Source organism: Lacibacterium aquatile, from assembly GCF_042683105.1.
In the GTDB taxonomy this organism is placed as follows: Bacteria; Pseudomonadota; Alphaproteobacteria; order Elsterales; family Elsteraceae; genus Lacibacterium; species Lacibacterium aquatile.
Genome location: NZ_JBHUIP010000003.1, coordinates 371,000 through 480,570 on the forward strand (window position 1 = coordinate 371,000; position 109,571 = coordinate 480,570).

A 109,571-nucleotide genomic window follows, 5' to 3' on the forward strand; every position below is an offset into this window, starting at 1 on the left:
AGGCCGATGTCGTGCTGGCTGTCGGCACGCGTCTGCAGGATTTCACCACGGCCTCTCGCACCCTGTTCGCCAATCCGGCGGCCAAGCTCATCCAGCTGAATATCACCCAGTTCGACGCTGCCAAGCATGCGGCGATGCCGCTGCTGGGCGATGCCGACCGCACGTTGGCCGAGCTTGACGCCGCGCTTGGCTCCTGGAAGGCGCCTGCTGACTGGAGCGATAAAGCCAAGTCTCTTGCCAAGGAATGGCGCGGCGCGGTGGAGCGGGCGCAGGCGCCTTCGAATGCCGAACGTCCGACCGATGCAGCCGTGATTGGCGCCGTCTGGCGTGCGGCCAAGCCGACCGATACCGTGGTCTGCGCGGCCGGTGGTCTGCCAGGCGAACTGCACAAGCTGTGGCGCTCGCGCGATGCCAAAAGCTACCATCTGGAATATGGCTATTCCTGCATGGGGTACGAGATCGCGGGCGGCTTGGGCGTGAAGCTGGCTCAGCCGGATCGTGATGTCTTCGTCATGGTCGGCGACGGCAGCTATCTCATGATGAATTCCGAGATCGCGACCTCGATCCTGCTGGGTCAGAAGCTGATCATTACCGTGCTGGATAATCGCGGCTATGGCTGCATCAACCGGCTTCAGAATGCGACCGGCGGTGCCTCCTTCAACAATCTGATCGACACCATCAATAACGGTGAGGTGCATCAGGTCGATTTCGCAGGCCATGCCAAGTCGCTCGGCGCCCATGCCGAGATGGTCGACGGTATCTCCGGCCTCGAAGAGGCTTTGCAGCGCGCCCGCGCCCAGGATCGTACCTCCGTCGTCGTCATCAAGACCGATGCGGTTGCGACGACGCAAGAGGGCGGTGCCTGGTGGGATGTCGCCGTTCCCGAAGTTTCGACCCGCGCCGAAGTGCGTGCCGCCCACGCGCGGTATGTCGGTGCCCTTAACAATCAGCGCCTTGCGTGAGGATAAAATGGCTATTCGTCTCGGAACCAACCCGATTGCCTGGTCGAATGACGACCTTCTGGAACTTGGCGGCGAAACCCCGCTGGAGACCTGCCTGACCGAAGCACGCCAGGCAGGCTTCACCGGTATCGAGCTTGGCAACAAGTTCCCGCGTCAGGCCGACAAGCTGCGCCCGATCCTGGACGCCCATGACCTCAAGCTGATTTCCGGCTGGTATTCCTCCCGCCTGCTCGAACGTTCCGTGAAGGACGAGATCGAAGCCATGCAGCCGCATCTGCAGCTGCTCAAAGCCATGGGCTCGACCGTCATGGTCTATGCCGAAGTGACTGGCTGCGTGCATGGCGAACAGGGCACGCCCTTTGCCAATCGCCCGACGATCAGCGAAGCCCAGTGGCCGGAATTCCTGAAGCGTATTTCGGAAGTCGCAGATTATCTCGCCGACCAGGGCGTGGTGATGGGCTACCATCATCACATGGGGACGGTGATCGAGACCGAAGCCGAGATCGACCGGATGATGGATGGTGTGGGCAAGAATTTCGGCCTGCTGCTCGACACCGGCCATCTGACGTTTGCCGGTGCCGATCCCGTTGTCGTCGCCAAGCGCTATGCCGGCCGCATCACCCATGTCCATACCAAGGACGTCCGCCGTCCGTTGATGGAAAAGGCGATCGCCGAGAAGTGGAGCTTCCTCAATGCCGTCATCGCGGGCGTCTATACCGTGCCGGGCGATGGCTGCGTCGATTTCGTCTCCGTCTTGAAGGAAGTCAAGAAAGGCGGCTATGACAATGGATGGTTCGTTGTCGAAGCCGAACAGGACCCGGCCAAGGCCCATCCGCTGACCTATGCGAAACTGGGCCATGCGAACCTTGCAAAATATGCCAGCGAAGCTGGCTTCACAGTGGCCTGAACGGGAGAGACGTTAGATGCAGACCCTTTACAGCCTGATCGGCGGCAAGAGCGTTTCCGATAGCGGCCAGCGTCGCGGCAAGATCTTCAATCCGGCAACCGGCGCCCAGGTGCGCGAAGTTGCCTTGGCTTCGAAGTCCGAAGCGCTTGATGCCGTGGCAGCTGCCGCTGCCGCCCTGCCGGCCTGGGCTTCGACCCCGCCGATGCGCCGCATGCGCATCATGAATGACGCGCTGTCGCTGCTGAACAAGGCCCGCCCTGAACTGGCCAAGATGATCTCCGAGGAGCACGGCAAGGTGCTCTCGGACGCCGATGGCGAAGTGCAGCGCGGCCTGGAAGTCGTCGAATTCTGCCTGGGCATTCCGCATCTGCTGAAGGGCGAGTTTTCGGAAAACGTCGGCACCAGCATCGACGTCTTCTCGATCCGTCAGCCGGTCGGCGTCTGCGTCGGCATCACCCCGTTCAACTTCCCGGTCATGGTGCCGCTCTGGATGTTCCCGGTGGCGATTGCCTGCGGCAATACCTTCGTGCTGAAGCCGTCGGAAAAAGATAGTGGCTCGACCCAGCGCCTCGTCGAAATCTTCCATGAGGCAGGGCTGCCCGCCGGCGTGCTGAACCTCGTCCAGGGTGACCGCGAAGCCGTCGAAACCCTGATCACGGCACCGGAAGTGGGCGCGGTTAGCTTCGTCGGCTCGACCCCCATCGCCAAGTCGATCTATACGACGGCGGCAGCCCACGGCAAGCGTTGCCAGGCCCTGGGCGGTGCGAAGAACCATATGCTGATCATGCCCGATGCCGATCTTGACGCTGCTGTCGACGCCCTGATGGGCGCCGGTTATGGCTCGGCTGGCGAGCGCTGCATGGCAATCTCGGTCGCTGTGGCCGTCGGCGATGTCGGCGACAAGCTCGTTGAAAAGCTGGCTCCGCGCGTCCGTGCTTTGAAGGTTGGTCCGGGCAATGATCCGCAGGCCGAAATGGGCCCGCTGGTCACCCGCGAACATGCTGACAAGGTCTCCTCCTACGTCGATCAGGGCGTCAAAGAAGGCGCCGAACTCGTCGTCGATGGCCGTGGCCTGAAGCTCCAGGGTTATGAGGGCGGCTACTTCATGGGCGGCACCCTGTTCGACAAGGTGAAGCCGGACATGACGATCTATAAGGAAGAGATTTTCGGCCCGGTGCTCTCGGTCGTGCGCGCCAAGGATTTTGGCGAGGGGCTCAACCTCGTCAATTCCCACCAGTTCGGCAATGGCACCGCGATCTTCACCCAGGATGGCCGCGTTGCGCGCTCTTTCCTGAATGCCTGCAACATCGGCATGGTCGGCGTGAATGTGCCGATTCCGGTGCCGGTTGCCTATCACACCTTTGGCGGCTGGAAGCAGTCGGCCTTCGGTGACAACGGCATGCATGGTCCGCAGGGCATTAATTTCTACACCAAGCTCAAGACCGTGACCGCGCGCTGGGCAGGCAATGCCGTTGGTGCCGAATTCACCATGCCGGTCTTGCGGTAACAAGCATACGTCATCCCAGGGCTTGACCCTGGGATCTTTGTCCGACTGGAGGGAGATGCCCGGATCAAGTCCGGGCATGACGATAAAAGATAGAATTGGAAGGACGCCCCTATGTCGAAGCTCCTGCTCCGCAATCACGAACCTGACGCCTCGGGTCTGGTGCATGACGTCACGCCGGAAAGCGCCGGGTGGAAGCATGTCGGCTTCAAGCTTTATCAGCTGAAACCGGGCCAGACGGTGACTGGCGGCGACAAGGACCGCGAGGTCTGCCTCGTCCTGGTTGCCGGTAAGGCAAGCGTGACGGCGGGTAATCAGCGGTTCGAGTCCATCGGCGATCGCATGTCGCCGTTCGAGGATAAGAAGCCTTATTCCGTCTATGCCCCCCAGGGCGTTGATTGGAGTGTGACGGCGGAGACCGATCTGGAATTGGCGGTCTGTTCGGCGCCCGGTGCCAATGGCGGCCTGCCGGTGAAGCTGATCGGGCCGGACGATGTGGCATCCTCCGTGCGCGGCTCCAGCACCAATACCCGCTATATCAACGACATCCTGCCCGACAGCAAACCCGCCGATGGCTTGTTGGTGGTCGAAGTCAAAACCCCCGCCGGGAATTGGTCATCCTATCCGCCGCACAAACACGACATCGATAATATCGATGGCGGGGAGTCGCTGCTGGAGGAGACTTATTACCATCGTATGAACCCGCCCCAGGGCTTTGCGTTCCAGCGTGTCTATACCGATGACCGCTCAATCGATGAAGCGATGGCGGTGGAGAATGGCGATCTGGTGATGGTGCCCCAGGGCTATCACCCGGTTGGCGCTGCCCATGGTTACGATCTCTATTATCTCAACGTCATGGCGGGCCCAACCCGCATCTGGCGCTTCAATACGGCGGTCGAACACCGCTGGCTGCTAAATCCGGCTCCGGCGCAATAGCTAAAGTAAAAGCCGAGGTGGCGACACCTCGGCTTTTTTGTTGTCGCTTCAGACGACCTTTTTGAGTTCGCCCAGGAAGCGTTTCATTTCGGCATCGAAGAAGCGCGATTGTTCGCCGAGCTTGCCTGCCGATTGCAGCACCTGACTGGCGGCGGTGCCAGTTTCCGTGGCGCCATGGCTGACCTGCTGCAGGCGGCGGGAAACGTCGGAGGTGCCGGTGGCAGCCTCATCGACATTGCGGGCGATGTCGCTGGTGGCCGCGCTCTGCTGATCGACGGCGCTGGAGATCGCGACATTCGAATTGCGGACCTGGCCGATCACGTCGGAAATCTCGGTGATCGCCTCGACCGCATTGTCGGTCGCGCTCTGGATCGCCTGGACCTGGGCGCTGATATCCTCGGTCGCCTTCGCAGTCTGGCTGGCGAGGTTCTTCACTTCGTTCGCGACGACCGCGAAACCCTTACCGGCTTCACCGGCGCGGGCGGCCTCGATGGTCGCATTCAGTGCCAGCAGATTGGTCTGGGCGGCGATGTCATTGATGAGTTTGACGACCTCGCCGATCCGCTCGGCAGCTTCGGCTAGGTTCTGCACATCCATAGTGGTGGCGTTGGCCTTGCCGACCGCCTGCTCGGAAATCGAGGTCGAATGAGCGATCTGCTGGGAGATCTGGCCAATGGCGGCCACCAGTTGCTCGGCAGCCGAAGCCACCATCTGCACATTCTCGGATGCACGTTCGGAGGCTTCGGCCACATGGCGGGCCTGCTCGCCGGTGCCCGAAGCAGTGCCACTCATCTGGCTGGCGGCGGCATTGAGCTGTTCGGCTGCGGTGGAGATGTCGTGGGCAACACCGGCCGCGGCGCTTTCGAAGCGGTCGGTGACCGCGCGGAAGCCTGCGACCTTGTCGGCCATGGCGGTGGTCGCGCCATTGATCGCCTTGCCGCCGGTCAGGAAGGCACCGACAAGACCGCGCTCGATCACGCGGCGATGATAAACCTGCCGAGACACCGCCTGCAGCGAAGCGCTGGCTTCACGCACAAAAGCGTCGGTGCGATCGGCAAAACGGTTGATGGCGGTGAAAAGGCTACCGAGCGTGCAAAGCGGACCGACATGTAGATACCGGGCTTCCATGTCGCCCTTCGCCAAACGCTGCAAGACACCGATCGCCTGATCGATCCGGGCGCCCAGACGCACAGTCGCAAGGCAGGACGCCAGGGCGAAACCAACCGTCACCAGGGCGACTACCAGGGCCGAAACGGGTTCAACCAAGGTCAGTGCCGCCGTCAGGACTGCACCGACCAGGGTGATAACGACCGTAAGCCTAAGGGTTTGTAGAGAAGATAAAGCTCTCATAATCGCTCGCTTTTTGACGGACGGTATCGTTGAGGACGGCCATGGAATGCTGGATCGACGCCGGGCCGCCGCCATGGCTCTGTTCGATCTGATAAAGCTGATCGTAGAGTGGCTTAATGAGGCCCGAGATTACCTCGGGTTTGGGCACCCGGCGGTTCGAGTGATAGCCCGTGACGGCGCCCTTGGCGTCGAATGTCGGGGTGACATGAGCTAGCACCCAATAATGGTCGCCCGTAGTTGCCCGATTCAAGACATAGGCGAAAATCTCACGCCCGTCCTTAATGGTCTCCCATAGCAGGCGAAAGACACATTTGGGCATATGCGGATGGCGGATCAGGCTGTGCGGCTGACCCAGCGCCTGTTCCTCGGTCAGGGCCGAAATGGACAGGAAAACATCGTTCGCATAGGTGATGCGGCCGCCAAGATCGGTCTTGGTGACGATGATATCGTCGGGGGCGAAGGTTCGTTCCTTCCCGGTTAGGGACAGGGAAGGTGCCTGGGGCTTTGAAGTCGCGGTCATATCTCGTCGCTCGTGGCTGTCACGAGTTATTTATAAAAGAAATTATTCAGCTTTGTCCTGTCAATAAGACAGAGGTGCGACGATAAGGAAGAAATCCGATATTAAGCGTCAATCGATTTGAACGGGCGAAATGGTTTTGGAATTTTTAATCCGATGATTATATTTTGATATCGTTTTGTATTTTAAAAGATGTGAACGCTATCTTTTCGAAGTGGGATGGAAAATTGAGTTAATGTTCGGTTTATACTAAAGATATGTCGCCTTGCGCCTTAAGTTACGAAGTGTCAGTTTTTTGTCGGGGCAGGAAAAATGCCGCCCCGACATTCTCTCTTCTCTAGGCCCGAGCCGTCGGCGCCGTGTAATCGTCAAGTCCGTCCAACGGAAAATTGACCGTCTGGCCAGTTTCGGCGGATCGGTAAAGCGCCATCAGCATCTGCACGACCGCCAGCCCGTCGTGGAAATTCTCGGACGGCATTTTGCCAGTGCGGAAGCTTTCGACCATATGGCGGTTTTCGGCGGTATAGCCATAGATGCCGGCTTCATCGTCCAGCACCGGCATCAGGCCTTGTTCGGCATTCTGCTTCTCGACCAGATCCTCGCCCTCGCCGCCGGTAACGGCGCGTGACAGGAAAACCTTCAGACCGGCATTGAGCGAGCTGAACTCCATCGAATATTCCGGGCCCAGCATCTCGATATTGATGCGCAGGCCGGCGCCGACATAGGCCCAGGAGGTGGTGGCCTCGATCATCACCTCGTTGCCATCGGGATCTTCGAGCGTCAGCAGGCCGCGGGCGAAATCTTCGACCGGACGGCGGGAGAAATCGACCTCCGGCCCCATGCGCTTCTTGAGGTCGGCCACATATTGGGGGCGCTTCCATTTCAAGGTGGCAATGGTGGCCGAGGCGGATTTCAGCTTGAGGGCACCGCGATCCTCGCCGGGTTTGGAGAGGATGAAGCGGGCGACTTCGACGCTGTGGCACATCATGTCGGAGAGCACGCCGCCGCCCTGGCGCTCGCCCATCCAGAACCAAGGCTCATGCGGGCCGGAATGTTCCTCGGCCGCGCGGGCGAGGTAGGGGCGGCCGGTGGAGGGGACCGCACGGCGCCAGATGATCTCCTTGCCGCGGGCGACGGCGTTGGAGAAAACCTGATTTTCCAGATAGCCGTGCAGCAGCTTCGCATCCTCGACCAGACGGACCATCTCCTTGGCTTCGGCAATGGTGCGGGCCAGAGGCTTTTCGCAGGCGACGCCTTTGAGCTTGGTCTTGCCCGAGGTCACCAGGGCATGGATCTCGCGCATGATCGTCAGCCGGGTGTCGTTGGGCGACAGGATCCAGACGGCATCGATGGTGCCGGAGGTCAGCATGGCTTCCAGGCTGTCAAAGGCCTTAGCCGGGCCAAGACCCAGTTCGTTGGCATAGGCGGCGCAGCTTTCCCGTTTGTCGGCACTGCGGCTGTAGATGCCTGCGACCTCGACATTGCGGACGCCAACCATGGAGGTCAGGTGAAAGCGCGCGATGAAACCGCTGCCGACAAGACCGATGCGAAGAGTCTGGCTCATTTGGTTCCTCGTTTGGCGGTGGAGCCGCGCTCGATCAGCGGCGCGGGCAGAATGGTGGGAGCTGTGGGGGTGCCCTTGCCCTCGATCCGGTCGATGATCAGCCGCATGGCGGCATCGCCCAACTCGGGCCGGGGCTGGCGAATGGTGGTCAGGGCGGGATCGAACAGGGCGGCGAGCGCGATATCGTCGAACCCGACCAGCGAGACGTCGCGCGGTACATCCAGCCCCAGGCGTTGGGCAGCCCGCAGGGCGCCGACCGCGCTTTCATCGTTGGCGGCAAAGACGGCGGTGGGACGGTCGGGCAGGGCCATGAGCTGGCGCATCGCCGCCTCGCCCCCAGGGATGGTGAATTCCCCCGGCACCAGCAGGTCGTCCGTCAGCGGCAGGCCGGCTTCGTCCATCGCCCGGCGCCAGCCCGCCAGACGGTCACGGCTGATGACACGATGCTGCGGGCCGGAGATATGGGCGATACGGCGATGACCCAGGTCGACCAGATGGCGGGTCGCGCGGGCGGCCGCTTCTTCATTGTCGATGGCGACCAGAGGCAGAGTGGCGCCAGCGATCCGTTCCGCCATCAGTACCACGGGTGGCAGGCGTTTCGGATCGGTCCCTTCAGGCAACTGGCCGGTAAACAGCACGACCCCATCGGCGCGTTTGGCCCGCACCAGATCCCAATAACCCTGCTCGCGTTCGTTCGAATGACCGGTATTTCCTAGCAGGACTGTGTAGCCCCGCTGCTGGGCTGCCTCCTCCATCGCGTGGAAGATCTCGGGGTAGAAGGGGTTCGCGATATCCTCGACCAGCACCAGGATCGATTTGGTGCGCTGCTGGCGCAGGTTCCGGGCCAGCAGGTTCGGGGTGTAGTTAATCTCGGCGGCGGCCTTCAGGACCGCCTCGCGCGTGTCGGCGCTGACCAGGGCGGGTTCGGCGATGGCGCGGCTGACGGTGGCGGTGGAAACGCCCGCCAGCTTGGCGACATCGCGAATGGTGGCGCTGCGGGTCACGAGCGCAACGCCTTCTGGCGACCATAGAGGGTCAGGAGGCCCAGCAGGGTCAGGCCGAAGATGACCTGACGGCCATGGGGCGGAATGGCGAGGGTGGTCAGCAGGCTTTGCAGCAGAACCAGCAGCAGCGCGCCGACCATGGTTCCGGCATAACCGCCGATACCGCCTGCCAGCGCCGTCCCGCCGATGACAACGGCAATGACGGTCGGCAGGACATAGGAGGTGCCGATGCCGACAAAGACCGTGCCGGTATAGCCGAGGACCAGGACGCCTGCGAGCCCGGCGAAGAAACCGCTCAAGCCATAGAGCAGGGTGCGGATCAGGGCGACGCGGATGCCCACATGGCGGGCCACATTCTCATTGGCACCAACGGCAAAGAGGCGCAGGCCGAAGCTGGTGCGGTTCAGGACCAGAGCCAGGGCGATACCAAGCGCGGCCCAGATCCACAGGATGCCCGGCAGGCCGAACAGCAGGGGCTGGCTGACGGTTTCCTGGAGCAGCGGTGCCGCCCGGCCGGAAGGAACGCCACGCGTCAGCACGGTCAGCAGACCGGTGACGACGCCGGTGGTGCCCAGGGTCATCACCAGGGGCGGAATGCGCAGCAGGGTGATGCCGATGCCATTGCCGATGCCGATCAGGAAGGTCGCCCCGCAGGTGACCAGCAGCGCATAGGGGATCGAGCCGTTCTGGCCGTCCATGGCATTGCCCGCGACGAAGGCACCCAGCGAAATCAGGCTGCCGACCGACAGGTCGATGCCTTCGCGCCCGCCCAGAATGACCAGGGTCTGCCCGGCTGCCGCGACCCCTAGGATGGCAGCGATGGTCAGTTGCCCGACGATCTGACGCGGGGCGGCGAAGCCCGGCGAGACCAGTTCACCCGCGATCAGAATGCCGATACAGGCAAGCAGACCCAGGACCCAGGGCTGTTTCAGCTTCGCGATCATCGGGCGGCTCCTTCCCGGGCGCGGGCGGCGATGACACCGCCCGCCAGGGCCAGCAGGACGGCGGCTCCCTGGACGAGGCCCTGCATCTCGAACGGCAGTTTGGCGAAGAAGATCACGTTGTTGATCATGCCGAGGATCATCGCACCCAGGATCGAGCCGATAAAACCGCCACTCCCCCCGGCGAGCGCGGTCCCGCCCAGCACGACGGCGGAGATGGCGGCCAAAGTCATGGAAGCCCCCATCAGCGGATCGCCGCTGGAGGTTTCTCCGACGAGGCAAAGGGCGGCGGCAGAGGAGAAGAGACCGGAGAGCACATAAGCCGACAGGCGCATGCGGGCGACCGGCACCTGGCTCTGATAGGCGCCGATGCGATTGCCGCCGGTTGCCAGCAACGCGCGTTGGAAGCGGGTGCGGGCGATCAGCGCCGCAATCACGATGGCGATGATCAGCAGCCAGACGACGACACGCACGCCAAAGAGGTCACCGCCGTAGGTGTCCCAATAAAGCTCCGGCACCGGCAGGCCAGCTTCGGGTAGAACCCAGATGGCGAGGCCGCCGAAGATGACGCCGGTCGCGAAGCTGGCGACGATGGGTTGCAGGCGGCCATAGGCGACGGCGAGGCCGTTTATAACGCCGCAGACAAGTCCGGTCGCAAGGCCAGCGCCAAGACCGGCCATCACGGCGACACCGTTGCCGCCCAGACTGTCGATCACCTGGACACAGACGACGTTGGAGAGGGCGACGATCAATCCGGCGGACAGGTCGATATCGCCGCCCAGCACGACATAGGTCTGGCCGATGGCCACCAGGATCAGCGGCAGGAAGGTCGCGATATTGGATTGCAGCACGTTCCCCGTAACGAAGCTCGGCTGCAGAATGATATTGAGGATGCAGAGCAGCGCCAGAAAGGCGGCGGTCAGTCCCCAGGCAGGGAGGCGGGCCATCATGCGGCTTCTCCCGAGGTAAAGGCGGCGGCGGTTAGATGGCCACGATCCAGGCGTGATCCCGACAGATCGCCGACGACCCGGCCACCATTGAAGACCAGGATCCGGTCGGCGACCGACAGCAATTCGTCGTCTTCGGAGGAATAGAGCAGCACGGCCACATCCTGGTTGCGGCAAAGATCGCGGATCAGATCATAGAAATCGCGCTTGGCGCCCAGATCGATACCCTTGGTGGGGTCGTCGAGCAGCAGCAGGCGGGGCTTTGCGGCGAGCCAGCGGCCGATGGCGACTTTTTGCTGATTGCCGCCGGACAGGCTCGATACCGGAGCGTCGAAACCGCCATAGCGCAGTTTAAGCTGCTCGGTGACGGGCAGGAAACGCGATTTCAGGGCGCTGGGATTATGGCTCCAGGGCTTTTCACGGCCCAGCAAACCCAGGGCGAAATTCTCCAGGATCGAGCGCACCCCCAGCACACCCACCCGGCCACGGTCGCCGGAAACATAGGCAAGACCGGCGGCAATAGCTTCGGCGGGGCTCGATACTTTCAGATCCTCGCCAGACAGGGTGACCTGCCCCTGTCGGGGGAGGAGGCCGAAAAGGCCGCGCAGCAGATCCGACTGGCCCTGCCCATGCAGTCCGCCAAGTCCGATGATCTGACCGGCTGGGATCTCCACCGATACATCGCGGGTGCGCCCGGTGCTGACGCCCTTCAAGGCAAGTCGGGTGGGGCCGCTGGCTTCGATAGGCGCATGATGGACCGCACTCATGGTGATGCCGGTCATGTCGGTCACGATCTTTTCGACCGTCACATCCTTGATCTGATGGGTGGCGATGGTCTTGCCGTCGCGCATGATGGTGACGCGGTCGCCCAGCGCCATGATCTCGTCCATGCGGTGGGAGATGAAGATGATGCCGCGACCTTCCGCCTTCATCCGGCGGACGAGATCAAAGAAGACGGCGACCTGCGCGCGATCCAGCGCCGAGGTGGGTTCGTCGAAAATCACAATGCCGGGGTCGGCGGCCTGAACTTTCAGGATCTCGACGATCTGGCGCTGGTCGGCGGAAAGATGTCCGACGGGCCGGTCGAGATCGAAGCCTTTGCCGGCAACGGGCAGGAAGGGAGCGGCCAGATCGGCGGCACGCGCGGCGAGGGCCTTTTTATCGACAAGGCCGAACTTCGTGCGCGGCTCGCGCCCCAGCAGAATATTGTCGGCGACCGACAGGGTCGGGATCAGGCTCAGTTCCTGGTAGAAGACGCCGACGCCAGCCTCGGATGCCTGCCGGGGATCGGTGAAGCGGCGCTCCTGATCATTGATCTTCAGCGTGCCTTCATCGCCGCTGACCACGCCCGCGATGATCTTGCAGAGCGTACTCTTGCCGCAGCCATTGGCACCGATCAGCACATGGACTTCGCCGTTTTCCAGCGTGAAGTCCGCCGTTTCGATAGCCGTGATGGCGCCATAGCGTTTCGCAAGGCTGCGCGCTTTCAGAAGCATCAGATTGTCTCGTCAATGGTGGGAGATGGGTGCCAAAAACGTCCTTGGGACGTATCTTGGCACCCTCTCGACCTTATTTGAAGAAGCGAGCGGCTTCTTCGCGGGTGACCGTAGCGGTCACCGAGTAGTAGGCGGGCTTGCCCTTAGTCTGTTCGGCAGCCTGCTTCACGTTCGATGCGTCGATGAAGGGGATCGGGATATAGATGGCATTGCCATAGACGCCGCCGAAGATCCCGTCCTTGAACTGCTTACCCTGCAGCTTGTGGACCGCGACGTTGAGGGCCGAAGCCATAACACCCGGCGGGTTCACCGAAGCGCCCGACTTGTAGTTCTTCTCGACCCACTGACCCAGGAAGTCGGCGCGGATTTCACCGGTTGCGGTGATGTCGGCGCGGTTGGCTTCATTGATCGAGCGCCAGGCACCGGCAGCCATGCCGTCCTGCACCATCACGCCGTTGATCTGCGGATAGGTTGCCAGCAGGGTCTTCATGGTCTGCTGACCCTTGGCCTGATCCCAATCGGCGTTGGTTTCGTTCAGAATCTTGATATCCGGATATTTCTTGAAGACTTCCTGATAGCCTTCGATGCGGCGCAGGTTGGCCGGATGACCAGCAAAACCATTGATAGCAACGACATTGCCCTTGCCGTTCAGCGACTTTGCCAGCCATTCGGCGGCCTGGGCCGACCAGGCCTTCTGGTCGATACCGACATAGATCGCGTCCTTGGAGGACACTTCGGCGTCGGTCGAGATGACCAGGATGTTCTTGGCTGCAGCTTGACGGAAGACCGGGTCGAAGGCAGTCGGGCTGTTCGGGTTGATGATGATCGCATCGACGCCCTGATTAACGAAGTTGCGCACCTGGGCGATCTGGCCCTGCACGTCGACGTCCGAGGACTGCACGATAGTTTCGATCGTGACGCCTTCGCCGGCCCATGCCTTGGCAGCGGCGACGGCTTCGTCGATCATCTGGGTGCGCCATTCGGAGCCGACCCAGCCATTGGAAAGACCAATGGTGAATTTCTTGCCCTGCGCCTGCGCGCCGCCTGCAACTGCCAGCGCCATCAAGGACGCAGCACCAACCAGAAGTGACCGTCTCAGCATGGGTTTCCTCCTCCAGGGGAATTAAGCGCAGCGCCGTTCAGTCGGCGTCTAGCTGAGATAGATGTAAACGGTTACATGGCGGTCGACAAGGGCGGAAAACCGACTTTTCCACCCATCATATTGCTGCAATTGCGTTGTTAGCGTTATCAATTCCCTGGTTCCGTCTGTTGCGGTGCAGTGAAGTCATCTGAAATTTTCTTGGAATCCCGACGGAGGGTCCGCCAGACGGAAATTTCGCGCGGCTGGGCCAGCAATTCGGGCAGGGCCGCATGATAGGCTTTGCGGTAGGGGCGGTGGATTTCGACCGCCAGCACGGCGTCATGGTCGGCCCAGCTTTCCAGCAGAAGCAGTCGGTCGGGATTGTCGGGCGATTCGCTCACATGGGCGTCCAGGAAGTCCGTTTCATGGCGCATGGCATCCAGAACAGGATGCAGAAGCGATAGAAACAGGGGCTTGGCGCCGGGATTCAGCGTGAATGTGATGAGGTAAGTGACTGCCATCGAAGCCTCCATTCTTGGAACCTGGCTTCTTTCTGACAGCGGGACGGAGGTCCGTCGATTACGCGGCGGGTAATGCTTCTGCTTAGCGGGCAGCCCAGGCTGCGTTCGTTACCTGATCGAGCAGGGCTGCTACGGTGCCATCCGCCTGCATCGCGCGCGCTGCCTCCAGCACCGCCAAGGTTGCTGGGGCGTTGCGGTTCTCCTCGGCCACGGCCAGCCGGAACGGCATGCTGCCGAGGACCAATCGGTCACCCAATTTATCGGTCAATTGCGCTTCCCGCGCCTGGCCTACCAGAGTCACCTGACTGCCAACCAGAGCGTCCAGCCTGCCGCTGGCCAGCATCCGCAACCCCAACACGCTGTCGGAGACATCGACCCGCGGTAGCCGAGGGTCGGCGAGCATCGGCGAACCATAGTTGGTTCCAAGCAGCATCCCTACCCCTTGGGGGAGGGTGTAAAGATCGTCGAAGCGGCGGATCTGTTGACCCTGTCGCCGCCCGATTGCGAGCAGCGGTACGCTTAAGAGTTCGCCCAGGATGGCGACGCCCGGCTCTGACGGGCGGGATAGCAGCGTGAAATAGGCTTGCCCGCGTCGAAGCCGGTCACCAAGGCGGGGGATGGGAACCGTTTCGTGCTGAAGCATTACGCCAGATCGCTCAGCCAGGGTGGCAATCAGCATGGGCATCAGGCATGGGGCGCCGGTCGTCTGTTTTTCGCAGGACCAGCCGTATTGATCGTAAATATCGAAAATAAGCGGTTGTGCCGCTCCGGCAGTGCCGGTCAGTCCCAGAATTAGGCCGATAGCTCCCCAAAAGCGCATTTTTCCCTCCCTCCAGATCATGAGGTGAATCGCGCCTTAATTATGGGTTTAAGGATACGGCAGATTGCCAAAAAACCGAAATGAAAAGCGAGTTTAATGGTGTTGAGTGTAAATATTCAGGAATGGATTTTTGTTTTATTATTTAAGTATAAAAAGTGGTTTAAATTCCGTAATCACCAATATCATTTATTAAAATTTGAAGATTCGCTTTCGTTGTTTTGTGTGAATTTGGTTGTTTCCCCGAGATTATATTAATTATCCTGGCATGGTTATCGTCAGGGACGGCGCGCGCCGGGAGATTGGTCCCGAAATCGCGTAAATAGGACAATGCACTGAGGGTGAATCTTCAGTTGTATCGTCGGGCGCTGTCACAATCTTGTGACGGGGGCGTTGCTGCCGTAGCAGTTATAAGTAAAGGATGGGTAGTTGCTCTTTTAGCGATGAGGGGGGACAGAAATGGGCGCACGGCAGTCTATTGACCAACCAACTCTCGACGAAATGCTTGCGGATCCGATTGTCGGTCAGGTGATGGCCAGCGACCGGGTGACCGAGGCAGAGCTTCGCAGCTTGCTGCGCCGGGTCGCCGTGCATAGATGGGCTGCCTCTAGACCATCAACGGATCTGCCCGCCGTCGCTTAAAGACGAACGAGCTTGAGCCAAAGGAAAAGCGGTAGCCGCTGCCAGCGAGCCATGTCCGGCGGTAAATTTGGAGCGATTGCTGGTCTGGGTTCGCGCAGCCCGGTGATAGCAAGCCCCGCCTGTGTGAAGGCTTCAGCATAGGCTTCGAGCGGCTGCGACCAGCCGGCGAAATCCATGGTGAGCCCATTGCGTGTTTCCGAGCCTTCGAACCGCTCGCGCCCGAAGTAGCTTCCCTCGACCACGAAGGGAGCATCCACGTCTTTGCCAGCAAAGCGCCCGCGATCCACAAAGGGATGAACCAGGGAGACGATAGCGTGACCGCGTGGTTTGAGAACACGCGCAATTTCCCGCACGGTTCCGGGGACATCCTCCACATCCATCAGCATATTGTAGGCCACGACGAGATCAAACTGATTGTCCGTAACCGGCAGATCGGCAGCATCAGCCAGCAAATAGTTCTTCGCAGACAGGGCCTGCTGAGCTGCTTCCAGCATCGTCGGTACGATATCGCTGGCGGTGACGCGCCAGCCGAGATCTGTTAACTCCCGAGAGATTCGGCCTTCGCCACAGCCAAGGTCCAAGGCATCTCCGCTGCCTGACCCGACAAAGCGTCGAAATCATCGCGATAGGCCCAGAAAGCGTCATGGCCGGGTTTGCGTGCCCACGGCGTCCATTGCTCGGCGACGCGGCTCCAGTGCTGACGATCTGGCTTCTGTTCCATCCCGACTGCCTAGCAAGATCAAGCGGGTGGCTTCAAGTCCCCGAGGATGGTCGGGATCAATTCCGATACCGTGGGGTGAATCGGCACCGCCCATTGCAGGGTGGGGTATGGCGTACCCGCATGCATCGCGCCGATGATGCCGTGGATGGCCTCATCCCCTTCAATGCCGAGGAAGGCGGCGCCCAGGAGCTGTTGGGTTTCCGCATCGGCGACGATCTTGATGAACCCCTTGGTTTCGCCCCGTTCGATGGCGCGGCCGACCCGGCTCATGGGACGTTTGGAGACCAGAACCGGACGCCCGGAGGCAATGGCCTCGCGTTCGCTCAAACCGACGCGTCCCAGGGGAGGGTCGATATAGAGGGCATAGGCCGGGATACGCTGACTGACTTTTCGGTCGTCTCCGTCCAGCAGATTGGCGGCCACAATCTCGAAATCATTATAGGCGGTATGGGTGAAGGCGCCGCGCCCATTGCAGTCGCCCAGGGCATAGACGCCTGGAACAGTGGTCTCCAGGCGATCATCGACGGTGATATAGCCGCGGGCATCGGTCGCAATACCAGCGGCCTCCAATCCCAGATCGTCGGTATTGGGCCTGCGCCCGACGGCCAACAGCAGGTGGGAGCCGGTAATCCTACCCTGCGCCGTTGTGACCGCGACCCCGCTGTCGGCCTTGGCGAAACTCAAATCACCGGCGGTCGTCAGCACCGTGATGCCTTCGGCTTGCAGGATGTCGGAAATGGCGTCGGAGATATCCTCATCCTCACGCCCGACGAGACGGGGGCCGCGTTCGATCACCGTCACCTCGGCCCCGAAACGCCGATACATCTGGGCAAACTCCAGGCCGATATAGCTGCCGCCGATGATCACCAGATGGGACGGAAGTTCGTCGAGTTGGAGGATGGTCGAGGATGTGAGATAGGGGATCTCAGACAGGCCCGGCATATCGGGGATGGACGTGCGGCCGCCGACATTGATGAAGATGTGATCGGCTTCCAGCTTTTCCCCATTTACCAGCAGGCTATGGGCTGAGGTGAAGCGCGCGTGGCCTTCGATCAGGCGCAACCCCTCCATCCCACCGAGCCAGCCTGCGACATTGCCGCGCGCGGTCTGGATTATCTGATCGGCACGGGCTTTGACAGTCGGCATGTCGATGCTGATCGGGCCGGGCAAGGTGACGCCATAGGCGCCGCCGGTGCGGGCCACATGGGCGGCCCGGGCGCTGGCGACCAGGGCCTTGGTCGGCATGCAGCCGACATTGACGCAGGTGCCGCCGAGAAATTTCCGTTCGATCAGCGCAACCTTCCGTCCGGCAGCGGTCAGCCGCCCGGCAAGCGACGGACCGGCTTGGCCGCCGCCGATGATGATGGCGTCGAAGCGGCTCATCGCACGGCCAGGATCAAAAGCAGAGCGCCGCCGACGGCGATCAGATCCTCGGTGAGGGCGGCGGGAAGATCGCGCCCGAAGGCGGCGGCCAATTTCGCCCGCCCGGCAGCGCCTGCAAATGTTCCGATCGCAGCGCCGAGCACGCCAGCCATGATCCCGAAGACCAGGGGTAGGCCGCCGCCGGTAGCAAAAGCAGCGCCCGCCAGACCCCCCAGCACGATCCGGGTGCCGAACTGCACCGGCACTTTGCGGCTGGGGGTCGATGGCAACTGATCGCCAATCAATTCCAGCACGGCAAGGCCGGTGAATATATAAGGCGTCCATTTATAACCGAGGAAAGCGAGCCAACTGCCGCTCAAGTCGAGCCAACCGAGCGCTGCAGCCCAACTGACGGCGGCGGGGGCGGTAAAGGCGCGCAAACCGGCGATGACCCCGATAAGCAGCGCAGACGCGAGCGGGATGAACATTCTTCAAAGCCTCGAGCGGTGGAGTTCCTGGAGTGGTGAGATGACTCTATCGGAGGCGGCGTGGGATTTCTTGAAGGATACGCCCCTCTCGTCACGCTTCAGGCTAGGCGGTTCGCCTAGGCCAATGACTAGCCGTCAAGCCGAATAGATCGAATCCGACCCTGGCGGCATGATGTCCTTGCGAACATGATCCTCCCAAACTCGAGGCCCGCTTCTGGCGGGCCTTTTTTCATGCGGACGGATACCAACCTGATTGCCCGTGCCAGCTGCGGCAAAAGCGCCGAAGCCGGAAAAGAAGCGCCTTTCCAAAGGCAAAGGCGACTAAGATGATGGCCCTTCGATTCGTCGAGGGGCTGTTGCTTTCACGTGGTCCAAAAACTTATCTTTGCGTCGATGGGAACCTTGGGCTTTGTCTTGAGTATATCTCTACGACGGGCTGCATCGCCCCTTTGGGGAGGTGCGGCACATCTGCAACAGAGTGGGGAAACTGGCGCGTATGACGGGTTTGAACGGGGTAAACACCGATTCACGCCTTGCCGTTGCCTCATTTGAACGAGTAGATAAGCCACGGATTAGCTTCTCACACGATCACTTCGAAGGCGCCCTGACGGTGCCGTATGAAGAAAGAAGGGGGAATCAAGAATGAAGACTACAAAGCTGCTCGGGGCCCTTGCCGGTCTCGCTCTTCTTTCGGGTTGTGGTGCGCTGGATGTTCAGGAACTGCGCGGCACGACCGCACCGGCTGCCGGCACGCCCTTCACGAAGGCGCTGAGCCAGGAATATCGTTCGGTCACGCTTTTCGAAGCTGACAAGATGAATGACTGGATCGACGCTTACACGTTTGCGGCCAAGGGCCTTGCTGCTGCTCGCGGCGAGAACGTCCTGCCGGAAACCACGGACCGCTGGAACCTTCCGGCTGCCAAGAAGACTGAGCTGGACGGCGCCCGCGCTGACCTGCTGAAGGCTCTTGATGGTTCGAGCCGCACCTCGAAGCCCGCTGTCGCCGCTAAGGCGCAGGTGGCGTTCGACTGCTGGGTCGAGCAGGAAGAGGAAGGCTGGCAGCTGAACGACATCGCTGCTTGTAAGGGTATCTTCAAGAACGCGATGGCCGAACTGACCGGTCCGGTTGCTCAGCCGGGTCCGGCGCCGGTGACTGCACCGATCGCCGCCAAGAACTACATCATCTACTTCGCCTGGGACAGCGCCCGTATGGACGCCGCCGGCATGCGCGTTGTTGATGAAGCGGCTGCTGAAGCCAAGACCACCGGCACCTCGCGCCTGACCATCGTCGGCCATGCCGACCGTTCGGGTACTCCGGAATACAATACCCGCCTGTCGCTCCGCCGCGCTGACGCTGTCCGCGCTGCTCTGGCAGCCAAGGGTATCGCTTCCGAGCGTCTGTCGGTCACCGCACTTGGTGAAACCGAACCGGCAGTCCCGACCGCCGACGGTGTCCGCGAAGCGCGTAACCGCCGTGTCGAACTGACGATCCGCTAATCCCGGGTCAGATCGACTAAGCCTTGAACCGGCGTCTTCCGAAAGGAAGGCGCCGGTTTCATTTTGGGGGAGCCAGCTAGCGAGAGCCAGCTAGCGAGAGATCGTCCGTCGCGCCGCGATCTTCGGAGCAATCAGACGATAGGCGCCGAAGCCACCCGCCAGGATCAGCAGGCTTAAGACCAGGCTGCCTTCGTTGAAGACCGCATAGGCCAGTCCGCAGAGGACGATGGCACAGATCAGCAGAGGCGCCGACAGGCTGCGCCAGGACCAGGCGAAGGCAAGGCAGACAAGACTGTTGCCGATCAGCCACCAGCGCGACGCGCCTCCGATGGAAAAATCGAGCGGCCAGGGGAAATAGATCAGCGCATAGCCCCGCATGACTGACAAAGCGTCCGCGCCCATATGCAGGGCAAAGCCCGCTGCAAGGCCCGCAATGGCATCGCCGCGCCAGGTCCCACGGGAGGCTGGGGTCAGCAGCAGTGCCGGGATCAGGGCCGAATGGGTCAGGATCGAGCGGTGATTGAGGATCGAGCGCAGGGACTGGTCGACATCGGGCAGATATAGCCCCAGCGCCAGGGCGGGTAGGAAAGCGAAGATGCGGATCATTGAGCCTGGGTCACGAGAGGGATAAGGTGCGCCTATGTATAGCGCGACCACTGAACACATCACCGTTACCGTGCAGCCGATCTATTTGGCAGAGCAATCTTCGCCGGACGAGGGCCGTTACGTCTGGGCCTATCACGTGCGCATCCATAACGAAGGGACGCAGACGGTCCAGTTGCGCTCGCGCTATTGGCAGATCACGGACGCTTTGGGGCGCGTGCAGGAAGTGCGCGGGCCGGGTGTTGTCGGCGAACAGCCGGTGCTGAAGCCCGGCGAGGAATTCGAATATACCTCCGGCACGCCGCTGCCGACGCCGAGCGGCATCATGGTCGGCAGCTATACGATGGAACGGATAAACGGTACGGAAGCCGAGGCGTTCGAGATCGCGATCCCGGCCTTTTCCCTCGATAGCCCCCACGGCGCGGTGCGTCTCAATTAAAAGACGGGCAACGTGCCTTAACTGAGGCCAAGGGCAGGACAAAGCTTGACAGTGAGCTCTCGCGGGCCAATTGAAAGAGGACCAGCGCGGTCCGATAAGCGAGATCGCCGTTAACGACACCCGTGTGAAACGGGCTGTCATTGCCAGGATGTCGCCAAGTGAGCAACCCAACCGCCAAGCCTACCCGCGCCGAAGCCGAAGCTGCGGTGCGCACCCTTCTGCAATGGGCGGGCGATGACCCCTCGCGCGAAGGGTTGCAGGATACCCCCTCGCGCGTCGTGCGCGCTTACGAGGAATGGTTCGGCGGCTACGACACCGACCCCTATGAAATGCTGAGCCGAACCTTCGAGGAAACCGAAGGCTACGACGAGATTGTGTTGCTGCGTGATATTCAGTTCGAAAGCTATTGCGAGCACCATGTGGCGCCGATCATCGGCCGCGCCCATGTCGCCTATCTGCCACGTAACCGCGTCGTCGGTATTTCCAAGCTGGCGCGCGTGGTCGAAGCTTATGCCAAACGGCTGCAGATCCAGGAAAAAATGACCGCGCAGATCGCCAATGTCATTCAGGAAGTCCTTAATCCGCGCGGCGTCGCGGTCATCATCGATGCCCAGCACCAGTGCATGACGACGCGCGGCATTCATAAGTCTGGCGTTGGCATGGTGACCTCGCGCATGCTGGGGTCGTTCCGCGACGACGCGAATACGCGCCGCGAACTTCTGGCGCTGATCGGCAATCCCTCCTCCTGATCGGTGGTCCTGGCTTCCAAGCGGGGAGGGCGAGGTTTTACCGGTGGCTGAAACTTACTCTTCCCGCGCCCTGATCGACCGTCTGATCGGTTTTCCGACCGTTTCGGCGGATAGCAACCTCGATCTCATCGATTTTGCCCGCACCTATCTGGAAAGCTGGGGCGCAGAGATCCGGCTGACCCGGGATGCGAGTGGCAAGAAAGCCAATCTGTTCGCGACCCTGCCGGGGCATGCCAGCGGCATGAACGGCGGGCTCGTGCTCTCCGGCCATACCGACGTGGTGCCGGTGGTTGGGCAGGCCTGGACCAGCGATCCCTTCAAGGTGACCGAAAAGAACGGTCGTCTCTATGGGCGCGGCGCCTGTGACATGAAGAGTTTCTGCGCCATCGCCCTCGCCATGGTGCCGGAAATCATCGCCCAGAAGCTGCCCTATCCGGTGCATCTGGCTTTTTCCTATGACGAGGAAGTCGGCTGCCTGGGCGCCGCCGACATGATCGCCGATATCGTGAAGGTCGGGATCAAGCCGCGGTTTGCGGTCATTGGCGAGCCGACCTTGATGCAGGTCGTGAACGCCCATAAGGGCTGCGCCTGCTATCAGACCCATGTGCGCGGCGTGCCGGTGCATTCTTCCCAGCCCCATCGCGGGGCCTCGGCCATCTTCACCGCCGCCCGTATCGTCGGCGCGATCGAGGAAGAAGCCAAGCGGGCCAAGGAACGGGCGCGGGAGGGCTATGACTTCGATCCGCCCTATACCACGATCAACTGCAATATGATCGAGGGCGGCACCGCCTTTAACATCATCCCCCAGGACGCCGTCCTGTCGTGGGAATTCCGTCTCGCGCCCTGGGACGATGCCTCCAGCATCACCGGGCCGATCCAGCGCTATATCGAAACCGAGGCGATGCCGCGTCTGCGCGCCGAACATCCCGACGCCGATATCTGGACCGAAGCCATCTGCGCCATCCCGCCGCTGCGCCCCGATGCTGCCTCGACCCTGGAGCCGCTGGCCCTGGCGGTCTCGGGCAACAACCGCGCCCTCCAGGTTGCCTATGGCGCCGAAGCGGGTCTGTTCCAGCAGGCCGGGATCGATTCGATCATCTGCGGTCCTGGCTCCATCGATCAGGCCCATCAGGCCGATGAATGGATCGATATCGATCAGATCGGCCAATGCGAGGTTTTCCTGCGCAATCTGACCGCTCGCCTTGCTGCGTGAAGACGACAAGCCCTGGCAGCCCCTGATACCGGCGGAAGTGGATGCGCTCTTCGCGGGCGCCTCCTTCCCCTGGTGGCTGGCGGGTGGTTACGCCATCGAGCGGGCGGTGGGCCGGGCTTTCCGGGCGCATGAGGATATCGACGTCATGGTCCTGCACCGGGATCATGCGGCGTTGCGCCTGATGCTCGCCGATTGGGACTGCTGGATGGCCGATCCGCCCGGTACCTTGCGCCCCTGGGCCGTGGGCGAGGCGGTGCCGCCCGATGTCCATGACGTCTGGTGCCGCCGCACGCCGAGCGATCCCTGGGCCTTGCAGGTGATGTTCGACGGCGCCGAGGGCGATACGCTGGTGACGCGGCGCGATCCGAGAGTACGGCTGCCTCTGTCAGCTCTGGGTAGCGACCATTGCCTACCGCCCGAGGTGCAGCTTTTCTACAAGGCAAAGGGAGTGCGGGAGAAGGATCAGGCTGATTTCGAGGCGGCGTTGCCGGTGCTCGGCGAGGAGCAGCGGAAATGGCTGAGCGAGGTTATCATTACTGCCCATGGCGACGGGCATGTGTGGCTTGGTGCTCTAAATCGCCGTCATCCCGGACTTGATCCGGGATCTCGTGTAGGCGGACCGCGTCGAAAGGATGGACGGAGGTTTGCCACACAAGATCCCGGATCAGGTCCGGGATGACGAGAGTCTTTTGAGCCGCTCTAGAGGAGCCTTCGTGTCAAGTTTGGGGCCACAGCCTCATTTGAAGGGGGCTAAACTCCTAAGCGTGCCCGACTTCAGCCGACAGCATGCCGACGTCGATGCCGAGTTTGGCGATGGCGCGGTGCCATTTTGTGTCCATATCGGCGTCGAACAGCAGCGTGTCGTCGCTCTCGACCGATAGCCAGGCGTTCTGCTGGATCTCGTCATCCAGCTGCCCTGGCGCCCATCCGGCATAGCCGAGGGCCAGCAGGCAGTTCTTCGGCCCCTTGCCTTCGGCGACCGCGCGCAGGATATCGACGGTCGAGGTGAGGGCGATCTCTTCGGACACCAGGAGCGAGCTTTCCTCGGTGCGGTCGGTGGAATGCAGCACGAAGCCCCGGCGCGGCTCGACCGGGCCGCCGTAGTTCACCCGGCGGTCGTCGATCTTGACGGCGGTCGGGATCTCCAGCTGCGTCAATAATTCGCCGTAGGTCATCTTTCCGGCGTATTGATTGACGATCAACCCCATCGCACCTTCGTCGGTATGCGCGCAGATATAGACGAGGGACCGGGCAAAGGGCTTTGCCGACATGCGGGGCATGGCGATCAGAAACTGGCCGGTGAGATAGGGGCTGGTGGAGGTCTTCATTCCGCGCTAAGTCGCCTTTATCTAAGGGCTGGTGAGTTCATAGTGGAAGATGGGGATGGGCGTGGCAATCGTGAAGCGGCTTCGGGCAATACTTGTGACGTTTATGTCGCTGGTCACGCTTCCGGTTTTTGCAGCCTCCTCCCCCTGGGTCGGTGACAATAATGCCGCTGTCCGGCTGATTTCCGCCGTCGATGCGGTGGGGAGCGCCGGGCGTATCGACCTGGGGCTCGAATTCCGCTTCGCCCCCGGTTGGCACGGCTATTGGCGCTCGCCGGGTGAAGCCGGATTGCCGCCGACCGCCGATTGGAGTGCCTCGCGCAATCTCACGTCGGCCTTTCTGGCCTTTCCGGCGCCCGAGCGGGCAAGTCTCTTAGGCATCGAAACCTTTGCCTACAGCAAAGCGGTTGTCATGCCGGTAACGGCAACGCTGGAGACGCCCGGCGTGGCAGTCGAGGCGGTGGTGACCGTCGATTACCTCGCCTGCGCTGAAATCTGTGTGCCTTATCAGGCGGAATTGCGGCTTGCTCTTTCCGATGGGGTGGTGGGGCCGTCGAAAGAAGCGGCTCGTCTGGGGGAATTCACCCGCTTGGTGCCGGGGCCGCTGGAGGCCTATGGCCTGGGGTTGCAGTCGGTTGTCGTCGGTCGCGATGGTGGGGTCGACAAGCTTGAAGTGCGGATCGCAGGGGGGCGTCTATCGAACCCGGATCTGATCCTGGAAGCACCCAGCAACATTGGCGGCACGGTGCCGGTGATGCGGCGCGATGGTGAGGACACCGTGCTGACTTTGGCACTCAAAGGTGGGACGGCGGCCGATCTTGTGGGCAAGCCCATCACTCTGACGCTAATCGATGGCGAGACGCTTGCCGAGATCAGCGCCCTGCCGGTGGAAGGGCCAGTCGGCAGTCCGCCCGATTGGACGGGCCTGATCGCGATAGCGCTGCTGGGCGGGCTGATCCTCAATCTGATGCCCTGCGTGCTGCCGGTGCTGTCCCTGAAACTGCTGTCGGTGGTCGGCGCGGCATCCGAGGGCGCGGGGGCAGTCCGGCGCGGGTTCCTCGCCACATCGGCGGGCATCTTGGTGAGTTTTCTGGCGCTGGCGGGGGCCGTCATCGGCCTTAAAGCGGCGGGCTTGAGCGTCGGATGGGGCATCCAGTTCCAGCAGCCGGTTTTCCTGGCCGGAATGGCGGCGCTGGTGACCCTGTTCACGGCATCCCTGTTCGGCTGGGTCGAGATCCTGCTGCCCGCCCGCCTTGCCGGGCTTGGCGGCGCGCGGGCGAAGAACCCGCTGCTGGACCAGTTCCTGACCGGCGTGGTAGCGACGCTGCTCGCAACACCCTGCAGTGCGCCTTTCGTCGGTACCGCTGTCGGCTTTGCGATGGCGGGCAGTTCGGGCGAGACCTTGACGATCTTTACCGCGCTGGCGGTCGGTTTCGCCGCGCCCTATCTGCTGGTGGCGGCTGTTCCGGCCTTGGCTCGACTGATGCCACGTCCTGGCCGTTGGATGCTGACCTTGCGTGTGATCCTCGGGTTTGGGTTGCTGGGCACGGCGGTGTGGCTGGTGAGCGTGCTGTTCGCGACGGCAGGCGGCCCGGCGGCTTTGGCCGTGGCCGGTGCGCTGGTCGTGGCCGGATTTGCCCTGAAGTTCCGCCTTCATCTGGCGGCGGTGCTGGCTTTGGTCTTTGCCTTCTTAGGGCCGCTGGCTCTGCCCCCGGTTGCGGTGACCACCCGCCCTGATGCCCTCTGGCAGCCCTGGAGTGCGGCTGCAGTGGCGCCGCTGGTCGCCGAGGGCCGCGTGGTGCTGGTCGATGTCACCGCCGACTGGTGCCTGACCTGCAAGGTCAATAAGGCGGCGGTGCTGGACCGCGGCGCGGTTGCCGCCAAGCTGGCGAGCGGCGAGATCCTGGGCCTCAAGGCTGACTGGACCCGACCCGATCCGGCCATCTCGGCCTTCCTGGCCCAGCACGGGCGTTATGGTATTCCCTTCAATATCGTCTATGGCCCTGGGGCACCAGGCGGTATCACGCTGCCGGAGCTGCTGACCGAGGGGGCGGTCATCGATGCCCTTTCGCGCGCAGCGGCACCTCGCTAAAGTCACGCCACCTAAACTCGGGAGAATCGAAAAATGACCATCGCTAAGGGCGACAAGATCCCCGCAGGCAAACTGCGCACCCTCACCGCTGACGGCCCCAAGGACATCACGACCGATGAGATTTTCGCGGGCAAGACCGTGGTTCTGTTCGGCCTGCCGGGCGCTTTCACGCCGACCTGCTCCGCCAAGCATCTGCCGGGCTTCATCGAGAAATTCGACGCGTTGAAGGCCAAGGGCGTCGATACCATCGCTTGTGTTTCAGTCAATGATGCCTTTGTCATGGGCGCTTGGGGTAAGTCGCAGGACGCTGGGGACAAGGTTCTGATGCTGGCGGACGGCAATGCAGACTTCGCCAAGTCCCTTGGACTCGATGCCGATTTCTCGGCCTATGGCATGGGAACCCGTTCCAAGCGCTTCTCGCTGGTCGCCAAGGATGGCGTCGTGACGGAAGTGAATGTGGAAGCCCAGGGCGCCTTTGAAGTTTCCACGGCAGACCACGTGCTGGGGCAGCTTTAAGCCTTTCTTGCGACAAGGGGGCCCAAAAGCCCCCTTGTAATACGAAAAATCCGAACGGATATAAGGGCTTGCCCCTTGACTGTGGGCTCACTCATCGTCACGCTCTAGGCCAGTTGGAGCGTATGCTCTGGGGCCGGGGAGGCAATCTGTGACCAAGTCCGAATTGATCATGCGTCTGGCATCGATGAATCCGCACCTGTACCAACGGGACGTGGAGCGCATCGTGTCGACGATTTTCGACGAGATTGCCGGTGCTCTGTCGCGCGGTGACCGTGTCGAGCTGCGCGGTTTTGGTGCTTTTTCGGTCAAGCGCCGGGAATCGCGTGTCGGGCGTAACCCGCGCACCGGTGCAGCCGTCTCGGTCGATGAAAAGGCCGTGCCTTTCTTCAAGACAGGTAAGCAGTTGCGCGACCGGCTCAACGGCGGCGTCGATACCGGCGACGACGATTAAGCGGCCGCCATGCGCCGCCTTTCGCTTCTCATCACCCTGCCGCTGACCCTGGTCTGCATTATCTTTGCAGTGGCCAACCGTCAGCCTGTGACCATCGACCTTTGGCCCTTTGCGCTGGCAGTGGAGACTCCCGCTTTTGTATTGGTGCTGGGGACGCTGTTCCTGGGGTTGCTGTGCGGTGCCGGACTTAGCTGGATCCCGCTGTTGAACTGGCGCACCCGTGCCAAAGCGCGCGAAAAGAAGATTTCCAAGCTGGAGCAGGAGCTGGCGGTCGCCAAGCCCACCGTTCCAGCGACCAAGCCCTAAAGGCGTTCTTCCATGAAGATGATTGACGCGGCCACCCTGCGCCGCCAGTTGACCTATCCGGCTCTTATTGATGCGCTCGATGCAGCCTTCTGTGCCGATGTGACGGTGCCGGTACGCCATCATCATACCGTCCCGGTGCCGGGCGGGTCTGATGCGACGCTGCTGCTGATGCCCGCCTGGACCAGCGGGCGCCATATCGGCGTGAAGATGGTCAATGTCTTCCCCGATAATGGCGCACGCTCGCTGCCGTCGGTCATGGGGGTCTACCTGCTGTTCTCCGGGGAAACCGGGGCGCCGCTCGCGCTGATGGATGGGCCGATGCTGACCGTTCGGCGTACGGCTGCCGCTTCAGCCCTGGCCTCGCGGTATCTTTCGCGCCCCGATGCCGCCACGCTGGCGATGGTGGGGACGGGCGCGCTGGCGCCGCATCTGATCGAAGCCCATGCCGCCGTGCGCCCTTTGAAAAAGATCATTCTGGTCGGTCGCAGTGAAGATAAAGCCTGCGCCCTGCGCGACAGTCTGCCCAAGATGCCGGGCGTCTCGTTTGAGGTGACGACGGATGGCGAAGCGGCAGTTGCGGCGGCGGATATCGTCAGCTGCGCCACGCTGTCGCGCGATCCGGTGGTGAAGGGCGATTGGCTGAAGCCGGGCGCGCATCTGGATCTTGTGGGCGGCTTTACCCCGGAGATGCGCGAGACGGATGATGCCGCGATCCGGCGGGCGTCGGTCTTCTGCGACACGCGGGCTGGCGCGACCAAGGAGGCAGGCGATCTGGTGCAGCCGCTGGCAAGCGGCGTGCTGACACAGGAGGCGATCCGGGGCGATCTGTTCGATCTGGCACGCAAGAAGGTCGGCGGGCGTCGGTCGGCGGACGAGATTACGCTGTTCAAATCGGTCGGCACGGCGCTGGAAGATCTGGCTGCGGCCGAACTGGCGGTCCAGGTGAGCCGATGAGCAAACCCAAGGTCATCGTTATCGGGGCAGGCATCATGGGCCTCGCGACCGCTTGGCAGCTTGCCAAGAAGGGCGCGAATGTCACGGTGCTCGAGCAGAGCGCTGTTCCCAATCCCGTTGGCTCTTCGGTCGATGATCACCGGCTGATCCGTTACCCCTATGGCGATAAGCCCGGCTTTGTCGCCATGGTCCGGCAGGCTTTTGGCGCCTGGGACGAGATGTGGGCGGACCTGGGCGAGCGACACTACCACGAGAGCGGCACCTTGGTTTTTGGCGGCCCGAATACGCCGCGTGCCAAGGTACAGGCCGATGTGCTGGCGACCCAGGGCATCGATGTCGAATGGTTGTCGCCCGCGCAGTTGGTTCGGGACTATCCGCTGCTGATGCTGGATGATCTCGACGGCGGGTTCCGGTTGCCGACCGGCGGTACCCTGCGTTGTGGACGCATCGTGGCGGCTCTGTATCGTCACCTGACTTTCCAGGGCATGGATATCCGCCCATTTACCCAGGTGAAGGATGTCGATCCGGTAACGGCGAGCGTGACGCTGGCCGATGGCAGCAAGCTCACGGCCGATAAGATCGTCATTGCCGCCGGGGCCTGGTTGACCAAGCTGCTGCCGGATATGGCCAGCCGGGTGACGCCATCGCGCCAGATCGTGATTTATGTGCGCCCGCCTGCCGGAACGGCCGATGCCTGGCGCAAGATGCCCTGCCTGCTGGATATCGATGGCGGCAACAACGGCTTCTATCTGGTGCCGCCCACGCCGGGGACGGGCCTGAAGATCGGTGATCATATCTTCTCGCGCCAGGGTGACCCCAGCGCGGAGCGAATTGTGGCTAAGGCCGAAGCCCAGGCGATCCTGGATAAATGCGCCGGGCGTTTCCGCAATCACGGCGATTATCGGATCATCGAAGGCAAGGCTTGCTTCTATACGGTGGAGCCTGACGAGAAGCTGCTGATCGAGGCGCGGGACAAGGCGCTGATCCTGTCGCCTTGCTCCGGCCACGGCTTCAAGTTCGGCTCGATCGTCGGTACGCGCGCTGCCGATGTGGTGATGGGCGCAGCGGATGCAGAGCAGGTACGCCGTTGGGCGACCGGCGAAGCCCCCTGACAGCCGTGTTACGATCTGCTATAGCAGCGGCATGATCCGAACCCCGCACCTCTATTGCGCCCTCGACACTGTCGATCTGGCGCAGGCGACCGACTGGGCTAAGAGCCTTGCCGGGACCATCGACGGCGTAAAGCTGGGCCTGGAATTCTTCTGTGCCCACGGCCCCGCCGGGGTGAAGGCGATCCAGGCTTTTGGCCTGCCGATCTTCCTGGACCTGAAGCTGCACGATATCCCGAACACGGTGGCGGGTGCCCTGCGGGCCGTGGCGCCGCTGGGCGCGCGGGTCATCACGATCCAGGCCTCGGGTGGCGAAGCCATGATGCGGGCTGCCGCCGATGCGATCCAGATCGGCGCCCAGTCTGCCGGTGTGGCTCCCGCCTCCATCGTCGGCGTTACGGTCCTGACCTCTCTTGGTGATGAGGATCTTGTCGCGACCGGACAGCAGGGACCGGCGGCTGCCCAGGTGCAGCGTCTGGCCCAACTGGCGATGGCCTCCAGCCTCGATGGCATCGTCTGTTCTCCCCATGAAGCTGCCGCGATGCGGGCGCTGCTTGGGGAGCGTGCGCTCTTGATTACGCCGGGCATCCGCCCCAGCTTTGCGTCGGCAGGCGATCAAAAGCGCATCATGACTCCCGCCCAGGCCGTCGCGGCCGGGGCCGATATTCTGGTGATCGGACGGCCGATCACTGAAGCTTCCGATCCGCAGGCAGCGGCGGCGGCTTGCCGGGCAGAAATGCTCGGTGCCGCTCGAGCCGCCTGATTCTGACCGTTACAGTAGTTAAGGTGCCGTTGCGATGAACTGGCTCACCAATTTCGTTCGCCCGAAGATCCGTGCCTGGGTTGGCCAGCCTGCCGAAGTGCCGGATAACCTGTGGGTCAAATGCCCCTCCTGCCAGTCGATGATCTTCCATCGCGAGCTGGAAGCCAATCTGCAGGTCTGCACCCACTGCAATTTCCATATGAAGTTCGATGCCCAGAAGCGCCTCGACCTGCTGCTGGACAACGGCTGGGCCCTGGTCGATATGCCCAAGCCTATCGTGGATCCGCTGAAGTTCCGCGATATGAAGCGCTATTCGGATCGCCTTAAGGAAGCCCAGACCAAGACAGGCGAACAGGACGTGCTGAAGGTCGGCAGCGGCACGATCAGCGGCATTCCGGCCGTGGTCGCCGTTTTCAACTTCTCCTTCATGGGCGGATCCATGGGAACGGCCGTGGGCGATGGCCTGCTGGCTGCTGCCCGTGAAGCGGTCAAGAACGAAGCCGCTTTCATCGTCATTCCGGCTTCAGGCGGCGCGCGCATGCAGGAGGGTATCCTGTCCCTGATGCAGATGCCGCGCACGACCATTGCCGTCGATATGGTGAAGGAAGCGGGCCTGCCGTACATCGTGCTGCTCACCGACCCGACCTCCGGCGGTGTCACGGCCAGCTTTGCCATGCTGGGCGATATTCATATTGCCGAACCCGGTGCCCTCATCGCTTTCGCTGGTGCCCGCGTGGTGGAGAACACGATCCGCGAGAAGTTGCCCGAAGGTTTCCAGCGCGCAGAGTTCCTGCTGCAGCACGGCATCCTCGATCTCGTAGTCCCGCGTGCCGAACTGAAGGCCGCGTTGAGCAAGATGTTGCGGGTCCTGATGCGCGGCAAGCCGTCGCCGTCGCTTGAAGCACCGCGCGGCGCGGCAGCCGAGTAGCCAGCCCCATGGCGCTGACAGCGGCAGAACGCTGCGCCGAACTGCTGGAGCGCATGAAGGCGCTCCATCCGCGGGTGATCGACCTGTCGCTGGACCGCATGTATCGCGTGCTGGCGGCGCTCGATAACCCGCAGAAGCGCCTGCCGCCGGTCGTCCATGTCGCCGGGACCAATGGCAAGGGCAGCTTTGTCGCCTATACCCGCGCGATTTTCGAGGCGGCGGGTTACAAGGTTCATGCCTACACCTCGCCCCATCTGGTGCGCTTCAACGAGCGTATCGTGCTGGGCGGCAAGACCATTTCCGACGATGCACTGGCCGATGCGCTGGAGCGGGTGGAGCTGGCGAATGGGGCGGAGCCGATCACCTTCTTTGAAGTGACGACGGCGGCCGCTTTCCTAGCCTTCTCGCAATATCCAGCCGATGTCCTGCTGCTCGAAGTCGGGCTCGGTGGGCGGTTGGATGCGACCAACGTCATTGATGCCCCGCTCATGACGGCGATCACCTCGGTTTCCCTCGATCATCAGCATTATCTGGGCGATGTGCTGGCGGCGATTGCGGGCGAAAAGGCGGGTATCCTGAAGCAGGGCGTGCCGTCCGTCGTCGGTCGCCAGGAATCCGAAGCCCAGTCGGTGATCGATCTTAAGGCGGCGTCTGTCGGGTCGGAACTTGCGACTCTCGGGCGCCAATGGTCTGTCAGCCCCTGTACCGAGGGACTGAAGTACCAGGACGAAAACGGCTGTCTGCTGCTGCCTGTCCCGGCTTTGCCTGGGCCTTACCAGTACGATAATGCCGGGATGGCGGTGGCGGCGGCCCTGCGCCTGCGTAAGAAGTTCCAGCGCCTGTCGGCCCTGTCGATTGCCGAAGGGATGAAGTCCGCTCGTTGGCCCGCTCGCATGCAGCGCCTCAAAAGCGGACCTCTGGTCTCCCTGCTACCCGCCTCGGCCGAACTATGGCTGGACGGTGCGCATAACGCGGGTGCGGGCGAGGCCTTGGCGCCGATGCTGGCGGAGTGGGCGGGGAAAAAGCCGCTGCATGTGGTGCTGGGCATGATCGACAGCAAGGATCCGGCAGGCTTCCTGCGCCCCATCGCGCCCTATATCAGCGAGCTGCGGACAATCGATGTGCCCGGCGAACATGCGGCGATCCCGGCAGAGAAACTGGCGGAGATTGCCCGCGATCTCGATATCAAGAAGACCGCCCGCTCAGGCTCGGTCGCTGAGGCGCTGCGCGAGTTGGCCGATCGGGCCGATGGCAGCCGCATCCTGATCTGCGGTTCGCTGTACCTGGCAGGCCACGTCCTCGCCGAATGTCATCTCTCCACCTGCGATGACGACCCCGTCGAATAACGCTCGCCCGGGGGCACGACCTACGTCGTTGTCTAGAATGCTCGGATCCTCACGTACAGGAAGTACGCTCCGGTCCTGCGCTTCTTGACGCCTAGTATCTCATGCCCCCGGCCTTCGCTTTTAAAGCAGGACACAAAAGAGGTCGTCATCCCGTGGCCCGACCACGGGATCTCCTCCGGGTGCCTATCCAGCGCGGCCTCCCAGTAAGCGGGTCACGGGGCGGCGCGCCCCGTGCCTTTAAGCCTTACGCGTAGACCTTGCCGAAGCGGTTTTCGAGGAAGTCGGCGAGGCTGACGTCTTCCTGGCGCACGAAGCCCGATTGCGGCAGCTTACCCTGGTATTTCAGGTCGATCATGGCGGCGGCGGCGCCAGCGGTGGTGATCTCGATTCCGCTGAAGGCATGACCATCGAGCTCTGCCCCATGGATCGCGCGGGCAAAGCTGATCTGGTTCAAGCGGCCGTCCTGCATGCCGGTGGCGGTCACGAAGACGATGATGACGTCCTGGCGGGTTTCCGGGATCGCGCCTTCCAGAATTTCTTTGAGCAGCGGGCGGCGCGACTTCAGGTGCAGATCCTCGAGGATCAGGCGCATAGCCTCGCAATGGCCCGGATAACGGATGGTCTTGTAGGTCAGGGTCTCGACCTTGCCGTCATAGGTCTCGCATAGGCTGCCGACACCGCCCGAGGTGGTGAAGGCTTCATATTCGACGCCATTGATCGCGAAGCGCTCCTCGCCTTCCATGGGCGGCACCAGGACGCGGCGACCATCGTGAATGACCTCGCAGGGGTTGAGGTATTCATTGATCAGGCCGTCTGTGCTCCAGGTCAGGTTATAGCCCAGGCGATTGGCCGGGAAGCGGGGCAGGGCGCCGACGCGCAGGCGCAGTTCGCGCAGGGTTTCGAACTGCTTGGCAAGATCGTTGGCGACAATGGAGATGAAGCCCGGGGCAAGACCGCACTGCGGCACAAAGGCCGACTTGGCACCCTTGGCGAACTTGCGGACCTGGTTCGTGACCTCGACATCCTCGGTCACGTCGAAATAATCGACGCCGCAGGCGGCCGCCGCTTCGGCGATGAAGACATTGACGGCATAGGGACCGGCGCCGACGACGGCGTGTTTGCCTGCCATCGCGGCTTTCAGCGCGTTCATGTCGGTGCTGTCGATGCCCAGGGTCTGGGCACCCTTGGTGGTGCATTTAGCCAGTGTGGCGGGATCGCGATCGCCCAGCGTCACCTGATACTCGCCGGTCCCCTGCAGCAGGGCGGTCATCGAGCGACCGATACGACCGGCACCCAGGATCAGAACGTGACGCATGTGAAAGTCTCCCAAGAGATTGAATTATCGTTATTTCCAGACTGCACTGGACAAGTGTCGGCAAGCGACCCATCGATTCGTCTGTTTAAGTGCCTATTGCCAACGTTTCATCGGTATGGCAGACGTTTCGCCTATGGCTGAACTCGACGCGATAGACCGCACGCTGCTCTCGTTGCTGCAAGCGAACGCCCGCACCCCGACGGCGGTGCTGGCGCGCAAGGTGGATCTGTCGCGTTCGGCAACTCAGGAACGACTGGCCCGACTAGAGCGCCTGGGCGTCATCGCCGGCTATACGGTGCGGTTCGCCACTACGCCGGAAGACGGGTTCCGCGCCCATGTCTTCATCAGCCTGGATGCCCGCCATGCCCCGCAGCTTCAGCAGGCCATGCGGGTGCGTCCGGAAGTAAAGCGCTGCCACACCGTCAGCGGGGAATTCGACGTGGCGATCCTGGTTGAAACTGAAGGACCCAAGGCATTGGATCGCCTGCTCGACGATATCGGCCGTTTGCCGGGGGTGCGCCGCACTCAGTCGGCCGTTGTGCTTGATGTCAAATTTGAGCGCGGCTGACTTTCAGAATTTTCATTCTAATTTTCGATTATGGGAACTAAACTGATCAATCGCGCATTTTTACGCGATTGGTGAGGAGGTTCCATGAGCGCTTGGCAGATTCTGCTGCATCTGATCGGCAATGTCGTGTTGCTGCTCTGGGGGCTCTATATGGTCAAAAGCGGCGTGATCCGGGCTTTTGGCGCCGATCTGCGCCGGTTCCTGGGCATGGGAATGCGCAACCGTTGGACGGCGCTGTTGAGCGGTGCGGCGGTGACGACGATGCTGCAAAGCTCGACCGCGACCGGCTTGATGGCAGCCAGTTTCGCGGCCAGCGGCACCATCGCTCTCATGCCCGCCCTGGCCCTGATGCTGGGCGCCAATATCGGCACCACGGTGATCGTGCAACTGGTGCATTTCGACATCTCGCTGCTGGCGCCTGTCTTCCTGCTGGCGGGTTACATGGCCTTTCGCCAGGGCGGAAAGACGCGCACCCATGATCTCGGCCGGGTCGGTATCGGCCTGGGCCTGATGTTGCTGGCGCTTTATCTGCTGCTCGAAACTCTGAAGCCCGTGGAAAGCGCGCCGGTGTTGCGCCATCTGCTGGGCGCCCTGGCCGCCGATCCCTTCATGGGCATGGCGCTAGCGGCGGTCTTTACCTGGGCGGCCCATTCCAGCGTCGCCGTGGTACTGCTGATCTCCTCGCTTGCAGGCGCCGGGGTGGTGGAGCCCCAGGCAGCCCTGGCGATGGTGGCGGGCGCGAATCTGGGTAGCGCCGTCAATCCGATCATTGAAGGCCCGCGCGACAGTGCCGTGGCACGCCGCCTGCCGATGGGTAACCTGATCAACCGTCTGGTCGGCTGCGTGCTGGTACTGGCTTTCCTGCCGAGCCTGACCGACCTGATGCTGCGTCTGGGCGGTCCGGTCACTCTGGCTGCGAACTTCCATGTCGCCTTCAACCTGGCGCTGGCGGCTCTCTTCATCCTGCCGCTTGCGCCTTTTGCCAAGGCGCTGGAGCGCTACATGCCCGAGCGCGGGACGGGGGAAGAAGATCTCGCCGCCCCAAAATACCTCGACCCCGCCGCCCTCGATATGCCGGAATTGGCCGTCGCGAATGCGGGGCGCGAGGTCATGCGCATGTCCGATACGCTCCAGGAGATGATGGTCGGCGCCATGGAGGCAGTGCGCACGGACGACCGCAAGCGGGTGGCCCTGGTACGCAAGCTCGACGACCGTTTGGATCAGCAGCAGGAAGCGATCAAGCGCTATCTTGCCCAGCTGCGCCCCGACGACCTCGACGAGGCGACCAATAAGCGCGTTTCCGAAGTGCTGGCCATGTCGATGAATATCGAGCATGCGGGCGATATCCTCGACCATAGCCTGCTGGAACTGGTGGCGAAGAAGATCAAGCGGCACCTGTCATTTTCGGCCGAGGGGCGCGAGGAGATCCTGGGGCTGATGGCACGGCTGGTGGATAACGGCAGGCTCGCGACCTCGGTCTTCCTGTCGGGCGACAAGACAGCGGCGCGCCAGTTGATCGGCGAGAAGGAAACCGTGCGGCGCCTGGAAACCAAGGCGACGGAGGCCCATTTCGACCGTCTGCGCGCGGGTCGCAAGGAGACGCTGGAGACAAGCGCCCTGCATCTCGACTTCCTGCGCGATCTGCGCCGCATCAATGCCCATCTGACCGCCGGGGCGGGGGCTATTCTGGAAGAAGCTGGGGAACTGCGCGCTTCCCGGCTACGGTCAAAGCCCAAGCCCGAAACAGCGATGGCCGAGAAACATTCATGATCAAGATCAAACGCATCGATCCCAACGCCGAAGCCGAAGCGGGCACGCCCAAGGGCATTCTGTCCGGAAATCCCGTGACCGCGACGGCGAACCAATATACCGGCGGGGACGAGCGTTTCTTCTGCGGCGTCTGGACCTCGACGCCGGGCTGCTGGAAGATCTCCTATACCGAGGAGGAATTCTGCGTGTTGCTCTCGGGCCGCGCGCGTCTGACCGATGCCGACGGGACGGTGACGGAGTTCGGGCCGGGTGACGCCTTCGTCATCCCCTCCGGCTTCGAGGGCCAGTGGGAAACACTGGAGCCGCTGAAGAAGCTCTACGCGATCCTGGAGCGGTAAAGACTCTCAAACAAAACTGTCATCCCGGACTTTGATCCGGGATCTTGTGTAGACGGACCGCGTCGAAAAAACAGGTCAGAGTTCGGCCACGCCAGATCCCGGATCAAAGTCCGGGATGACGAGGTTATTTTTCCTCTTCGCGTGGGGCACGTACTGATTCGAGGAATCGCTCTTCGCTGGCCCCAAAACTCTTAAAATTCAACCGTGCCTGAGTTAGGGAGAGGTCACTATTGGGGCCGCCTCTAATTAGGTCGGCGTCGTGATCGTCCTGCCCGTCATCTTCCCAAAAAGCAAACACCGCAAAGTTCGAAAATGCCTCGCTGTTCCAGAGTACGGTATTGGCAGCAAGGACAGCGGTGCATATAGCCTTCAAAAGACGGCTGAGAGTTATTTCGGAAAAAGAATCTGCCCATTACTCCACCACATCGATCCTGCCGCGCGCCTCGCTGGCGGCGGTGGGGAGGGCGGCGTAGTCGGCGGACTGCATTTCCATCAGGCGGCTGGCGGTGCGCTGGAACTCGAAAGCGCCGGTGCCCTTGGGATAAAGTTGATCTGGCATGGCGGCTGCGGCCATGATCAGCTTGGTCTTCGCCTCATAGAGCGAATCGATCAGCGTGATAAAGCGGCGCGCCTCGTTATGATTATCCGCCGACAGCTCCGGTACATGGTCGATGAGGAGCGTGTGATAGCGGCGGGCGAGCGCGAGATAGTCCGAGGCCCCCAGCGGCTTGGCGCAGAGGTCGGGGAACTCGAACCAGGCGACGCCCTTGGCGGCCTTGGCGACCTGGATCATACGACCATAGACTTCGACTGCGTCCGGCGCGCCCTCGGCATCGTCCGTCAGGTCGGCGAAGGCGGCATGCAGATGGGCAGTCGCCTCTTCTCCGAGCGGCGCATAGAAAACCGGCTGTCCGGCGCGGCGCAGGCGGCGATAATCCTTCGGCCCGTCGAGCGTCAGCACCTCCATGCGCGATTCCATGATCGCGATGAACGGCTCGAACCGATCGCGCTGCAACCCGTCCTTATAGAGGTCCTTTGGTGCGAAGTTCGAGGTCGCGACGATCACCACGCCCTTGTCGAACAGAGCCTGGAACAGACGGCCCAGGATCATGGCATCGACGATATTATTGACGACGAACTCGTCGAAACACAAAAGCCAGGAGGCTTCCGCGACTTCGGCGGCGACTGTCGCCAGCAGATCGTCGTCATGGCCCTTCTTGGAGCGCAGGGCGTGCAGCCGGTCGTGGATCTCGGCCATGAAGGCGTGAAAATGCACACGGCGGCGCTGCTTGACAGGGGCGGCGGCAAAGAAGAGGTCCATGCACATGGATTTGCCGCGCCCGACCGAGCCATGGATATAGAGGCCGCGCGGGGCAGGCCTGCGGGCCTTCTCGCGCTTCAGCCAGCCCATCCAGCGCGGGGCCTCGGTGCCGAGCGGCTGATAGCCGGACAGTTCTGAACACAGCTTCTCCAGCCGCGCCATGATGTCGAGCTGGAGCGGGTCCTCCTGGATCTCGCCCGCCTTTACGCCTGCCTTGTAGCGGGCAAGCGGTCCTGCGGCGGTGATGCTGTCGTTGGGCTCGAAATCTTCGGTGCTGCTCATGACTGATAGCTTTACCGAAAGAAGAAAGCCCCCGGCAAGGCCGAGGGCTTCATTCCACCTATGACGCGTTAAGTGGCCTCAAGTAGGGCAAAGCCCGGTAGGCCAACGCAACTACCGCCGCGCCACCATCATCTTCTTGATCTCGGCAATCGCCTTGGCGGGGTTCAGACCCTTTGGGCAGGTGCGCGAGCAGTTCATGATGGTGTGGCAGCGATAGAGACGGAACGGATCCTCGAGGTTATCGAGGCGTTCGCCCTGCATCTCGTCGCGGCTGTCGGCCAGCCAGCGGTAGGCCTGGAGCAGGATCGCCGGACCGAGGTAACGGTCGCCGTTCCACCAGTAGCTGGGGCAGGAGGTCGAGCAGCAGAAGCACAGGATGCATTCCCACAGACCGTCGAGCTTGGCGCGTTCTTCGACCGACTGGGTGCGTTCCTTGTCGGGCGGCGCCACGGTTTCGGACTGCAGCCATGGCTTGATCGAGGTGTATTGGGCATAGGGGACCGAGAGGTCCGGCACCAGATCCTTGATCACCGGCATGTGCGGCAACGGGTAGATCTTGACGTCGCCCTTCACCTCATCGATCGGCTTCAGGCACGCAAGCGTGTTGGCGCCGTCGATGTTCATCGCGCACGAGCCGCAGATGCCTTCACGGCAGGAGCGGCGGAAGGTGACGGTGGTATCGACCTCGTTCTTGATCTTGATCAGGGCGTCCAGGACCATCGGGCCGCAGGCGTCGAGATCGATCTCATAGGTGTCGAGGCTCGGGTTTTCGCCCGATTCCGGGTTCCAGCGATAGATCTTGAAAGCTTTGACGTTCTTGGCACCGGCGGGCGCCTTGAAAGTCTGGCCTTCCTTGACCTTGGAATTGGCGGGCAGCGAGAAAGTAGCCATCTGATATATCCCTTCCGCCTAATAGACGCGCGCTTTGGGCGGGAACACTTCGATCTCGTCCGTCATGGTGAAATAGTGCACCGGACGATAATCGAGGGTCACCTTGCCGGTCGCGGCGTCATGCCAGGCGACGGTGTGCTTCATCCAGCTTTCGTCGTCGCGGTTCGGGAAGTCGTCGTGCGCATGGGCGCCACGGCTCTCCGGACGGGCTTCGCCGGAAACCAGCGTGACCTGGGCCTGACCCATGAGGTTGTCGAGTTCCAGCGCTTCGATCAGATCGCTGTTCCAGATCAGCGAGCGGTCGGCGATGGTGATGTCCGAGAGGGTCTTGGCGATCTCGTTGATCTTCTCGACGCCTTCCTTCAGCAGCGCCGAATTGCGGAACACGGCGGCGTGCTTCTGCATGGTGCGCTGCATCTGGTCGCGGACTTCAGCAACCTTGGTCTTGCCGTTGGCATTGCGGATGCGGTCCAGGCGCGCCAGGGCCTCTTCACCGGCATTAGCGGGCAGGGGCTTGTGGGTTGCGCCCGGCTTCACCACTTCGGCGGCGCGATGGGCAGCCGCACGGCCGAACACCACGAGATCGAGCAGCGAGTTGGTGCCGAGGCGGTTGGCGCCATGGACCGACACGCAAGCCGCTTCGCCGATCGCCATCAGGCCCGGAACCGTCTGATCCGGGTTTTCCTTGGTCGGACGGATCACTTCGGCGTGATAGTTGGTCGGGATGCCGCCCATGTTGTAATGCACGGTCGGCAGAACCGGGATCGGCTCCTTGGTCACATCGACACCCGCGAAGATCTTCGCGGTTTCCGAGATACCCGGCAGACGTTCATGCAGGGTCTCGGCGGGCAGATGCTCCAGATGCAGCATGATGTGGTCGGCATTGGGGCCGACACCGCGACCCTCATTGATTTCGACCGTCATGGCACGGGAGACGACGTCGCGCGACGCCAGATCCTTGGCCGAGGGAGCATAACGCTCCATGAAGCGCTCGCCCTTGGAGTTAGTGAGATACCCACCTTCGCCGCGGGCGCCTTCGGTGATCAGGCAGCCCGAACCGAAGATGCCGGTCGGATGGAACTGCACGAATTCCATGTCCTGGAGCGGCAGACCGGCGCGCAGCGCCATGGCATTGCCGTCGCCAGTGCAGGTATGGGCCGAGGTGCAGGACAGGTAGGCGCGACCGTAACCGCCGGTTGCCAGCACCACCATATGGGCGCGGAAACGGTGGATGGTGCCATCTTCCATACACAGAGCCATCACGCCCCGGCAGGCGCCGTCTTCGTCCATGATCAGGTCGAGGGCGAAATATTCGACGTAGAATTCAGCCTTATGCTTCAGGCACTGCTGATACAGCGTGTGCAGCATGGCATGGCCGGTACGGTCGGCAGCGGCGCAGGCGCGCTTGGCCATCGCTTCGCCGTAGCGCTGCGTGTGGCCGCCGAAGGGGCGCTGATAGATGCGGCCGTCTTCGGTGCGCGAGAAGGGCATGCCGTAATGTTCCAGCTCGTAGATCGCGGGAACGGCGTTGCGCACCATATATTCGATGGCGTCCTGGTCGCCAAGCCAGTCCGACCCCTTGACGGTGTCGTACATATGGTAGCGCCAGTTGTCGTCGCCCATGTTGGCGAGCGAGGCAGAGATACCGCCCTGGGCTGCCACGGTGTGCGAGCGGGTCGGGAAGACCTTGGTGACGCAGGCGGTCTTGAGACCGGCTGCCGTCATGCCCAGCGTCGCGCGCAGACCCGCGCCGCCGGCACCCACGACGACGACGTCGTAGGTATGGTCGATGATCTTATATTCGGTGGCCATGATGTCCGGGCCCCTCCTTAACGCAGCATCAGCTTGAGGACCGAGACGACCCCGATCCCGCCCAGCAGCAGGGCGGCGCCCTTCACTGCCAGCAGGCAGGCGATCTTGGCGCCCTCGTTATGGACGTAATCCTCCAGCACCACCTGGATCCCCAGCTGCGCGTGGTGGAAGACCGCCACGATCAGCAGGATCAACAGAAGGCCGCTGACCGGATGGCCCATCCAGGAGACGACAGCCTCGTAAGGTGCGCCCACCAGACCGATCACGCTGATAACGAACCACAGGAGCAGCGGAACGAGTGCAACCGCGGTTACGCGTTGCATCCACCAATGCTCGACCCCTTCCTTTGCCGAACCCAGGCCGCGAACGCGGCCCAGCATCGTGCGCATTCCTTGCGTCTTCATCGGCTTACCTCAACGTGATGCCGGCGACCCACGCCAGCACGGTCAGGACGGTGGCGACACCCAGAACCACCCGGCCCGACAGATAGGCCTGGGGAATGGCGAAGCCGCGACCGCTGTCCCAGATCAGATGCCGGATGCCGTTTGCCAGGTGATAGAACAGGGCAAAGCTCCAGCCGAATAGGGCCAGCAGGCCGATCCACGATCCGATGATCGCAGACGCGGTGGCGAAAGCAGCAGGACCGCTGGCAGCAGCTACGATCCAATAAGTGAGAAGCAGAGTTCCGACAGCCAGCGCGCATCCGGTGACGCGGTGGAAAATCGACATCGCCATAAGCAGATGCCAACGGTAAATCTGCAGGTGCGGAGACAGGGGACGGTTACGGGCGTCCATTTTTTGGCGGTCCTTTCCGAGCCTGGAATCTTTTTAAGAAGACAGGGCTTAGGAGGGATTTATCCCCCTAAAGCGCCCAAGTCAACGAATCGGCCTAGAATGTGGCAATACGCACAGGGCATGGCTCGGATTGCGACAGTTATCGCAATTGCGATTTATACTCAATTGCTCTTTTTAAAGATGAAAAGATTCAGGTGAAACGTTTTCTCAATCAGAATTATTTGTAAAATTTTATGTTTCGGCGTCAACCGCATAGGGCTATGCATTTTCTGTAGAACTTAACAATGTAATTTTGATGATTTGGCGATTCGGACAGTAGATGAGCGTCTGCTATGCGAATCGTGATTGCAGGTTTAGTATTTTGTTTACACTGATACCTCACATTCCGGCTCAAGTTTCAATTATGCCTGAACTGGGGGTTCTTTAGAGATGAAGACGCTTACGATTCGCGCCAAACTGGTCGGCGCCATTGCAATGCTGGTGGCCTGTGCAGCCTTGGTTGCGGTCGTCGGTGCTTGGCAGATGTTTGCCGTGCGCGCTTCGCTTGAGGACATCGCCCAGTCCCGCATGCCGCGGGCCATTATCATCCAGCAGCTCAATACCCTGACGTCAGACTATCGCGTCGCCGAAGCGACTCACATTCAGGCGACGACGACGGCTGCCGAGCGCGCTGCCGAAGCCCGCATCGAAGCGGTGACCAAGGAGCTGGCTGATAAGTCCAAAGAATACGACAGTTACCCGCAGACCGAAGCCGCCCAGAAGCGGATGGTCGAAATCCGAGCGATGTGGGCGAAGTATATCGAAGGTCACAACCGGGTGATGGCCTATTCCGAACAGCGCGAGACAGAGGCTGCTCTGGCGTTGTTCAACGGCCAAAATGCGCGCGCCTTCAATGAAGTCTCTGAAGCTCTGGATGGATTGGGCGCCGCCATCGTGAAGGTCGCTGAAGAAGCGGCGACCGATGCCGGTCAGCAGGCGACCGTGGGTCTGATGGTATCGGCGGGATTGGCGGCGGGCGCTGGTGTGATCGCTGTCTTCGTTATTCTCTTCGTCCTGCGGGGCGTTACCCGCCCGTTGTCGCTGATCACCGATGCGATGCAGGGGCTGTCGCGCCGCGACTATGACACCAAGATCGTCGGGACCGAGCGCAAGGATGAAGTGGGTCAGATGGCCCAAGCCCTGGACATCTTCCGCTCCGGCCTGATCGAAGCCGAGCGTCTGGCACTGGCCCAGAAGGCCGAACAGGAACAGAAGGCCGCCCGTCAGCAGCGTATCGAAGCCTATATCGCGACCTTCGACCAGACGACAAATCAGGCTCTGGGGACCCTGTCGTCGGCGGCGACCGAGTTGCAGGCGACAGCCCAACTCATGACTGAAACGGCGAGCGCGACCAACAATCAGGCGGCAACGGTTGCTGCTGCGTCCGAACAAATGACGGCCAACGTGCAGACCGTAGCCGCCGCTTCGGAGGAACTGGCAAGCTCGATCGGTGAAATCGGTCGTCAGGTTCTCGAATCTGCCGAGATCGCAAGCCGCGCCGGTAGCGATGCCCAGGAAACTGTGGGTCAGGTCCGCAAGCTCAACGACTCCGCCCAGCGGATCGGCGATGTGGTGAAGATGATCAGCGATGTGGCGGCCCAAACGAACCTCCTGGCGCTGAATGCCACCATCGAGGCCGCGCGCGCCGGTGAAGCGGGCAAAGGCTTTGCCGTGGTTGCTGCGGAGGTGAAGAACCTCGCTCAGCAGACCGCTAAAGCCACCGAGGAAATCTCGGCCCAGGTGGCCGCTGTGCAGGGTGAAACGGCGGGTGTCGTCGTCGCCATCGAAGGCATCGGCCGTACCATTCAGCGCATGAACGAGATTGCCTCGACCGTTGCTTCGGCTGTGGAAGAGCAGGGCGCTGCGACCCAGGAAATCACCCGCAATGTCCAGCAGGCCGCGACCGGTACCCAGCAGGTTTCGGAGAATATCGTCGATGTGACGCGCGGGGCTGGCCAGACGGGCTCGGCCGCCACTCAGGTGCTGGGCGCTGCCGACGAGTTGGCCCAGCAAGGCGAACGTCTGAAGCAGGATGTCGAAACCTTCCTGCATAATATCCGCGTGGCCTGATACGGCTCCGTTGAAAGAGGAAGCGGGGACCATTTGGTCCCCACTTTTCTATTCGCTACGGGCCAGAATGTCGCTGCGGCGCTCTTCATATTCAGTCTGGGTGATGAGTCCCTGTTCGTAGGCGCGGCGCAGGTCGATCAGGGATTGACCCGTAGTGGTGCCGCGGACGGCAGTGGTGGTTTCCGCATCGCCGCCACAGGCAGCCAGCGGAATGCCCATGAGCAGAGTCAAAGCAAGTGTCGCGTGAGATAGGCGCATGGCGTTTCTCCCTCGGTTCTCAAGTGGGTTAACGGCAGAAGGCCTTAACGACCTGTCCATTATCACTCAGAACCAGGGTCAATCGTTCCGGGACGACCTCAAAATTCACAGGCTGCCGCCAATGAAGAACGCGCACCATCATCAGTTTCATCTCGCCGACCTTCTTGAAGGCGGCTTCGCGCGGCAGGCCGACCAGTGTCTGCATCGTCTTGTCACGGCAGGCTTGGAACTGATGGGCAAAGGGACGCATGCTCGATCCGACCTTTGTGGGCGGTGGATGTTGCACATTGGGGTCCAGCCACTGGGCTTTCGGCGCAGGCTTGGCAGGTGCGGCCTTGCGTGGCGGCGGCTTAGGCGCATCCTGGGCGGACAGGTCCTGAATGGGAGCCGTCAGCAGGATCGCCAGGGCAAGGAAACGCAGATGCATGAGCCCGAGCCTACCAGTTATCGACCGTTTGGCCTATCGCAATGCTGTATGAGGCTTGCCTCCAGCTTAAAGCCGGTTAATCTTAAACGGAACGTCACGCTCTTGACTGATGCCTTCTGTGCTTTTGTTTTCTTTTTTCTTGTTCGGACCTCAATGACCGTACCCGCACTACCGCGCGTGAGCGACGGTTCGACACTATTCCCATCATGACGGAAACCAAGGGAAGCTTCCTGGTTCTGTTGGAAGCGCTGGGGCGCGGCGAGGGGCTGAACGATCTGCTGCAGATGGTTGCGCGGACGATTGAGGCAGAACTTGCCAACGCGCGCGTCAGTGTCCTGTTGCTCGATTCTGCAGGTAAAAGCCTACGTCTCGCCGCGGCCCCCTCTCTGCCTGCCGAACTGATCGAAGCGTCGGACGGCATCATGGTGCATACGGGCGAGGGCGCCATGGGGGCGGTCGATATCGCCCGCGACCCATCCTGGGCTCGATTTCGGGAGCGTGCCCGGCATCATGGCATTAAGGCTTGCTGGTCCGAGGCGATCACCTTGCCGGGCGGTGCCATTGCCGGCACTTTGGCTGCCTATGTGGGCGAAGCGCGGGGGCCGGTTCCGGCCGAATGGGCGCGGCTGAAAGAAGGCGCGCAGATCGTTGCGCTGGCTCTGCAGCGGGACAGTGCCGAACGTCAGCAGCGGGCGGCTGAGCGGCGTTTCCGCGATTTTACGAGCGCTGCGGGCGATTGGCTGTGGGAAGCCGATGCCGAGGGGCGCCTGACTTATATCTCGCAGCGTTTCACCGATGTGACTGGTATTCCGCTGGAGCGGGTGATCCGGCGGACGGTTTTCGAGCCTGAACTGATCCGCCCCGACGCGCATTATACCGAGATCCTGCGCCGTCTGCGTCTGCGTCTGCCCTTCCGCAATATGATGCTCGAGATGCGGCGTCCGGACGGCGGCGCGACCTTTGCCTCCATTTCCGGTGTTCCGGTCTATGAGGATGATGGTGGCTTTGCCGGATATCGCGGCACCGGGTCGGATCTGACGGCCCGGATCGAAGCGGAAAACCGCGCCAATATCGCTAATTCCGTGCTGCGGATGGCGATGGAAGTGGTGCCCGACGGCTTCCTGCTGCTGGACGAAAACGAATGCCTTGTGCTGGCTAACCGGACCGCGCTGGAGATGTATCCGTCCACTCGGCGCCTGATGGTGCCCGGTGCGCGCCTGGAAGACATGACAACGGCGGCGGTGACGAGCGGCGATGTCGCCGTCGATGGGGTCGATGATAAAGACCAGGTCATCCAGATCATTCTGCAGCGTATCCGCGCTGGCACAGGTGATCCGCGATATCTGAAGGTTGCCGGCGGGCGCTGGGTGCGTGCCAGCGAACATCGCATCAAGGGCGGCGGTCGCGTCCTGATCCGCACGGACATAACCGCCTTGCTGCTGCATGAAGAAGAATTGCGCCGCGCCCGCGACCGGGCCGAGGATGCCAATCGCGCCAAATCGATTTTCCTGGCGAATATCAGCCACGAACTGCGCACGCCGCTCAATGCTATCAACGGGTTCTCGGAAATCATCTCCGAAAAGCTTTTTGGCGAAAACGTAGATGCGCTGGAGCGTTATGCGGATTACGCCCGCGACATCAATCTGTCGGGGCAGCATCTGTTGGCGCTGATCAACGATCTGCTGGATCTCACCAAGATCGAAGCGGGCGAAGTACGGCTGCAGGAAGAGGTCATCGACCTCGAACGGTTGCTCTCGACCTGCACCAAGCTCGTGCGCGAACAGGCCGATAAAGCTGGCGTGACCCTACTGGCCGAATGTCTGGCCGAAGGGGTGGCGTTGCGCGCCGATACCCGGATGATCCGGCAGATCCTGCTGAACCTTGTCACCAACGCCATCAAGTTCAGCGGGGCCGGCAAAAAAGTCGCCTTGAGCTTCACGCGGGGCAAGGATGGCGGCATGGTGCTGATCGTCAAGGATGAAGGCATCGGCATGAATCCAGCCGATATTCCGACGGTGATGCTGCCGTTCGGGAAGCTTGATAATCCTATGCAGGCCAATCACAACGGCGTCGGTCTGGGGCTTCCGTTGGTCAAATCGCTGGCGGAACTGCACGGTGCGCGACTGGAGTTGATCTCTGCCGAAGGGGAAGGAACGACGGCAACGGTCTATTTTCCGACCCATCGATGTGTGGCTGTCCGCGAGTAAGCCCCCAGCTCTTGCGTCTTTATCGTGTTCAAAGCCTTGGCAGGGCGGATTCTCGCGGCTAGGATGCCGCGCTTAAAAAAAATGCCTGTTCGGGAGAGTTTCATTCATGACCAATCTTGCGCCGCTGATGGCTGGCAAGCGCGGCCTCATTATGGGTGTCGCCAACGATAAGTCGATCGCCTGGGGTATTGCCCAGGCCGTGGCCGCCCAAGGTGCAGAATTGGCCTTCACCTATCAGGGTGAAGCCCTGGAAAAGCGCGTCCGTCCGCTGGCAAGTTCGCTCGGTACCCCCGAGGATCTGGTACTGCCCTGCGATGTGACCGATATGGATTCGGTTGATGCCGTCTTCGCCACGCTGGAAAAGAAGTGGGGCAAGCTCGACTTCCTGCTGCACGCCATCGGCTTCTCGGACAAGAACGAGCTGAAGGGCAAGTATGTCGACACCAGCCGCGACAACTTCCTGCGCACCATGGATATCTCCTGCTATTCCTTCACGGCCGTCGCTAAGCGCGCTTCGACGCTGATGACCGACGGCGGTAGCCTCGTGACCATGACCTATTACGGCGCCGAACGTGTGATGCCGCATTATAATGTCATGGGTGTTGCAAAGGCCGCCCTGGAAGCATCGGTGCGATATCTGGCAGCTGATCTGGGCGCGCAGAACATCCGCGTCAATGCGATCTCGGCCGGCCCCATCAAGACCCTGGCCGCCAGCGGTATTGGCGACTTCCGCTATATCCTGAAGTGGAACCAGTATAATTCGCCTCTGCGTCGGAATACGACGCTGGAAGATTGCGGCGGTGCTGGTCTCTATCTGCTGTCCAACCTCTCGTCCGGCGTCACCGGCGAAACCCACCATGTGGACAGCGGCTATCACGTCGTCGGCATGAAGGCCGTGGACGCGCCCGACATCTCCGTCGCCAAAGACGACTAGCGGTCTTGCTGCCTATCGGCCTTTGGCCTACTTGAGGCTTTTGCTCTAAGGATCACTCCCATGGCCGGGAATAGTTTTGGAAGCGTCTTCCGCTTCACCACCTGGGGCGAAAGCCACGGGCCGGCCTTGGGGGTCGTCGTCGATGGGGTGCCGCCGCGCTTGGCCATGAGCGAGGAGTGGATCCAACCCTTCCTCGACAAGCGCAAGCCCGGCCAGTCGCGCTATACGACCCAGCGGCAGGAAGCCGATCAGGTGAAGATCCTCTCGGGCGTTTTCGAGGGGATGACCACCGGCACGCCGATTTCCCTGATGATCGAAAACACCGATCAGCGATCGAAGGACTATGGCGATATCGCCCAGCGTTATCGACCGGGCCATGCCGATTATGCCTATGACGCCAAATACGGCATTCGCGATTATCGCGGCGGGGGGCGCTCCAGTGCCCGCGAAACCGCAGCTCGTGTGGCAGCGGGTGCCATCGCCCGGCGGATTTTGGGGGAAGATGTCGTTATCCGGGGCGCCTTGGTTCAGATGGGTCCCCATAAGATCGATCGCTCCCGCTGGGATTGGGATCAGGTTGGCAACAACCCCTTCTTCTGTCCCGATCCGGTCGCGGCGGAAGAATGGGCAAACTACCTGGATGGTGTGCGCAAGGCGGGCTCATCCTGCGGCGCAGTGATCGAGGTGATTGTCTCCGGCGTTCCGGCAGGCTGGGGCGATCCGATCTATGACAAGCTCGACAGCGATATCGCTTGCGCGATGATGACCATCAACGCGGTGAAGGGCGTTGAGATCGGCGATGGGTTTGCCGCTGCTGCGTTGAGCGGTGAAGAGAATGCCGATGAAATGCGCGCGGGTAATGACGGCAAGCCGCGGTTCCTCTCGAACCATGCTGGTGGCATTCTGGGCGGCATTTCGACCGGTCAGGATATCGTCGTCCGCTTTGCAGTGAAGCCGACTTCGTCAATCCTCACCCCCCGTCAGACGATCACGGCGACGGGTGAGGAAGTCGATCTCATCACCAAAGGGCGCCATGACCCCTGTGTCGGCATCCGCGCGGTGCCGGTGGGAGAGGCGATGCTGGCGGTAGTACTGGCAGATCAGATGATGCGGCATCGCGCTCAGGTCGGCTAACTTCCGTTCTGCGTATTCGGCATCCCAATACCGCATTTTGAACGAATCCTCCCCCGGACCAGGGCGCTATGTGTTACATAGATCCTGTTGCGGCAAAGCTTGGGCATGCCGTGATATGGCGCAGCGAGCTGGCGAGGGGTCATGAGCTCATTTGATGCCAAAGCCCATTATTTTTTCAAGAAATCCACCTTGCTGGAACTTGAAGACGCGCCCGAACCTTTGGCGGCGGCGCTGAACCTCTGGCGGGATCGTCGGGGCTTGGGGGCTTTGCCCGTCCGTCGCAGCATCCTGGTGACCGACCTGCCGTTGAAGCTGGTCGGGATGACCCATCTCATCGATGTGGAATATGAACCGGACGACCAGTTGCAGTTCCGGGTACGCCTCTATGGCACTGCTATCCCCGTGCAAACGCCCGAGCGTCCCGAAGGGCGGCTGATGACCGAGATGGGATTCGGCGACGGCTACGAAGAGATCATTCTGTCCGATTATTCGGATGTCGTTCGCTCAAAAAGTCCCTGTCTTCATCTTTATGAAGGGATGTTGGATCATCCTGATACGGGGCGACCGTATGTTTATAATCGCCTGATCTTGCCATTGGGGGACGAGGAGGGGCGAGTGGTGGTCTTGATGGTGATGTCCCGCACATTGGCGGGCTAGTTCCATGACGGGGTTCCAACGTCAGAGCCGCAGCTATCGCTTTCTCAAAAGCCAGCCGTTACGCCTGCCCGATGATTTCGAGCCTGATTTTGCCGCGCTTTACGACGTTTGGCGTAGCCATGCGGCCGCTGGCAAAATCCCTGGCCGCCGGTCAATCGACCTGCCAGACCTGCCGCCCGGTTTGCGCGGGGTGACCAATCTGATCACGGTCGAGCCTGCGGACGATGGCTATGATTTCCGCTATCGGCTTTTTGGCAGTCTGCATCGGATGGCGACACTGGCGCCGCCTACGGGGCGACTGATCGGCGAGGTTATTCCGAACGATGGTTTTCTCGCCATGATGCGGGAGCATTATACGGCGGTGGTGACGTCGGGCCTACCTCGGCTCGACCGCATCTCCAGTTCGATCGGTTTTGAGGGGAATCGGGAGATCTATTCCTATGATCGCCTGATCTTGCCCTTGTCTCTCGATGGTAAGACCGTGAGCGACCTCATGACCTGCTCAATCCACACGCCCGATCTATCTCTGTGATGGGGGCGGATCAACTGGTGCTGCCTAACCCGATATGTATAATCCTCACATCCAGAAGACAGGAAATTAGGAAGGGCATGTGGTCGTGCTGATGATTGTGTTCCGCGCGGTGTTCGGCTGATCCAGATATGTCGAGCCTGCAACGGGAAAGTCACCGTTTCCGGTTCCAGGAAAGCCGGTCGATGCGCGTTCCCGAGGATCTGAATCGTCATTTTGCCGAGCTTTACGGTCTTTGGAGTGCCCGCTCCGAGGAGGGGCGACTGCCTGCGCGCCGTTCGCTAGGCCTACCCGACCTGCCGCTGATCCTGCGGGGATCTACCAATCTTCTGGCGGTCGAGGTGCAGCCGGACGGATCGCTCGATTTCCGCTTCCGGCTTTTTGGCAGCCTGCAACGGATGGCGACACTGGCGCCGCCGACCGGACGGCTGATCGGCGAGGTTATTCCAGAGGCAGGTTACCTCGATATGATGCGCCGCCACTATCAGGAAGTGGTGGAGTCGCGGGCGCCGAGACTTGACCAGATATCCAATTCCATCGGTGAGGAAGGTCAGCAGGAGGCTTATGCCTATGACCGGCTGATCCTTCCCCTCTCCTCCGATGGCGAGACCGTGACAGATCTCATGACCTGCGCCGCAAAGGCGAACAGGACTTAGGCTGCAACCGCGAGTTTCTGCGCGTCGGCACCGGCTTTGGCGATAGCCTTTTCGCGGGCGTCTGGAGCTAGGGCAATGCCCTCGGCACGTACAATTTCGACGCTGGAGACGCCGAGGAAGGCGAACACGGCCTTCAGATAGGCTTCCTGATGGTCCATCGCAGCTGCCGGGCCTTCCGAATAGATGCCGCCGCGCGAGGAAGCGACGATCACCCGTTTACCCTTGGCGAGGCCTTCCGGGCCGTTCTCCGTATAGCGGAAGGTGCGACCGGCCTTGGCGATGCGGTCGATCCAGGCCTTGAGCTGGCTCGGGACGCTGAAATTATACATCGGCGCGCCCACCACGATGATGTCGGCGGCCAGAAACTCATCGATCAGTTCGTCGCTGAAAGCCAGTTCGGCTTTGAGTTCTGGCGCCAGATCCTGATCGGCAGCGGCAAAGAGCATCTCGCCCGTCAGATGATTGGGCGTTGTGACGGCGAGATCGCGGGGGGAGACTTTGGCGCCCTGATGGGCTGCTTGCAGCTCCGCGACGATCTTGGCGGAAACGACGCGGCTGACGGAGTTCTGACCGAGCGGGCTCGAGTCCACATGCAGGATATTCATGATTCTGATCCTCGAAGGGGTTGGGCGGATCGCCCTGTCCCGATCAAGTTAATTTCGCGACAATCGATGCGGTAGGCGGCATAATTCGGACTATTCGTTCTATGGCTGGGACAATGGTTATGAGTGTGCCGCAGGATCTCAATGACCTTTTCTATTTCGCCCAGGTGGTGGAATGCGGCGGGTTTGCTGCGGCGGGACGCCGCCTCAATCTGCCCAAATCGAAGCTGAGCCGCCGTGTAGCCTTGCTGGAAGAACGGCTTGGGGTGCGGCTGCTGCAGCGTTCGACCCGCAAATTCTCCATCACCGATATCGGCCGCGATTTCTACCGGCACTGCGTCGCCATGCAGATGGAGGCTCAGGCGGCGCAGGATGTTGTCGATAACGCCAGATCCGAACCCCAGGGTGTACTGAGGGTCAGCGCGCCGATCTCGCTGCTGCATATGCGGGTCAGTTTGATGATCCGCGACTTTCTGCTGCGCTATCCCAAGGTTCGTATTGATGTCGAAGCGGTCAATCGCCGGGTGGATGTGATTGCCGAGGGGATTGATGTGGCTTTGCGGGTCCGCATCCCGCCTTTTGAAGAGGAGGACCTCATTGTCCGCAATCTGGGGGAGGGTGGGGGGGTGCTCGTTGCAAGTCCCGCGCTTCTGAACCGCCAGGGTAGGCCGGCCCGGCCCGCCGACCTTCAGGCTCTCGATGCCTTGGCCATGACCAAGGCGACTGGAAACTTCGCCTGGGATCTTGTGGCCCAGGATGGCGAGAGATTATCGCTGCCGTATCAACCCCGCCTAGTGACAGACGACATGGTTACCTTGCGTGATTGTGCGCTGGCGGGGATTGGGGCTGCCTCGCTGCCGATGTTCATGGTTGCCGAAGATATCGCTGCCGGACGGCTGGAGACCATCCTGCCGGGTTGGTCGCCGCCCAAAGCGATGCTTCAGGCGGCTTTTCCGTCCCGGCGTGGACAGGCGCCGGCTGTACGGCTGTTCATCGACTATTTGGCGGAGGAATTCGGTCGGCCGGAATCCACGGGCAAGTACTGACCGTCAGTCGGCCTGATTCATGATACCGCTCTGGCGAAACGGATTGGCCGGATAGACGCCCAGCACCTTGACCTCGCGGGAGAAGAATCGCAGTTCCTCAAGCGCCAGACGCATCGGCCGCTGATCGGGATGGCCTTCGGCATCGGCATAGAACTGGGCGGCGACGAAGGTGCCGCCGACCATGTAGCTTTCGAGCTTGGTGAGGTTGATGCCGTTGGTCGCAAAACCGCCCATGGCCTTATAGAGCGCTGCGGGGGTGGAGCGGACACGGAACACGAAAGTGGTGATGCAATCGCCCTCATCGACATCCGGCACTTCAGCCACACGGGACAGGACGAGGAAGCGGGTCGTGTTGTTGTGTTCGTCCTCGATATCCGCCTTCAGGATCTCCAGGCCATAGAGGTCCGCCGCGCGGGTGGAGGCAATGGCAGCACTCGATTTGTCGCCGCGTTCAGCTACCAATTTAGCGGCACCGGCGGTGTCATTCTCGGTCGCGGCCTCGAAGGAATGGCTGCGGATGAAATTGCGGCACTGACCTAGGGCCTGGGCGTGGCTATGCACACGCTTGATATCCGACAGCTTGGTGCCCGGAACCACCAGCAGATTGTGGCTGATGCGCTCGAAATGCTCGCCTACGATATGCAGGCCCGACTTCGGCATCAGGTGATGGACGTCTGCAACGCGCCCGGCAATCGAGTTTTCGATAGGGATCAGGGCTCGGTCGGCTTCGCCTTCCAAAACGGCAGAGATGGCTTCTTCAAAGCTTTTGCAGGGCAGCCCGCTTGCGCCGGGAAATACGCTCTGTGCCGCAAGATCCGAATTGGTCCCAGCCGGGCCTAGGAAGGATACGCGACGGATAAGCTCAAGCGATGCCATTTGAAGATCAGTCTCAGGTCAGTTGGTTTTATGGATGAGGGTGCGGGCTTTTTCGAGGTCGGCGGGCGTATCGACGCCAAACGGCGTGGTATGCACGACGGCACAGTCGATGCGCATATCGTCGGCCAGCGCGCGCAGCTGTTCGAGGCTTTCGGATTTTTCCAGCGGATGCACGGGCAGGCCGACGAACCGCTCCAGGCTGGCGCGGCGATAGGCATAGATCCCGATATGGTGCCAACGCTGGATATCGCCTGTCGGAATCGCGGCGCGGCTGAAATAGAGCGCACGGCCGATGGTCTCGCCGTCTTTCAGGGCCAGGGCAATCTTCACGACCGACTTTTCCTGAGCTTCCTGTTCGTCATGAATGGCATTGGCCAGGGTCGCAATGTCGACTGCGGGGTTTTCCAGCGGCGCCAGCACCTTTTGAAGAACCGTCGGCTCCAGGGTCGGAAGGTCGCCCTGCACGTTGACGATGACGTCGAAATCCCGGTCAGGGTCGACGGTGGTCACGGCGGCATAGACACGATCGGAACCCGAGGGCAGGTCGGGGTCCGTCATGACGGCGCTGCCACCGCTGGCGGTGATGACGTCGAAAATCTCCTGATCGCCGCAAGCGACAACCACTGGCCCGACACCCGCTGCGACGGCGCGACGCCAGACATGCAGGATCATCGGCTCGCCGGCGATCAAGGCCAGCGGCTTGTTGGGGAGGCGGGTCGCTTTCATACGGGACGGAATGACGATCAGCGGATTCATGGCGACGGGCGTTCCCTTGACGGACCTTCTTGGTGTTTATGCGTGAGACCTTCACCGGCGCGACATTCGGCCGCAAAGGGCCGAATCCAGCGGCCCGGCAGGCTTAGGAGAGCGAACTTTAGGCATCTTAAGGGCTTACTGCCTATCTAAAAATCCTAAAGATCAGTCGCTTTTTGGTGCAACGATGTCCGGCGATATTGGACAGCGGCCCCTGAACTCGGTATTTTGTCGCCGCACCTGCTGCGGCCACAGGCTCGGCGGGGCGTCGGAAGGGTGCGTACGGACGAAGGAATAACATGTCTGCCAGCTTCGAGTTTAATAAGGTCGCCGCCGCGGTTCTGACCGCTGGTATCGTTGCGATGGGTGCCGGTTTCGTCGGCCGTGGGCTCGTGAAGCCGCACACGCCCGAAAAGAACGTCATCGGCATCGAAGCCGCTGAGGGCACGCAGACTGCCGCCGCTGCCGCTGAACCGGCCGCCGCCGCTATCGAACCCATCGGCCCGCTGCTGGCGTCCGCCGACCCCAAGGCCGGCGAAGCAATCGCCAAGCGCTGCACCGCCTGCCATACGTTTGACAAGGGCGGCGCAAACCGCGTTGGTCCGAACCTCTGGGGCATCGTTGGCGCGAAGCATGGCCATGCTGAGGGTTTTGCTTATTCGGATGCCCTCAAAGGCATGAGCGCCAAGCCGTGGGATTACGAAGAGATCAGCCACTTCATCGCCAACCCCAAGGCCTATGCACCGGGCACCAAGATGGCGTTTGCTGGTCTGCGCAAGGCCGAGGAGCGCGCCAATCTGATCGCTTATCTGCGCAGCCTGGCGGACAGCCCGGTTCCGCTGCCGTAAAAATCCGAATTATTCGGAGCTTGAAGGGCCGGAAGGAGTGTTCTCCTTCCGGCCCTTCTCGTTTTGCGATCCCTCGCCTATAGTACCGACATAAGATCGGTGTTAAGCCGGGTTCTGGGGGGAAGGCATTTCGGGAATGGCGATGATCGAAGCGGGTGCGACTCAAAAAGGGAACGATCGCCGGACAGAAATTCTGAACGTTGCCCGCGACTTGTTGTTAACTCAGGGTTATGACAAGACCTCGATGCGGAACATTGCATCTCGTCTGAATGTCACCCCGACCACGCTCTATCTTTATTTCAAGAATAAGGACGAACTGGTTTTCCATCTCATGGAGGAGACCTTCTCGATCCTCTGGGCCGATCTGGCTGAGGTCGCCGAACCGGTTGGCGATCCGGTGGAGCGGCTACGGCGCGGCCTTGAAATCTATGTGCGGTTTGGCCTCGATCATCCTGATCATTATCGTGTCGTGTTTATGCGCCTGCCGCCCGACACGCGCGTCACGGCCAGTCAGCATGCGCCGGAACCAGGCGATACGAACATCCTGTCCGAACAGGCTTTCCGGCTTCTGCGGGGCGCGGTGGATGCCTGTATTGAAGCGGGGCGTTTTCGTCCTGTCGACGCGATTGCTGCTGCCGAAATGCTCTGGGCGTCGGTGCATGGGTTGACCGCGATGGTTATCCGATCCTCTCGCGCCTTGCATTCGCAGCATGACGTCTTGATCCGCCTGCAACTCGACACCCTTATTCGCGGATTACTAGCCTAGACAAGGTGTGGCTCTTCTTGCAGATTGTAACGACTGCGAAACGAAGGGCGGTGTTTCGATGGTAGATCTTAAGACAGGCTCCGCGCTCGATCTTTGGCGGCGTGCAACCATCGAGGCGGTTCGACGCGAGGCGCCGGATCTGACGGCACGGCAATTGGCAGTTCTCCTGATCGTCTACACCACGCCGCCTCCCCACACCGTCCGTGGTCTTGCCTTGCAGCTCAATATCTCCAAGCCTGCGATTACCCGCGCGGTCGACCGCTTGTCGGAATTTGGACTGGCCAAACGCAAAACGGACCCCGATGATCGGCGGTCGGTCCTGATCCAGCGTACGGTGCGCGGATCTGTCTATCTGTCGGAATTTGCCGATATTGTGACGGCCGCAGCGGCGGAACTGGCAAAGGCCCCGGCTGCTGCATCGTGACCTCTCCCCCGCTATTCCGCTGCCTTTCGTACGGGCCTCTTGCCTCCCTTTGGATCGCCCATGTCTTCTCGGCTCTTGGCTCGGAGGCGTTGCAACTGGCGCTGACCTGGATGGCCGCGCAGGCCGGGGGGCACGATGTGGCGGCGCTGGCGACAGCGCGTTTCGTGGCCGCCATGCTGGTCAGTTTCCTAGCCGCAGGTTGGCTCGACAGCCAGACGCCTCTTCGGATACTTGTCGGATCCGGCGTCATTCGGGCGGCTGCGGCCCTGATCCCGCTGACCGTCATTCTAAGCGGCATATACAGTTTCTGGCCCCTGGCGATATCGACCGTACTGGTGGCTGTGGCCTACGCCGCCTTCATTCCCACTCTCCAGACCCTGGTGACGCGCCTTTCCCGCGATCCGATGGAACTCACCAGCGCCAATGCCCTGTTTGACGGTGTGCCGCGTCTTGGCCGTCTGGTCGGCCCTCCCCTGACAGGGGTTATGCTGTCGCTGATGCCCATGGCTGCAGTCCTGATCGTCAGCCCGGCATTTTATCTCGCCTCCAGCCTTGGAATTCTGGCGGTGGCGGGGTCGGTCCGGCAGGTGTCGCAGAACCGGCCGCCAGCTCCGCGTGGCTGGGCGGCTGTTATCGGCGGCGGTAAGGCGGTTCTGCGCCATCGCCCGCTTGCTCTGCTGATGTTTCTCGAGGTGATGATCAATATCACCTGGGTGACCGGCTTATCGGTCGGCGCTCCTATCGTGATTGCCGAGCAGCGCCCGGACTGGTTGGGGATCCATGGTGCCGGGGCTCTGGGCGCTATCATGGGCGCTTATGGGGTGGGAAATGTGCTGGGGACGCTGGTGCTCGGCAATATGACGATCAAGCGGCCTGTGCTCATCAATCGGTATGGCTCAATTGTGCTTGGCACCGGCTTCACCCTGATCGGGATCGCGGGATGGCTGCCTAATGACTGGATTATCCCGGTGATGCTAGTGGGGGCCTGTATTGCAGCTCCTGGCGGTCCGATGAAGGATTTACCCACGATCACTGCCTTGCAGTCGGTTCTGAAGCCCGACGATATCGGCCCCGCGTTCCGCTTTAAGAACGGGGTGATGTGGGGTTCCCTCTTGCTCGGGTCCCTGCTCGTCGGCCCGCTGAATTATTGGCTGGGCGTCACTGGAGGAATGGTTGCCGCAGCGGTTGCACTGATATTGGCGGGCGCTTTGAGCTGGCGCGTGCAGGAGATCAGGCTCTAGCTGCTGTCACCAGTTCACGGGTGTAGTCGGCTTCTGGCGCATCGAAAACCTTTGCTGCGGGGCCTTCCTCGACAATTCTGCCATGCCGCATCACGAGGATGCGGTGACTCATGGCCCGCACCACGGCCAGATCGTGGCTGATGAAGATGTAAGCAATGCCATGCCGACGCTGGAGGTCGCGCAACAGATCAATCACCTGGGCCTGAACGGTCCGGTCCAAGGCCGATGTCGGCTCGTCCAGGACAATCACCTTCGGCTGCAGGATCAGGGCGCGGGCGATGGCGATGCGCTGGCGCTGCCCACCTGAGAATTCATGCGGATAGCGGTGGCGCAACTCGGGATCGAGATCGACTTCGCGTAAAGCCGCGACAATGCGGGCATCGCGCCCCTCTTGCGTTGGCTCCAACTTATGCAGATCCAGGCCTTCGCCGATCAGGTCGCCGACCGTCAGGCGGGGGTTGAGGGCGCCGAAGGGATCTTGGAAAACGATCTGGAAGTTGCGTCGATGAGGGCGCAGGGCGCGGCCGGATAGCTTGCCAAGATCAGCGCCCGCCATCTGGATTGATCCACCGGCTGCCAGCAAGCCGACCAGGGCATAACCGAGCGAGCTTTTCCCCGATCCACTTTCGCCAACGACGCCCAGCGTTTCGCCGGCCTTCAGGGTCAGCGAAACGCCGTCGACGCCTTTGACGTGGCCAACGGTTCGGCGCAGCACGCCAGCCTTGATCGGAAACCAGACTTTGACCTCCTTGGCTTCGACCAAAGTCACCGCATCGGGCGCGAGAGGGGCCGGCTCGCCGTTGGGCTCGGCATCGATAAGGCCGCGGGTATAGGCGTGCTGCGGGTTGCTTAGGATAGCGTCCGTAGCGCCCTGTTCGACCATCTGTCCGCGCTGCATTACGATCACACGGTCGGCCATGCGTCGTACGACGGACAGATCATGGGTGATCAGCAGCAGCCCCATTCCCCGACGGGCCTGAAGGGTCTTGAGCAAGGCCAAGATCTGAACCTGCAAGGTGACATCGATAGCCGTGGTGGGTTCGTCCGCGATCAGCAGATCCGGATCGCCCGCCAAGGCTGCCGCGATCATCACGCGCTGGCGCTGGCCGCCTGACAGTTGATGGGGATAGGAGGGTAGGCGCGTTTCTGGATTATCGATCCCGACCTCTGTCAGCAGTTCGATAATTCTGGCCTTCAGGGCGGCTCCGGTCAGGCGATACTTCAGGGTCAGGGTTTCACCGATCTGCTGCTCGACCGTATGGAGCGGGTTCAGGGCGGTCATCGGCTCCTGAAAAATGATCGCTGCCTTGGTGCCGCGCACTTTACGCCGTTCGGAATCTGGGGCGTCGCGCATATTGACCCCCGCCAGGGTGATCGCGCCTTCGATGCTGGCGGTGGGAGGCAGCAGAGCCAGGGCAGCCAACGCGGTGACCGATTTGCCGGACCCGCTTTCCCCAACGATGGCCAGGGTTTCGCCTGCTGAAATCTGCAGATCCAGCCCCTGGACTGCGGGGTTGGTTGCTCCGGCGAACTGGATTCCGAGACCGCGAATATCGAGCAGCGGCGCGTTCATCGCAGACCTCGCCTGGGGTCGAAGGCGTCGCGTACAGCCTCGCCGACAAAAACCAGCAGCGTCAGCATGCTCGCTAGGACAGCGAACCCGGTGATACCCAGCCAGGGGGCTTGAACGTTATTCTTGCCCTGGGCCAGCAGCTCGCCAAGGGACGGAGAACCGGGGGGGAGCCCAAAGCCCAGGAAATCGAGGCTGGTCAAAACGCTGATCGAGGAATTCATGATGAAGGGCACAAAGGTGATGGTGGCGACCATGGCGTTCGGCAGCACATGGCGCAGCAGGATGGTCAGATCGCCCGCCCCCAGTGCGCGGGCAGCCCGCACATAGTCAAAATTACGCACCCGCAGCACCTCGGCCCGGACAACCCCTTCAAGCGCCATCCAGGAGAACAGGACCATCAGGCCCAGTAGCCACCAGAAGTTTGGCGTCACGATACTCGCGAGGATGATGAGGAGGTAGAGCACAGGCAACCCGCCCCAGACCTCGATGAACCGCTGCATGCCAAGATCGACCCAGCCGCCGTAGTAACCCTGTAGAGCGCCAACCGTTACGCCGATCACAGAACTGATCAAAGTCAGGCACAAGCCGAACAGCACAGAGATTCGAAAGCCATAGATAAGGCGGGCGAGAACGTCCCGCGCCTGATCGTCGGTGCCGAGCAAATGCTGGCTGTCGGGGCGCGAGGGGGCTTGCCCGCCCAGATCTTTGGAAACCGTATCGAAGGCAAAGGGAATGAGCGGCCAGAGCATCCAGCCGTTTTTCTCCTTCACCAGATCGCCGAAATAAGCGTCGCGATAGTCTGGTTCAGTCGGGAAGTCGCCGCCGAAATCAGTTTCGACGTAGGAGATGAAGACGGGTGAAAACAGCCCGTCGTCGGTCTTGACCAGCAGAGGGCGGTCGTTGGCGATCAGTTCGGCGAACAGGGTCAGGATGAAAATCGTCGTGAACAGGATTGCCGACCAATAGCCGCGACGATTGGCGATGAAAGCTTGTAGGCGTCTATGGGCCAAGGGCGAGAGCTTAACCATGGCGCTTCTCGAAATCGATGCGCGGGTCGACGACCGTATACATGATATCGCCCAGAAGATGCAGAAGCAGACCGATGAGCGTGAAGACATAAAGTGTGCCGAACATCACCGGATAATCGCGGCTGACCGCTGCCTCGAACCCCAGCAATCCGATACCGTCCAGGGAGAAGATCGTCTCGATCAGCACAGATCCCGTGAACATCAGGGCGATGAAGCTGGCTGGGAAACCTGCGATCACCAGCAGCATGGCGTTGCGGAAGATATGGCGGTAGAGCACGCGGTTTTCGGTCAAACCCTTGGCACGCGCCGTCAGTACGTATTGTTTGCCGATTTCCTCGATGAAACTGTTCTTCGTCAGCAGCGTCAGGGTGGCAAAGCTGCCCAGCACCATTGCGGTGATCGGCAGCGCCATGTGCCAGAAATAATCGATGATTTTGCCGCCCAGGCTCAAGCTTGCGAAATCACTTGAAACCAGCCCCCTCAATGGGAACCACTGAAAGTAGGATCCGCCCGCGAACAGGATGATCAACAGCACGGCGAACAGGAACGAGGGGATGGAGTAGCCGATAACGATGGCGGTCGAACTCCAGACATCGAAGCGACTGCCATCGCGTACGGCCTTCATGATGCCCAGCGGAATGGAGATCCCGTAGCTGATCAGCAGCGTCCAGAGGCCCAGCGAGATCGAGACCGGTAGCTTGTCGATCACCAGATCCACGACTTTACGATCCCGGAAGAAGCTCTTGCCGAAATCGAAGGTCGCATAGTTCTTCATCATCCGGACAAACCGCTCCACCGGCGGCCTGTCAAAGCCATACATCCGTTTGATCTCTTCGATCAGCTCAGGCCGCAGACCGCGTGCGCCTTTGCCGACCTCGGCACTTGTATTGCCGATCAGTTCGCCGCCGCCGGTGATGCGCGCCAGGGTGCCGCCATCACGACCCTTGAAGGCGGCAATCGTCTGTTCGACCGGCCCGCCGGGAGCGGCCTGCACGACCAGAAAATTGATCACCATGATCCCGAACAGGGTCGGGATCATCAGCAACAGGCGTCGGATGATATAGGCGAGCATCAGTTGGCTTTACGGCCTATGGCAGCTGCTTTCTTGGGATCAATCCACCAGGTGTTGATATCGACCCCTGCTTTGATGCGTTTGTCCGTTCGGCCGAACATGTCCCAATGGGCAACCCAGACCTTACCGAGGTTCCAGTGCGGCACGGTGTAGTAACCCCACTGCAAGACTCGGTCGAGCGCCTTGGTGGCCGTCTGCAGATCTTCACGCGATTTGGCGGTGATAACCTGTTCGATCAGCGCATCGATGGCAGGAGATTTGATGCCCAATGTATTGCGCCCACCCGGTTCATCGGCAGCTGCCGATCCAAAGAAATCACGTTGCTCGTTGCCCGGCGAATCCGACTGCGCGAATAGTTCGACGGTCATGTCGAAATCGAAGCGCTTCATCCGCTCTTCATATTGTGCGGGATCAACCACGCGAACGTTTGCTTTGATCCCGAGCAATTCGAGGTTTTTGGTGAAAGGCAGGGCGATCCGCTCATATGCCGGGTTTTCCAGGAGAATTTCGAACACGAATTCTTGGCCCTGCGCATTGGTCAGCTTGCCGTTTTTCGGCTCCCAGCCAGCTTTCTTGAGAAGGGCAAGTGCTTCGCGCAGTTGCGGGCGGATATTGCCGCTGCCGTCCGTGACCGGTGGTTTATATTCCGTCGTGAAAACTTCGTCCGGGATTTTGCCGCGCCAGGGCTCCAACAGTTTGAGTTCGGCGGGAGATGGCAGGCCGGTCGCGCCCAAGTCCGAATTGTCGAAGAAGCTGCGGGTGCGCTTATAGAGCCCGAAGAACAGCGTCTTATTGGACCATTCGAAGTCGAGGGCGAGGATGATGGCACGTCGGACATCGCGATCCTGGAACTGCGGGCGGCGCAGATTCATGCCGAAGCCCTGCATGCCTGCAGTCTGCTCGGTTTCAAACGCCTCCTTCTTGATTCGCCCATCGGCAACCGGTGGCTTGTCGTAGCGCTGGGCCCAGCTGAGCGCGCTGGTCTCCCGGCGCCAGTCGATTTGGCCTGCGAAGAAAGCTTCCAGCGCGATGGTGTCGTCGCGGAAATATTCGTAGCGGAGGGTGCCGAAATTCGCATGCCCACGGCTGACCGGCAGATCCTTGCCCCAATAGTCCGGCACGCGGGACAGCACGATGCTTTTGCCTGCGTCGACACTGGCGATCTTGTAGGGACCGCTGCCGAGCGGTGGTTCAAGAGAGGTCTTATCGAAGGCATTCTTCGAGTAATAGGCCTTCGAGAGAATGGGCATCTGCATCAGAATCAGCGGCAGTTCACCGTTGTTGCCGTCCTTGAAACGGAAGGTGACCTTATGCGGCCCTTCGATATCCACCTTCACCACATCGCCATAGTAGCTGCGAAAAAAAGGCAGTCCCTTTTCGCGCAGGATCTGAAAGGTGAATTCGACATCTTCGGCTGTGATCGGCGACCCATCATGGAAACGCGCCTCGGGCCGGAGTGCGAAGGTGACCGACGTCCGGTCGGGTGCGATGTCGATGGTCTGGGCGATCAACCCGTAATAGCTGAAAGGCTCATCGGCAGAGGGGCGACCCAGGGTGTCGAAAGTCAGCCCCGCTCCGACTGCCTTTTTCCCAGCCAGGATGAAAGGATTGAGACTGTCGAAGGTCCCGGAAACACCCAGACGAACCTCCCCCCCTTTGGGAGCGTCTGGATTGACGTAATCGAAATGCGTAAAGCCTGCCTGATATTTCGGGGTGCCGTGCATGGCGATGCCATGGACCGGTTCGGCGGTGGCGGGAAGCGCCAGGACTGCGGTCGCGAACAGGGCAAGGGCGGGCAATCGCATTGGGTCGGGTGCTCCTTTGAGCCTGGGGTGCCTTCCCGCATGTTACGGGGCGGTGATGAAAGTGCCACACAAAAAGCCGACATCTTTCCGGCATGTTTGTGGTCAAACCCGCATTATCTCCAACTTCTGCAACGTGATTGATGCAAATGGTTATCTTGCCAGTTGCTTCGCAATCGATATAAATGCCGTGATTTTGTCATAACTTTATACCGACAGCAGGGGTTGGCGATGTCCGATCAGAAGTACCGCCTAGTTACGCGTTCCGATTTCGACGGCCTCGTCTGCGCCATGGTTCTTAAAGAACTGGACATGATCAATGAGATCAAGTTCGTGCATCCCAAGGACATGCAGGACGGCAAGGTCGAGATCACCAAAAACGATATCACGACCAACCTGCCTTACGTTGAAGGCGTTCATCTCGCCTTTGATCATCATGCCTCGGAAACCATCCGCGTCGGCAAGAAAGACAATCACATCATCCTTCCGGATGCGCCGTCGGCAGCCCGCGTCGTCTATGAATATTACGGCGGCAAGGCCAAGCTGCCCCGCATCTCCGAAGAAATGATGCTCGCCGTCGACAAGGGCGACTCGGCCCAGTTCAGCCTGGACGAAGTGCTGAACCCGACCGGCTGGAACCTGATGAATTTCATCATGGACAGCCGCACCGGCCTCGGTCGTTTCCGCGATTTCCGCATCTCGAACTATCAGCTGATGATGGAGCTGATCGACTATTGTCTCGATCACACCATCGAAGAAGTCCTGGCTCTGCAGGACGTCAAAGAGCGTACCGATCTCTATTTCGAACAGGAAGCCAAGTTCAAGGAACAGGTGAAGCGCTGCGCCACCGTCCATCAGAACGTCATTGCGCTGGACCTGCGCGGCGAAGACCCGATCTGGGCGGGTAACCGCTTCATGATCTATGCGCTCTTCCCGGCAACCAATATCTCAATCCACATCATGCGCGGGTTCCAGAACCTCAACACGGTGTTTGCCTGCGGCAAGTCGATCTTCGACCGTGGCTCCAAGACAGACGTTGGCGCGCTGATGCTGGAATTCGGCGGCGGCGGGCATCATGCCGCCGGTACCTGTCAGGTCGATAACGACAAGGCCGAAGCGACGTTGCAGACGCTGATCAAGCGTATGAACGCCGACGGCTGATCCATCCCGCAAGGGAAACTGACCCGCAAGGGAAGTGCGAACTGGCGCGCGGCTGTCCACCGCGCGCCTTTTTCTTTTGTTTGTCCCTCGCCGGGCGGGTGCTCCGCACCCTTGGCCGCGGCCTCAATGGCCGCTGGGGGAAAACAAGCCTAATGCACAACGGCCTCAAGTAGCGCGAAGCGCGGTAGGCCAATGCAAACTGCTTTAGAGTTCCAAGAGGAACTCTAAAGCACGTTATCGCAGCAGTCGCCGCCCGAGATCAGGCGGCCGACGATGCGGGCGCCACGCGTCACTTCCTCGATGGTGGAGGGGGTGCCCAGGGATAGGCGGATGCCTTCAGCCAGTACGCGGCCAGTGGCAAAGCTGGTGGTCCCAGCGATTAGCACCCCTTCGCGACGGGCGGCTGCGACTAGCTCCATATCGTGCCGGGGTTCGGGCAGCGGGATCCAGAGATGGAAGCTCGACGGGTGGGTCGGGGCGGCTTCGACGCCATATTCCCACAAAGCGGCGCGGGCGGCCGTCTGACGGCGGGCGCCTTCCACTCGCTTGTCCGCCATCAAGCGATCGGCCGTTCCGTCGGAGACCCAGCGGCGCACGACTTCGGCCATCAGCGGCGGTGCCATCCAGATCGTGGTCCGGATACCAGTGGCAAGGCGTGCAGCAGCCTCGCGCGGTGCCAGCAGGCAGCCGATGCGCAGGCCTGGCGCCAGGCTTTTCGAAGTCGAGGTCAGGTGGAAAACCTGGTTGGGCAGCCGCGACACCAGCGGCAACGGTGCCTCGGGCACCAGGAAGCCATAGACATCATCTTCAAGAATGCTGACGCCATAGCGTTCGGCAATCGCGCAGATCGCGTCGCGCCGTTCGTCCGACCAGATGATGCCGGTGGGATTCTGCAAGGTTGGCACGGCATAGAGCGCCTTGATCGTGCCTTCCCGGCAGGCCGCTTCGAAAGCATCGGGATTGAGGCCACCTTCGTCCATGGCGATGCCTTTGACCCGCAGGTGCATAAGACGGGCCGCTGCTTTCAGGCCGCCGAAAGTGACGCTTTCGCAGGCAATCGTATCGCCGGGTGCGACGATGGCCGACAACGCCGTCATGATCGCGTGCTGGGCACCTGCGGTCAGAACGATCCGGTCGGCGGGTGCCTCCACCCCAGGGCGGGCGATCAGGGCTGCCAGGGCGACCCGATGTTCCGGCATGCCGAGATGGGGTTGGTATCCCGTTAGGGCCTCCAGATCTGCATCCTGGGCGATCTGCATTAGTGTCTCGGCAAGGGCGCCAGCCTCCCGGCCGCCGCTACCGCGGGGGACATTGACAGACAGATCGATGATACCGTCGGGCAACTGGCCCAGCGGGGCCGGATCCGGGCGTTCTCGTACAAAGGTGCCGCGTCCGACTTCGCCGCCTATCAGGCCGCGTTTTTCAGCCTCCGCATAGGCGCGGGTGATCGTTCCGACTGTCATCCGAAGTTGATAGGCCAGCTCGCGATGAGTCGGCAGCCGCGCCCCCCGGGGCAGACGGCCGGTTTCGATATCCGTGGCCAGTGCATCGGCAATCGCGCGATAGCGGGGGCCGCCGTGGCGGGACAGATCAGGTTTCCAGGTCGACATAGGGTACAATTCTAGGGCCTCCGATCCAGATTGTCACCTTTGTTACACCGCGACACTTCGCAGCAGAATGGCATTTTTGTCTTGGTGACAAGATTGTCCTATGGGTTGAGGGGTTTTCAGCACACATTGTATCTACGAAACAACGGTGACAATCCTGTTTAGGGAGAGAGACAATGTCGAACAACGCTTCTTGCTGCCCGCCGTCGCAGACTGCCGTTTGCGCTACGCCCTCACCCGTTCGGGCAACCCACGCCAAAAGGCTGGAGCAGTTTTTTATGCCGCTCATCCTCTGGTTGGTCGACCGCCAGCAGGCTTATCGTCATCATATCGAACTGAGCCAATTGGATGACGCTGCCCGGCGTGATCTCGGCCTTCCGGCCGGGGGTGACAAATGGAGCGATTTCAACCAAGGGAAATTCTAAAAAAGGGGCGGATGGGATAGATGTCGACGCAGGAATTGTTTCGCGAGGATGGATACAAGGCTGTCTGTACAGCCATTGTTACGGCGGTGGATGAGGCAGGAGTCCGTCTCGACCGGACTGTCTTCTATCCCAACGGCGGTGGGCAGCCGGGGGACACCGGTCGCCTGACCTTCGGCGGAACAAGCGTCGATATCGCGGATACCCGTAAAGGCGCGGCTCCTGGCGAGATCTTGCATGTTCTTGCCCCTGGTAGCGTCGCGCCTGCCGTTGGAGATGAGGTGACGGTGGAGATCGACTGGGCCCGCCGTCACCGCTTCATGCGCATGCACACCTGCCTGCATCTGCTCACCGCCTGTATTCCGGCAGGCGTTACGGGCGGGCAGGTGAGTGACGGCAAGGGGCGCCTGGATTTCGACATGGGTGAATTGGAGATCGACCGCGAAGCGGTGGAGACTAACCTCAACGCCCTGATCAAGGCCGATCACCCGGTATCGGCCACCTGGATCTCGGATGAAGAGATGGCTGCCCGCCCGGATCTGGTGAAGACCATGTCGGTCAAGCCGCCCAGTGGCTTTGGCAAGGTTCGCCTGATCGATATTCCCGGTGTCGATCTGCAGCCCTGCGGCGGAACTCATGTTGCCCGCACAGGGGAAATCGGACCCGTGCGGATCGAGAAGATCGAGAATAAGGGCAAGCGCAATCGCCGTGTCGCCCTGGCTTTTGTCGAATAGGAGACTTCCCTTGGCTTTCGAAACTGCCGTCCTCTCCGGTCGTATCGTCCGGCTGGAGCCGCTGACTGCTGCCCATGTCGATGGGCTGCTTGCCGCTGCTGCGGCGAGTCCGGGGGCTTTTCCCTGGATCATCGGCATGGATACGCCCGAGCGTCAGCGCGCCTGGATCGAGAACGGCATTGCAGAGGGGGCGCGCGGCGTCTCCGTTCCCTTCGCGACTATTTTCCAGAAGACGGGCGAGGTCATCGGCACCAGCCGTTTCAGTATGCTTTCGCCGGAAAACAAGCGGGCAGAGATTGGCTGGACGTGGCTGGGGCGTCCCTGGCAGCGCACCGGGGCGAATCGCGAGGCAAAGCTGCTGATGCTGCGTCAGGCCTTTGAGATTTGGAAACTCCTGCGGGTGGAGTTCAAGACGGACTCCCTTAACGTCCAATCCCGTACGGCTCTAGCGGCCTTGGGGGCGACCGAGGAGGGCATCTTCCGCAATCACATGCTGCGCCCGGACGGCAGCAACCGTCACAGCGCCTATTTCTCGATCCTGCCCGACGAATTCCCGGCCATCGCCGCGCGGATCGAAGCAGCCTTGCCGACAGGTGAACCATGAGCATCCCATTTTTCCAGGTCGACGCTTTTACCGACAAGGCTTTCAGCGGCAATCCGGCGGCGGTCTGCCCGCTGGAAAGCTGGCTGCATGACAGCCAGCTTCAGGCGATCGCGGCAGAAAACAACCTCGCCGAAACAGCTTTCTTCGTGCCCAAGGACGGCGAATACCATATCCGCTGGTTCACCCCGACGGTGGAGGTCGATCTCTGCGGACATGCGACCTTGGCGAGCGCGGCCATTGTGCTGCGCCATCTGGAACCCCATCGGCAGAAAGTCATCTTCCAGTCGCAGTCCGGGCCGCTGATCGTCAGCCGCGCCGGTGATCGCCTTGCCTTGGATTTTCCGACCCGGCCGGTGGAAGAAGTCACGTTGACCCCGGCGATGATCGCGGCCCTGGGTGGCAAGCCAATCAAAGCCTTCAAGGGCGTGCGCGACTATGTCGTCACCTATAAAAGTGCCGAAGAAATCCGTGCCCTGACCCCAGATATGGACAAGATCGCCGCCATCGGTCCCTTTGCGGTGACGGCGCCGGGTACCAAAGCCGATGGTGATGTGGATTTTGTCTCGCGCTACTTCGCCCCGGCAGAAGGCATCCCGGAAGACCCCGTGACCGGGTCTGCCCACTGTAGTCTTGCCCCCTACTGGTCCCAGGTGCTGGGCAAGACCGAGATGCGCGCGCGCCAGGTCAGTGCACGGGGTGGCGATCTCTGGCTGCGTCTGCGCGGCGACCGGATCGATATCGAAGGTCAGGCGGTGCTTGTCATCCAGGGGGAGCTTTTCCTGTGATGCAGCTTCCGATCTATAAACTCGACGCCTTCGCCAATACGGCCTTTTCCGGTAATCCGGCGGCTGTCTGTCCGCTGGAAAGCTGGTTGCCGCCGTCCGCCATGCAGGCGATTGCCGCCGAGAATAATCTCTCCGAAACAGCCTTTATCCACAGACGACCGGATCGCGACTACGATATCCGCTGGTTCCGCCCGTCGAGCGAGGTGGATCTCTGCGGTCATGCAACGCTGGCTAGTGGCAAGTTAGTGCTGGATGTATTGGAACGAGGACGCTGTACGGTCGTTTTTCACTCCAAATCAGGCCCCTTGACCGTTGAGCGGACGAAGGACGGTTTTGCGCTGAATTTCCCGATCCGCAAGCCGCGCCAGATCCCGATCACCAATGAGATCGTGGCGGCTTTGGGCGCTGAGCCGATGGAGTTGCTGGAAGCCGACCGCTGGCTCGCCGTCTATCCGGATGCCGACGCGGTGCGCCGCCTGAAACCCGATATGGCAGCCGTCGCACGGTTTCCCGTGCGTGGCATCGGTGTCACGGCGCCGGGCGATTGCGGCAAGGTCGATTTCGTCTCGCGCTATTTTGCACCGCGTGTCGCCGTGCCGGAAGATCCGGTGACCGGCGCGCTCCATTGCGTCCTAGCCCCCTATTGGGGCGCGCGCCTTTATCCCCGCACGGCCTTTACCGCCCGGCAGGTCAGCCGCCGGGGTGGGGACCTCAAGGTTGCACTCCAGGGCGAAAGGGTGCGGCTCGAAGGGCAGGCGGTTCTGACCATGGCGGGATCGCTTTCCCTTTGACGGCAAGTTCCGGGTGGGTTTGCCCGGAACAATGGAGGACACTCGTCTCAACAGAAGACGAGGACTTGCCATGACCAGCTATCCTGAAGCCGAAGCCGCTATTGCCCGCGCCATCCGCTATCTCGACGATACCGTCGAAGATCAGCCGGAGCTGGAGGATGTCGCCCGGGTGGCTGGCCTTAATCCCTTTGCGACCCAGCGTCTCTTTTCAGCCCTGGTGGGGGTCAGCCCCAAGAAATTCCTGCAGTGCCTGACATTGGAGCGCGCCAAGGAAGCACTCGCCAGTGGGCAAAGTGTGCTCGATGCCGCTTACGAGGCGGGGCTTTCCGGCCCTGGGCGCCTGCATGATTTGTTCTTGACCCTCGATGCCGTCAGCCCTGGCGAGTTCAAGGCGGCGGGCGATGGCATGGAACTGCGCCACGGTCTGGCCCCCAGCCCCTTTGGCGACTGCCTGTTTCTGTGGGGGGATCGCGGTCTTATGGGCCTCGGGTTCCTGGCGGGTTTTCCCTCTTATGAAGCAGCCCTTGCCGATCATTCAGTTGCTTATACATCTGCCCGCCTTGTCCGCGACGATGCAGGGGCAAGCGAGCTGGCGGCCAAGGTCTTCACCTTGTCCAAGCCCAGCGAAAGCCGGGGTTCGCCCTTGCGGCTCTTCGTGGCGGGAACTGGTTTCCAAGCCCAGGTCTGGCGCGCGTTGCTGCGCATCCCGGCGGGGACGCTCGTCTCCTATGAGCAGCTTGCCAAGGCCATCGGTAAACCAGGGGCGGCGCGGGCGGTCGGGAATGCCGTCGGGGCTAATCCCGTTGCGTTTCTGGTGCCGTGCCATCGCGTGGTTCGCCAGACGGGCGTGATTGGGAATTATCGCTGGGGCGGTGAGACCAAGCGGCTTATCCTGGGGGCCGAAGCGGCTTTGACCGGGAGAGACTGATGCAGATCGATACGGGCGCGCGGCATTTCGACGATCTGTCGGAGGGGCAGGAGTTCTGGACCGGCGGCATCACGCTGACAGAAGGCATGATCACGGATTTTGCCTTCCTCTATGACCCTCAGCCTTTCCATATCGACCGGCTGGCAGCCGAAGCGTCGGTCTTCAAGGGGCTGGCGGCCAGCGGCTTCCAGACCCTCTGCCTCAGTTTTCGACTAATTGTGCAGACGGGACTTTTGCTGGGCACCAATCTGGCCGGAACAGGAATGGACGAGATCCGGTGGCACAAGCCGGTGCGGCCGGGGGATACAATCCGCGTGCGCTCCACGGTCAAAGAACTGAAGCCGTCGCGCTCCAAATCCGACCGTGGCAGCGTCACCTGGTTCTTCGAGACCTTCAATCAGGCCGACGAGTTGGTATTTTCGGCCTATTGTACGTCCATCGTTCTGAAGCGCGCCATCAAGTAGGGCAAAGCCCGGTAGGGCCGCTTAAGCAAACATATACGTATCCATCGGTACGCCGAACATGTCGTGCGACTGATGGATGCGCTTGCCAGCAACACCCGGCGTAGCTGCCCCCAGCGCCACATGGAGGGGCTGGAAATGTTCGTCGCGGGGGTGATTCTGGGCGGCGTGGGGCGCGCGCTGGCGATAGTCGATGACGGCCTCGTCATCCCGCGTTTCCAGATGCTCGGCCATCCATTCGGTGAATTCGCTCATCCAGGGACGCGGTCCGGAACCCGGCGCGCCGCGGAACCATTCGCGCAGATTATGGCTGATACCGCCGGAGGCGACGATCAGCACGCCCTCATCGCGCAAGGGGCGCAATGCCTCGCCCAGGGCATATTGATGGGCAGGACCCGCGTGGGGTTGGATCGACACTTGGGTCACCGGCACATCCGCATCGGGATAGGCCAGCAGCAGCGGCGTCCAGGCCCCGTGATCGAGGCCACGGATCGGATCAATGGCGGCGCCGGTCAGTTCGGCCACGCGCTGGGCCAAGGCCGGGGCGCCCGGGGCCGGATATTGCAAGGCATAAAGCGCGGGCGGAAAGCCGTAGAAATCGTGGATCGTCTCGGGCTGCGCCACGGCGCTGACTTCCGGAGTCTCGGTCTCCCAATGGGCGGAAACCGAGAGGATGGCAGTCGGGCGGGGCAGGGTAGTCGCGAGCCCGGCCAGGAAGCGTTTCGCTGGAATATCTTCCAGCGGCATCATGGGTGAGCCGTGCGAAACGAACAGGGTGGGCATCGCGACCATGGGACTGCTCCTTAAGCCTTAAGGGCTTTACGCGAGAACGGGCTTACCGAAGGTCGGCAGTTTGAGGGCATAGGCACCGCTGCCGAGGCCTGCCTGGACGAACAGTAGGGCGGTCCAGAGCACCGGGAATTCCCAGCCGCCGCCCTGATTACCAAAGCCCCAGCCGTTGCCGATATGCTGCATCGTGGCACCGATCATGATCGGGACGAACAGCAGCGACACCAGACGGGTATAGGCGCCCAGGATCAGGGCGATACCGCCGCCGACTTCGGCAATGATGACGATATAGGCAAAGAAAGCCGGATAGCCGAGGCTTTCGAAAAACTTTGCGGTGCCAGCCGGGGTGAAGGTCATGACCTTCAACAGAAAGCCGTGAGCGAGGAAGAGAATGCCAAGGCTGACGCGCAGCAGCAGGGCGGAATAGGGGACAAAACGCTGGTCGGTCATCATGGTCTCCGGATGAAGGGGTATTGAGGAGACTGTAGCGTTGTTTGATATATTCTCAAAATTGATGAGATAAATAATCGCAATAGATTCCGGGAATGATTCACCATCTAATGGTTTAGTCTGGGGGTGTAGACCCGGAGTAGAGCGCCCTCATCCGGTCAGCGTAAGCGTCGCGCCGAATTGAGGGAATGGCCAAGTTGACGGAAATTCCTGCCATCGAACGACACACAAAACTAAACACGATGGAGGACAAGATGGCCAAAATTTCCCAGAAGTTGCGTGCCCTGACCCTGGTCGCTGCCGTTGCTGGCGCTGCCTTCTTGCCCGCGACCAGCGCCCAGGCGGCCACCGCAAGCACCTCGATCCTTGTGACCGCTGCCGTTGCCCAGGCCTGCATCGTTGTCGCCACCCCCCTGGCCTTCGGTGTCTACGATCCGACCTCCGCCTCGCCGACCGATGGCACCGCGACGGTCGCCGTGACCTGCACCACCGGCACTGCCTATACGGTCGGCCTGTCGGCTGGCGGCGGCACCGGCGCCACCACCACGGTCCGCAAGATGACCTTTGGCGCCAACACGCTGGACTACGCTCTCTATCAGAACGCTGGCCGCACCACGAACTGGGGCAATGCTGTCGGCACCGACACCGTCGCCGGGACCGCAACCGGCCTGCTGATGAACCACACCGTCTACGGCCGCATCACGGCTGGTCAGACCGTCCCGATGGGTGCCTACGCCGACACCGTCGCAGTCACCGTCACCTACTAAGCTACTCGGCCGCTTCGACGAATAACGTATCGAACAACTCACCCGTCGATCCGTCTGTCAGACCTTGGTCGGTCAGATGGGGGCTGGGAACGCAGGCCAGTGCCATGCCGACCACAGCCTTGAAGGTGCGCAAGGGCGGTGCCCAATCGGCAACCTTGGTCGACGCATCGCGGACAGCAGCAAGGCTGGCCGCGACCTCGGCAGCAGGGGCTTCCGACAGCAGACCGCAGACCGGCAAGGCGTGATGGGCGACAAGTTTGCCGCCACTCGCGACGGCCATGCCGCCCTGGCTGGCGATCACTGCATTGGCGGCGGCGGCCATATCCTCGGGGTTCCGACCATAGACGACGAGATTGTGACTATCGTGAGCAACGGTGGTCGCGACGGCTCCCGTCCAAAGTCCCCAATCTTCCAACAGGGCGAGACGCGGCACCGGTGAGGCACGCCCGTGGCGGTGGATGACGGCCATCACCAACACGTCGTCCGGCAGATCGATGTAACCGTCCTTGATCTCGAAAGTACGGGTGCGCCATTCGGTGAAGCGGGGCCGGAAGATGGTGCGTAAGGTGGCCCGGCCGCTTTCCATCTCGCTGACCTTGGGGCGGAAGACCTCCGGTGACTGCAAAGGCAGCCTCACGGTTTCGCGCGGGGCGCCGACAGGATCGGGGCGGATTTCCTCGATCATCTTATTGTTGGACGCGACATGACGCCCAGAGACAAAAACCTCCGCGATGGTCATGGTACGCAGATCGTCGATCACGATGATATCGGCGCGGCGACCGGGGGCCACCAGGCCCAGATCCCGGCGCCCCAGCCGCATGGCAGCATTCAAGGTGGCAGCGCGCAGGCCCGCGACCGGGTCCATGCCATAGGCGAACAGGCGGCGCAGCACGTCATTGACACCGCCCTTTGCCAGTAGATCGTCCGGGAAAACATCATCGGTGCAGATAGTGACCGTCTGCGGTACGTGCGGCAGGGCGTTCAGCACCTCGACCGCTTCGGGCAGTACGTAGTCATGGCTGCCGCGCAGCTCTATGGTATAGCCCGTGCGAAGCTTTGCCAGCAGATCGGTGCCGCTGGTGACCTCATGGTCGCTTTCGATCCCGGCGGCGGCAAAGGCGCGCAGACCCGCGCCCTTCAGGTTGCGGCAGTGACCACAAACGAACTTGCCGCTTCTAAGGCCGCTCTGGACGATATCCACCCGGCGCTCGTCCCCGCCCAGCACGCCGCGCATATCCATGACTTCAGCAACCCCGGCAACTTCCGGCCAGGACAGCATTTCCTCCATCTCCGCCCCATGGAAATCGGCGCCGGAAACTTCGAGGCCGGGTGCCGATGGCACGCAGGAGGGGGCGAAAATCAAGGTACGTAGCGGCAGCCCCCGGCTCGCTTCAACGGCCCATTTCACACCGGGAATGCCCGCGACATTCGCAATTTCATGCGGATCCCAGCAGATGGTGGTGGTGCCCTGTGGCACGACCATCTCGGCATAACGCCGGGGCGTCATCATCGAGCTTTCGACATGGATGTGGGTATCGATAAGGCCGGGCGCGATGAATTTTCCGGTCAGATCCAGGGTGCGCTTAGCATCTTTGAACTCGCCCGCATCATGGACGCTGGCGATCAGTGGGCCGATCAGGCCGATGTCTGCGCGGCGCAGCTCGGATGTCGCCACGTCCACGAGGGTGGCGCCGGTCAGCAGGATATCGAACGGCTCAAGCCCCTGGGCGGCGCGCACCGCACGGCGGCGCAACCTTTCGTCATGCAGATCGAAAGGTTCAGCGGTCAGCATGATGCCTCCAGTGCCCGGGCGATGAGGGTGCGGACCTTTTGTGCCTCGACGGTTCCTGCCACCTGGGCGTTGACTTGTTTTCGAGGAGAGGCGTGGGGAGGGACGCGGGTTTCAACAACCGTCATGCCACGTGCCGGCCCCTCGCCTGTCTCCATGGTGATGTGGGCAGGGCGCCACTCGATACAAGCTGGATCCAGGACGGCTGCCGCTGCCGTCGGATCGTACCAGGACATCGGTTTGCTGAGGTCGGCGCTGGCGATGGCAAGATACCCTTGTGTCAGATCGGCCAGCATCTGTGCCTTCTCCCCCGCTTTGCCCCGCAAGACGGCAAGGTCGGCGGCGATCAGGGACACCTGTCGGCAGGCGTCCAGCCCGACCATGGCAAAGGCAACCCCGCTTTCCAGCACCATCTGGACGGCAACCGGATCGGCGGCGGCGTTATATTCGGCGGCGGCGGAATGATTGCCGGGACCCAGGCTGCCGCCCATCCAGACCAGACGGCCGATCTGTTCGGCCAGATCCGGGCGCACCAGCAACAGGCCCGCAAGGTTGCTCAAGGGGCCGAGCGCCAGGATCGTGGCGCCGGGGTTCTCCTCGATGAAATCCACCATCCCATTCACCGCATGACCCATCGGGCGACGCGTCGTGGCGGGCAGGGAGCGACCGGACGTCCGGATGCCGGTGTCGCCCAGCACATAGCCAGCAGTTTCGAGCGGACCTAGAACCGGCCGGTCACGCCCGGCAAAGAGGGGAAAGTCCCAACTGAAAAAAGCTGCCGCATTCTGCGTATTCTCGATCACCTGGGGCAGGGGGGCGTTCCCTGCGACCAGCGACAGGCCTGCAATCTCGATCTCCGGGGCGCTGGCCAGCATCAGCACAGCCACCAGATCGTCGTACCCCATATCGCAGTCGATCCAGACCTTGACCATCGGCTCAATCCACGTTTGTCAGAGGAGCAGCGGAGGAGAGCGGAAGGTCGAACGAGACCTCGCTGCCGACCGCAAAACGTGGCGCTTCGGCCGGGGCTTCCGCCTTGATCGGCCCCAGGGGGCAATTCAGCAGATACTCCACCGTTTGCCCCTGATAGGAGGCGCCGAGCACCTCGCCCCGATAAGGACCGCTGCCCAGCACGACCCCGCTTGGGCGCCAGGCAAGACCTGTGGAAGAGGTGCCGGTGGGCGCGGGCAGCGTGGCGCCCGCACCGACCAATTGTCCGGCCTGCACGGCAAAACAATTCTCGAACCCCATGAAACGGGCGACGAAGGCGCTGTGCGGCCGCTCGAAGATCTCTTCCGGAGTGCCTTGCTGCTCGATCTTTCCGGCCCGCATGACGACGATCCGGTCGGCCAGCGCCAGGGCTTCGGCCTGATCATGGGTCACATAGATCATGGTTATCCCCAGCTCCCGCTGCAGCCGTGCGAGTTCGGAGCGCATCTCAAGCCGCAGGCGGGCATCGAGGTTTGACAGCGGCTCGTCCAGCAGCAGGAGGCCGGGTTCGACGACGATGGATCGCGCCAGTGCCACCCGCTGTTGCTGCCCGCCGGACAGGGCCTTGGGCAATCGGTCGGCCAGATGGGCGAGGTCGACACGGGCCAGAGCTTTTTTCACCCGTTCCGTTCGCTCTGCTGCCGGAACCCGGCGGAGTTTCAGACCGAAGGCCACATTGTCTGCGACCGACAGATGCGGGAACAGGGCATAGGACTGGAAGACAAGACCGATGCCGCGTTTGTTCGGGGCCAGATGGGTCAAGTCGCGCCCATCCAGCGTCACGCTGCCCGAAGCGACCGGCATCAGACCGGCGATAGCCCGCATCGTCGTTGTCTTGCCGCAGCCCGATGGCCCCAGCAGCGCGATCAACTCGCCCCTGCCGACGGTCAGCGACAGATCCTGTACGGCGACGGATCCGCCATAGGACAGGGTCAGTTTGTCGAGGGTCAGGTAGCGCGGATCAGACATAGCGCGAAAATCCCAAGAGTCGTTCGGCCACCAGAACCACCAGCATTGACATCAGCGCCAGCAGAGCCGACAGGGCAGCGACCGACGGGTCGTAGGTGAATTCCATGAACCACAGCATATCGATAGGCAGGGTGCTGACGCCGGGACCCGCCAGGAACAGCGAGATCGGCACCTGATTGAAGGAGGTGACGAAGCCCAGGATGAAGGCAGCGAAGATGCCGCTTTTGATGTTGGGCAAGGTCACGCGCAGGAAGGCCCCGATGCGCGAACAGCCCAAAAGAACAGCCGCTTCTTCGATGTCGACGCGCAGATTGGCAAGGCTCGCCGATACTACCCGCACGGCATAGGGGATCAGCAGGGCGGTATGGGCAACGAACAGCGCCAGGGTCATCGGCATATCGACCGGGATGACGAGGTACCGCAGCAGGGCAAGGCCAACGATAATGCCCGGCACGATGATCGGCGCCGTCACCATCAGTCGGATGGCTTCCGATCCTTTGGGCCGATAGCGGTCGAGCGCATAGGCGGCCGGGACACCCAAGGCGAGGGCGAGCGCCGTGCTGCCGATGGCCAGTAGGATCGAAAGACCGAAGCTGGCGCGGAAGCTCTCCACCTCGAAAACCTTGGCGATCCATTTGAAACTCAGATCGCGGGGCGGAAAGGCCAGCGTCTCGCCACCGTGCAAGGCGGCGGCAGCAATCACGAAGAAAGGGCCGATCAGGAAGACCATGACCAGCGTCAGGATCGACCAGCGGAGAGCACGCGGCATCATGCGCTGCGCCCTCCGGCAATCCGCTTCAGCAGAACATTGGCGGTGATCGACAGGACGACGAGAATGATGGCGATCACACCAGCGGCTGCGATGTCATTGGTGACCCGGATGCGCTGATACAGCAGCGTTTCCAGCATCAAGACCTTCGATCCACCCAGAATCGCAGGCGTGATATAGGCGGTCAGCGCGCCGGTGAAGACCAGGGTTCCGCCGACCACCAGCCCTTCGCGGGTCAGCGGCAAAGTCACCTTGAAGAAAGTGGTGAACCAACCTGCGCCCAGCACCCGGGCGGCAGGAACCACATCGGCGGGAATATTCTCCAGCGCACTCACCAGAGACAGCACCATCAGTGGCAGCAGCAGCTGCACAAGGCCGATGAAAACCGCCGTCTCCGTAAAGAGCAGGCGTAGGGGCTCTGGTGACAGACCCAGGCCGACGACAACGATATTGACGAGGCCGGTTCGCCCCAACACGACCACCCAGGCGTAAGTTCGTGCGACCGGCGAAACCATCAGCGGCAGAATGAGCGTTCCGATCAGCCGCCCACGCGCGCTGGGGCTGCTATCCACAATGGCGATTGCTGTGGCATAGCCGATGACGGCCGAGGTCAAGGTGACGAGGCCCGCTAGGCGGATAGTACGCCAGAAGACCTCAACCGATCCGGGGTCGCGGAAAAAGCCGATGATCGGCGCAAGGCTGAAAGCCCCTTGCACCGTCACGGCTTCCGACAGCAGGATCAGGACCGGCAGCACAAAACCGACGGCGATGAAGGTCACCGCCGGAAGTGTAAGAGCCGGGCCGAGCAGACGGTTCATGGGTTAGCGGGCGATCTTCGCGTTCCAGCCGTCGACCCAGGCCTTGCGCTGTTCCAGCAACTGGGCGGGCGGGATGAGAGCAAGGCTCTTGGCGGTATCCGAACCATAGGTCAGGTTTTCGGCGACCGCGTCGTCCAGCTTCACTTCGGCATTGACCGGGCTGTCGACCAGATCCTGGGCCAGCTTGGTCTGCACCTCGGTGGAGAGCCAGAAGTCGATGAACTTATAGGCCAGATCGGCGTTCTTCGATCCCTTGACCAACTGCAGCACATTCATGCCGCCGCTCTGGCCTTCCTTGGGCGTGGCCCAGGCGATCGGCATGCCGAGCTTCTTGATCCCGGCCCAGCCGAAACGGCCCAGGACGGCGGCATAGATCTCTTCCTGCTGCAGCAGTTGCGGCAATTGCGAGCCGCGTTCGTAGAAGGTCGTTACATCGCCCTTCATCTTGGCGACGAAATCGATGCCGGCAGCCAGATCCGGCGTCTTGCCGCCCACGGCCTTATCGACCATGAACAGGGTCAGCGGACCTTGCGAGGTCGTGATGTTCGGCAGGGCGACACGGCCTTTGAGTTCCGGCTTGGCCAGATCGGCCCAGCTTTCGATCTTCACCTTGTCGCTGCGATAGGCGATGGAGGTCGAATAATAGGTGTAGCCGACGCCCTTGTTGCCCCCCAGCGGGTCGCGGGCGAATTCATAAAGCTTGCTGTAGTTGGTCAGTTTCTTGGGGTCGAGCGTCTCGGTCAGCCCTTTGTTGGAGGCGTCCAGCGCGTCGAAATCGGTCAGTGCGATGACATCGACTTCCGGGTTCGCCTTGCGGGCGTCGAGCTTGGCGACACGCTCGCCGCTATTGCCGACCTCAACCACTACCTTGCAGCCGCAGGCGGCCTCGAAGGGAGCGTAGAGATGCTTCTTGAAGCCATCCTGCGCGATGCCATAGGTCGAAACCGTAACGGTCTGGGCGGAAACCGCCGTCGAGGTCAGCAGCAGAGCGACTGCTCCGGTAAAGGCGAGACGCATCAGACGGCTCCTTGCAGATGGGAAGTGGACGCAGCTTTTTTGACGGGTGCGGCGGTGGAGGCGCGTGTCACCATCTCGACCGGCACCAATTGGCCGCGGTCGATCTCGCCGGTGACGAAGCCGATAGCGATTTCCGCGATCTCGCCGAAGTTCTGGCGCACGGTGGTCAGGGGCGGGTGCGATATTTCGCTCCAGATCAGATCATCGAAGCCGGTGACCGAAACATCCTCAGGAACTCTGATCCCGCGTTGTGCCAGGGCCGACAAAACGCCCAAAGCCAGGGTATCATAGGCGCAGGCGATGGCCGTGGCTGAGCCGGGAACGAAGGCGCGCCCTTGTTCAAGCCCTGCCTGGAGGCTCGCTGGCGATGAGACCAAGGTCACCTTGGCGTCTTGTCCCAGACCCTCCCGCATCCCCGCCATCCGTTCCTTGGCAACGGTGGAGCTTTCGGTGCCCGCCAGGATCAGAACATCTCGATGTCCAAGCTCGCGCAGATGGCGGCCGATCAGCAGACCACCACCCCGATGATCGCTGGCGACCGTATTGCCTGCAGTTGCGAGGCTGTCGAGCAGCGCCAGCGGGACCGGAATATGATCGATCTGTGTTCCGCGACGCGGAATGATGATCAGCGCATCGGCACCGCGCGCCAGAAGGGTGCTGATCTCCTTTGCCTGCTGGGCAGCATCGTCGAGGCTGTCGGCCAGCAGAACCGCATAACCGCGCCGCTTTGCCGCCCGCTCGATCGCCTGGGCAAAGGTTGGGAACAGCGGGTTGGAAAGATCGGGGACGATCAAGCCAATAGTGCCGGTTTTACCGGTGCGCAGCGCGCGCCCGGCGTGGCTTGGGACATATCCTGCCCGCTCTGCCGTCCGACGAATCGTCTCGGCCAGTTCGGGGGATACTCGTCCCTTGCCGGACAAAGCATTGGAAACCGTGGCGACGGAGACGCCCAATCGCCGGGCAAGATCGGACATGGTAATAGGTGTACGCATCAGCTTAGACAACCAGAGATGATTGATCGTTTAAGCTACGCTATGTCCCTTGCTGCACTGCCGCAAGCTGTTTTTACACTTCTGGGTCGAAGGGATTATTTCCAGAGGGAAATGCCCTCCTGCGTCAGGGCGCGTTGCACGGCGTCCCGGCCTTCCATCCGGCGGGCATGGGCGGTCCAGGCGGGGTAGCGCTGCTGCATATCGATCTGCATGCGATTCCCCCATCGGAAGAAGACGAGGAGATAGGCGTCGACCACCGAGTATTGGTCTCCGACAGCCCAGGTTCGACCCTCCAGCTTCTCCTCGATCATGGCGTGGGCCGCCGCCAGATGCTCTTTGCCTTTCTGCACCAGCGGTGGGTACATCGCCTCTTCTGGCAGGAAGAAATCCGGGCGCCAGATCATGCGGACGGCGACGGCATGGACGGCGCTGGACAGCCAGTTGAACCATTCGACGGACCGGGCAATGCTGTCGGCGTCACCGCCGATCAGGTTGGCCCGCGGATTGGTCAGCCCAAGGTGCAGCAGGATTGCCGCCGCCTCGGTCAGGATAAAATTGTCGGCGGTCAGAACCGGGATACGACCCTTTGGGTTGATGCGCCGGAATTCTTCGGTCTTGGCTTCCGGGTGGCCGTTCGACATCAGGGCGAGCGTATAGGGCTGGCCCAATTCTTCCAGAATGATATGGGGCGCGAAGGAACAGGCGCCCGGCGCGGCGTGGAGCGTGTAGTGCATGATGTTCGTCCCGTGTAGGGAGAGGGGGCTATCGACGCAGTCGCTTCCGGTCGTTGATGGCCGGTTTTCGCGCGAGCGAGGGCACCACGCCCCGGCCCTCACAGGCCAGGGCCCCGGCAGCGACGCCGTCTTCCATTGCTTGCGCCAGGGAGGCACCCGCGACCAGTGCGGCGGCAACCGCGCCGATGAAGGCATCGCCCGCGCCGGTGGTGTCGATGACCTTGGCGGGCAGAGCAGGCTGGCGCAGCAAGTTGCCAGTCTGGTCGATGGCGATCGCCCCTTCCGCCCCCGCCGTCAGCAGAGCCGCACGCCCGACCTTGGTCTTGAGGGCGCGGGCAAGCTCTTCAAGAGCCGTTTCCTCAGGCAGGCCCGTCAGTTGGCTCGCCTCGATGCGGTTGGAGACGACGTAATCGGTCAATTGCCATAGGCTGTCCGGCAGGCTGTCAGGTGCCGGGGCGGTATTGATCAATGTCGGCACACCCGCCGCCCGGGCGATGGCAAAGGCGCGCTCCACGGTTTCAAGTGGGCTTTCCAGCTGGGCAATGACGAGACCGCTGGTGGCGATGATATCGGCGGCGGCATCGGCATGTTTGGGGTGCAGGCTGCTATTTGCCCCTGCCGCCAGGATGATACGGTTTTCGCCCGAGGGTTCGACCAGGATGATTGCGGTCCCGGTTGCCACCCCGTCGATGCGGGTGACGTGCTGCGTATCGATCCCTTCTTTCTGCCAGACCTGAAGCGCCCCATCGCCGCCGCCATCCTGACCGACTGCGGCGACAACCGCGACTTCCGCTCCGCAGCGGGCGGCCTGAACTGCCTGATTGCTGCCCTTACCGCCTGCGCTCAGCGTCAGATCGCCCGCGAACATCGTCTCCCCCGCCAGCGGTGAGCGCGGGATGGCAAGGCTGACATCCTGCATGAAGCTGGCGATAACGGTCAGGCGGCCGGGCATAGTCGTTCCTTCAGAAGGCTCCATTCGGCCAGCACCGTATCATCGCTTTCATAAGCCGCAAGGCTTTGACGACGGGCCAGGTCATCGGGCGCCAGGCAGGACAGCGCCCAGACGGCAGCTCCCCGGACCAGAGGGTCGGCGTCGCTCAGCAGCCGGATGACGGCTGGAACCGCTTTTTCGCTGCCGCTATTGCCCAAAGCGATCAAGACATTGCGCACAAAGCGCCCCCGCCCGATCCGCTTGATGGGGGAGCCTGCAAAAAGCGCGCGAAAATCTGTATCGTCCAACGCCGACAGATCGGCCAGGCGGGGCGCCGTCAGTTCGATGCGTGGCAGGAAATCCGGCTCGTGGGTAGGGCGGGCGAACTTGTTCCAGGGGCACACCGCAAGACAGTCGTCGCAACCGTAAATGCGGTTGCCGATGGCCGCGCGGAAGTGGTGAGGGATCGGCCCTTTATTCTCAATGGTCAGGTAGCTGATGCATTTGCGTCCGTCGAGTTTGTAGGGGCCGTCGAAAGCATCGGTCGGGCAGGCGGACAGGCAGCGGGTGCAGCGGCCACAATGATCCTCCTCTTCCCCGTCGGGGGCGAGGTCCAGCGAGGTGAAAAGCTCGCCCAGGAACAGCCAGGATCCGAAATCCCGGCTGACGAGATTGGTGTGCTTGCCCTGCCAGCCCAGCCCCGCCTGCATCGCTAGAGGCTTTTCCATCACCGGCGCGGTATCGACGAACATGCGGGCATCACCGCCGAACTGCCTGCCGATCCATTCGCCCAACTGGCGCAGGCGCTTTTTCAGGGTGTCGTGATAGTCCTTGTTGCGGGCATAGACCGAGATCGCGCCGCGTTCGGGCTGATCGGCCAGCGCCAGCGGATCGTGGCCGGGGGCATAATTGGCGCCGACGACGATGATGCTGCGGGCGTCGGGCCAGAGTTGATCGGGGTTGCCACGGCGATCCTGGTGACCCGCCAGCCACCCCATATCGCCATGTTTGCCGGCGGCCAGGAATTCGGCCAGCCGTTCGCGTGCCACCTCCGGCAGGCTGGCCGGTGCATAGCCGACAACATCGAAGCCGAGGCGCAGGGCCTCGGCTCTGATCTGGGCTTTGATGTCGGTGGTCGCGGTCATCGGCGCACCATACGCCGATGACCGCAGTTCCTCAAAGATCGAGCTTGGCGATGAAATCGTCCAGCGCAGCCTTTGCGGTGGTATGCGCCTTCTGGGCGTTTTCTTCCGCCGCGACCTGCTTGCCGATCTGGTCTTCGCTATCGGACAGCTGCTTCAGGTATCGCTTGGCGAGATCGCTGTTCGCCGGGACGGCCCCTAAGTTTTCACGCAGGCGCTCCTGATCGTTGGCCAGACTTTCCTGGCGGGTCTGAGCTTGGGTCGCGGCGGTTGCAGCATCCGTGACCGCGCGGCGCAACTCGGCGAGCTTGACCAGCGAGGCGCGGCTCTTCTCCGGCAGCTTGCCGCCTTCGGCGCTGGCAAGCAGCGTGGAGGGGTCAAAGTCGCTGGCAATTACCCGTTGGGAAAGCACGCGGCTGGTGGTCAGCGGTAGCGTGACGGTCTCGCCCGGCTTCAGGGTGACAGGAACGCGCCATGCGGTCGGAGTTTCAGTCGAGCCGCTGGGCGGCGTGTCGAGCGTACCGCCGGATTTGGGCAGTTCGATCAGCAAGGGTCGGGTTTCGCCTGCTGGGGCCTTGATCTTCACGGTCAGGCTGGTCTCGGCTCGGCGCTCCAGCGTCAGGACGCCCCGGCTGGCTTTGATATTCGTTAGCTGTACTGTGTCGGCCCGGTCGGACTGGATCTGCAGGCGCCCGTCCTGGGCATAGGCGATGAAGCGGGTGTCGCCTTTCGGTAGTAAGGCCAGACGCCCGTCACCGACATAGGCGCCACCGCGATAAAGGGTCAGGGCGCCGGGCGGCAGGCTGGTGTCGCTGCTGTTGGTCAGATCGACGGCGGCCGTCGCCGCCTGTTCGCCGGGGCGATAGACCAGCGTGCTTTTGGCAGGAAGTGTGCGGTCGGTAATCGGCACCATCAGGCTCTGACCAGCCGGAACGCTGACGTTGGTCGGCAGGGTCAGATCAATCTGGGTCTCGCCATCGGCAGCGGCAGCGGTCGCCACATTGCCAAGGCCGCCATAGCCCGCCGACATATCGGCGGACTGGCTGCGATCGCGCGAGGCGCCCGCCATGCTGGGGGCCATCGCAGGTGCCGGGGCGGCCATGGCGAGCGGCGCCTCGGATTTTGTCATCATCTCCATCTGCACCGACCCCTCATCGACCGGCGGCAGAATGCGGTTCGGCAAGTCAATGGCAACCACAGGGCGGTCTGCGAGATAGGAGCGATAGAGTTCCTGGCGGAAGGCGACGGGATTGCCAGCTGACAGGGTCAGCTTCACGTCCTTCCAGTCCTGGCCGCTCTTGTTTTCCAGGATCGCCCAGCCCTGCAGGCGACCTTCGGTGCCATTCCCGGCAAGGTCCAGGCGATAGCTGCTTTTCCACAAGGGCGCGGCGGCAACATAGCCGAATTTCACGGCCCGCTTGCCCTTGCCTGCGACGGTAATCGACAGTTCGCGGCTGCCCTTTTCCTTGGCCAGAGCAATGAGTCGCATGGCCTCATTGATCCGCCCGGCCAGCGCAGGATCAGCGGGTTGGACAGACAAGCCTTCGGTCAGTGGGATCTCGAGCAACCCATCGCCGGTCATCAGCGCCAGGGTCCGGCGGGCGACCGACGGTTTTCCTTCAGCTTGCGGCTCCATGCGTTCCTGCAGCGACACCACCCGGCCGCGCGCCGTACGGTTGCCCGTGATCATGACTTCCTGGCCGTTCAGCGCCATCAGCAGACTGTCGATGCTGCCCAGGGCTTCAGCTGGAACCGGCAGGTCGGCGATGGCGGAAAGATCGGGTTCGCGTCCCGGCAGGGTCACGCGCAACACCTGGCCGGTCGGGTCGGACACGATCAGGCTTTTCAGAATATCGTCGACCTGTTCGAACGGGACCGACAGGCGGATGGTGCCGTCGTCTTCCACCTCGGCGGTGTGTTCGAAGTATCCGAGGCCGGCGGTGGAGATCGTAACTTTCTCCAGAACCGGGGCCTGCGCCGCCGCAAATGCCGTCGAGGCCAAGGTTGTGGTGCCAAGCAACAGGGGGAGCAGCAACAGACGGCGCATTAAAGCCTCCAAGGGGCGTGGGTCAATTTCCGTAAGTGACCCTCTAGCCGAAAAACGGCCAATTTGCGACCGTGCTGTGGTGCGTGCGAAAACAGTATTACTAACTTGTGGTTGTATTATTGATTGTGAAGTTTATTTGATTGTGATTTTCTTATTTAAGTAATGATGGAGAGATATTGTGTTACGCATTCTTGGTGGAGGGGAGGTTTCAGAAGAATTCCGGAAGATGATTTTCTCCGGATCTGATATTTATTGCGCCGTGGCCTTCTGGGGGAAGGGCGTTGCTAATTTATTAGGATTGGATGCGTTACGCCCTGGTCAAAGCGCTACGATCATTTGCGACCTATTGAGCGGTGGATGCAATCCGCGCGAGATTCTTTTCTTGATGAATTGCCCTGGCGTGAAAGTGCTGCATCTGCCGGGTCTGCACGCCAAGGTATATATGACCCAGCATCAAGCGATTCTCGGATCGTCAAATGCATCGGCGAATGGGCTGAGCTTAGTGGCCGGTCCGCAGATTGAGGCAAATATCCTCTCTGTCGATAAGGCATTTCTACGCGACGCACGCCGCTGGTTTGATCGGGTGAAGCAATTTGCCCAGGAGGTGTCTGAGGCGGATATCGCACAGGCATGCAGTCTGTGGCGCCGTAGGGCAGCAACGCCAAAGGGCCTGTATAACCGAGCTTTGCCCACTTCTGGCGGCTTCTGCAGCCTCACCCGATTGCCCGTCAGGACGGAAAGTTTGTTCCGCGATCAGGCCACGCCTTCCCGCAGGGGCAGGGGATGGCCCAATGCGCCTCCTGGTGATTTCCTTCAGACACTATCGCGTGGCTTAAGGGCGTGTCAGGCAGATACGGCCAGGATTTCGGCTGCCTGCGTGCGCCCTTAGTCGCCGTGTCCGACGTCTGTTCCTGCTCGCCGATCTGTCTGCTCCTGGGCTTCCGATAGCAGCCAGTCGCGAAAGACGGTCAGGCGGGGCGATGTCGCGAGATGATCTGGGCAGACAAACCAATAGGCGCCCTCAATCGGGATCGTCAGGTCGAAAGGCCGAACCAGACGCCCCGCCGAAACATCGTCAGCCACCAAAGCGGGGTCGAGGCAGGCGACGCCAAGCCCCTGCAGGGCAGCCTGAATCACAAAGGCGCGGGTTTCGAAAACCGGGCCTTTGCTGGCATCGATGCCGTCAAGACCGGCCGCGGCGAGCCACAGGCGCCAGTCCTCGCGCCGCAACTGGGCGTGTAGCAGGCGGGCATTCGCAAGGTCGCCCGGCTGCTTCAACTCGTCCAGCAGGGCCGGGGCGCAAACGGGCTGCAGGACCTCATCGAACATCCGGTGCGTCGCAAGGCCGGGCCAGCCGCCCCGACCGAAGCGGATGGCGCAATCGATGCCCTCGCGCTCCAGATCGATCCAATTGACCGAGGTCGAGATGCGGACTTCGATTGCCGGATGTTTCTCCTGGAACCGGCCCAGGCGCGGGATGAACCAGCGCATGGCGAAGGTCGACAGCATCGAGACGGTCAGGACGCCTTCTTCGCGCCTTGTGTCGAGCTTGGAGAGCGAGGCGCCGATCTTGTCGAAGCCTTCACGCAAGTCCGGCAGGATCAACTGCCCTTCAGCCGACAGGACCAGTCCCTTACGGGTGCGGTGGAACAGGGCGACGCCCAGATGTTCCTCCAGCAACCGGATCTGATGGCTGACGGCGGACAGCGTGACGCATAGTTCATCGGCGGCTGCCGTGAAGGAAAGATGGCGCCCGGCGGCCTCGAAGGCCTTGAGGGCGTTGAGCGGAGCTAAACGTCTGGGTGAGGACATGAGTTTTCTTACAGCAGCGCTCGAAGAATATCACCTTGCACGGCGGACGGTCCGGCCGTTCAATCCCTGCCACGCTAGACCAGCCGCTTGCGAAGTGCAAATAAGGCTGGATCGTCAAGGAAGGGATATTGTTGGAAATGGCACCGAAACGCACGCTGTTCGACAAAATTTGGGACAGTCATGTCGTCGATCAGGCCGAGGATGGCACGACCACCCTCTATATAGATCGCCACCTCGTGCACGAAGTGACCAGCCCGCAGGCATTCGAAGGACTTCGTGTCGCTGGCCGCAAAGTGCGCCGCACCGACCTGACCTTCGCCGTTGCCGATCATAACGTGCCGACCACCGACCGTTCGGCCGGTATCGCGGACGATGAAAGCCGCATCCAGATCGAGACGCTGGAAAAGAACACGGCCGATTTTGGCGTGACCTACTATGCGATGGACGATATCCGCCAGGGCATCGTCCATATCGTCGGGCCGGAACAGGGGCTCACCCTGCCGGGCATGACCATCGTGTGCGGTGACAGCCATACCTCGACCCATGGGGCTTTTGGGGCGCTGGCCTTCGGCATCGGCACCTCCGAGGTCGAACATGTGCTGGCGACCCAGACCCTGGTGCAGAAGCGCGCCAAGAATATGCGCATTACCGTCGAAGGCGACCTGCCCGCCGGTGTGACGGCCAAGGATCTGGTACTGGCGATCATCGGTAAGATCGGGACCGCCGGTGGTACAGGCCATGTGGTCGAATTCGCGGGCAAGGCGATCCGCGATCTGTCGATGGAAGGCCGCATGACGGTCTGCAATATGACCATCGAAGGCGGTGCTCGCGCTGGTCTGATCGCGCCGGACGAAAAGACGTTCGACTATCTCAAGGGCCGCCCGAACGCTCCCAAGGGCGCGCAGTTCGAAGCTGCCGTCGCCTATTGGAAGACCCTGCCGTCGGACGAAGGCGCGGTCTATGACACCGAAATCACCCTGAACGCCGCCGAACTCGTGCCGTTCGTTACCTGGGGCACCAGCCCGGAAGATGCCTTGCCGATCACGGCGAAAGTGCCGAACCCGGCCGATATCGCCGATGCGGGCAAGCGCGCTGCCGTCGAACGCTCGCTCTCCTACATGGGGCTGGAGCCGGGTCTACCGCTGAGCGAGGTCAAGATCGACCGCGTGTTCATCGGTTCCTGCACCAACGGGCGCATCGAAGATCTGCGCGCAGCAGCCTCAATCGCCAAGGGCCGCAAGGTTGCTAGCCATGTCGGCGCGATGGTTGTGCCGGGGTCGGGCCTCGTCAAGGAGCAGGCTGAAGCCGAGGGTCTCGATAAGATCTTCGTTGAAGCCGGTTTCGAATGGCGCGAGCCGGGTTGCTCCATGTGCCTTGCGATGAACGCTGACCGGCTGGAGCCGGGCGAGCGCTGCGCTTCGACCTCGAACCGTAACTTCGAAGGTCGCCAGGGCCGTGGTGGTCGCACCCATCTCGTCAGCCCGGAAATGGCTGCGGCTGCTGCGATCATGGGTCACCTGACCGACGTCCGGCAGATCGGCCTTTGAGCGATCCGCTGGTATCGGCACCGCTCTGGCGGCGCATCGGGGCTGGTCTGGTGGACACGCTGGCGATTTCCATCGTCCTGCTTGTCCTCTCTACCGTCTTTGGCATCGTCATGGCGTCGGCCAATGGCGACAGCGACCCGAGCCAGAGTGCCGCTGCCCTATGGGTGCCGCGCGTCCTGCTGGTCGCCGTGCCGTGGCTGTACTTTGCCCGGTTCGAGCGTGGCGGTAAGGCCTATACCTTCGGCAAATCGACCTTCCATATCCAGGTCGGCGACGCGGAAGGCGCGGCACTTGGTTTCAAGCGTGCGCTTCTGCGTCAGCCGTTGAAGCTGGCGCTGTTCTGGACTTTACCGCTGGTGGCTTTCGGGCGCCCGGCTTTGTACGACCAAATTCTCGGCGCGCGGGTCTACCGCAGCGCCTGATCGGAGGGGTTCCATGGATAAGTTTACCGAACTGACGGGCGTTGCCGCCCCGATGCCGCTGATCAACATCGACACCGACATGTTGATCCCGAAGCTCTTCTTGAAGACCATCAAGCGCACCGGCCTCGGCAAGCATCTGTTTGACGAAATGCGCTACAAGGAAGATGGCAGCGAGATCCCCGATTTCGTGCTGAACCAGCCTGCCTATCGCAAGGCCGAGATCATCGTCGCGGGCGAGAATTTCGGCTGTGGATCGAGCCGCGAGCATGCCCCTTGGGCGCTGCTGGATTTCGGCATCCGCTGCGTGATCGCCCCCAGCTTTGCCGATATCTTCCACGGTAACTGCTTCAAGAACGGCATTCTGCCGATCCGCCTGCCGCAGGAAACCGTCGACAAGCTGATGGATGACGCCCGCAATGGCGCCAATGCCAAGCTGACCATCGATCTGGAAAAGCAGCTCATCACCCGCCCCGACGGCAGCACGATTGCCTTCGACGTCGATCCCTTCCGCAAGCACTGCCTGCTGAATGGCCTCGACGATATCGGCCTGACGATGCAGAAGGGCTCGGCCATCGACGATTATGAAGCCAAGCTGAAGACTAGCCAGCCTTGGCTTTCGGCTTAACCTCACTCCAAAAATAACCCGAGGATTGCAAGAATGACGGCGAACAAGACCCTGTTGATGCTGCCCGGCGATGGCATCGGACCGGAAGTATCGCGCCAGGTGCGCCGCATTATCGACTGGATGGCCAAGCGCCGTCAGGTGACGTTCGAAGTGAACGAAGGCCTTGTCGGCGGTGCAGCCTATGACGCCCATGGCACGCCGCTGACCGATGAGACCATGGCCGACGCCATGGGCGCCGATGCGGTGCTGTTCGGCGCGGTCGGTGGTCCGAAGTGGGACGATCTGCCCTTCGCGGTCAAGCCGGAACGCGGCCTGCTGCGTCTGCGCAAGGACATGCAGCTCTTCGCCAACCTGCGGCCCGCGCTGGTGTTCGAAGCCCTGGCCGAAGCTTCCAGCCTGAAGCCCGAATTGGTGCGCGGCCTCGATATCCTGATCGTGCGCGAGCTGACCGGCGGCGTCTATTTTGGCGAGCCGCGTGGTATCGAGACCTTGCCGAATGGCGAGCGTCGCGGCTTCAATACCCAGTCCTACACCACGTCGGAAATCGTGCGTGTCGCGGCGGTGGCCTTCGATCTTGCCAAGAAGCGCTCGAACAAGGTGCATTCGGTCGAAAAGGCCAATGTCATGGAGTCGGGTGTGCTGTGGCGCGAAGAAGTGCAGAAGCTGCATGACGCCAAATATGCGGAAGTCGAACTTCAGCACATGTATGCTGACAATTGTGCGATGCAGCTGGTACGCACGCCCAAGCAGTTCGATGTCATCGTCACCGATAACCTCTTTGGCGATATCCTCTCGGATTGCGCGGCGATGCTGACCGGTTCGTTGGGCATGCTGCCGTCCGCCTCGCTCGGTGCGCCGGATGCGTCCGGCCGCCGTAAGGCACTGTACGAGCCGGTCCATGGCTCGGCCCCGGACATTGCCGGTCGTGATCTTGCCAACCCGCTGGCGATGATCCTCAGCTTTGCGATGATGCTGCGCTATTCCTTCGATATGGACGAAGATGCCGATCTCGTCGAAAAGGCGGTCAAGAACGTGCTGGCAGGCGGTATCCGCACCAGCGACATCATGTCGGCCGGTGCTGCCAAGGTCTCGACTACCACCATGGGCGACGCCATCATCCGCGAGCTGGACAAGCTGTCCGCTTAAGGTGAGATGCACCAATGAAAAACCCCGCCGGCAACGGCGGGGTTTTTTGTTTCAGGCGGTGGTCATTTCCGTCAAGGCCGCGATTAACTTGTCGAGCTCGCCTTCCCGTGTCGGCATGCCGACGGTTACCCGCACCACCGGTCCTTTAGCGAGACCGGGACGGGCCACGGTCTGGATGCGATAGCGGTCGCGTAGTTCGGTAACGATGGCCCCAGCCTCACGCCCCGCGATCCGGAAGCTGGTCAGCGCGCTATAAGCCCCGGCTTCGTCCGGTGTGACGATCTCGATCCCCGTCAGATTCCGCACCCGGCTGACCCAGTAATCCCGCAGATAGGTCAGGCGCGCTTGTTTGGCGCTGGCGCCGATCTGCTCATGCAGGTCGATGGCGGTTGGGGTCGCCAGGATAGTTGCGAAATCGATGAAGCCATAATGACTGCGCGCGCGGATATCATCGCCGGGCCAATCCTCATCCGCCATGTCGGCATCGATATCGGTGATCCGGTTTTTGCGGATATAGAGGAAGCCGATACCCAGGGGCGCTCCCCACCATTTATGCAGATTGAAGGCGGCGAAATCGGCGCCGAGATCATCGATGCGATAGGCGATCTGGCCCAGCGAATGGGCGGCATCCAGGATCACGTCGACGCCGCGGGCCTTGGCCATGGCGATGATTTCGGCCACCGGCAGCACGCGCCCACTGCGATGGCAGACATGGGTCAGCAGCATCATGCGAATGTCCGGGCGCTCAATGAGCTTTGTCTCGTAGAGCGCAACGACCTCGGCCTGGCTTGCCTGTTCGGGGATGGCAATACGAAGCACTGTGACCCCGCGCCGAGCCGACAGCCATTTCATCGCATATTGAGCGGCGTGATAATCATGGTCCGAATAGAGGACCGCATCGCCCGGCTTCAGGCGGTTATAGCCGGAGATCAGCAGCCGGTCGCTGTCGGCTGCGCCCCGCGTGAGTGCGATCTCGTCGATGCTGCAGCCGAGGCCCGCCGCCACCCGGCGTCGCACTGTCTCCACATCTTCGGGCATGCGGCCGCGCGCATAGACGGCGTTCTGGGCGTTGATGCGCTCGATATGTTCAAGGTAAGCACGCTTGACCGGCGTAGCCATGACACTCCAGTAGCCGTGCTCCAGATTGGTCATATCGGGGGTGCTGTCATAAAGGGCGGCGATGTCCTGCCAGCGGGCATCGGTTGGTGTCAGTCCGGTCAGATCCACGTTTATCCCCGTCGCTCCAGAAGATTGGCCAAGAGGCGCATGGCGCCCAGTACTAATGCCTCCAATTGCCGGTGCAAGGCGAGCGAACAATGGACCTGTTGTGGGCTAGGCGAACAAAGCGCGGTGACGCGGCGGCGGCTTTCGGGCGGGGGCGGACATGTTGCCGGCCTTGGACTAGACCTGTGGCGCGGGGGTATCGGCGCCGATCTTGCGCAGGCTCTTCGGGTGGGGTGAGAGGGTTTCGTGCATCGGCAGCGCGGCGGCTCCCATCGCCTGAGCGTCCGGCCCCAGGGCGGCGGGTGTTAACCGGGCAAAACGTCGTGTGTGCCGATCGGCAACCGTGGCATCCAGCGGCTGCAAGGCGGTGATCAGCGCTTCCAGAATTGGCGGCGGCAGATGGCCGCCGATCACGATGGACTGCGGATCGAACAGGTTTTCGATAATGCGGACGCCCCGTCGCAGTTCTTTTGCGGCAATGGCGATCCAGCCCACCATCGCAGGATGATCGGGCTGTTCGGCAATGTCACGGGTCAGGCTCTTCCAGCGCAGCAACTCGTGCAGTGCCAGCAGGGAAACCTTGCTTTCCAGTGGCTGCCCGTCGCTGGCGGGCATCAGGCCGATTTCTCCTGCATTGCCACGGGCACCGCGCAGGGGGTGACCGTCGATCACGAAGGCTCCGCCCAGGCCGACACCAAAATGCAGATAGAAGAAATGTCGCATCGGCTTGGCCGCACCATAGAGATATTCAGCCCGAGCTGCTGCTGCGGCGTCCCGTTCCACCTCCACCGACAGTCCCAGGGTTTCCTCGAAGCGCTCACGGGCCGCAATCCCTTCCCAGCCTGGCAGGGTGGCGGGACCGGTGAAATCGGCGGCATCCACCTCGAAGGGGCCGGGCATCGAGATGCCGAGACCCCAGAGCGGTGTTCCGGCAGACAAGTTCTTCATCTCATCCACCAGCGTTTCGGCCGCAGGAAACACCAACTCGGGGGTGGCCTGGGCCAGCGGGATGGAGCGCCGGGCTTTGATCTCTCCCGTCAGATTGAGAAGCACGGCAGTCAGGGCATTCTGTTCGATCGCAAGGCCGATGGTAGCTGCCCCATTGGGGTTGAGGGCCAGGTCCGTGCCCGGTTGACCGCGCCGGGGGGTACGGCGCCCCTCGACCAGAATCAGGCCGCTTTCAACCAGCTCGGCGACGATGTTCGAAATCGTCTGGGCTGAAAGATGCGTTAAACGCGTCAGTTCGGCACGGGTGATCGGCCCCTGAAGACGCACGGCTTCGATGATCACGCGGCGATTAAATGCCCGCGCATAGTCGAGGTTCGTGCCGCCATGGCCGATCATAGAGGTCTCCTCCGTTCCACTCAGAATCTCCCTTTACAACTCTATGGGCCTTTCTTCAAATCAAGTGAATTGAATTAATCGACGGCAAACAAGCGCCACCGGGAAGCAGCCTCAGAAAACAGGAAGCCAGGGTATGAGTATGCATCACATTGGGGTCGATCTAGGAGGCACCAAGGTCGATATCACGTTAAGCGGAGCTGCGATCGAAAAGCCGCTGTGGCGCGACCGCAAACCCACCGTGACGGACAAGGGGCCCGGTGGTCTGATCGCGCAGCTTGCAACGATGATCCAGGAGGCTCGCGCCAAGGCTGATGGTCCGACGACGGTCGGATTGGGATTGCCAGGATCCATCGATCCCCAAAGCGGGGAAGTGCGTAACTGCGTCATGCCCTGGCTGGATGGCACGCCTTTGCCGGCGCTGCTGTCGCAAGCCGTGGGAGCACCTGTCGCCTTCATCAATGATGCCCAGGCTTTTGCGCTGAGCGAAGCCAACTTCGGCGCCGGGCGCAACGCTCGCATCGTGCTGGGCATCACCATCGGCACCGGCGTCGGCGGTGGTTGGGTCATCGATGGGCGGGTTCAGGCCGGTCGCCATGGTATTGCGGGCGAGATCGGTCACATCGCGGTCGAGATGAGCGGGCGCGAGTGTTATTGCGGGCGGCGTGGCTGCCTGGAGCAATATCTCTCAGGCACCGCGCTGGAGCGGCGCTATTACGAACTGACGGGCCGCAATACGCGGTTGGCGGTTATTGCCGAGCGCGCAGGGAGCGGCGATGTGGTCGCGGCCAGTGTTCTGGCGGAAATGGTGGAAGCGTTCGGTGTCGGTGTTGGCAGTCTGGTCAATGCCTTCGACCCCGATGTCATCGTGGTTGGGGGCGGTGTGTCGCTGCTGCCGATCCTGTTCGATGCCGGACGAACGGCCTTGGCGCGGCAGGCGATGGCCGTGCCGTTCAAGACGCCGGTTGTACGTGCGAAATTGGGTGATGCGTCGGGTGTCTTCGGGGCGGCCCTGATCGGGCGGCAGAGCCAGGCTTAATCCAGCCGCCCGTCGAGAATCTGGCCCAGGCGGGCGCGGTAGTGATCCCAGGTGAATTGCAGCGCCCGCACCCGTGCCGCCCGGCCCATGGCAGCGCGTTTGTCGGCATCGTTACGTACGGCCAGGATCTTCTCGGCCAGGGCATCGACATCGCGGATCGGCAGGATATGGCCTTCGATACCGTCGCGGACCATCGAGCCGGAGTTGAGCGTGGTCAAAACCGGCAGCCCTGAGGCCATCCCCTCGAAGATCGCATTCGCCGATCCCTCGTGCAGGGACGGGTAAACGAAAAGGTCGGCAGTGCGGAACAGGCCAGGCACCTCTGAATGCGGCACGTTCGGGATGTGGCGATACCAGCCGTCATAGGGCTTGAGGCCTTTGCCTTCGCCGACCATGCCGCCGACCATCAGGAGTTCGATGGAGCGGTCGCCGATCTGCTTGATGGCTTCCAGGACGTATTTCAGTCCCTTGCGCTGGCTGATTTGACCGACATAGAGCAGGCGGAATTTGCCGTCCGGCTGACGGCCGTTTTCAGGCGGCGAGAAGCGGTCGACACGCACGCCGAAAGGAATGATCTCGATCCGGTCTGCGGGTGTGCCGACCTCGATCATCGTCTGCTTCACATATTCCGACGGGGCCAGCACCAGATCGGCAAGGCGCGCCTCTTCGATGCATTGATCGATCAGCCACTTCGGGGCACCCGCATGCAGGCTATCGGCCCAGTCGGGATGTAAGGCTGCTTCCTCGGACAGGATGCGGTCGCCGACAGCCACATGGCCGATCATCTGATTGAGCACGGCGAGACTGCCGACCTGCTTGGCGGCCTTGAGGGTGGCGATGGCGGAGGTGTCGTGGCCGATGACGACCTTCGGCTTCTCCTGAAGAACTCTGTCAGCCGCGAGTGTATCGATCCGGCGGTTGCGCCAGTTCATCAGGCTGGTTGGCAAGGCTGGGCGATGTTTGAACTTGCGGGCCGCCGCAACGTAGAGAAGTTCGTACAGCGCATGGGTCGACACCTTCTTGGCATCGACATCGCCATGGGTGCGACGGCGGAATTCCCGCTCCAGGGACGCCTGCGCCCCCGGTGGTAGAGCCTTTAACAGGCGCGCCCAACTGCCTTCGGGATCGTAATAGAAACCCGTCTCGAAATGTCCGTCGAAGCCAAGGGCCTGCACGGCCGCTACCAGCTCATAAATGAAATGAGCGGCGCCGGGATGGGCGACGAGAACGGAAGTCTTGGATCGATCCATGGGAACTATCGATTGTGGTGACGGCGGACCCAAGATGCCGCGTCGGCTATGATGCTGTCGAGATCGGATCGCATCGGCGTCCAATTGAGGGCAGCCTGGGCAGCCGATGCGTCAGCCACCAGTGTCGGCGGATCGCCGGGGCGGCGGGGTGAGGTGACGACCGGAACCTTGCGGTCCAGCACCTTTTCGACCGACGCGATCAACTCGCGGATCGAAATACCCCGACCTGTGCCAAGGTTCAGACGCTGGGTCTTCGCACCCGCCTCCAGGATCTTCAAAGCCTGGACATGGGCGGCGGCAAGGTCGCTGACATGGATATAGTCCCGCACGCACGTGCCATCGGCGGTCGGGTAGTCGGTGCCTAGAACGCTCAAGGCCGGGCCGACGCCCAGGGCTGCTTTGACGGCCAGCGGCACGATGCGGGTGTCGGGGTCATGGTCCCAGCCGATCTCGCCTGCCGGGTCGGCGCCGGCCGCATTGAAATAGCGCAAGGAGATGGAGCGCAGACCATGGGCCGGTTCCATATCGGCCAGCAGCCGCTCCACCGCCAGCTTGGTATAGCCATAGGGGTTGATCGGGTTCTGCGGCGTCGCTTCCGTGATTGGCAGCACGTCGGGAATGCCGTAGGTGGCACAGGTCGAGGAGAAGACGAATTTGTCGATCCCGGCATCGCGCGCGGCTTCAATCAGGGTGAAGGCGCCCACGACATTGACCCGCCAGTAGAGGCCGGGATCGGTGACGCTTTCCCCCACATAGGCCAGTCCCGCGAAATGCAGAATGGCGGCGGGCTTCCACTTCTTGAGGATACGGTCGAGGGCGGCCCGGTCCGTGATATCGGCATGTTCGAACGGGCCCCATTTGACCGCATCCCGATGCCCACGGCAGAGATTATCGAGGGTAATCGGCAGATATCCTGCGGCAGCGAGCGCCTTGCAGGTATGGCTGCCGATATAACCGGCACCGCCGGTAACGAGGATGGGTATCGCGCTCATAGGGGCTTCTTACCGGTTACCTTGGCAAGGGCCGCTTCCAGCCCTGCGATGTCTTCATTGAAGCTCCAGCGGTCGATGATCGCCCGGCTGGCGCGGCCCATGGCGGCGAGGCGTGCGGGGTCGCTGAGGCAGAAACGCAGGCGTTCCGCCAAAGCATCCACATCGCCGAAGGGATAGATCGCGCCATTCTCGCCAGTTTTCACCAGATCGGCGGACGAACCGATACGGTCAGAGCAGATGATCGCGCGTCCAGCATTCATCGCCTCATTCACCACAAGACCCCAGGTTTCGCGCTCCGAGGGCAGCACGAAGAGATCGCAGAGATCGTAGAGTGCAGCAAGCTGGGCCTGGCTTTGGAACCCCAGGACGGTCGCGCCGGGGATCGCCTGGACGGCGATCTGTTCTTCGATGGCGGCACGCAGAGGGCCGTCACCTGCGAACAGCAGATAGGGGCGGCGGCTGTCGGGGTCGCTCGCGATCCGGGCGAAGGCGTCCAGCAGGTCCAGTGGAGCCTTGCGGTCGATGAGCTTGGCGGCGAAGAGGACGATAGGGCGTCCGGCCTCAAGCCCCAGGGACGCCCGCAGGTCTTCGCGTCGTGCGGCGGCTTCGGCGGCGCGCGCCTGGAAAAAATCATTGTCGACGGCATAGGGAACGTCGAACAGCTTGCGCTCGGGGATGCCGTTTTCGCGATAATAGGCGCGGTTCAGGGTGCCGATGGGCAGCCAGGCATCGACAAAGCGGTTCATCAGCTTGAAGAACATCCGCTTGGCGAACTTCTTCAGCCCCGAACGCGGCGAGGATTGCGCATTCGGCTCGTCCCGCATCAGGACCTCGAGCCCCCGGGCTTTGGCCGAGACAAGGGCCTGCCAATGGCTGGCACGGTTCCAGCCATGGACCCACAGAACGTCGAAATTGACGAGTTTGCCGCCCAAGCCTTTGGAGAGCGGGCACCAGACCGACGGTACTTCCCCCGCCCCAAGCGGCTTGGTCCAGGCATCCAGCACCTCGTACCGATAGCCATCGAGCAGCGGCACGTCCCAGGTGACTGCCTGACCGACATCGGGATCGACGAAGGCACGGGCGGAGAAATCGGACGCAAAGAAGACCGTCAGTTCAACCCCCGGCATAGCAGCGACTCGGCGCAGCAGCGGGGCCTGATACTGGATCGGATGGGTGACGAGGTAGGCGAGCCTGATCATGCCTTATGATACCGTCCCACGATCATGTCGTGAATGCGGCGTTCGAACGCCTGATCGCCAAAGGTGTCGAGACCGGCGGGGACGATCTTCGGCCGGGCGAGGGCTTCCTCGATCGCACGCTTCAGGTCGGGCGGATCCTTGGGATTGCAGACGAGGCCGAAAGCGCCGTCCATCACGGCCTCGGCGCTGGCATCGAGGTTGGAGGCAATCGACGGAACAGCGCAAGCCATGGCTTCGATCAGGACGATGCCGAAGCCTTCGCCCCAACCCGCCAGCAGAAAAACGTCGGCCAGACGATATGTCGCGACCTTTTCCTCCTCGGCCACATAGCCGGTGAAGATGACTTTGTCACCGATCCCCAGCGCAGCGGCTTTATCCTGAAGGCGCTGCTTATCGGACCCGTCGCCGCAGATTATATAGACGAGGTCCGGGTGACGGGTCAGGAGATCCGGCATCGCCTCCATCACCTCGTCGAACCCCTTATAGCGTTCGCGGGTATCCAGGCGCGCCATGCCCATCAGCACCCGCTTGCCCGCAAGGCCATAACGGGCGATCAGCCCCTCATCCTTGGAGCCGGGGGTGAATTTGGCCAAATCGACGGTATTAGGGACGACAAGTCCTTTTTCGGGCGGCAAGCCGGTCCAGCCAAGGAACTTCTGCTTGGTGAATTCGGACACCGACAGGAACCAGTCCAGACGATGGATCTCGCGCATCACGCTATCACCACCAAAGGGCTCCCAGGCATCGACCCCATGCAGGATCAGGCCCATCGGCGTCTTTTTCCGCAGGCGCAAAGGGGCCATCAGGCGCAGCAGGCGCACATGGCCGCAAATCACCAGATCGTACCATTGCGGGTCTGTCAGGGCGGCGGCTTCCCCCGCGATATAGGCCCAGTTTCCCTTCGCGGTCCAAGACCAGTAGCGAAGCTTAGGCGGCAGATCACCCACAGGATCGACCACCACCCGCGGCAGGCAGACGACTTCGGATACCTTAGGATGCGAGCAGAGCGCGCCCAAAAGGTCCCGATTGAATTTTGCAATGCCGCCACGACCGCCGAAGGCGTCGTGCAGAAATGTCAGTATGCGCATGAAATGAGGTCTACACGATCGATGATGAATTTGCGTCTAGCACAGTCAGGCAGTTGATTGGGGTGAAACTTTGGACAGCTATTGGCGGATACTAGCGAAAAATTCCTTGTTTGCGCCGTCGTTGATCAGCCTAATGCAGCCAGGGAAGTTGATGATCGAGCAGGGGTGGAATGGCGGTGTCGATACGCGGGCGGCTCATGGCGGTGATAAGCGCCGTTCTGGTCGCCGGGTTCCTGTCGACCAACATCATCAGCTACCAGATCTCGACCGCTGCCCTGAAAGAGACCATCCTTCGCAACGAATTGCCGCTGACCAGCAGCAATATCTATGCGGAAATCCAGGCTGATCTTCTTGAACCTCTGTTCGTTTCCTCGCTCATGGCGCATGACACATTTGTGCGGACTTGGCTTGAAAACGGCGAAATGCCCCAATCGCATATCGTCAGTTATCTGGCGGAAATCCGAAAACGCTACAGTGTTTTTACGGCCTTCCTGATCTCGGATCGCACCAAGAACTACTATCATTTTTCCGGTGTGCCGCAGGTGGTTGACGAGGCCGATCCGGAAGACGTCTGGTTCTTTCGGATGAGGGGGCTCGACAAGCCCTATGAGATCAATCTGGATTTCAATCAGGCTCAGAGCAATACGCCGACGGTTTTCATCAACTATCGGATGACCGATGCCGGTGGCAAGTTCCTGGCTCTGACGGGTGTAGGACTGGAACTGGAAGGGCTGACGCGCATCCTGTCCCATTATGCCGATGATGAGCGGCGTAATATCTATTTTGTCGACCAGGGTGGACGCGTGACCGTTCGGGCCGGTCGGCATGCGGCGGAGAATGAGCGCCTTCAGGATATTTCCGGTCTGGCACGGCTGGCTCCGAAACTCTTGTCGTCCAACAGCGGCTATTACGACTATGTCCGCGATGGCGAACCTATGCTGGCGACTGCGCGGCTGATTCCCGAACTTGGCTGGTATGTGCTTGTCGAGCAGCGCGAAGCCGATGCTATGCGCGATCTTCAGCGTGGCTTCTGGGTCAACAGCCTGATCGGTGTTGTGATCGTCTTGCTTACGGTTGGTTTGATCTTCTACGCCGTCGCCTTTTATCAGCGGCGCCTGGAAGAAATGGCGACCACGGATAAGCTGACCGGATTGGTGAACCGTCAGGTGTTCGACGATGCGCTTGAAGCGGCGGTCAAGAAATACCGGCGCAGCGTCGACCGCTTCTCCCTGATCCTGATCGACATCGATCACTTCAAGAACGTGAACGATACCTATGGCCACCTCATGGGGGACAAGGTGCTGAGGCAGATCTCAGATCTGGTCCGCCATGTCATGCGCGACAGCGATATCGTCTGCCGTTGGGGTGGCGAGGAAATCATCGTGCTGGCGCATAATTGTCCGCAGGATGATGCCGCGACCCGCGCCGAGGACTTATTGAAGGCTATTGAGAGCGCCGTCATCGAGACAGATCATGGGCGGCTGGTCGTGACAGTCAGTGCCGGGGTTACCCAGGGACGCCCTGATGATACGGCAGATACTCTGCTGCTCCGGGCTGATGCCGCGCTCTATCGGGCTAAAGACACCGGTCGTAACCGGGTTTGTATCGCCGATTAAGCCCGGTCGGCCGGTTGGAGGTCCTTTAAGGCGGTCTCCAAAATGTTCAGCCGAACGGGCTTTGTCAGAACAGCATTCAGACCTGCTGCTCGATAGCGCTGCTGATCCTCGATCAGGACATTGGCTGTTACAGCCAGGATCGGCGTCTTGATGCCACGTGCCCGAGCCAGTTGGGTTGCCTCGACGCCATCCATTTCCGGCATCTGGATATCCATCAGGATGACGTCGAAGCTACGCTCCACCATCGCGGCCAAGGCAAGGCGTCCGTTGTCCGCGTAGGAGACCTGATGCCCTAGGCGTTCCAGCATCGCGCCGATTACCCGCTGATTGATGGCATTGTCTTCTGCCACCAGGACCGAGAGGGCGGGGCCGGTATTTTCGGTAGGTTCGTAAGGTGGTGGCGGTGCGGTCGGCATGGCATCGACAGGGGCGGGCGCGCTTGAGCGCACGGCAGGCAGCGGCACGGAAATCCAGAAGCGGCTGCCTTCGCCTGCGCGGCTGGTAACGCCGATTGTGCCGCCCACGGCTTCGGTCAGGCGCTTGGCAATCGCTAGTCCAAGGCCCGATCCGCCGTATTGCTGCTGGGTGCTGCTGGCAGCCTGTTCATATTGCTGGAAAAGCCGGGGCAGGACATCCTCGGCGATGCCGATGCCGGTATCGCTGACGGCAAATTCGATCAGATCGCCGCGCATGGGCTGGGCCGATAGGCTGACCGTTCCGCTCTCTGTGAACTTTACCGCATTGCCCAGGAGATTGAGGATGATCTGGCGCAGCCGGCCGCTGTCGCCGATCACCAGCTCCGGCAGGTCAGCGGCGCGGTCGAACTCGAGGCGGATGCCCTTGCGGCGGGCTTCCGCCTCGATCAATGCCAGGGCAGACTTCAACGATTTATCCAGGTCGAAGGGGGCGCTCTCGATCGGCAGACGACCGGCTTCGAGGCGCGAATAGTCAAGAATATCGTTGAGGATGCGGAGCAGCGCCTGGGTCGAATCCTCGATCACATCGGCGTAATGCCGCTGTTCTGGCGCCAGCGGCGTCTGGGTCAGCAGGCCGATCATGCCCAGGATTCCGTTCATCGGCGTTCTGATCTCGTGGCTCATGTGCGCCAGAAAGCGAGATTTGGCATCGTTGGCCTGATCGGCCTGGGTGCGGGCTTCGGTCAGGGCCGCTTCACGCTGCTTCAGCTCGGTAATATCGATGCGGAGGCCGACCGTGCCGCCATCCTTGGTGCGCTGTTCGAGAACGCGGACCCAGCGCCCGGTGGCCAGTTTCTGCTCGAACGGCTCGCCCGGGAACCGATGGCGGGCAAGCCGGTCGGAAATGAAGGCCTCTTCCCGCCCGGCCGCGTCGGGATATTCACCGGCGGCAACTCCGTGACGCAGCAGCAACTCGAACGGGATGCCGCGCTCCATGATCGAGGCCGAGCGCGGATAGTATCGACGGTAGGTATTATTGAAGAGGACGATCCTGTCATCGGCATCGCAGAAAACGAAACCGTCGGACATACTCTCCATCGCCATTTCGAGCTGAGAGCGCACCGCTGTTGCGACCTGACCGGTTTCCATCAACGTCTGGTGCTGGGTCCTTAGGGTGCGTGTCTGATGCCAGAGGATACCCAGCGCTCCACCAATCAAAAGCAAGGCAACCCCGGTACCTGCGCTGTCGCGCAAGGTATCGGCACGCCATTGGGCCAGGATCATCGTGCGATCGAGGCCGACCCGGATGACCACGGGGAAGGTACGGGTGACCCGGAAGCTGACGATCTGCTCCGGCGTCGTATCACTGGCATCGGCGACATAGGTGCCGCTTTCCTGCCGGGGCAGGAACTGGGTGAAGATGGGGGTTCCTGCCTGGCTGGGAGTATTGGCGGCCAGATTTGTCGCCATGACCAGAGGTGTGCCGTCATAGCGGATCAAATCGACAGTGGCGTTATGCAGCCGCAGGATCGACTGATACTGTGTCTGGAAGAACAGGGGATTGAGCAAGGCCACCAGAACCCCGGCGAAATTGCCGTTGGCATCGGACAGGCGCACGCTCAAGGGAAGATACTCGACCCCCTCAACCTCGGTCAGTCCGATGGATCGGCCAAGGCGCGGCGTTCCCAGGATCGGCAGATCCGCGGTGGCGCGTTCCTGCTGAACAAAGACATCAAGCGCCCCGATCCATTGACCGATGTCGGCGGTATCGAGGGTCGAAAGGCGAACGATCCCCTCGGCGTCGGCCATCAGGATGCCGCGGATCTGGGGATTGTAGCGCAGTCTGGCACTCAAGGTCGCGCTATCGACGTTAATCCTGCCGCCCTGGGTAAATGGTTTCAGGCTTTCCAGAATCAGGGTGGTGGTCTGAAGCCCATGGGCGACTTGCCCCTCGATCAGGCCGGTCAGACTTTCGGCAAGACCCGACGAATCCTCGAGATGGCGATCACGATTGACGACCGCCGAGAAGGCCAGCAGCCCCCCTAGAACGACTGCGGCCAGCAGGAGTGCGGCGGCGAACCAGAAGGCCAGATGGCTGCCGTCCATGTCCAAGGGCTTGCCGGCCTTGTCAGGGAGGGCGGTTTGGCTGTTATGCTCTTTCACGGCGCCTTTGCCAAAACGATGGACCCGATGATGGCCGATGCGAACCAGCCCTTTCTCCGTCTACTAGGCGCGACGCTCGTTCTGGTGTCAATCTTGTGCGCAGGTGTAGTACAGGCCGCAGAGGATCGTCTGGCGCGTGTTTTGGCCCGTGGCGTGATGCGGGTCTGTATCTGGCCGTCATATTATGCGGTGACTTACCGTAATCCGCGCGACGGCCTGTTGCGCGGAATCGATATCGATCTTTCCAAGGAATTCGCCCGCGATCTTGGGGTGCGGCTGGAATATGTGGAAATCAGCTTCACCCAGCTTCTTCCAGCGCTGGAGGGCGATAAATGCGACGTGGCGATGATGGCGGTGTCGATCACCCAGGAGCGCATGCGCCGTGTCGATTTCACCCGGCCTTATCTGCGTTCCTCCATCGTGCTGGTAGCGCCCAAGGCCAGCACGGTGATCCGGTCGTGGGACGATATAGATAAGCCCGGCGTCGTGCTGGCGGTGACAGCGGGAACCGTGATGGAGGATTATTTCCGCGCAGCTCTGCGTTCGGCGCGTCTGATGGTCCTGAAGGCGACCGACACCCGCGAAGAAGAAGTCCTGTCAGGCCGTGCGGACGCTTTTGCCACCGACTATGCCTATAGCCGCCGGGTCGAGATGGAATATGACTGGGCGCGCGTCATCGAACCGCGTCTGGCCGTCGGTGTTTCCAACTACGGCTATGCCGTGCCGAAGAATTCTCCCGACTGGCTAGGGCGTGTCGAACAATTCGTAGCGACTGTGAAGGGGGATGGGCGCCTCAAGACGTCGGCGAAGCTGCATGGGCTTGAAGCGATAGCCCTTTACGAAAAGGACTAAGGGCGCGTCGGATCCAGGCGGCGGCGCTCACTTTCGATGCGGGCCTGTTCGGCGCGCAGTCGATCCCGTTCCACCTCCATCCGCCGTTGCTCTTCCCAACTGGCGCCCGGCTGCGGGCGCAGCAACTGCTGCTGAAACTGGGAATTGCCGATCCCAGTGTTCAGCCGGTCGCTGGTATTGCGATCAAGCGGCGGCGTGATCGCCCCGAAGGATGGCGGGGTGAGAGAAGAGGCTGGATTACCAGCGGGCGCCGCCGGATCCCAGTAGGTCTGGGCCAGTGCTGCGGGGGGCAGTGCTGCAGTGGCTGCGGTGAGCAGCAGAAGAAGGGCCAGCGAGCGCATGCCCGTTATATGGGGTGTCGTCAGGCGATTGGCCAGAGCCACGCCGCACCACGCACGCCGGTCGAATCGCCATGCTTGGATTGCACTAGGCGGGTGCGCAGCGGGCCACCGCCGAAAATCAGCTTTTCGATGCGCGGCGGCACATTGGTATAGAGGCGTTTCAGATTGGACACCCCACCGCCCAGCACGATCACATCCGGGTCCAGGACATGGATGATGGTGGTGAGGGCACGCGCCAGCCGATCCTCGTAGCGCTGCAGGCTGGCCTCGGCTGTGGCATCGCCTGCTTCGGCGGCGGCGGCGATTTCGGCCGCCTTCTGGCCGGTGCCATGGTCGCGGGCGAGGCTCGGTCCAGCCAGGAAGCCCTCGATACAGCCCGACTTGCCGCAATAACAGGAGTGGCCGGGGCGCTCGTCGTCCGTCGCCCAGGGTAGGGGGTTGTGTCCCCATTCGCCTGCAATCGCATTAGCGCCCACCAGGGGGCGACCGTCGATGGCGACCGCGCCGCCGCAGCCGGTGCCGATGATGACGCCGAAAGCGACCCTGGCGCCCGCCGCAGCGCCATCCCCCGCTTCGGAGGCCAGCATGCAGTTGGCATCATTCATCACGCGCACCTCACGTCCCAGGGCGGCGCCCAGGTCCTTGTCCAGCGGATTGCCATTCAAGACGACGGTATTGGCATTCTTCACAAGGCCGGTGACGGCTTCGATGGTGCCGGGGATGCCGACGCCGACGGTGCCGGTGCGGCCCAGATCTTTTTCCACGCCCCGGACAAGCTCGGCGATGGCATCGATGATGGCGCGATAATCATGGGAGGGGGTCGGAACCCGTCGGCGGATCAGCTCGCTGCCGTCCGTGTCGAGGGCAATCGCTTCCACCTTGGTGCCGCCTAAATCGATCCCGATCCGCATCTTCAAAGCCATCCCCGATTAAAAAGGTCGGGCGCGACGATAGGCAGCGGCGATAAGGGACGCAAGGAGATGAAAATAAAAAAGCCGCCAGGGCCTAATGGCCGGGCGGCTGCTTTATTGGAGAAATGGCGCGCTCGAAGAGATTCGAACTCCTGACCCCCAGATTCGTAGTCTGGTGCTCTATCCAGCTGAGCTACGAGCGCAGCGCCTTTTCTTCATCCCGTCGCTGCAGTTTGGAACCGCAACGGCGTGGGCCGGGTGTATAGGGGGTTTGATGGGAGTGTGCAAGCCCTATTTTCACGCCGCGATACAACACTTGACGGGCATGTCGACAAACCTGTTAACAAGGGACCGATTTGCGCTTGGAAAGTCTTGGGTTCTTCCGGTACTCTCTCGCCAAATTTGTGCCAAACTTCGTACAACCACAGCGATGGCCGCTGCCAATGCTGCGGTGCCGCCGGGAAGGTCATTAGGGAACATGCTCTCGACGTTACGGAACGCCCTCTTGGTGATTAGCGCTGCCGGTCTTGCGGGTTGTGCGGGCCAAGCGCCTGAAACTGCTCAAGTATCCGTGCCGGGTGCTGCATCGGTATCCGTGCCGAGCAATACGCTCGTGGGGGAAAAGGCCCGCCAGCTGCGCACTGATCTTGACGGGTTGACCAGCCGCCTTGGCGAACGCCAGTCTGCTCTGCAGGCCGTGCGTCAGGGCAACCTGGAACAGTCGCAGCGCTATTTCGCGACGCTCGCCGCCATGAATGCGCGCCTCCAGTCGGGCTCGACTCCCGGCAATCCGGTCCTGGTAGCCCAGTGGAACGAGGCCCAGGGCTCGCTGGATCGCATGAACGAGGATGTTGGTCGCCTCAATAAGCTGTCGACCGTCGTCGCCTCGGATGCTGCCTACGCCGCCTATCTGGGTGATGCCACCCGTGCTGCTTTCAGCCTGTCGGGTGCGCTCGAAGAGGATCACCGGGCGCTTGCCCGCCTGCAGGACGATGTGAATCGCGGTCAGGTGTCGGTCGAACGTCTGCTGTCGGACATCAGCGACGATGTTGCCCGTCAGTCGGCCTATATCGCTGCCGAGCGTCGTAACCTCACCGCTCTGTCGGTTGCGATCAAGACGGGTGAGGCCTTTGGTGGCGGTTCGCTGGCCAGCCGGTCCGCCGGTTTCGGTCTGCCGCCCGCAGCGCCGCAGCAGGTTGCCAATAACGCCATTGCCGGTCAGATGGAGCGTCGCCCGCTGGTGACCATCCGTTTCGACCGCTCGAACGTCCAGTATGATCAGGCGCTTTATAACGCCGTCAGTCAGGCGCTGGAGCGTCGTCCGGATGCGACCTTCGACCTCGTGGCTGTTGCTCCGACCCGTGCTGCAGCCGGTGGTTCCGCCCTGGCATCCACCACCGTGCGCCGTCAGGCCGAACAGGTGCTGCGCTCGCTGACCGACATGGGGCTGCCGCCCAATCGCGTGAATCTGTCGGCGACCAGCTCCGCCACTGCCGAATCGAACGAAGTTCAGCTGTTCGTCCGCTAGTCGGCCGGAATACTACCCAAGAAAAAACCCCGCGGTTGCCGCGGGGTTTTTTTTTTATCCCTCTCCACCCGGTTGGGGCGGCCGGGGCTGCAGGTCGATCTGCGGCAATTCTTCGATCAGCTTGCCTTCCGACGTGGCTTCCAGATCTCGGAACTTCCGGGCGCTGACAAGCACGCGTTTTTCGAAGGAACCGACGGCTTGGTTATAGGAGTCGACGGCGCGCCCAAGACCTTTGCCGACTTTCTCCATATGCTCGGACATCGTTGCCAGCCGTTCATACAGCTCGCGCCCCAGGGCGGCGATGGAGCGGGCATTCTCGGCGATCTTTTCCTGCCGCCAGCCGTAGGCGGTGGCGCGCAGCAGAGCGATCAGGGTGGTGGGGGTCGACAGGATCACCCGTTGCTCCACCCCCATTTCGATCAGCGAGGGGTCATGCTCCAGGGCGGCAGCGAAGAAATGCTCGCCTGGTACGAACATCACGACGAATTCCGGCGAGTTATCCTTGAAGCGTTCCCAATAGCGTTTTTCCGACAGGGCTTTCATATGGACCCGGAACTGGGCCGCATGCTGGACCAGGAAGGTCTTGCGCAGATCGTCGTCGCTGGTTTCGGTGGCATTGAGATAGGCCGACAGGGGGGCTTTGGCATCGACGACGATCTGTTTGCCGCCCGGCAGCCGGATGATCAGATCCGGGCGCAGACGCCCATCGTCGGTATCGACCGAAACCTGTTCCTGATAATCGCAATAGGCCTGCATGCCAGCCAGCTCGACCACCCGGCGCAGCTGCATTTCGCCCCAGGCGCCCCGCACCTGCGGCGCGCGCAGGGCCTTGGTGAGATTCTGGGTCTCCGAGCGCAGGGCGGCGTACATCTGCTGCATCGTGTCCGCCTGCTGACGCAGGGCGCCATAGGCCCCTTCGCGGGCCTTTTCGATCTCGCGGATGGTGCCGTCCATCTTGGCCAGGGTTTCGCCCACCGGCTGCACCAGGGCGGCGATGGCGGTGCCGCGCTGATCGAGGTCGACCTTGGCGGCTTCCTGGAAGCGCTTCAGGTTCTCCTCAGCCAGCTTCAGGAAGGCTTCATTGTTCCGCCCCAGCGCCTCGGCGGAGAGCGCCTTGAACTGATCGGACAGCTGATCGCGGGTTTTTTCGATCAGGGCCAGCTTTTCGACCGACTGTCGGCGTTCGGCTTCCAGCAGGGTCTTGGCCTGGATCGCCTCGCCCCGCCATTCGGCTACTTCGGCCTTAGCGTCCCCCAGATCCCGGTCGGTCTGCTGCAGACGCTCGACAATTGCCGGGTCACTGGTGCGGCCCATGCGGCCAAACAGCCAGCCGACCAGCGCTCCGACAAGCAGGGCGCCGCAGATCAGGGCGAGGGCGATGGGATCAAGCGGGGCCATGGCGAAGATGTCTCGGGCTTAAGTTGTTTCTGGGCGGTTCATCTGAAATAACAGGACATAAGGGAAGAGCGACCTTCGTCCTGCCGCGATCCTGGCGGAAGGATAGGGCGCTTTACAAGAAAATGTTCTCAAAGAGTTCTCGTCATGCGCCTTGCCGACTGGCCGATTGAAATCCGTGGACTGATCCTGGTTTTGCTATTGGCCGGTGCCGCCTTGGCGTTCCGGCCGGAGGCCAGCGTCTTCGCTACGCCGCTGACGGAGGACAGCTATTACAGCCTGGCGGTCGCGCGCTCGGTTGCGGCGGGGATCGGTGTGACGGTCGACGGCGTGCAGCCGACCAACGGTTTCCAGCCGCTATTCACCTTCATCGAGGCTGCTGCCTATTGGGTGACCGGCGGGAATGAGGCGATGGCGGTGCGCATTGTCCTCGGTATTTCTGCCGTCATCTGGGCAGCCACCGCTTTCCTGCTGGGCGCGATTGCTGCGGACGTCGCCCCTGGAAGTGCTGCCGAACGCACGACGCGCCGCTGGCTGGCGATCACGCTATATCTGTCTGGCTTCCTCACCTTCATGCACCATTTCAACGGGCTGGAGACGGGCTGCCTGATGCTGGTCTATGCCGCCTGCTGGCGCGTTTATCAGCTTGGGATCTGGCGTCGCCCCGCCGGGCCTGCGGTGATGGGGATCCTGCTGGGGTTGCTGGTGCTGACCCGGATCGACGCGGCGATCTTCGTTGCGCTTTTCTGCGCCGTGCAGGGGCTGGCGGACTTACGCCGGGGCTTCTGGCCCGCCGCGTTCCGTGTCGGTCTGTGCGGGGTCGTGGCGCTCGCCGTTTCCTCCCCCTGGTGGATCTATAATTACGTCGAATTCGGCCGCCTGATGCCGACCAGCGGCACGGCGCAGCAGGCCTGGGCGGTGGATGAGAGGCGGTTGCGTTGGATCTTCTGGGCGCTGGGTGTAACCTCGATGCCGCAGCTCTGGCTCGGCAAGCTGGACGAGATGTTTGGCGATGGCATCGTGCTATCGATCCTGCGGGCGGCCATCGGCGTGCTGCTGATCCGGGCGCTCTGGCGGGCGGCCAAGGCCCGGAACCTGTTCTGGATCAGCGACGATAAGGGCGCTCGCACCCTGATGTTCGGCGGGATATTGGCGGCGGCCCTGCTGGTCCTGTGCCTTTATTACGGCTTCAGCTTCATCGCCTATTGGTTCTATTACCGCTATCTCTTCCCGACGGCGCTGTTGGCGACTGTGGCGTTTGCCTGGCTGGTGGCCCCCTGGGCGATGACGGCGGGGCGTAAGGCAGCCCTGGTGCTGACCCTTCTGGCGCTACCGACGCTGATCTCCGCCGGTCTGGCCCAGACGGGGCGCACCCTGCATGTGGATACGGTCTATTGGCAGCAGATCGAGCTGATCGACCGCCATGTGCCCAAGGATGAGCCTGTGGCCGCCGGGCAGACCGGCACGCTTGGCTATTTCCGCAAGGCGACCGTCAATGTGGATGGCAAGGTCAACCGCGCGGCGATCCCTTATCAGGATCGCATGTGGGAATATCTCAAAGCCAATAACGTGCATTGGTTTGCCGACTGGCCGAACTATGTCGAAAAATACCTCGGCCCTGATCCCGGCGTGCACGGCTGGAAGCTGCACGCCGATCTAGGGTTCTGGCGGCTTTGGAAATATGAAGGGCCTTAAACCGTCGCGACGATGAAGATGCGCTTGAAGAAGAACAGTACCTTGCCATCTACCTGCTGGGGGTAGCCTTTGGTCAGTTCGGCACGATAACGGGCGAGGAGATCCGCCTGCTCGTTGGGCCCCAGCCGGGCGAGGAACGGGCGCAGACCGCTGCCCTTCACCCAATCGATGATGCCATCGACCGCAGGCATGACCTGGGTATATTCGGTCTCCCAAATATCGAGCGTCGCGACCTTGTCCGTCAGCAGATCGTAATAGTAGCTCGGCCCCGGCACATCGTTCAGCTCCCGTACATTCTCCAGCCGGGCGGCATAGGGGCTTTCGGCCGCGGCCTTGCGCATCAGCACATGGCTCGGTGCCTGGAAATTGCGCGGCATCTGGATCGCGAGCGTACCGCCGGGATTGAGCCGCTTCAAAAGGTCGGGGAACAGTGTCTCGTGACCGCCGACCCATTGCAGCACGGCATTGCCATAGACTACGTCGTAGCGCTCGCTGCCGTCTGTCGCCCAGGTGCGGATATCGCCCTGCTCGAAGCGGAAGTCGGGATAGTCTTTGCGGGCCTGCACCAGCATCGCTTCGTCGCTGTCCAGCCCGACGATCTGGGTCTTACGCCAGCGGGCGGCCAGCAGTTCGGTAGAATTGCCGGGACCGCAGCCGATGTCGATGGCATTGGCCGGTGCCTGGGTGGCGACACGCGCCAGCAGTTCGGCGGCGGGGCGGGTCCGAGCGTCGGAAAACTTCAGATATTGTTGGGCGTCCCAGGCGAACATGGTGAGCTCCTTGTTGATATGGGCGATATATTCTGCTCCGGCTACGCTTTCCACAAACGGGAAGAGTTGATTTTGAAACCTAGAAAAACTTATGAATAAAGGATGCGTAGACTCCCGCCCCTCAACGCCTTGAAGGCCTTCGAAGCCGCTGCCCGCCATCAGTCCTTCACGGCGGCAGCTCATGAGCTGAATGTGACGCAGACAGCGGTCAGTCAGCTGGTCAAAAGCCTGGAGGAACGCTTGGGCGTGGCTCTGTTCGAGCGGCGAGGTAATCAATTGAGCCTTAGCCCGCGCGGCATGGGATATCTCCCCGCCGTCTCGGATGCCTTTGACAGGATCGCGGCGGCGACGGCGATCCTAGATGAAACCGATGCCCGCCAGATTACGCTGGGCTGCGGGCCGACGTTCGCCATGCGC

112 protein-coding genes and 1 tRNA gene (2 of these 113 running past the window's edge) are annotated in these 109,571 nt (G+C 61.7%); 52 read left to right on the forward strand and 61 right to left on the reverse strand.

Going from position 1 to position 109,571, the window contains the following annotated elements:
- The 4 genes from iolD to iolB all read left to right on the forward strand — a co-directional run.
- On the forward strand, positions 1-962 hold the 3' portion of the coding sequence (gene iolD / locus ACFSM5_RS03735; protein ID WP_379874895.1) for a 3D-(3,5/4)-trihydroxycyclohexane-1,2-dione acylhydrolase (decyclizing). The gene continues 883 nt to the left of window position 1, outside the view; 962 of the gene's 1,845 nt are visible here — the last part of the coding sequence; its start codon lies beyond the left edge, outside the window; it ends in the stop codon at positions 960-962.
- Between the two features lie 7 nt (positions 963-969).
- Entirely contained in the window at positions 970-1,869 is a 900-nt protein-coding gene (gene iolE, locus ACFSM5_RS03740) for a myo-inosose-2 dehydratase (protein WP_379874896.1), read from the forward strand.
- 16 nt (positions 1,870-1,885) lie between these two features.
- Positions 1,886-3,376, forward strand: a complete 1,491-nt coding sequence (locus tag ACFSM5_RS03745) for a CoA-acylating methylmalonate-semialdehyde dehydrogenase (RefSeq protein ID WP_379874897.1) — start codon at positions 1,886-1,888, stop codon at positions 3,374-3,376.
- A 111-nt stretch (positions 3,377-3,487) separates the two neighbouring features.
- Positions 3,488-4,309 (forward strand): 5-deoxy-glucuronate isomerase, encoded by an 822-nt coding sequence (gene iolB / locus ACFSM5_RS03750; protein ID WP_379874898.1) that lies wholly within the window; start codon positions 3,488-3,490, stop codon positions 4,307-4,309.
- Between the two features lie 48 nt (positions 4,310-4,357).
- On the opposite strand, the gene ACFSM5_RS03755 is transcribed toward iolB, so the two are convergent.
- From ACFSM5_RS03755 to ACFSM5_RS03820, 14 genes are all read right to left on the reverse strand, one after another.
- Positions 4,358-5,659, reverse strand: a complete 1,302-nt coding sequence (locus ACFSM5_RS03755) for a methyl-accepting chemotaxis protein (RefSeq protein WP_379874899.1) — start codon at positions 5,657-5,659, stop codon at positions 4,358-4,360.
- Complete coding sequence (locus ACFSM5_RS03760; RefSeq protein WP_379874900.1) at positions 5,628-6,179, reverse strand: PAS domain-containing protein; 552 nt, start codon at positions 6,177-6,179, stop codon at positions 5,628-5,630. The genes ACFSM5_RS03755 and ACFSM5_RS03760 overlap by 32 nt, the downstream gene beginning before the upstream one ends.
- Positions 6,180-6,513: 334 nt before the next feature.
- On the reverse strand, positions 6,514-7,740 hold the full coding sequence (locus ACFSM5_RS03765; RefSeq protein WP_379874901.1) for a Gfo/Idh/MocA family protein: 1,227 nt from the start codon (positions 7,738-7,740) through the stop codon (positions 6,514-6,516).
- On the reverse strand, positions 7,737-8,744 hold the full coding sequence (locus ACFSM5_RS03770; RefSeq protein WP_379874902.1) for a LacI family DNA-binding transcriptional regulator: 1,008 nt from the start codon (positions 8,742-8,744) through the stop codon (positions 7,737-7,739). Before ACFSM5_RS03770 ends, ACFSM5_RS03765 begins: the two co-directional genes overlap by 4 nt.
- Positions 8,741-9,688 carry an ABC transporter permease gene (locus ACFSM5_RS03775; protein WP_379874903.1) on the reverse strand — a complete coding sequence of 316 codons (948 nt, stop codon included), beginning with the start codon at positions 9,686-9,688 and terminating at the stop codon, positions 8,741-8,743. The genes ACFSM5_RS03770 and ACFSM5_RS03775 overlap by 4 nt, the downstream gene beginning before the upstream one ends.
- The gene (locus ACFSM5_RS03780) at positions 9,685-10,635 is read right to left on the reverse strand and encodes an ABC transporter permease (RefSeq protein ID WP_379874904.1); all 951 of its coding nucleotides are present in this window, start codon (positions 10,633-10,635) and stop codon (positions 9,685-9,687) included. Before ACFSM5_RS03780 ends, ACFSM5_RS03775 begins: the two co-directional genes overlap by 4 nt.
- Positions 10,632-12,128, reverse strand: coding sequence for a sugar ABC transporter ATP-binding protein (locus ACFSM5_RS03785; RefSeq protein WP_379874905.1), 1,497 nt, complete (start codon positions 12,126-12,128; stop codon positions 10,632-10,634). Before ACFSM5_RS03785 ends, ACFSM5_RS03780 begins: the two co-directional genes overlap by 4 nt.
- A gap of 73 nt (positions 12,129-12,201) precedes the next feature.
- The gene (locus ACFSM5_RS03790; RefSeq protein ID WP_379874906.1) at positions 12,202-13,230 is read right to left on the reverse strand and encodes a substrate-binding domain-containing protein; all 1,029 of its coding nucleotides are present in this window, start codon (positions 13,228-13,230) and stop codon (positions 12,202-12,204) included.
- A 146-nt stretch (positions 13,231-13,376) separates the two neighbouring features.
- Positions 13,377-13,730 carry a putative quinol monooxygenase gene (locus tag ACFSM5_RS03795; protein ID WP_379874907.1) on the reverse strand — a complete coding sequence of 118 codons (354 nt, stop codon included), beginning with the start codon at positions 13,728-13,730 and terminating at the stop codon, positions 13,377-13,379.
- An 82-nt stretch (positions 13,731-13,812) separates the two neighbouring features.
- Positions 13,813-14,550, reverse strand: a complete 738-nt coding sequence (locus ACFSM5_RS03800; RefSeq protein ID WP_379874908.1) for a hypothetical protein — start codon at positions 14,548-14,550, stop codon at positions 13,813-13,815.
- Between the two features lie 635 nt (positions 14,551-15,185).
- Complete coding sequence (locus ACFSM5_RS03805) at positions 15,186-15,770, reverse strand: class I SAM-dependent methyltransferase (RefSeq protein ID WP_379874909.1); 585 nt, start codon at positions 15,768-15,770, stop codon at positions 15,186-15,188.
- The gene (locus ACFSM5_RS03810) at positions 15,728-15,910 is read right to left on the reverse strand and encodes a hypothetical protein (RefSeq protein ID WP_379874910.1); all 183 of its coding nucleotides are present in this window, start codon (positions 15,908-15,910) and stop codon (positions 15,728-15,730) included. The genes ACFSM5_RS03805 and ACFSM5_RS03810 overlap by 43 nt, the downstream gene beginning before the upstream one ends.
- A gap of 18 nt (positions 15,911-15,928) precedes the next feature.
- Positions 15,929-17,293: an FAD-containing oxidoreductase gene (locus ACFSM5_RS03815; RefSeq protein ID WP_379874911.1), complete on the reverse strand. Its 1,365-nt coding sequence runs from the start codon at positions 17,291-17,293 to the stop codon at positions 15,929-15,931.
- Positions 17,290-17,760, reverse strand: coding sequence for a DUF4126 family protein (locus tag ACFSM5_RS03820; protein ID WP_379874912.1), 471 nt, complete (start codon positions 17,758-17,760; stop codon positions 17,290-17,292). Before ACFSM5_RS03820 ends, ACFSM5_RS03815 begins: the two co-directional genes overlap by 4 nt.
- A gap of 642 nt (positions 17,761-18,402) precedes the next feature.
- Here ACFSM5_RS03820 and ACFSM5_RS03825 point away from each other — a divergent pair.
- Positions 18,403-19,257, forward strand: coding sequence for an OmpA family protein (locus tag ACFSM5_RS03825; RefSeq protein ID WP_379874913.1), 855 nt, complete (start codon positions 18,403-18,405; stop codon positions 19,255-19,257).
- Positions 19,258-19,347: 90 nt separating this feature from the next.
- Here the strand turns inward: ACFSM5_RS03825 and ACFSM5_RS03830 are convergent, their stop codons facing one another.
- Positions 19,348-19,863 (reverse strand): hypothetical protein, encoded by a 516-nt coding sequence (locus ACFSM5_RS03830; protein ID WP_379874914.1) that lies wholly within the window; start codon positions 19,861-19,863, stop codon positions 19,348-19,350.
- A gap of 34 nt (positions 19,864-19,897) precedes the next feature.
- Here ACFSM5_RS03830 and apaG point away from each other — a divergent pair, with 34 nt between their 5' ends.
- The 4 genes from apaG (at position 19,898) to ACFSM5_RS03850 (ending at position 22,940) form a co-directional block, all read left to right on the forward strand.
- A complete protein-coding gene (apaG, locus tag ACFSM5_RS03835) occupies positions 19,898-20,299 on the forward strand; it encodes a Co2+/Mg2+ efflux protein ApaG (protein WP_379874915.1) in 402 nt (133 codons plus the stop codon).
- Positions 20,300-20,457: 158 nt separating this feature from the next.
- On the forward strand, positions 20,458-21,048 hold the full coding sequence (gene folE, locus ACFSM5_RS03840) for a GTP cyclohydrolase I FolE (protein ID WP_379874916.1): 591 nt from the start codon (positions 20,458-20,460) through the stop codon (positions 21,046-21,048).
- Between the two features lie 43 nt (positions 21,049-21,091).
- On the forward strand, positions 21,092-22,261 hold the full coding sequence (gene argE / locus ACFSM5_RS03845) for an acetylornithine deacetylase (RefSeq protein ID WP_379874917.1): 1,170 nt from the start codon (positions 21,092-21,094) through the stop codon (positions 22,259-22,261).
- Complete coding sequence (locus tag ACFSM5_RS03850; RefSeq protein WP_379874918.1) at positions 22,251-22,940, forward strand: nucleotidyltransferase domain-containing protein; 690 nt, start codon at positions 22,251-22,253, stop codon at positions 22,938-22,940. The genes argE and ACFSM5_RS03850 overlap by 11 nt, the downstream gene beginning before the upstream one ends.
- A 79-nt stretch (positions 22,941-23,019) precedes the next feature.
- Here the strand turns inward: ACFSM5_RS03850 and ACFSM5_RS03855 are convergent, their stop codons facing one another.
- Complete coding sequence (locus tag ACFSM5_RS03855) at positions 23,020-23,589, reverse strand: YqgE/AlgH family protein (RefSeq protein ID WP_379874919.1); 570 nt, start codon at positions 23,587-23,589, stop codon at positions 23,020-23,022.
- A 55-nt stretch (positions 23,590-23,644) separates the two neighbouring features.
- Here ACFSM5_RS03855 and ACFSM5_RS03860 point away from each other — a divergent pair, with 55 nt between their 5' ends.
- The 9 genes from ACFSM5_RS03860 to ACFSM5_RS03900 all read left to right on the forward strand — a co-directional run bounded on the left by ACFSM5_RS03860 (position 23,645) and on the right by ACFSM5_RS03900 (position 32,051).
- Complete coding sequence (locus tag ACFSM5_RS03860) at positions 23,645-25,678, forward strand: protein-disulfide reductase DsbD family protein (RefSeq protein ID WP_379874920.1); 2,034 nt, start codon at positions 23,645-23,647, stop codon at positions 25,676-25,678.
- 33 nt (positions 25,679-25,711) lie between these two features.
- Entirely contained in the window at positions 25,712-26,194 is a 483-nt protein-coding gene (locus ACFSM5_RS03865; RefSeq protein ID WP_379874921.1) for a peroxiredoxin, read from the forward strand.
- A gap of 148 nt (positions 26,195-26,342) precedes the next feature.
- Entirely contained in the window at positions 26,343-26,645 is a 303-nt protein-coding gene (gene ihfB / locus ACFSM5_RS03870) for an integration host factor subunit beta (protein WP_379874922.1), read from the forward strand.
- Between the two features lie 9 nt (positions 26,646-26,654).
- Positions 26,655-26,951, forward strand: a complete 297-nt coding sequence (locus ACFSM5_RS03875; protein WP_379874923.1) for a lipopolysaccharide assembly protein LapA domain-containing protein — start codon at positions 26,655-26,657, stop codon at positions 26,949-26,951.
- Between the two features lie 12 nt (positions 26,952-26,963).
- On the forward strand, positions 26,964-27,905 hold the full coding sequence (gene lhpI, locus ACFSM5_RS03880) for a bifunctional Delta(1)-pyrroline-2-carboxylate/Delta(1)-piperideine-2-carboxylate reductase (protein WP_379874924.1): 942 nt from the start codon (positions 26,964-26,966) through the stop codon (positions 27,903-27,905).
- A complete protein-coding gene (locus ACFSM5_RS03885; RefSeq protein WP_379874925.1) occupies positions 27,902-29,017 on the forward strand; it encodes an FAD-dependent oxidoreductase in 1,116 nt (371 codons plus the stop codon). Before lhpI ends, ACFSM5_RS03885 begins: the two co-directional genes overlap by 4 nt.
- A gap of 31 nt (positions 29,018-29,048) precedes the next feature.
- The gene (gene pyrF, locus ACFSM5_RS03890; RefSeq protein WP_379874926.1) at positions 29,049-29,777 is read left to right on the forward strand and encodes an orotidine-5'-phosphate decarboxylase; all 729 of its coding nucleotides are present in this window, start codon (positions 29,049-29,051) and stop codon (positions 29,775-29,777) included.
- A gap of 34 nt (positions 29,778-29,811) precedes the next feature.
- Entirely contained in the window at positions 29,812-30,705 is an 894-nt protein-coding gene (accD, locus tag ACFSM5_RS03895; RefSeq protein ID WP_379874927.1) for an acetyl-CoA carboxylase, carboxyltransferase subunit beta, read from the forward strand.
- An 8-nt stretch (positions 30,706-30,713) separates the two neighbouring features.
- Complete coding sequence (locus ACFSM5_RS03900) at positions 30,714-32,051, forward strand: bifunctional folylpolyglutamate synthase/dihydrofolate synthase (RefSeq protein ID WP_379874928.1); 1,338 nt, start codon at positions 30,714-30,716, stop codon at positions 32,049-32,051.
- 244 nt (positions 32,052-32,295) lie between these two features.
- Here the strand turns inward: ACFSM5_RS03900 and ACFSM5_RS03905 are convergent, their stop codons facing one another.
- Complete coding sequence (locus tag ACFSM5_RS03905) at positions 32,296-33,366, reverse strand: saccharopine dehydrogenase family protein (protein WP_379874929.1); 1,071 nt, start codon at positions 33,364-33,366, stop codon at positions 32,296-32,298.
- A gap of 133 nt (positions 33,367-33,499) precedes the next feature.
- Between ACFSM5_RS03905 and ACFSM5_RS03910 the strand changes: the two genes are divergently transcribed.
- The 3 genes from ACFSM5_RS03910 to ACFSM5_RS03920 all read left to right on the forward strand — a co-directional run bounded on the left by ACFSM5_RS03910 (position 33,500) and on the right by ACFSM5_RS03920 (position 36,042).
- Positions 33,500-33,934 (forward strand): Lrp/AsnC family transcriptional regulator, encoded by a 435-nt coding sequence (locus ACFSM5_RS03910; RefSeq protein ID WP_379874930.1) that lies wholly within the window; start codon positions 33,500-33,502, stop codon positions 33,932-33,934.
- Positions 33,935-34,018: 84 nt separating this feature from the next.
- Positions 34,019-35,704 carry a Na/Pi cotransporter family protein gene (locus ACFSM5_RS03915; protein ID WP_379874931.1) on the forward strand — a complete coding sequence of 562 codons (1,686 nt, stop codon included), beginning with the start codon at positions 34,019-34,021 and terminating at the stop codon, positions 35,702-35,704.
- Positions 35,701-36,042, forward strand: coding sequence for a cupin domain-containing protein (locus ACFSM5_RS03920; RefSeq protein WP_379874932.1), 342 nt, complete (start codon positions 35,701-35,703; stop codon positions 36,040-36,042). Before ACFSM5_RS03915 ends, ACFSM5_RS03920 begins: the two co-directional genes overlap by 4 nt.
- A 124-nt stretch (positions 36,043-36,166) precedes the next feature.
- Here the strand turns inward: ACFSM5_RS03920 and ACFSM5_RS03925 are convergent, their stop codons facing one another.
- The 7 genes from ACFSM5_RS03925 to sdhC all read right to left on the reverse strand — a co-directional run bounded on the left by ACFSM5_RS03925 (position 36,167) and on the right by sdhC (position 41,143).
- Positions 36,167-36,340 carry a CPCC family cysteine-rich protein gene (locus ACFSM5_RS03925; RefSeq protein WP_379874933.1) on the reverse strand — a complete coding sequence of 58 codons (174 nt, stop codon included), beginning with the start codon at positions 36,338-36,340 and terminating at the stop codon, positions 36,167-36,169.
- Entirely contained in the window at positions 36,318-36,455 is a 138-nt protein-coding gene (locus ACFSM5_RS03930; protein ID WP_379874934.1) for a CPCC family cysteine-rich protein, read from the reverse strand. The genes ACFSM5_RS03925 and ACFSM5_RS03930 overlap by 23 nt, the downstream gene beginning before the upstream one ends.
- Positions 36,455-37,645 (reverse strand): cell division protein ZapE, encoded by a 1,191-nt coding sequence (gene zapE, locus ACFSM5_RS03935; RefSeq protein WP_379874935.1) that lies wholly within the window; start codon positions 37,643-37,645, stop codon positions 36,455-36,457. The genes ACFSM5_RS03930 and zapE overlap by 1 nt, the downstream gene beginning before the upstream one ends.
- Before the next feature lie 111 nt (positions 37,646-37,756).
- Positions 37,757-38,536, reverse strand: coding sequence for a succinate dehydrogenase iron-sulfur subunit (locus tag ACFSM5_RS03940; RefSeq protein WP_379874936.1), 780 nt, complete (start codon positions 38,534-38,536; stop codon positions 37,757-37,759).
- 18 nt (positions 38,537-38,554) lie between these two features.
- Complete coding sequence (gene sdhA / locus ACFSM5_RS03945; RefSeq protein WP_379874937.1) at positions 38,555-40,348, reverse strand: succinate dehydrogenase flavoprotein subunit; 1,794 nt, start codon at positions 40,346-40,348, stop codon at positions 38,555-38,557.
- A gap of 17 nt (positions 40,349-40,365) precedes the next feature.
- Positions 40,366-40,752, reverse strand: coding sequence for a succinate dehydrogenase, hydrophobic membrane anchor protein (gene sdhD, locus ACFSM5_RS03950; protein WP_379874938.1), 387 nt, complete (start codon positions 40,750-40,752; stop codon positions 40,366-40,368).
- Between the two features lie 4 nt (positions 40,753-40,756).
- Positions 40,757-41,143 (reverse strand): succinate dehydrogenase, cytochrome b556 subunit, encoded by a 387-nt coding sequence (gene sdhC, locus ACFSM5_RS03955; protein WP_379874939.1) that lies wholly within the window; start codon positions 41,141-41,143, stop codon positions 40,757-40,759.
- Between the two features lie 429 nt (positions 41,144-41,572).
- Here sdhC and ACFSM5_RS03960 point away from each other — a divergent pair, with 429 nt between their 5' ends.
- Entirely contained in the window at positions 41,573-43,252 is a 1,680-nt protein-coding gene (locus ACFSM5_RS03960) for a methyl-accepting chemotaxis protein (RefSeq protein WP_379874940.1), read from the forward strand.
- A gap of 48 nt (positions 43,253-43,300) precedes the next feature.
- Here ACFSM5_RS03960 and ACFSM5_RS03965 read toward each other — a convergent pair whose 3' ends face one another.
- Together ACFSM5_RS03965 and ACFSM5_RS03970 are read right to left on the reverse strand one after the other, a co-directional pair.
- The gene (locus tag ACFSM5_RS03965; protein WP_379874941.1) at positions 43,301-43,510 is read right to left on the reverse strand and encodes an SHOCT domain-containing protein; all 210 of its coding nucleotides are present in this window, start codon (positions 43,508-43,510) and stop codon (positions 43,301-43,303) included.
- A 28-nt stretch (positions 43,511-43,538) separates the two neighbouring features.
- A complete protein-coding gene (locus ACFSM5_RS03970) occupies positions 43,539-43,937 on the reverse strand; it encodes a hypothetical protein (RefSeq protein WP_379874942.1) in 399 nt (132 codons plus the stop codon).
- 206 nt (positions 43,938-44,143) lie between these two features.
- Here ACFSM5_RS03970 and ACFSM5_RS03975 point away from each other — a divergent pair, with 206 nt between their 5' ends.
- The 6 genes from ACFSM5_RS03975 (at position 44,144) to ACFSM5_RS04000 (ending at position 50,054) form a co-directional block, all read left to right on the forward strand.
- A complete protein-coding gene (locus ACFSM5_RS03975) occupies positions 44,144-46,144 on the forward strand; it encodes a sensor histidine kinase (RefSeq protein WP_379874943.1) in 2,001 nt (666 codons plus the stop codon).
- 106 nt (positions 46,145-46,250) lie between these two features.
- Entirely contained in the window at positions 46,251-47,078 is an 828-nt protein-coding gene (fabI, locus tag ACFSM5_RS03980) for an enoyl-ACP reductase FabI (protein ID WP_379874945.1), read from the forward strand.
- 60 nt (positions 47,079-47,138) lie between these two features.
- Positions 47,139-48,212: a chorismate synthase gene (aroC, locus tag ACFSM5_RS03985; RefSeq protein ID WP_379874946.1), complete on the forward strand. Its 1,074-nt coding sequence runs from the start codon at positions 47,139-47,141 to the stop codon at positions 48,210-48,212.
- A gap of 141 nt (positions 48,213-48,353) precedes the next feature.
- Positions 48,354-48,869 (forward strand): PAS domain-containing protein, encoded by a 516-nt coding sequence (locus ACFSM5_RS03990; protein ID WP_379874947.1) that lies wholly within the window; start codon positions 48,354-48,356, stop codon positions 48,867-48,869.
- A gap of 4 nt (positions 48,870-48,873) precedes the next feature.
- Entirely contained in the window at positions 48,874-49,401 is a 528-nt protein-coding gene (locus tag ACFSM5_RS03995; RefSeq protein ID WP_379874948.1) for a PAS domain-containing protein, read from the forward strand.
- Between the two features lie 182 nt (positions 49,402-49,583).
- Positions 49,584-50,054 carry a PAS domain-containing protein gene (locus ACFSM5_RS04000; RefSeq protein ID WP_379874949.1) on the forward strand — a complete coding sequence of 157 codons (471 nt, stop codon included), beginning with the start codon at positions 49,584-49,586 and terminating at the stop codon, positions 50,052-50,054.
- Here the strand turns inward: ACFSM5_RS04000 and ACFSM5_RS04005 are convergent.
- On the reverse strand, positions 50,051-50,659 hold the full coding sequence (locus ACFSM5_RS04005; RefSeq protein ID WP_379874950.1) for an FMN-dependent NADH-azoreductase: 609 nt from the start codon (positions 50,657-50,659) through the stop codon (positions 50,051-50,053). The two genes, ACFSM5_RS04000 and ACFSM5_RS04005, sit on opposite strands and share 4 nt — an antisense overlap.
- Positions 50,660-50,778: 119 nt before the next feature.
- On the opposite strand from ACFSM5_RS04005, the gene ACFSM5_RS04010 reads away from it, so the two are divergent.
- Positions 50,779-51,702: a LysR substrate-binding domain-containing protein gene (locus tag ACFSM5_RS04010; protein WP_379874951.1), complete on the forward strand. Its 924-nt coding sequence runs from the start codon at positions 50,779-50,781 to the stop codon at positions 51,700-51,702.
- Between the two features lie 3 nt (positions 51,703-51,705).
- On the opposite strand, the gene ACFSM5_RS04015 is transcribed toward ACFSM5_RS04010, so the two are convergent.
- Complete coding sequence (locus ACFSM5_RS04015) at positions 51,706-52,578, reverse strand: prephenate dehydratase (protein WP_379874952.1); 873 nt, start codon at positions 52,576-52,578, stop codon at positions 51,706-51,708.
- Between the two features lie 18 nt (positions 52,579-52,596).
- Positions 52,597-53,334: a 3-deoxy-manno-octulosonate cytidylyltransferase gene (locus ACFSM5_RS04020; protein ID WP_379874953.1), complete on the reverse strand. Its 738-nt coding sequence runs from the start codon at positions 53,332-53,334 to the stop codon at positions 52,597-52,599.
- A 296-nt stretch (positions 53,335-53,630) separates the two neighbouring features.
- On the opposite strand from ACFSM5_RS04020, the gene ACFSM5_RS04025 reads away from it, so the two are divergent.
- The 4 genes from ACFSM5_RS04025 (at position 53,631) to ACFSM5_RS04040 (ending at position 56,610) form a co-directional block, all read left to right on the forward strand.
- Complete coding sequence (locus ACFSM5_RS04025) at positions 53,631-54,179, forward strand: c-type cytochrome (protein ID WP_379874954.1); 549 nt, start codon at positions 53,631-53,633, stop codon at positions 54,177-54,179.
- Positions 54,180-54,315: 136 nt separating this feature from the next.
- Positions 54,316-54,945, forward strand: a complete 630-nt coding sequence (locus ACFSM5_RS04030) for a TetR/AcrR family transcriptional regulator (RefSeq protein WP_379874955.1) — start codon at positions 54,316-54,318, stop codon at positions 54,943-54,945.
- Positions 54,946-55,003: 58 nt separating this feature from the next.
- Entirely contained in the window at positions 55,004-55,369 is a 366-nt protein-coding gene (locus tag ACFSM5_RS04035) for a MarR family transcriptional regulator (RefSeq protein WP_379874956.1), read from the forward strand.
- A complete protein-coding gene (locus ACFSM5_RS04040) occupies positions 55,366-56,610 on the forward strand; it encodes an MFS transporter (protein WP_379874957.1) in 1,245 nt (414 codons plus the stop codon). Before ACFSM5_RS04035 ends, ACFSM5_RS04040 begins: the two co-directional genes overlap by 4 nt.
- Here ACFSM5_RS04040 and ACFSM5_RS04045 read toward each other — a convergent pair.
- From ACFSM5_RS04045 to ACFSM5_RS04060, 4 genes are read right to left on the reverse strand one after another with little or no spacing between them, the layout of a single operon-like run.
- Complete coding sequence (locus ACFSM5_RS04045; RefSeq protein ID WP_379874958.1) at positions 56,600-58,183, reverse strand: ABC transporter ATP-binding protein; 1,584 nt, start codon at positions 58,181-58,183, stop codon at positions 56,600-56,602. The two genes, ACFSM5_RS04040 and ACFSM5_RS04045, sit on opposite strands and share 11 nt — an antisense overlap.
- Complete coding sequence (locus ACFSM5_RS04050) at positions 58,180-59,211, reverse strand: ABC transporter permease (RefSeq protein ID WP_379874959.1); 1,032 nt, start codon at positions 59,209-59,211, stop codon at positions 58,180-58,182. Before ACFSM5_RS04050 ends, ACFSM5_RS04045 begins: the two co-directional genes overlap by 4 nt.
- On the reverse strand, positions 59,204-60,283 hold the full coding sequence (locus ACFSM5_RS04055) for a microcin C ABC transporter permease YejB (protein ID WP_379874960.1): 1,080 nt from the start codon (positions 60,281-60,283) through the stop codon (positions 59,204-59,206). Before ACFSM5_RS04055 ends, ACFSM5_RS04050 begins: the two co-directional genes overlap by 8 nt.
- Positions 60,283-62,088 (reverse strand): extracellular solute-binding protein, encoded by a 1,806-nt coding sequence (locus ACFSM5_RS04060; protein ID WP_379874961.1) that lies wholly within the window; start codon positions 62,086-62,088, stop codon positions 60,283-60,285. The genes ACFSM5_RS04055 and ACFSM5_RS04060 overlap by 1 nt, the downstream gene beginning before the upstream one ends.
- A 228-nt stretch (positions 62,089-62,316) precedes the next feature.
- Between ACFSM5_RS04060 and ACFSM5_RS04065 the strand changes: the two genes are divergently transcribed.
- On the forward strand, positions 62,317-63,246 hold the full coding sequence (locus tag ACFSM5_RS04065; RefSeq protein ID WP_379874962.1) for an exopolyphosphatase: 930 nt from the start codon (positions 62,317-62,319) through the stop codon (positions 63,244-63,246).
- Positions 63,247-63,470: 224 nt separating this feature from the next.
- Here the strand turns inward: ACFSM5_RS04065 and ACFSM5_RS04070 are convergent, their stop codons facing one another.
- Positions 63,471-64,856: an aminotransferase-like domain-containing protein gene (locus tag ACFSM5_RS04070; RefSeq protein ID WP_379874963.1), complete on the reverse strand. Its 1,386-nt coding sequence runs from the start codon at positions 64,854-64,856 to the stop codon at positions 63,471-63,473.
- Positions 64,857-65,086: 230 nt separating this feature from the next.
- On the reverse strand, positions 65,087-65,266 hold the full coding sequence (locus ACFSM5_RS04075; protein ID WP_379874964.1) for a hypothetical protein: 180 nt from the start codon (positions 65,264-65,266) through the stop codon (positions 65,087-65,089).
- A gap of 32 nt (positions 65,267-65,298) precedes the next feature.
- Here ACFSM5_RS04075 and ACFSM5_RS04080 point away from each other — a divergent pair, with 32 nt between their 5' ends.
- The 6 genes from ACFSM5_RS04080 (at position 65,299) to ACFSM5_RS04105 (ending at position 69,581) form a co-directional block, all read left to right on the forward strand.
- Positions 65,299-66,009, forward strand: coding sequence for an alanyl-tRNA editing protein (locus tag ACFSM5_RS04080; protein WP_379874965.1), 711 nt, complete (start codon positions 65,299-65,301; stop codon positions 66,007-66,009).
- Between the two features lie 10 nt (positions 66,010-66,019).
- Positions 66,020-66,613 carry a GNAT family N-acetyltransferase gene (locus tag ACFSM5_RS04085; protein ID WP_379874966.1) on the forward strand — a complete coding sequence of 198 codons (594 nt, stop codon included), beginning with the start codon at positions 66,020-66,022 and terminating at the stop codon, positions 66,611-66,613.
- The gene (locus ACFSM5_RS04090) at positions 66,610-67,398 is read left to right on the forward strand and encodes a PhzF family phenazine biosynthesis protein (RefSeq protein ID WP_379874967.1); all 789 of its coding nucleotides are present in this window, start codon (positions 66,610-66,612) and stop codon (positions 67,396-67,398) included. The genes ACFSM5_RS04085 and ACFSM5_RS04090 overlap by 4 nt, the downstream gene beginning before the upstream one ends.
- Positions 67,398-68,189, forward strand: coding sequence for a PhzF family phenazine biosynthesis protein (locus ACFSM5_RS04095; protein ID WP_379874968.1), 792 nt, complete (start codon positions 67,398-67,400; stop codon positions 68,187-68,189). The genes ACFSM5_RS04090 and ACFSM5_RS04095 overlap by 1 nt, the downstream gene beginning before the upstream one ends.
- A 70-nt stretch (positions 68,190-68,259) precedes the next feature.
- On the forward strand, positions 68,260-69,117 hold the full coding sequence (locus ACFSM5_RS04100; RefSeq protein WP_379874969.1) for a methylated-DNA--[protein]-cysteine S-methyltransferase: 858 nt from the start codon (positions 68,260-68,262) through the stop codon (positions 69,115-69,117).
- On the forward strand, positions 69,117-69,581 hold the full coding sequence (locus ACFSM5_RS04105) for a MaoC family dehydratase (RefSeq protein WP_379874970.1): 465 nt from the start codon (positions 69,117-69,119) through the stop codon (positions 69,579-69,581). The genes ACFSM5_RS04100 and ACFSM5_RS04105 overlap by 1 nt, the downstream gene beginning before the upstream one ends.
- 21 nt (positions 69,582-69,602) lie before the next feature.
- On the opposite strand, the gene ACFSM5_RS04110 is transcribed toward ACFSM5_RS04105, so the two are convergent.
- The gene (locus tag ACFSM5_RS04110) at positions 69,603-70,370 is read right to left on the reverse strand and encodes a DODA-type extradiol aromatic ring-opening family dioxygenase (RefSeq protein WP_379874971.1); all 768 of its coding nucleotides are present in this window, start codon (positions 70,368-70,370) and stop codon (positions 69,603-69,605) included.
- Positions 70,371-70,397: 27 nt separating this feature from the next.
- On the reverse strand, positions 70,398-70,817 hold the full coding sequence (locus ACFSM5_RS04115; RefSeq protein ID WP_379874972.1) for a DoxX family protein: 420 nt from the start codon (positions 70,815-70,817) through the stop codon (positions 70,398-70,400).
- A 254-nt stretch (positions 70,818-71,071) separates the two neighbouring features.
- On the opposite strand from ACFSM5_RS04115, the gene ACFSM5_RS04120 reads away from it, so the two are divergent.
- Entirely contained in the window at positions 71,072-71,584 is a 513-nt protein-coding gene (locus ACFSM5_RS04120) for a Csu type fimbrial protein (protein ID WP_379874973.1), read from the forward strand.
- A 1-nt stretch (position 71,585) separates the two neighbouring features.
- Here ACFSM5_RS04120 and ACFSM5_RS04125 read toward each other — a convergent pair whose 3' ends face one another.
- The 11 genes from ACFSM5_RS04125 to ACFSM5_RS04175 all read right to left on the reverse strand — a co-directional run bounded on the left by ACFSM5_RS04125 (position 71,586) and on the right by ACFSM5_RS04175 (position 83,782).
- Positions 71,586-73,376, reverse strand: coding sequence for an adenine deaminase (locus tag ACFSM5_RS04125; RefSeq protein ID WP_379874974.1), 1,791 nt, complete (start codon positions 73,374-73,376; stop codon positions 71,586-71,588).
- Positions 73,370-74,305 carry a nucleoside hydrolase gene (locus ACFSM5_RS04130; protein ID WP_379874975.1) on the reverse strand — a complete coding sequence of 312 codons (936 nt, stop codon included), beginning with the start codon at positions 74,303-74,305 and terminating at the stop codon, positions 73,370-73,372. Before ACFSM5_RS04130 ends, ACFSM5_RS04125 begins: the two co-directional genes overlap by 7 nt.
- A 4-nt stretch (positions 74,306-74,309) precedes the next feature.
- Positions 74,310-75,332 (reverse strand): ABC transporter ATP-binding protein, encoded by a 1,023-nt coding sequence (locus ACFSM5_RS04135; protein WP_379874976.1) that lies wholly within the window; start codon positions 75,330-75,332, stop codon positions 74,310-74,312.
- The gene (locus tag ACFSM5_RS04140; RefSeq protein ID WP_379874977.1) at positions 75,325-76,101 is read right to left on the reverse strand and encodes an ABC transporter permease; all 777 of its coding nucleotides are present in this window, start codon (positions 76,099-76,101) and stop codon (positions 75,325-75,327) included. The genes ACFSM5_RS04135 and ACFSM5_RS04140 overlap by 8 nt, the downstream gene beginning before the upstream one ends.
- Positions 76,101-76,919, reverse strand: a complete 819-nt coding sequence (locus tag ACFSM5_RS04145; protein WP_379874978.1) for an ABC transporter permease — start codon at positions 76,917-76,919, stop codon at positions 76,101-76,103. Before ACFSM5_RS04145 ends, ACFSM5_RS04140 begins: the two co-directional genes overlap by 1 nt.
- Positions 76,920-76,922: 3 nt before the next feature.
- Positions 76,923-77,936 (reverse strand): ABC transporter substrate-binding protein, encoded by a 1,014-nt coding sequence (locus ACFSM5_RS04150; protein WP_379874979.1) that lies wholly within the window; start codon positions 77,934-77,936, stop codon positions 76,923-76,925.
- Complete coding sequence (locus tag ACFSM5_RS04155) at positions 77,936-78,928, reverse strand: LacI family DNA-binding transcriptional regulator (protein ID WP_379874980.1); 993 nt, start codon at positions 78,926-78,928, stop codon at positions 77,936-77,938. Before ACFSM5_RS04155 ends, ACFSM5_RS04150 begins: the two co-directional genes overlap by 1 nt.
- 95 nt (positions 78,929-79,023) lie before the next feature.
- Positions 79,024-79,662 (reverse strand): glutathione S-transferase family protein, encoded by a 639-nt coding sequence (locus tag ACFSM5_RS04160; RefSeq protein WP_379874981.1) that lies wholly within the window; start codon positions 79,660-79,662, stop codon positions 79,024-79,026.
- A 28-nt stretch (positions 79,663-79,690) separates the two neighbouring features.
- Positions 79,691-80,614 (reverse strand): ribokinase, encoded by a 924-nt coding sequence (locus ACFSM5_RS04165; RefSeq protein WP_379874982.1) that lies wholly within the window; start codon positions 80,612-80,614, stop codon positions 79,691-79,693.
- Positions 80,599-81,738, reverse strand: coding sequence for a tRNA epoxyqueuosine(34) reductase QueG (gene queG / locus ACFSM5_RS04170; RefSeq protein WP_379874983.1), 1,140 nt, complete (start codon positions 81,736-81,738; stop codon positions 80,599-80,601). Before queG ends, ACFSM5_RS04165 begins: the two co-directional genes overlap by 16 nt.
- Before the next feature lie 31 nt (positions 81,739-81,769).
- Positions 81,770-83,782, reverse strand: coding sequence for a DUF4139 domain-containing protein (locus ACFSM5_RS04175; protein WP_379874984.1), 2,013 nt, complete (start codon positions 83,780-83,782; stop codon positions 81,770-81,772).
- Between the two features lie 178 nt (positions 83,783-83,960).
- Between ACFSM5_RS04175 and ACFSM5_RS04180 the strand changes: the two genes are divergently transcribed.
- On the forward strand, positions 83,961-84,671 hold the full coding sequence (locus ACFSM5_RS04180) for a phospholipase D family protein (protein WP_379874985.1): 711 nt from the start codon (positions 83,961-83,963) through the stop codon (positions 84,669-84,671).
- Here the strand turns inward: ACFSM5_RS04180 and gcvA are convergent.
- Positions 84,668-85,594, reverse strand: a complete 927-nt coding sequence (gene gcvA, locus ACFSM5_RS04185) for a transcriptional regulator GcvA (RefSeq protein ID WP_379874986.1) — start codon at positions 85,592-85,594, stop codon at positions 84,668-84,670. The two genes, ACFSM5_RS04180 and gcvA, sit on opposite strands and share 4 nt — an antisense overlap.
- A gap of 137 nt (positions 85,595-85,731) precedes the next feature.
- Between gcvA and leuC the strand changes: the two genes are divergently transcribed.
- Genes leuC through leuB form a run of 4 tightly spaced genes read left to right on the forward strand, consistent with a single transcriptional unit; the run spans position 85,732 to position 89,334 of the window.
- The gene (gene leuC / locus ACFSM5_RS04190; RefSeq protein ID WP_379874987.1) at positions 85,732-87,141 is read left to right on the forward strand and encodes a 3-isopropylmalate dehydratase large subunit; all 1,410 of its coding nucleotides are present in this window, start codon (positions 85,732-85,734) and stop codon (positions 87,139-87,141) included.
- On the forward strand, positions 87,138-87,563 hold the full coding sequence (locus ACFSM5_RS04195; protein ID WP_379874988.1) for an RDD family protein: 426 nt from the start codon (positions 87,138-87,140) through the stop codon (positions 87,561-87,563). Before leuC ends, ACFSM5_RS04195 begins: the two co-directional genes overlap by 4 nt.
- 13 nt (positions 87,564-87,576) lie before the next feature.
- Positions 87,577-88,188: a 3-isopropylmalate dehydratase small subunit gene (leuD, locus tag ACFSM5_RS04200; protein ID WP_379874989.1), complete on the forward strand. Its 612-nt coding sequence runs from the start codon at positions 87,577-87,579 to the stop codon at positions 88,186-88,188.
- A gap of 33 nt (positions 88,189-88,221) precedes the next feature.
- Positions 88,222-89,334, forward strand: a complete 1,113-nt coding sequence (leuB, locus tag ACFSM5_RS04205) for a 3-isopropylmalate dehydrogenase (protein ID WP_379874991.1) — start codon at positions 88,222-88,224, stop codon at positions 89,332-89,334.
- A gap of 51 nt (positions 89,335-89,385) precedes the next feature.
- Here the strand turns inward: leuB and ACFSM5_RS04210 are convergent, their stop codons facing one another.
- The gene (locus ACFSM5_RS04210) at positions 89,386-90,561 is read right to left on the reverse strand and encodes an aminotransferase class V-fold PLP-dependent enzyme (RefSeq protein WP_379874992.1); all 1,176 of its coding nucleotides are present in this window, start codon (positions 90,559-90,561) and stop codon (positions 89,386-89,388) included.
- A 174-nt stretch (positions 90,562-90,735) separates the two neighbouring features.
- Entirely contained in the window at positions 90,736-91,902 is a 1,167-nt protein-coding gene (locus ACFSM5_RS04215; protein WP_379874993.1) for an ROK family transcriptional regulator, read from the reverse strand.
- Between the two features lie 133 nt (positions 91,903-92,035).
- Between ACFSM5_RS04215 and ACFSM5_RS04220 the strand changes: the two genes are divergently transcribed.
- A complete protein-coding gene (locus ACFSM5_RS04220; protein ID WP_379874994.1) occupies positions 92,036-92,938 on the forward strand; it encodes an ROK family protein in 903 nt (300 codons plus the stop codon).
- Here ACFSM5_RS04220 and ACFSM5_RS04225 read toward each other — a convergent pair.
- The 4 genes from ACFSM5_RS04225 to ACFSM5_RS04240 are packed head-to-tail and all read right to left on the reverse strand — an operon-like array spanning position 92,935 to position 97,467.
- Positions 92,935-94,188: a glycosyltransferase family 4 protein gene (locus tag ACFSM5_RS04225; protein ID WP_379874995.1), complete on the reverse strand. Its 1,254-nt coding sequence runs from the start codon at positions 94,186-94,188 to the stop codon at positions 92,935-92,937. The genes ACFSM5_RS04220 and ACFSM5_RS04225 overlap by 4 nt on opposite strands.
- A gap of 5 nt (positions 94,189-94,193) precedes the next feature.
- Positions 94,194-95,180, reverse strand: coding sequence for a UDP-glucose 4-epimerase GalE (gene galE / locus ACFSM5_RS04230; protein ID WP_379874996.1), 987 nt, complete (start codon positions 95,178-95,180; stop codon positions 94,194-94,196).
- Positions 95,177-96,379 (reverse strand): glycosyltransferase family 4 protein, encoded by a 1,203-nt coding sequence (locus ACFSM5_RS04235; protein ID WP_379874997.1) that lies wholly within the window; start codon positions 96,377-96,379, stop codon positions 95,177-95,179. Before ACFSM5_RS04235 ends, galE begins: the two co-directional genes overlap by 4 nt.
- Positions 96,376-97,467, reverse strand: a complete 1,092-nt coding sequence (locus tag ACFSM5_RS04240) for a glycosyltransferase family 4 protein (protein WP_379874998.1) — start codon at positions 97,465-97,467, stop codon at positions 96,376-96,378. The genes ACFSM5_RS04235 and ACFSM5_RS04240 overlap by 4 nt, the downstream gene beginning before the upstream one ends.
- A 170-nt stretch (positions 97,468-97,637) precedes the next feature.
- Here ACFSM5_RS04240 and ACFSM5_RS04245 point away from each other — a divergent pair, with 170 nt between their 5' ends.
- Positions 97,638-99,083, forward strand: coding sequence for a sensor domain-containing diguanylate cyclase (locus ACFSM5_RS04245; RefSeq protein ID WP_379874999.1), 1,446 nt, complete (start codon positions 97,638-97,640; stop codon positions 99,081-99,083).
- Here the strand turns inward: ACFSM5_RS04245 and ACFSM5_RS04250 are convergent.
- Positions 99,080-101,605, reverse strand: coding sequence for an ATP-binding protein (locus ACFSM5_RS04250; RefSeq protein WP_379875000.1), 2,526 nt, complete (start codon positions 101,603-101,605; stop codon positions 99,080-99,082). The two genes, ACFSM5_RS04245 and ACFSM5_RS04250, sit on opposite strands and share 4 nt — an antisense overlap.
- Positions 101,606-101,650: 45 nt before the next feature.
- On the opposite strand from ACFSM5_RS04250, the gene ACFSM5_RS04255 reads away from it, so the two are divergent.
- Positions 101,651-102,514: an ABC transporter substrate-binding protein gene (locus ACFSM5_RS04255; protein WP_379875265.1), complete on the forward strand. Its 864-nt coding sequence runs from the start codon at positions 101,651-101,653 to the stop codon at positions 102,512-102,514.
- On the opposite strand, the gene ACFSM5_RS04260 is transcribed toward ACFSM5_RS04255, so the two are convergent.
- From ACFSM5_RS04260 to ACFSM5_RS04270, 3 genes are all read right to left on the reverse strand, one after another.
- Entirely contained in the window at positions 102,511-102,897 is a 387-nt protein-coding gene (locus ACFSM5_RS04260) for a hypothetical protein (protein WP_379875002.1), read from the reverse strand. The two genes, ACFSM5_RS04255 and ACFSM5_RS04260, sit on opposite strands and share 4 nt — an antisense overlap.
- Positions 102,876-103,766 carry an ROK family protein gene (locus tag ACFSM5_RS04265; protein ID WP_379875003.1) on the reverse strand — a complete coding sequence of 297 codons (891 nt, stop codon included), beginning with the start codon at positions 103,764-103,766 and terminating at the stop codon, positions 102,876-102,878. The genes ACFSM5_RS04260 and ACFSM5_RS04265 overlap by 22 nt, the downstream gene beginning before the upstream one ends.
- Positions 103,767-103,892: 126 nt before the next feature.
- Positions 103,893-103,969, reverse strand: a tRNA-Arg gene (locus ACFSM5_RS04270).
- Between the two features lie 305 nt (positions 103,970-104,274).
- Here ACFSM5_RS04270 and ACFSM5_RS04275 point away from each other — a divergent pair.
- Positions 104,275-105,294, forward strand: a complete 1,020-nt coding sequence (locus ACFSM5_RS04275) for a hypothetical protein (protein ID WP_379875004.1) — start codon at positions 104,275-104,277, stop codon at positions 105,292-105,294.
- Between the two features lie 54 nt (positions 105,295-105,348).
- Here ACFSM5_RS04275 and ACFSM5_RS04280 read toward each other — a convergent pair whose 3' ends face one another.
- On the reverse strand, positions 105,349-106,692 hold the full coding sequence (locus ACFSM5_RS04280) for a DNA recombination protein RmuC (protein WP_379875005.1): 1,344 nt from the start codon (positions 106,690-106,692) through the stop codon (positions 105,349-105,351).
- A gap of 144 nt (positions 106,693-106,836) precedes the next feature.
- Between ACFSM5_RS04280 and ACFSM5_RS04285 the strand changes: the two genes are divergently transcribed.
- The gene (locus ACFSM5_RS04285; RefSeq protein WP_379875006.1) at positions 106,837-108,384 is read left to right on the forward strand and encodes an ArnT family glycosyltransferase; all 1,548 of its coding nucleotides are present in this window, start codon (positions 106,837-106,839) and stop codon (positions 108,382-108,384) included.
- On the opposite strand, the gene tam is transcribed toward ACFSM5_RS04285, so the two are convergent.
- Positions 108,381-109,154, reverse strand: a complete 774-nt coding sequence (gene tam, locus ACFSM5_RS04290; protein WP_379875007.1) for a trans-aconitate 2-methyltransferase — start codon at positions 109,152-109,154, stop codon at positions 108,381-108,383. The genes ACFSM5_RS04285 and tam overlap by 4 nt on opposite strands.
- Before the next feature lie 102 nt (positions 109,155-109,256).
- On the opposite strand from tam, the gene ACFSM5_RS04295 reads away from it, so the two are divergent.
- Positions 109,257-109,571, forward strand: partial view of a LysR substrate-binding domain-containing protein gene (locus ACFSM5_RS04295; RefSeq protein WP_379875008.1) — the beginning only. 588 nt of this gene lie beyond the right edge of the window; only the first 315 of its 903 coding nucleotides appear in the window; the start codon lies at positions 109,257-109,259; its stop codon lies beyond the right edge, outside the window.

What these genes read in the sequence shown, in the direction of transcription:
- iolE (WP_379874896.1), top strand. Translation starts at nt 970, where the DNA reads ATGGCTATTCGTCTCGGAACCAACCCGATTGCCTGGTCGAATGACGAC.
- ACFSM5_RS03745 (WP_379874897.1), top strand. Translation starts at nt 1,886, where the DNA reads ATGCAGACCCTTTACAGCCTGATCGGCGGCAAGAGCGTTTCCGATAGC.
- iolB (WP_379874898.1), top strand. Translation starts at nt 3,488, where the DNA reads ATGTCGAAGCTCCTGCTCCGCAATCACGAACCTGACGCCTCGGGTCTG.
- ACFSM5_RS03755 (WP_379874899.1), bottom strand. Translation starts at nt 5,659, where the DNA reads ATGAGAGCTTTATCTTCTCTACAAACCCTTAGGCTTACGGTCGTTATC.
- ACFSM5_RS03760 (WP_379874900.1), bottom strand. Translation starts at nt 6,179, where the DNA reads ATGACCGCGACTTCAAAGCCCCAGGCACCTTCCCTGTCCCTAACCGGG.
- ACFSM5_RS03765 (WP_379874901.1), bottom strand. Translation starts at nt 7,740, where the DNA reads ATGAGCCAGACTCTTCGCATCGGTCTTGTCGGCAGCGGTTTCATCGCG.
- ACFSM5_RS03775 (WP_379874903.1), bottom strand. Translation starts at nt 9,688, where the DNA reads ATGATCGCGAAGCTGAAACAGCCCTGGGTCCTGGGTCTGCTTGCCTGT.
- ACFSM5_RS03780 (WP_379874904.1), bottom strand. Translation starts at nt 10,635, where the DNA reads ATGATGGCCCGCCTCCCTGCCTGGGGACTGACCGCCGCCTTTCTGGCG.
- ACFSM5_RS03785 (WP_379874905.1), bottom strand. Translation starts at nt 12,128, where the DNA reads ATGCTTCTGAAAGCGCGCAGCCTTGCGAAACGCTATGGCGCCATCACG.
- ACFSM5_RS03790 (WP_379874906.1), bottom strand. Translation starts at nt 13,230, where the DNA reads ATGCTGAGACGGTCACTTCTGGTTGGTGCTGCGTCCTTGATGGCGCTG.
- ACFSM5_RS03795 (WP_379874907.1), bottom strand. Translation starts at nt 13,730, where the DNA reads ATGGCAGTCACTTACCTCATCACATTCACGCTGAATCCCGGCGCCAAG.
- ACFSM5_RS03800 (WP_379874908.1), bottom strand. Translation starts at nt 14,550, where the DNA reads ATGCGCTTTTGGGGAGCTATCGGCCTAATTCTGGGACTGACCGGCACT.
- ACFSM5_RS03810 (WP_379874910.1), bottom strand. Translation starts at nt 15,910, where the DNA reads ATGGAACAGAAGCCAGATCGTCAGCACTGGAGCCGCGTCGCCGAGCAA.
- ACFSM5_RS03815 (WP_379874911.1), bottom strand. Translation starts at nt 17,293, where the DNA reads ATGAGCCGCTTCGACGCCATCATCATCGGCGGCGGCCAAGCCGGTCCG.
- ACFSM5_RS03820 (WP_379874912.1), bottom strand. Translation starts at nt 17,760, where the DNA reads ATGTTCATCCCGCTCGCGTCTGCGCTGCTTATCGGGGTCATCGCCGGT.
- ACFSM5_RS03825 (WP_379874913.1), top strand. Translation starts at nt 18,403, where the DNA reads ATGAAGACTACAAAGCTGCTCGGGGCCCTTGCCGGTCTCGCTCTTCTT.
- ACFSM5_RS03830 (WP_379874914.1), bottom strand. Translation starts at nt 19,863, where the DNA reads ATGATCCGCATCTTCGCTTTCCTACCCGCCCTGGCGCTGGGGCTATAT.
- apaG (WP_379874915.1), top strand. Translation starts at nt 19,898, where the DNA reads ATGTATAGCGCGACCACTGAACACATCACCGTTACCGTGCAGCCGATC.
- ACFSM5_RS03855 (WP_379874919.1), bottom strand. Translation starts at nt 23,589, where the DNA reads ATGAAGACCTCCACCAGCCCCTATCTCACCGGCCAGTTTCTGATCGCC.
- ACFSM5_RS03860 (WP_379874920.1), top strand. Translation starts at nt 23,645, where the DNA reads ATGGGCGTGGCAATCGTGAAGCGGCTTCGGGCAATACTTGTGACGTTT.
- ACFSM5_RS03865 (WP_379874921.1), top strand. Translation starts at nt 25,712, where the DNA reads ATGACCATCGCTAAGGGCGACAAGATCCCCGCAGGCAAACTGCGCACC.
- ACFSM5_RS03875 (WP_379874923.1), top strand. Translation starts at nt 26,655, where the DNA reads ATGCGCCGCCTTTCGCTTCTCATCACCCTGCCGCTGACCCTGGTCTGC.
- lhpI (WP_379874924.1), top strand. Translation starts at nt 26,964, where the DNA reads ATGAAGATGATTGACGCGGCCACCCTGCGCCGCCAGTTGACCTATCCG.
- ACFSM5_RS03885 (WP_379874925.1), top strand. Translation starts at nt 27,902, where the DNA reads ATGAGCAAACCCAAGGTCATCGTTATCGGGGCAGGCATCATGGGCCTC.
- pyrF (WP_379874926.1), top strand. Translation starts at nt 29,049, where the DNA reads ATGATCCGAACCCCGCACCTCTATTGCGCCCTCGACACTGTCGATCTG.
- accD (WP_379874927.1), top strand. Translation starts at nt 29,812, where the DNA reads ATGAACTGGCTCACCAATTTCGTTCGCCCGAAGATCCGTGCCTGGGTT.
- ACFSM5_RS03900 (WP_379874928.1), top strand. Translation starts at nt 30,714, where the DNA reads ATGGCGCTGACAGCGGCAGAACGCTGCGCCGAACTGCTGGAGCGCATG.
- ACFSM5_RS03905 (WP_379874929.1), bottom strand. Translation starts at nt 33,366, where the DNA reads ATGCGTCACGTTCTGATCCTGGGTGCCGGTCGTATCGGTCGCTCGATG.
- ACFSM5_RS03910 (WP_379874930.1), top strand. Translation starts at nt 33,500, where the DNA reads ATGGCTGAACTCGACGCGATAGACCGCACGCTGCTCTCGTTGCTGCAA.
- ACFSM5_RS03915 (WP_379874931.1), top strand. Translation starts at nt 34,019, where the DNA reads ATGAGCGCTTGGCAGATTCTGCTGCATCTGATCGGCAATGTCGTGTTG.
- ACFSM5_RS03920 (WP_379874932.1), top strand. Translation starts at nt 35,701, where the DNA reads ATGATCAAGATCAAACGCATCGATCCCAACGCCGAAGCCGAAGCGGGC.
- ACFSM5_RS03930 (WP_379874934.1), bottom strand. Translation starts at nt 36,455, where the DNA reads ATGGGCAGATTCTTTTTCCGAAATAACTCTCAGCCGTCTTTTGAAGGC.
- zapE (WP_379874935.1), bottom strand. Translation starts at nt 37,645, where the DNA reads ATGAGCAGCACCGAAGATTTCGAGCCCAACGACAGCATCACCGCCGCA.
- ACFSM5_RS03940 (WP_379874936.1), bottom strand. Translation starts at nt 38,536, where the DNA reads ATGGCTACTTTCTCGCTGCCCGCCAATTCCAAGGTCAAGGAAGGCCAG.
- sdhA (WP_379874937.1), bottom strand. Translation starts at nt 40,348, where the DNA reads ATGGCCACCGAATATAAGATCATCGACCATACCTACGACGTCGTCGTC.
- sdhD (WP_379874938.1), bottom strand. Translation starts at nt 40,752, where the DNA reads ATGAAGACGCAAGGAATGCGCACGATGCTGGGCCGCGTTCGCGGCCTG.
- sdhC (WP_379874939.1), bottom strand. Translation starts at nt 41,143, where the DNA reads ATGGACGCCCGTAACCGTCCCCTGTCTCCGCACCTGCAGATTTACCGT.
- ACFSM5_RS03960 (WP_379874940.1), top strand. Translation starts at nt 41,573, where the DNA reads ATGAAGACGCTTACGATTCGCGCCAAACTGGTCGGCGCCATTGCAATG.
- ACFSM5_RS03965 (WP_379874941.1), bottom strand. Translation starts at nt 43,510, where the DNA reads ATGCGCCTATCTCACGCGACACTTGCTTTGACTCTGCTCATGGGCATT.
- ACFSM5_RS03970 (WP_379874942.1), bottom strand. Translation starts at nt 43,937, where the DNA reads ATGCATCTGCGTTTCCTTGCCCTGGCGATCCTGCTGACGGCTCCCATT.
- ACFSM5_RS03975 (WP_379874943.1), top strand. Translation starts at nt 44,144, where the DNA reads ATGACGGAAACCAAGGGAAGCTTCCTGGTTCTGTTGGAAGCGCTGGGG.
- fabI (WP_379874945.1), top strand. Translation starts at nt 46,251, where the DNA reads ATGACCAATCTTGCGCCGCTGATGGCTGGCAAGCGCGGCCTCATTATG.
- aroC (WP_379874946.1), top strand. Translation starts at nt 47,139, where the DNA reads ATGGCCGGGAATAGTTTTGGAAGCGTCTTCCGCTTCACCACCTGGGGC.
- ACFSM5_RS03990 (WP_379874947.1), top strand. Translation starts at nt 48,354, where the DNA reads ATGAGCTCATTTGATGCCAAAGCCCATTATTTTTTCAAGAAATCCACC.
- ACFSM5_RS03995 (WP_379874948.1), top strand. Translation starts at nt 48,874, where the DNA reads ATGACGGGGTTCCAACGTCAGAGCCGCAGCTATCGCTTTCTCAAAAGC.
- ACFSM5_RS04000 (WP_379874949.1), top strand. Translation starts at nt 49,584, where the DNA reads ATGCGCGTTCCCGAGGATCTGAATCGTCATTTTGCCGAGCTTTACGGT.
- ACFSM5_RS04005 (WP_379874950.1), bottom strand. Translation starts at nt 50,659, where the DNA reads ATGAATATCCTGCATGTGGACTCGAGCCCGCTCGGTCAGAACTCCGTC.
- ACFSM5_RS04010 (WP_379874951.1), top strand. Translation starts at nt 50,779, where the DNA reads ATGAGTGTGCCGCAGGATCTCAATGACCTTTTCTATTTCGCCCAGGTG.
- ACFSM5_RS04015 (WP_379874952.1), bottom strand. Translation starts at nt 52,578, where the DNA reads ATGGCATCGCTTGAGCTTATCCGTCGCGTATCCTTCCTAGGCCCGGCT.
- ACFSM5_RS04020 (WP_379874953.1), bottom strand. Translation starts at nt 53,334, where the DNA reads ATGAATCCGCTGATCGTCATTCCGTCCCGTATGAAAGCGACCCGCCTC.
- ACFSM5_RS04025 (WP_379874954.1), top strand. Translation starts at nt 53,631, where the DNA reads ATGTCTGCCAGCTTCGAGTTTAATAAGGTCGCCGCCGCGGTTCTGACC.
- ACFSM5_RS04030 (WP_379874955.1), top strand. Translation starts at nt 54,316, where the DNA reads ATGGCGATGATCGAAGCGGGTGCGACTCAAAAAGGGAACGATCGCCGG.
- ACFSM5_RS04035 (WP_379874956.1), top strand. Translation starts at nt 55,004, where the DNA reads ATGGTAGATCTTAAGACAGGCTCCGCGCTCGATCTTTGGCGGCGTGCA.
- ACFSM5_RS04045 (WP_379874958.1), bottom strand. Translation starts at nt 58,183, where the DNA reads ATGAACGCGCCGCTGCTCGATATTCGCGGTCTCGGAATCCAGTTCGCC.
- ACFSM5_RS04050 (WP_379874959.1), bottom strand. Translation starts at nt 59,211, where the DNA reads ATGGTTAAGCTCTCGCCCTTGGCCCATAGACGCCTACAAGCTTTCATC.
- ACFSM5_RS04055 (WP_379874960.1), bottom strand. Translation starts at nt 60,283, where the DNA reads ATGCTCGCCTATATCATCCGACGCCTGTTGCTGATGATCCCGACCCTG.
- ACFSM5_RS04060 (WP_379874961.1), bottom strand. Translation starts at nt 62,088, where the DNA reads ATGCGATTGCCCGCCCTTGCCCTGTTCGCGACCGCAGTCCTGGCGCTT.
- ACFSM5_RS04065 (WP_379874962.1), top strand. Translation starts at nt 62,317, where the DNA reads ATGTCCGATCAGAAGTACCGCCTAGTTACGCGTTCCGATTTCGACGGC.
- ACFSM5_RS04070 (WP_379874963.1), bottom strand. Translation starts at nt 64,856, where the DNA reads ATGTCGACCTGGAAACCTGATCTGTCCCGCCACGGCGGCCCCCGCTAT.
- ACFSM5_RS04080 (WP_379874965.1), top strand. Translation starts at nt 65,299, where the DNA reads ATGTCGACGCAGGAATTGTTTCGCGAGGATGGATACAAGGCTGTCTGT.
- ACFSM5_RS04090 (WP_379874967.1), top strand. Translation starts at nt 66,610, where the DNA reads ATGAGCATCCCATTTTTCCAGGTCGACGCTTTTACCGACAAGGCTTTC.
- ACFSM5_RS04095 (WP_379874968.1), top strand. Translation starts at nt 67,398, where the DNA reads ATGCAGCTTCCGATCTATAAACTCGACGCCTTCGCCAATACGGCCTTT.
- ACFSM5_RS04100 (WP_379874969.1), top strand. Translation starts at nt 68,260, where the DNA reads ATGACCAGCTATCCTGAAGCCGAAGCCGCTATTGCCCGCGCCATCCGC.
- ACFSM5_RS04105 (WP_379874970.1), top strand. Translation starts at nt 69,117, where the DNA reads ATGCAGATCGATACGGGCGCGCGGCATTTCGACGATCTGTCGGAGGGG.
- ACFSM5_RS04110 (WP_379874971.1), bottom strand. Translation starts at nt 70,370, where the DNA reads ATGGTCGCGATGCCCACCCTGTTCGTTTCGCACGGCTCACCCATGATG.
- ACFSM5_RS04115 (WP_379874972.1), bottom strand. Translation starts at nt 70,817, where the DNA reads ATGACCGACCAGCGTTTTGTCCCCTATTCCGCCCTGCTGCTGCGCGTC.
- ACFSM5_RS04120 (WP_379874973.1), top strand. Translation starts at nt 71,072, where the DNA reads ATGGCCAAAATTTCCCAGAAGTTGCGTGCCCTGACCCTGGTCGCTGCC.
- ACFSM5_RS04125 (WP_379874974.1), bottom strand. Translation starts at nt 73,376, where the DNA reads ATGCTGACCGCTGAACCTTTCGATCTGCATGACGAAAGGTTGCGCCGC.
- ACFSM5_RS04130 (WP_379874975.1), bottom strand. Translation starts at nt 74,305, where the DNA reads ATGGTCAAGGTCTGGATCGACTGCGATATGGGGTACGACGATCTGGTG.
- ACFSM5_RS04135 (WP_379874976.1), bottom strand. Translation starts at nt 75,332, where the DNA reads ATGTCTGATCCGCGCTACCTGACCCTCGACAAACTGACCCTGTCCTAT.
- ACFSM5_RS04140 (WP_379874977.1), bottom strand. Translation starts at nt 76,101, where the DNA reads ATGCCGCGTGCTCTCCGCTGGTCGATCCTGACGCTGGTCATGGTCTTC.
- ACFSM5_RS04145 (WP_379874978.1), bottom strand. Translation starts at nt 76,919, where the DNA reads ATGAACCGTCTGCTCGGCCCGGCTCTTACACTTCCGGCGGTGACCTTC.
- ACFSM5_RS04150 (WP_379874979.1), bottom strand. Translation starts at nt 77,936, where the DNA reads ATGCGTCTCGCCTTTACCGGAGCAGTCGCTCTGCTGCTGACCTCGACG.
- ACFSM5_RS04155 (WP_379874980.1), bottom strand. Translation starts at nt 78,928, where the DNA reads ATGCGTACACCTATTACCATGTCCGATCTTGCCCGGCGATTGGGCGTC.
- ACFSM5_RS04160 (WP_379874981.1), bottom strand. Translation starts at nt 79,662, where the DNA reads ATGCACTACACGCTCCACGCCGCGCCGGGCGCCTGTTCCTTCGCGCCC.
- ACFSM5_RS04165 (WP_379874982.1), bottom strand. Translation starts at nt 80,614, where the DNA reads ATGCCCGGCCGCCTGACCGTTATCGCCAGCTTCATGCAGGATGTCAGC.
- queG (WP_379874983.1), bottom strand. Translation starts at nt 81,738, where the DNA reads ATGACCGCGACCACCGACATCAAAGCCCAGATCAGAGCCGAGGCCCTG.
- ACFSM5_RS04175 (WP_379874984.1), bottom strand. Translation starts at nt 83,782, where the DNA reads ATGCGCCGTCTGTTGCTGCTCCCCCTGTTGCTTGGCACCACAACCTTG.
- gcvA (WP_379874986.1), bottom strand. Translation starts at nt 85,594, where the DNA reads ATGTCCTCACCCAGACGTTTAGCTCCGCTCAACGCCCTCAAGGCCTTC.
- leuC (WP_379874987.1), top strand. Translation starts at nt 85,732, where the DNA reads ATGGCACCGAAACGCACGCTGTTCGACAAAATTTGGGACAGTCATGTC.
- leuD (WP_379874989.1), top strand. Translation starts at nt 87,577, where the DNA reads ATGGATAAGTTTACCGAACTGACGGGCGTTGCCGCCCCGATGCCGCTG.
- leuB (WP_379874991.1), top strand. Translation starts at nt 88,222, where the DNA reads ATGACGGCGAACAAGACCCTGTTGATGCTGCCCGGCGATGGCATCGGA.
- ACFSM5_RS04215 (WP_379874993.1), bottom strand. Translation starts at nt 91,902, where the DNA reads ATGATCGGCCATGGCGGCACGAACCTCGACTATGCGCGGGCATTTAAT.
- ACFSM5_RS04220 (WP_379874994.1), top strand. Translation starts at nt 92,036, where the DNA reads ATGAGTATGCATCACATTGGGGTCGATCTAGGAGGCACCAAGGTCGAT.
- ACFSM5_RS04225 (WP_379874995.1), bottom strand. Translation starts at nt 94,188, where the DNA reads ATGGATCGATCCAAGACTTCCGTTCTCGTCGCCCATCCCGGCGCCGCT.
- galE (WP_379874996.1), bottom strand. Translation starts at nt 95,180, where the DNA reads ATGAGCGCGATACCCATCCTCGTTACCGGCGGTGCCGGTTATATCGGC.
- ACFSM5_RS04235 (WP_379874997.1), bottom strand. Translation starts at nt 96,379, where the DNA reads ATGATCAGGCTCGCCTACCTCGTCACCCATCCGATCCAGTATCAGGCC.
- ACFSM5_RS04240 (WP_379874998.1), bottom strand. Translation starts at nt 97,467, where the DNA reads ATGCGCATACTGACATTTCTGCACGACGCCTTCGGCGGTCGTGGCGGC.
- ACFSM5_RS04245 (WP_379874999.1), top strand. Translation starts at nt 97,638, where the DNA reads ATGGCGGTGTCGATACGCGGGCGGCTCATGGCGGTGATAAGCGCCGTT.
- ACFSM5_RS04250 (WP_379875000.1), bottom strand. Translation starts at nt 101,605, where the DNA reads ATGGACGGCAGCCATCTGGCCTTCTGGTTCGCCGCCGCACTCCTGCTG.
- ACFSM5_RS04255 (WP_379875265.1), top strand. Translation starts at nt 101,651, where the DNA reads ATGCTCTTTCACGGCGCCTTTGCCAAAACGATGGACCCGATGATGGCC.
- ACFSM5_RS04265 (WP_379875003.1), bottom strand. Translation starts at nt 103,766, where the DNA reads ATGCGGATCGGGATCGATTTAGGCGGCACCAAGGTGGAAGCGATTGCC.
- ACFSM5_RS04280 (WP_379875005.1), bottom strand. Translation starts at nt 106,692, where the DNA reads ATGGCCCCGCTTGATCCCATCGCCCTCGCCCTGATCTGCGGCGCCCTG.
- ACFSM5_RS04285 (WP_379875006.1), top strand. Translation starts at nt 106,837, where the DNA reads ATGCGCCTTGCCGACTGGCCGATTGAAATCCGTGGACTGATCCTGGTT.
- tam (WP_379875007.1), bottom strand. Translation starts at nt 109,154, where the DNA reads ATGTTCGCCTGGGACGCCCAACAATATCTGAAGTTTTCCGACGCTCGG.